The 115,343-nt window shown below is 62.4% G+C and carries 106 protein-coding genes and 1 pseudogene (2 of these 107 running past the window's edge); 47 read left to right on the top strand and 60 right to left on the bottom strand.

Features of this window, described 5'->3' with window-relative positions:
- The 3 genes from ACSW29_RS18055 to ACSW29_RS18065 all read right to left on the bottom strand — a co-directional run.
- Positions 1-983 carry the start of an acyl-CoA dehydrogenase gene (locus tag ACSW29_RS18055; protein WP_317825757.1) on the bottom strand. Its footprint begins 1,198 nt before the window's first position, so only the first 983 of its 2,181 coding nucleotides appear in the window; it begins with the start codon at positions 981-983; the stop codon falls past the left edge of the window.
- Positions 984-1,017: 34 nt separating this feature from the next.
- Entirely contained in the window at positions 1,018-2,181 is a 1,164-nt protein-coding gene (locus tag ACSW29_RS18060) for a steroid 3-ketoacyl-CoA thiolase (RefSeq protein WP_317825758.1), read from the bottom strand.
- Positions 2,182-2,374: 193 nt separating this feature from the next.
- Positions 2,375-3,001, bottom strand: coding sequence for a TetR family transcriptional regulator (locus ACSW29_RS18065; RefSeq protein ID WP_019745323.1), 627 nt, complete (start codon positions 2,999-3,001; stop codon positions 2,375-2,377).
- A 153-nt stretch (positions 3,002-3,154) separates the two neighbouring features.
- On the opposite strand from ACSW29_RS18065, the gene ACSW29_RS18070 reads away from it, so the two are divergent.
- Entirely contained in the window at positions 3,155-4,687 is a 1,533-nt protein-coding gene (locus ACSW29_RS18070; RefSeq protein ID WP_448278169.1) for an FAD-dependent oxidoreductase, read from the top strand.
- Between the two features lie 83 nt (positions 4,688-4,770).
- On the opposite strand, the gene ACSW29_RS18075 is transcribed toward ACSW29_RS18070, so the two are convergent.
- The 7 genes from ACSW29_RS18075 to hsaA all read right to left on the bottom strand — a co-directional run bounded on the left by ACSW29_RS18075 (position 4,771) and on the right by hsaA (position 10,706).
- Entirely contained in the window at positions 4,771-5,322 is a 552-nt protein-coding gene (locus tag ACSW29_RS18075; RefSeq protein ID WP_230815283.1) for a pyridoxamine 5'-phosphate oxidase family protein, read from the bottom strand.
- A 30-nt stretch (positions 5,323-5,352) separates the two neighbouring features.
- Positions 5,353-6,369, bottom strand: a complete 1,017-nt coding sequence (locus tag ACSW29_RS18080; protein WP_448277911.1) for a TIGR03617 family F420-dependent LLM class oxidoreductase — start codon at positions 6,367-6,369, stop codon at positions 5,353-5,355.
- Position 6,370: 1 nt separating this feature from the next.
- Positions 6,371-7,249, bottom strand: a complete 879-nt coding sequence (locus tag ACSW29_RS18085) for an SMP-30/gluconolactonase/LRE family protein (protein WP_317825762.1) — start codon at positions 7,247-7,249, stop codon at positions 6,371-6,373.
- Positions 7,250-7,330: 81 nt separating this feature from the next.
- Positions 7,331-7,792, bottom strand: coding sequence for an SRPBCC family protein (locus ACSW29_RS18090; RefSeq protein ID WP_347874728.1), 462 nt, complete (start codon positions 7,790-7,792; stop codon positions 7,331-7,333).
- The gene (locus ACSW29_RS18095; RefSeq protein ID WP_317825764.1) at positions 7,785-8,144 is read right to left on the bottom strand and encodes an ArsR/SmtB family transcription factor; all 360 of its coding nucleotides are present in this window, start codon (positions 8,142-8,144) and stop codon (positions 7,785-7,787) included. Before ACSW29_RS18095 ends, ACSW29_RS18090 begins: the two co-directional genes overlap by 8 nt.
- A gap of 64 nt (positions 8,145-8,208) precedes the next feature.
- Positions 8,209-9,501 carry a glutamine synthetase family protein gene (locus ACSW29_RS18100; protein ID WP_448277912.1) on the bottom strand — a complete coding sequence of 431 codons (1,293 nt, stop codon included), beginning with the start codon at positions 9,499-9,501 and terminating at the stop codon, positions 8,209-8,211.
- Between the two features lie 38 nt (positions 9,502-9,539).
- Positions 9,540-10,706: a 3-hydroxy-9,10-secoandrosta-1,3,5(10)-triene-9,17-dione monooxygenase oxygenase subunit gene (gene hsaA, locus ACSW29_RS18105; RefSeq protein WP_448277913.1), complete on the bottom strand. Its 1,167-nt coding sequence runs from the start codon at positions 10,704-10,706 to the stop codon at positions 9,540-9,542.
- Positions 10,707-10,943: 237 nt separating this feature from the next.
- On the opposite strand from hsaA, the gene ACSW29_RS18110 reads away from it, so the two are divergent.
- From ACSW29_RS18110 to ACSW29_RS18125, 4 genes are read left to right on the top strand one after another with little or no spacing between them, the layout of a single operon-like run.
- Positions 10,944-12,107 carry a Rieske 2Fe-2S domain-containing protein gene (locus ACSW29_RS18110; RefSeq protein WP_448277914.1) on the top strand — a complete coding sequence of 388 codons (1,164 nt, stop codon included), beginning with the start codon at positions 10,944-10,946 and terminating at the stop codon, positions 12,105-12,107.
- Entirely contained in the window at positions 12,085-12,381 is a 297-nt protein-coding gene (locus tag ACSW29_RS18115; RefSeq protein WP_448277915.1) for a hypothetical protein, read from the top strand. Before ACSW29_RS18110 ends, ACSW29_RS18115 begins: the two co-directional genes overlap by 23 nt.
- A 30-nt stretch (positions 12,382-12,411) precedes the next feature.
- Positions 12,412-13,200 (top strand): SDR family NAD(P)-dependent oxidoreductase, encoded by a 789-nt coding sequence (locus ACSW29_RS18120; protein WP_448277916.1) that lies wholly within the window; start codon positions 12,412-12,414, stop codon positions 13,198-13,200.
- A 51-nt stretch (positions 13,201-13,251) separates the two neighbouring features.
- The gene (locus ACSW29_RS18125) at positions 13,252-13,710 is read left to right on the top strand and encodes a nuclear transport factor 2 family protein (protein WP_317825769.1); all 459 of its coding nucleotides are present in this window, start codon (positions 13,252-13,254) and stop codon (positions 13,708-13,710) included.
- Position 13,711: 1 nt separating this feature from the next.
- Here the strand turns inward: ACSW29_RS18125 and ACSW29_RS18130 are convergent, their stop codons facing one another.
- Positions 13,712-14,506 carry an SDR family NAD(P)-dependent oxidoreductase gene (locus ACSW29_RS18130; protein WP_448277917.1) on the bottom strand — a complete coding sequence of 265 codons (795 nt, stop codon included), beginning with the start codon at positions 14,504-14,506 and terminating at the stop codon, positions 13,712-13,714.
- A 214-nt stretch (positions 14,507-14,720) separates the two neighbouring features.
- On the opposite strand from ACSW29_RS18130, the gene ACSW29_RS18135 reads away from it, so the two are divergent.
- The gene (locus tag ACSW29_RS18135; RefSeq protein WP_317825771.1) at positions 14,721-15,299 is read left to right on the top strand and encodes a GNAT family N-acetyltransferase; all 579 of its coding nucleotides are present in this window, start codon (positions 14,721-14,723) and stop codon (positions 15,297-15,299) included.
- Here the strand turns inward: ACSW29_RS18135 and ACSW29_RS18140 are convergent.
- The 6 genes from ACSW29_RS18140 to ACSW29_RS18165 all read right to left on the bottom strand — a co-directional run bounded on the left by ACSW29_RS18140 (position 15,290) and on the right by ACSW29_RS18165 (position 25,152).
- A complete protein-coding gene (locus ACSW29_RS18140) occupies positions 15,290-15,796 on the bottom strand; it encodes a ClbS/DfsB family four-helix bundle protein (protein WP_317825772.1) in 507 nt (168 codons plus the stop codon). The two genes, ACSW29_RS18135 and ACSW29_RS18140, sit on opposite strands and share 10 nt — an antisense overlap.
- 86 nt (positions 15,797-15,882) lie before the next feature.
- Positions 15,883-16,818, bottom strand: a complete 936-nt coding sequence (locus tag ACSW29_RS18145; RefSeq protein WP_317825773.1) for an alpha/beta fold hydrolase — start codon at positions 16,816-16,818, stop codon at positions 15,883-15,885.
- 32 nt (positions 16,819-16,850) lie between these two features.
- Positions 16,851-17,930 (bottom strand): dipeptidase, encoded by a 1,080-nt coding sequence (locus ACSW29_RS18150; RefSeq protein WP_448277918.1) that lies wholly within the window; start codon positions 17,928-17,930, stop codon positions 16,851-16,853.
- A 98-nt stretch (positions 17,931-18,028) separates the two neighbouring features.
- The gene (locus ACSW29_RS18155; RefSeq protein ID WP_448277919.1) at positions 18,029-19,423 is read right to left on the bottom strand and encodes a serine hydrolase domain-containing protein; all 1,395 of its coding nucleotides are present in this window, start codon (positions 19,421-19,423) and stop codon (positions 18,029-18,031) included.
- 217 nt (positions 19,424-19,640) lie between these two features.
- Entirely contained in the window at positions 19,641-20,396 is a 756-nt protein-coding gene (hutC, locus tag ACSW29_RS18160; protein WP_230815477.1) for a histidine utilization repressor, read from the bottom strand.
- 109 nt (positions 20,397-20,505) lie between these two features.
- Positions 20,506-25,152 carry an NAD-glutamate dehydrogenase gene (locus tag ACSW29_RS18165; protein ID WP_448277920.1) on the bottom strand — a complete coding sequence of 1,549 codons (4,647 nt, stop codon included), beginning with the start codon at positions 25,150-25,152 and terminating at the stop codon, positions 20,506-20,508.
- A gap of 235 nt (positions 25,153-25,387) precedes the next feature.
- Between ACSW29_RS18165 and ACSW29_RS18170 the strand changes: the two genes are divergently transcribed.
- The 11 genes from ACSW29_RS18170 (at position 25,388) to hutG (ending at position 39,013) form a co-directional block, all read left to right on the top strand.
- Complete coding sequence (locus tag ACSW29_RS18170) at positions 25,388-26,557, top strand: acyl-CoA dehydrogenase family protein (RefSeq protein ID WP_448277921.1); 1,170 nt, start codon at positions 25,388-25,390, stop codon at positions 26,555-26,557.
- 11 nt (positions 26,558-26,568) lie between these two features.
- Positions 26,569-27,711, top strand: a complete 1,143-nt coding sequence (locus tag ACSW29_RS18175) for a CaiB/BaiF CoA transferase family protein (protein ID WP_448277922.1) — start codon at positions 26,569-26,571, stop codon at positions 27,709-27,711.
- 37 nt (positions 27,712-27,748) lie between these two features.
- Positions 27,749-28,411: an IclR family transcriptional regulator gene (locus tag ACSW29_RS18180; protein WP_166809096.1), complete on the top strand. Its 663-nt coding sequence runs from the start codon at positions 27,749-27,751 to the stop codon at positions 28,409-28,411.
- Between the two features lie 92 nt (positions 28,412-28,503).
- Complete coding sequence (locus ACSW29_RS18185) at positions 28,504-29,295, top strand: IclR family transcriptional regulator (RefSeq protein WP_230815266.1); 792 nt, start codon at positions 28,504-28,506, stop codon at positions 29,293-29,295.
- 106 nt (positions 29,296-29,401) lie between these two features.
- Positions 29,402-30,970, top strand: a complete 1,569-nt coding sequence (gene hutH, locus ACSW29_RS18190) for a histidine ammonia-lyase (RefSeq protein WP_347874741.1) — start codon at positions 29,402-29,404, stop codon at positions 30,968-30,970.
- Positions 30,967-32,040, top strand: coding sequence for a histidinol-phosphate transaminase (locus ACSW29_RS18195; protein ID WP_448277923.1), 1,074 nt, complete (start codon positions 30,967-30,969; stop codon positions 32,038-32,040). The genes hutH and ACSW29_RS18195 overlap by 4 nt, the downstream gene beginning before the upstream one ends.
- A 16-nt stretch (positions 32,041-32,056) precedes the next feature.
- The gene (locus tag ACSW29_RS18200; protein ID WP_448277924.1) at positions 32,057-33,421 is read left to right on the top strand and encodes an FAD-binding oxidoreductase; all 1,365 of its coding nucleotides are present in this window, start codon (positions 32,057-32,059) and stop codon (positions 33,419-33,421) included.
- A gap of 202 nt (positions 33,422-33,623) precedes the next feature.
- Positions 33,624-35,060, top strand: a complete 1,437-nt coding sequence (locus tag ACSW29_RS18205; protein WP_347874743.1) for a purine-cytosine permease family protein — start codon at positions 33,624-33,626, stop codon at positions 35,058-35,060.
- 59 nt (positions 35,061-35,119) lie between these two features.
- Positions 35,120-36,793, top strand: coding sequence for a urocanate hydratase (gene hutU / locus ACSW29_RS18210; protein WP_069145580.1), 1,674 nt, complete (start codon positions 35,120-35,122; stop codon positions 36,791-36,793).
- A 37-nt stretch (positions 36,794-36,830) separates the two neighbouring features.
- On the top strand, positions 36,831-38,021 hold the full coding sequence (hutI, locus tag ACSW29_RS18215) for an imidazolonepropionase (RefSeq protein ID WP_347874744.1): 1,191 nt from the start codon (positions 36,831-36,833) through the stop codon (positions 38,019-38,021).
- Between the two features lie 23 nt (positions 38,022-38,044).
- Positions 38,045-39,013 (top strand): formimidoylglutamase, encoded by a 969-nt coding sequence (gene hutG / locus ACSW29_RS18220; RefSeq protein WP_448277925.1) that lies wholly within the window; start codon positions 38,045-38,047, stop codon positions 39,011-39,013.
- On the opposite strand, the gene ACSW29_RS18225 is transcribed toward hutG, so the two are convergent.
- A complete protein-coding gene (locus tag ACSW29_RS18225; protein WP_448277926.1) occupies positions 39,010-39,663 on the bottom strand; it encodes a TetR/AcrR family transcriptional regulator in 654 nt (217 codons plus the stop codon). The genes hutG and ACSW29_RS18225 overlap by 4 nt on opposite strands.
- 110 nt (positions 39,664-39,773) lie before the next feature.
- Between ACSW29_RS18225 and ACSW29_RS18230 the strand changes: the two genes are divergently transcribed.
- Complete coding sequence (locus ACSW29_RS18230; RefSeq protein ID WP_448277927.1) at positions 39,774-40,037, top strand: hypothetical protein; 264 nt, start codon at positions 39,774-39,776, stop codon at positions 40,035-40,037.
- On the opposite strand, the gene ACSW29_RS18235 is transcribed toward ACSW29_RS18230, so the two are convergent.
- The 4 genes from ACSW29_RS18235 to ACSW29_RS18250 all read right to left on the bottom strand — a co-directional run bounded on the left by ACSW29_RS18235 (position 40,006) and on the right by ACSW29_RS18250 (position 43,492).
- Positions 40,006-40,557 carry a TetR/AcrR family transcriptional regulator gene (locus ACSW29_RS18235; protein WP_448277928.1) on the bottom strand — a complete coding sequence of 184 codons (552 nt, stop codon included), beginning with the start codon at positions 40,555-40,557 and terminating at the stop codon, positions 40,006-40,008. The genes ACSW29_RS18230 and ACSW29_RS18235 overlap by 32 nt on opposite strands.
- 27 nt (positions 40,558-40,584) lie before the next feature.
- Complete coding sequence (locus tag ACSW29_RS18240; RefSeq protein ID WP_347874748.1) at positions 40,585-41,271, bottom strand: ABC transporter ATP-binding protein; 687 nt, start codon at positions 41,269-41,271, stop codon at positions 40,585-40,587.
- Complete coding sequence (locus ACSW29_RS18245; RefSeq protein ID WP_347875228.1) at positions 41,268-42,398, bottom strand: ABC transporter permease; 1,131 nt, start codon at positions 42,396-42,398, stop codon at positions 41,268-41,270. The genes ACSW29_RS18240 and ACSW29_RS18245 overlap by 4 nt, the downstream gene beginning before the upstream one ends.
- Positions 42,399-42,541: 143 nt before the next feature.
- Positions 42,542-43,492, bottom strand: coding sequence for a TauD/TfdA dioxygenase family protein (locus ACSW29_RS18250; RefSeq protein WP_347874749.1), 951 nt, complete (start codon positions 43,490-43,492; stop codon positions 42,542-42,544).
- Between the two features lie 128 nt (positions 43,493-43,620).
- Between ACSW29_RS18250 and ACSW29_RS18255 the strand changes: the two genes are divergently transcribed.
- Both ACSW29_RS18255 and ACSW29_RS18260 read left to right on the top strand, forming a co-directional pair.
- A complete protein-coding gene (locus tag ACSW29_RS18255) occupies positions 43,621-44,436 on the top strand; it encodes a MerR family transcriptional regulator (protein WP_448277929.1) in 816 nt (271 codons plus the stop codon).
- A gap of 77 nt (positions 44,437-44,513) precedes the next feature.
- A complete protein-coding gene (locus ACSW29_RS18260; RefSeq protein WP_448277930.1) occupies positions 44,514-46,067 on the top strand; it encodes an alpha/beta hydrolase in 1,554 nt (517 codons plus the stop codon).
- A 5-nt stretch (positions 46,068-46,072) separates the two neighbouring features.
- Here the strand turns inward: ACSW29_RS18260 and ACSW29_RS18265 are convergent, their stop codons facing one another.
- The 3 genes from ACSW29_RS18265 to ACSW29_RS18275 form a co-directional block, all read right to left on the bottom strand.
- Positions 46,073-47,593, bottom strand: a complete 1,521-nt coding sequence (locus ACSW29_RS18265) for an AMP-binding protein (protein WP_448277931.1) — start codon at positions 47,591-47,593, stop codon at positions 46,073-46,075.
- Between the two features lie 73 nt (positions 47,594-47,666).
- Positions 47,667-48,788 carry a DUF5938 domain-containing protein gene (locus ACSW29_RS18270; protein ID WP_448277932.1) on the bottom strand — a complete coding sequence of 374 codons (1,122 nt, stop codon included), beginning with the start codon at positions 48,786-48,788 and terminating at the stop codon, positions 47,667-47,669.
- A 55-nt stretch (positions 48,789-48,843) separates the two neighbouring features.
- On the bottom strand, positions 48,844-49,647 hold the full coding sequence (locus ACSW29_RS18275; RefSeq protein WP_448277933.1) for an SDR family NAD(P)-dependent oxidoreductase: 804 nt from the start codon (positions 49,645-49,647) through the stop codon (positions 48,844-48,846).
- Between the two features lie 307 nt (positions 49,648-49,954).
- Between ACSW29_RS18275 and ACSW29_RS18280 the strand changes: the two genes are divergently transcribed.
- Complete coding sequence (locus ACSW29_RS18280) at positions 49,955-50,557, top strand: TetR/AcrR family transcriptional regulator (protein ID WP_448278170.1); 603 nt, start codon at positions 49,955-49,957, stop codon at positions 50,555-50,557.
- A 1-nt stretch (position 50,558) separates the two neighbouring features.
- On the opposite strand, the gene ACSW29_RS18285 is transcribed toward ACSW29_RS18280, so the two are convergent.
- A complete protein-coding gene (locus tag ACSW29_RS18285; RefSeq protein ID WP_003940428.1) occupies positions 50,559-51,152 on the bottom strand; it encodes a TetR/AcrR family transcriptional regulator in 594 nt (197 codons plus the stop codon).
- A 116-nt stretch (positions 51,153-51,268) separates the two neighbouring features.
- On the opposite strand from ACSW29_RS18285, the gene ACSW29_RS18290 reads away from it, so the two are divergent.
- The 3 genes from ACSW29_RS18290 to ACSW29_RS18300 all read left to right on the top strand — a co-directional run bounded on the left by ACSW29_RS18290 (position 51,269) and on the right by ACSW29_RS18300 (position 54,138).
- A complete protein-coding gene (locus ACSW29_RS18290; protein ID WP_448277934.1) occupies positions 51,269-52,030 on the top strand; it encodes an enoyl-CoA hydratase-related protein in 762 nt (253 codons plus the stop codon).
- 241 nt (positions 52,031-52,271) lie between these two features.
- Entirely contained in the window at positions 52,272-52,787 is a 516-nt protein-coding gene (locus ACSW29_RS18295) for an OsmC family protein (RefSeq protein ID WP_448277935.1), read from the top strand.
- 37 nt (positions 52,788-52,824) lie between these two features.
- Complete coding sequence (locus tag ACSW29_RS18300) at positions 52,825-54,138, top strand: bifunctional o-acetylhomoserine/o-acetylserine sulfhydrylase (RefSeq protein WP_448277936.1); 1,314 nt, start codon at positions 52,825-52,827, stop codon at positions 54,136-54,138.
- A gap of 64 nt (positions 54,139-54,202) precedes the next feature.
- Here ACSW29_RS18300 and bphC read toward each other — a convergent pair whose 3' ends face one another.
- The 4 genes from bphC to ACSW29_RS18320 all read right to left on the bottom strand — a co-directional run bounded on the left by bphC (position 54,203) and on the right by ACSW29_RS18320 (position 58,371).
- Positions 54,203-55,123 (bottom strand): biphenyl-2,3-diol 1,2-dioxygenase, encoded by a 921-nt coding sequence (gene bphC, locus ACSW29_RS18305; protein WP_347874757.1) that lies wholly within the window; start codon positions 55,121-55,123, stop codon positions 54,203-54,205.
- Positions 55,124-55,156: 33 nt separating this feature from the next.
- Positions 55,157-56,335: an acyl-CoA dehydrogenase family protein gene (locus ACSW29_RS18310; protein WP_211917771.1), complete on the bottom strand. Its 1,179-nt coding sequence runs from the start codon at positions 56,333-56,335 to the stop codon at positions 55,157-55,159.
- A gap of 181 nt (positions 56,336-56,516) precedes the next feature.
- A complete protein-coding gene (locus ACSW29_RS18315) occupies positions 56,517-57,386 on the bottom strand; it encodes an alpha/beta fold hydrolase (RefSeq protein ID WP_448277937.1) in 870 nt (289 codons plus the stop codon).
- A 76-nt stretch (positions 57,387-57,462) separates the two neighbouring features.
- The gene (locus tag ACSW29_RS18320) at positions 57,463-58,371 is read right to left on the bottom strand and encodes an IclR family transcriptional regulator (protein WP_448277938.1); all 909 of its coding nucleotides are present in this window, start codon (positions 58,369-58,371) and stop codon (positions 57,463-57,465) included.
- Between the two features lie 138 nt (positions 58,372-58,509).
- Here ACSW29_RS18320 and ACSW29_RS18325 point away from each other — a divergent pair, with 138 nt between their 5' ends.
- The 3 genes from ACSW29_RS18325 (at position 58,510) to ACSW29_RS18335 (ending at position 61,285) form a co-directional block, all read left to right on the top strand.
- Complete coding sequence (locus ACSW29_RS18325) at positions 58,510-59,385, top strand: TIGR03619 family F420-dependent LLM class oxidoreductase (protein WP_448277939.1); 876 nt, start codon at positions 58,510-58,512, stop codon at positions 59,383-59,385.
- Between the two features lie 32 nt (positions 59,386-59,417).
- Positions 59,418-59,909, top strand: a complete 492-nt coding sequence (locus tag ACSW29_RS18330) for a nuclear transport factor 2 family protein (protein ID WP_003939809.1) — start codon at positions 59,418-59,420, stop codon at positions 59,907-59,909.
- Between the two features lie 128 nt (positions 59,910-60,037).
- The gene (locus ACSW29_RS18335) at positions 60,038-61,285 is read left to right on the top strand and encodes an Nramp family divalent metal transporter (RefSeq protein WP_095973170.1); all 1,248 of its coding nucleotides are present in this window, start codon (positions 60,038-60,040) and stop codon (positions 61,283-61,285) included.
- Between the two features lie 56 nt (positions 61,286-61,341).
- Here the strand turns inward: ACSW29_RS18335 and ACSW29_RS18340 are convergent, their stop codons facing one another.
- Entirely contained in the window at positions 61,342-62,937 is a 1,596-nt protein-coding gene (locus ACSW29_RS18340; RefSeq protein WP_448277940.1) for an acyl-CoA synthetase, read from the bottom strand.
- Positions 62,938-63,305: 368 nt separating this feature from the next.
- On the opposite strand from ACSW29_RS18340, the gene ACSW29_RS18345 reads away from it, so the two are divergent.
- Together ACSW29_RS18345 and ACSW29_RS18350 are read left to right on the top strand one after the other, a co-directional pair.
- The gene (locus ACSW29_RS18345; protein WP_448277941.1) at positions 63,306-64,244 is read left to right on the top strand and encodes a 3-oxoacyl-ACP reductase; all 939 of its coding nucleotides are present in this window, start codon (positions 63,306-63,308) and stop codon (positions 64,242-64,244) included.
- Positions 64,245-64,271: 27 nt separating this feature from the next.
- Positions 64,272-65,015 carry an SDR family NAD(P)-dependent oxidoreductase gene (locus ACSW29_RS18350; RefSeq protein WP_019745385.1) on the top strand — a complete coding sequence of 248 codons (744 nt, stop codon included), beginning with the start codon at positions 64,272-64,274 and terminating at the stop codon, positions 65,013-65,015.
- Between the two features lie 21 nt (positions 65,016-65,036).
- Here ACSW29_RS18350 and ACSW29_RS18355 read toward each other — a convergent pair whose 3' ends face one another.
- Positions 65,037-65,972, bottom strand: coding sequence for an amidohydrolase family protein (locus ACSW29_RS18355; protein WP_448278171.1), 936 nt, complete (start codon positions 65,970-65,972; stop codon positions 65,037-65,039).
- Between the two features lie 95 nt (positions 65,973-66,067).
- On the opposite strand from ACSW29_RS18355, the gene ACSW29_RS18360 reads away from it, so the two are divergent.
- The 3 genes from ACSW29_RS18360 to ACSW29_RS18370 all read left to right on the top strand — a co-directional run bounded on the left by ACSW29_RS18360 (position 66,068) and on the right by ACSW29_RS18370 (position 68,812).
- The gene (locus ACSW29_RS18360) at positions 66,068-66,595 is read left to right on the top strand and encodes a nuclear transport factor 2 family protein (RefSeq protein WP_347874765.1); all 528 of its coding nucleotides are present in this window, start codon (positions 66,068-66,070) and stop codon (positions 66,593-66,595) included.
- 4 nt (positions 66,596-66,599) lie between these two features.
- Entirely contained in the window at positions 66,600-67,733 is a 1,134-nt protein-coding gene (locus ACSW29_RS18365; RefSeq protein ID WP_448277942.1) for an oxidoreductase, read from the top strand.
- A gap of 80 nt (positions 67,734-67,813) precedes the next feature.
- On the top strand, positions 67,814-68,812 hold the full coding sequence (locus ACSW29_RS18370; protein WP_448277943.1) for an MDR family oxidoreductase: 999 nt from the start codon (positions 67,814-67,816) through the stop codon (positions 68,810-68,812).
- 5 nt (positions 68,813-68,817) lie between these two features.
- On the opposite strand, the gene ACSW29_RS18375 is transcribed toward ACSW29_RS18370, so the two are convergent.
- The gene (locus ACSW29_RS18375) at positions 68,818-69,369 is read right to left on the bottom strand and encodes a ribonuclease H family protein (protein WP_448277944.1); all 552 of its coding nucleotides are present in this window, start codon (positions 69,367-69,369) and stop codon (positions 68,818-68,820) included.
- 45 nt (positions 69,370-69,414) lie between these two features.
- Between ACSW29_RS18375 and ACSW29_RS18380 the strand changes: the two genes are divergently transcribed.
- The 3 genes from ACSW29_RS18380 (at position 69,415) to ACSW29_RS18390 (ending at position 71,658) form a co-directional block, all read left to right on the top strand.
- The gene (locus ACSW29_RS18380) at positions 69,415-70,368 is read left to right on the top strand and encodes a DNA-3-methyladenine glycosylase family protein (RefSeq protein ID WP_448277945.1); all 954 of its coding nucleotides are present in this window, start codon (positions 69,415-69,417) and stop codon (positions 70,366-70,368) included.
- Between the two features lie 30 nt (positions 70,369-70,398).
- Positions 70,399-71,049 (top strand): pyridoxamine 5'-phosphate oxidase family protein, encoded by a 651-nt coding sequence (locus ACSW29_RS18385; RefSeq protein ID WP_347874769.1) that lies wholly within the window; start codon positions 70,399-70,401, stop codon positions 71,047-71,049.
- Between the two features lie 111 nt (positions 71,050-71,160).
- The gene (locus tag ACSW29_RS18390; protein WP_019745392.1) at positions 71,161-71,658 is read left to right on the top strand and encodes a glycine zipper family protein; all 498 of its coding nucleotides are present in this window, start codon (positions 71,161-71,163) and stop codon (positions 71,656-71,658) included.
- A 7-nt stretch (positions 71,659-71,665) separates the two neighbouring features.
- Here the strand turns inward: ACSW29_RS18390 and ACSW29_RS18395 are convergent, their stop codons facing one another.
- Genes ACSW29_RS18395 through ACSW29_RS18415 form a run of 5 tightly spaced genes read right to left on the bottom strand, consistent with a single transcriptional unit; the run spans position 71,666 to position 75,791 of the window.
- Positions 71,666-72,055 (bottom strand): ArsR/SmtB family transcription factor, encoded by a 390-nt coding sequence (locus tag ACSW29_RS18395; RefSeq protein ID WP_448277946.1) that lies wholly within the window; start codon positions 72,053-72,055, stop codon positions 71,666-71,668.
- Positions 72,056-72,114: 59 nt separating this feature from the next.
- The gene (locus ACSW29_RS18400; RefSeq protein ID WP_448277947.1) at positions 72,115-73,311 is read right to left on the bottom strand and encodes an acetyl-CoA C-acetyltransferase; all 1,197 of its coding nucleotides are present in this window, start codon (positions 73,309-73,311) and stop codon (positions 72,115-72,117) included.
- Positions 73,312-73,351: 40 nt separating this feature from the next.
- Positions 73,352-73,804, bottom strand: coding sequence for a MaoC family dehydratase (locus ACSW29_RS18405; protein ID WP_347874772.1), 453 nt, complete (start codon positions 73,802-73,804; stop codon positions 73,352-73,354).
- A 57-nt stretch (positions 73,805-73,861) separates the two neighbouring features.
- Entirely contained in the window at positions 73,862-74,608 is a 747-nt protein-coding gene (locus ACSW29_RS18410) for a GntR family transcriptional regulator (RefSeq protein ID WP_003940169.1), read from the bottom strand.
- 31 nt (positions 74,609-74,639) lie between these two features.
- Positions 74,640-75,791: an acyl-CoA dehydrogenase family protein gene (locus ACSW29_RS18415; protein WP_347874774.1), complete on the bottom strand. Its 1,152-nt coding sequence runs from the start codon at positions 75,789-75,791 to the stop codon at positions 74,640-74,642.
- A 198-nt stretch (positions 75,792-75,989) separates the two neighbouring features.
- Here ACSW29_RS18415 and ACSW29_RS18420 point away from each other — a divergent pair, with 198 nt between their 5' ends.
- The 3 genes from ACSW29_RS18420 to ACSW29_RS18430 are packed head-to-tail and all read left to right on the top strand — an operon-like array spanning position 75,990 to position 79,112.
- The gene (locus ACSW29_RS18420; RefSeq protein ID WP_448277948.1) at positions 75,990-76,865 is read left to right on the top strand and encodes an HpcH/HpaI aldolase/citrate lyase family protein; all 876 of its coding nucleotides are present in this window, start codon (positions 75,990-75,992) and stop codon (positions 76,863-76,865) included.
- Positions 76,862-77,860, top strand: coding sequence for a MaoC family dehydratase (locus ACSW29_RS18425; protein ID WP_448277949.1), 999 nt, complete (start codon positions 76,862-76,864; stop codon positions 77,858-77,860). Before ACSW29_RS18420 ends, ACSW29_RS18425 begins: the two co-directional genes overlap by 4 nt.
- A 31-nt stretch (positions 77,861-77,891) precedes the next feature.
- Complete coding sequence (locus ACSW29_RS18430; protein ID WP_448277950.1) at positions 77,892-79,112, top strand: CoA transferase; 1,221 nt, start codon at positions 77,892-77,894, stop codon at positions 79,110-79,112.
- 66 nt (positions 79,113-79,178) lie between these two features.
- On the opposite strand, the gene ACSW29_RS18435 is transcribed toward ACSW29_RS18430, so the two are convergent.
- Positions 79,179-80,336, bottom strand: a complete 1,158-nt coding sequence (locus ACSW29_RS18435; RefSeq protein ID WP_448277951.1) for an acyl-CoA dehydrogenase family protein — start codon at positions 80,334-80,336, stop codon at positions 79,179-79,181.
- A gap of 195 nt (positions 80,337-80,531) precedes the next feature.
- Here ACSW29_RS18435 and ACSW29_RS18440 point away from each other — a divergent pair, with 195 nt between their 5' ends.
- The 5 genes from ACSW29_RS18440 (at position 80,532) to ACSW29_RS18460 (ending at position 86,731) form a co-directional block, all read left to right on the top strand.
- On the top strand, positions 80,532-81,995 hold the full coding sequence (locus tag ACSW29_RS18440) for an MFS transporter (protein WP_448277952.1): 1,464 nt from the start codon (positions 80,532-80,534) through the stop codon (positions 81,993-81,995).
- A 134-nt stretch (positions 81,996-82,129) separates the two neighbouring features.
- The gene (locus tag ACSW29_RS18445; RefSeq protein WP_448277953.1) at positions 82,130-83,260 is read left to right on the top strand and encodes a thiolase family protein; all 1,131 of its coding nucleotides are present in this window, start codon (positions 82,130-82,132) and stop codon (positions 83,258-83,260) included.
- 53 nt (positions 83,261-83,313) lie between these two features.
- Positions 83,314-84,078, top strand: coding sequence for an SDR family NAD(P)-dependent oxidoreductase (locus ACSW29_RS18450; protein WP_448277954.1), 765 nt, complete (start codon positions 83,314-83,316; stop codon positions 84,076-84,078).
- Between the two features lie 41 nt (positions 84,079-84,119).
- Positions 84,120-85,772, top strand: coding sequence for a class I adenylate-forming enzyme family protein (locus ACSW29_RS18455; protein ID WP_448278172.1), 1,653 nt, complete (start codon positions 84,120-84,122; stop codon positions 85,770-85,772).
- Positions 85,769-86,731 (top strand): NAD(P)H-dependent flavin oxidoreductase, encoded by a 963-nt coding sequence (locus tag ACSW29_RS18460; RefSeq protein ID WP_448277955.1) that lies wholly within the window; start codon positions 85,769-85,771, stop codon positions 86,729-86,731. Before ACSW29_RS18455 ends, ACSW29_RS18460 begins: the two co-directional genes overlap by 4 nt.
- Here the strand turns inward: ACSW29_RS18460 and ACSW29_RS18465 are convergent.
- The 6 genes from ACSW29_RS18465 to ACSW29_RS18490 are packed head-to-tail and all read right to left on the bottom strand — an operon-like array spanning position 86,728 to position 92,771.
- The gene (locus tag ACSW29_RS18465; RefSeq protein WP_230815210.1) at positions 86,728-87,624 is read right to left on the bottom strand and encodes a LysR family transcriptional regulator; all 897 of its coding nucleotides are present in this window, start codon (positions 87,622-87,624) and stop codon (positions 86,728-86,730) included. The two genes, ACSW29_RS18460 and ACSW29_RS18465, sit on opposite strands and share 4 nt — an antisense overlap.
- Positions 87,625-87,627: 3 nt before the next feature.
- Positions 87,628-88,530, bottom strand: a complete 903-nt coding sequence (locus tag ACSW29_RS18470; RefSeq protein WP_230815209.1) for a LysR family transcriptional regulator — start codon at positions 88,528-88,530, stop codon at positions 87,628-87,630.
- Positions 88,531-88,560: 30 nt separating this feature from the next.
- Positions 88,561-89,373: an enoyl-CoA hydratase/isomerase family protein gene (locus ACSW29_RS18475; protein ID WP_230815208.1), complete on the bottom strand. Its 813-nt coding sequence runs from the start codon at positions 89,371-89,373 to the stop codon at positions 88,561-88,563.
- Positions 89,370-90,131 (bottom strand): crotonase/enoyl-CoA hydratase family protein, encoded by a 762-nt coding sequence (locus tag ACSW29_RS18480; protein WP_448277956.1) that lies wholly within the window; start codon positions 90,129-90,131, stop codon positions 89,370-89,372. The genes ACSW29_RS18475 and ACSW29_RS18480 overlap by 4 nt, the downstream gene beginning before the upstream one ends.
- A 37-nt stretch (positions 90,132-90,168) precedes the next feature.
- Positions 90,169-91,215: an MBL fold metallo-hydrolase gene (locus ACSW29_RS18485; protein WP_347874783.1), complete on the bottom strand. Its 1,047-nt coding sequence runs from the start codon at positions 91,213-91,215 to the stop codon at positions 90,169-90,171.
- Entirely contained in the window at positions 91,212-92,771 is a 1,560-nt protein-coding gene (locus ACSW29_RS18490) for a long-chain-fatty-acid--CoA ligase (RefSeq protein ID WP_448277957.1), read from the bottom strand. Before ACSW29_RS18490 ends, ACSW29_RS18485 begins: the two co-directional genes overlap by 4 nt.
- Positions 92,772-92,958: 187 nt before the next feature.
- On the opposite strand from ACSW29_RS18490, the gene ACSW29_RS18495 reads away from it, so the two are divergent.
- On the top strand, positions 92,959-93,903 hold the full coding sequence (locus tag ACSW29_RS18495) for a LysR family transcriptional regulator (RefSeq protein WP_448277958.1): 945 nt from the start codon (positions 92,959-92,961) through the stop codon (positions 93,901-93,903).
- On the opposite strand, the gene ACSW29_RS18500 is transcribed toward ACSW29_RS18495, so the two are convergent.
- Positions 93,837-94,727 carry a LysR family transcriptional regulator gene (locus tag ACSW29_RS18500; protein ID WP_317825820.1) on the bottom strand — a complete coding sequence of 297 codons (891 nt, stop codon included), beginning with the start codon at positions 94,725-94,727 and terminating at the stop codon, positions 93,837-93,839. The two genes, ACSW29_RS18495 and ACSW29_RS18500, sit on opposite strands and share 67 nt — an antisense overlap.
- Positions 94,728-94,908: 181 nt before the next feature.
- Between ACSW29_RS18500 and ACSW29_RS18505 the strand changes: the two genes are divergently transcribed.
- The gene (locus tag ACSW29_RS18505; protein ID WP_347874786.1) at positions 94,909-96,579 is read left to right on the top strand and encodes a chitobiase/beta-hexosaminidase C-terminal domain-containing protein; all 1,671 of its coding nucleotides are present in this window, start codon (positions 94,909-94,911) and stop codon (positions 96,577-96,579) included.
- 64 nt (positions 96,580-96,643) lie between these two features.
- Here the strand turns inward: ACSW29_RS18505 and ACSW29_RS18510 are convergent, their stop codons facing one another.
- Positions 96,644-97,834: an acyl-CoA dehydrogenase family protein gene (locus tag ACSW29_RS18510; RefSeq protein WP_230815201.1), complete on the bottom strand. Its 1,191-nt coding sequence runs from the start codon at positions 97,832-97,834 to the stop codon at positions 96,644-96,646.
- Positions 97,835-98,142: 308 nt separating this feature from the next.
- Here ACSW29_RS18510 and ACSW29_RS18515 point away from each other — a divergent pair, with 308 nt between their 5' ends.
- The gene (locus tag ACSW29_RS18515; RefSeq protein ID WP_448277959.1) at positions 98,143-99,363 is read left to right on the top strand and encodes an acetyl-CoA C-acetyltransferase; all 1,221 of its coding nucleotides are present in this window, start codon (positions 98,143-98,145) and stop codon (positions 99,361-99,363) included.
- 5 nt (positions 99,364-99,368) lie between these two features.
- On the opposite strand, the gene ACSW29_RS18520 is transcribed toward ACSW29_RS18515, so the two are convergent.
- From ACSW29_RS18520 to ACSW29_RS18540, 5 genes are all read right to left on the bottom strand, one after another.
- Complete coding sequence (locus tag ACSW29_RS18520; RefSeq protein WP_448278173.1) at positions 99,369-100,565, bottom strand: CaiB/BaiF CoA transferase family protein; 1,197 nt, start codon at positions 100,563-100,565, stop codon at positions 99,369-99,371.
- Between the two features lie 72 nt (positions 100,566-100,637).
- Entirely contained in the window at positions 100,638-101,378 is a 741-nt protein-coding gene (gene fabG / locus ACSW29_RS18525; protein WP_230815199.1) for a 3-oxoacyl-ACP reductase FabG, read from the bottom strand.
- A 44-nt stretch (positions 101,379-101,422) separates the two neighbouring features.
- Entirely contained in the window at positions 101,423-102,589 is a 1,167-nt protein-coding gene (locus ACSW29_RS18530; RefSeq protein WP_230815198.1) for an acyl-CoA dehydrogenase family protein, read from the bottom strand.
- Positions 102,590-102,709: 120 nt separating this feature from the next.
- Entirely contained in the window at positions 102,710-104,230 is a 1,521-nt protein-coding gene (locus ACSW29_RS18535; RefSeq protein ID WP_448277960.1) for an acyl-CoA synthetase, read from the bottom strand.
- Positions 104,231-104,275: 45 nt separating this feature from the next.
- Positions 104,276-105,073 carry an enoyl-CoA hydratase gene (locus ACSW29_RS18540; RefSeq protein ID WP_448277961.1) on the bottom strand — a complete coding sequence of 266 codons (798 nt, stop codon included), beginning with the start codon at positions 105,071-105,073 and terminating at the stop codon, positions 104,276-104,278.
- A 109-nt stretch (positions 105,074-105,182) separates the two neighbouring features.
- Here ACSW29_RS18540 and ACSW29_RS18545 point away from each other — a divergent pair, with 109 nt between their 5' ends.
- A complete protein-coding gene (locus tag ACSW29_RS18545) occupies positions 105,183-106,613 on the top strand; it encodes a coniferyl aldehyde dehydrogenase (RefSeq protein WP_448277962.1) in 1,431 nt (476 codons plus the stop codon).
- Positions 106,614-106,649: 36 nt separating this feature from the next.
- Here the strand turns inward: ACSW29_RS18545 and ACSW29_RS18550 are convergent, their stop codons facing one another.
- From ACSW29_RS18550 to ACSW29_RS18585, 8 genes and pseudogenes are all read right to left on the bottom strand, one after another.
- Entirely contained in the window at positions 106,650-108,572 is a 1,923-nt protein-coding gene (locus ACSW29_RS18550; RefSeq protein ID WP_448277963.1) for an SEC-C metal-binding domain-containing protein, read from the bottom strand.
- 35 nt (positions 108,573-108,607) lie between these two features.
- Complete coding sequence (locus ACSW29_RS18555; RefSeq protein WP_448277964.1) at positions 108,608-110,503, bottom strand: SEC-C metal-binding domain-containing protein; 1,896 nt, start codon at positions 110,501-110,503, stop codon at positions 108,608-108,610.
- Positions 110,504-110,521: 18 nt separating this feature from the next.
- Positions 110,522-110,887, bottom strand: a pseudogene (locus tag ACSW29_RS18560) (GAP family protein); the annotation flags it as partial.
- A gap of 36 nt (positions 110,888-110,923) precedes the next feature.
- Positions 110,924-111,199: a hypothetical protein gene (locus tag ACSW29_RS18565; protein WP_448277965.1), complete on the bottom strand. Its 276-nt coding sequence runs from the start codon at positions 111,197-111,199 to the stop codon at positions 110,924-110,926.
- 43 nt (positions 111,200-111,242) lie between these two features.
- Positions 111,243-112,796: an acetolactate synthase large subunit gene (locus tag ACSW29_RS18570; protein ID WP_448277966.1), complete on the bottom strand. Its 1,554-nt coding sequence runs from the start codon at positions 112,794-112,796 to the stop codon at positions 111,243-111,245.
- Between the two features lie 5 nt (positions 112,797-112,801).
- A complete protein-coding gene (locus tag ACSW29_RS18575; RefSeq protein WP_448277967.1) occupies positions 112,802-113,542 on the bottom strand; it encodes an enoyl-CoA hydratase/isomerase family protein in 741 nt (246 codons plus the stop codon).
- Between the two features lie 52 nt (positions 113,543-113,594).
- Entirely contained in the window at positions 113,595-115,169 is a 1,575-nt protein-coding gene (locus ACSW29_RS18580) for a polyamine aminopropyltransferase (RefSeq protein WP_448277968.1), read from the bottom strand.
- Positions 115,169-115,343: the 3' end of a DUF350 domain-containing protein gene (locus tag ACSW29_RS18585; RefSeq protein ID WP_448277969.1), read on the bottom strand. 329 nt of this gene lie beyond the right edge of the window; only the last 175 of its 504 coding nucleotides appear in the window; its start codon lies beyond the right edge, outside the window — the gene reads right to left on this strand; the stop codon is at positions 115,169-115,171. Before ACSW29_RS18585 ends, ACSW29_RS18580 begins: the two co-directional genes overlap by 1 nt.

The raw sequence follows: 115,343 nt of genomic DNA on the forward strand, positions 1-115,343 counted from the left end.
GCGCGGCGAAGGTACAGGTGCGAGTCGTGCTCCCACGTGTAGCCGATTCCACCGAGCACCTGGATGCAGTCACGTGTGACGGAGAAACCGGCTTCGAGGGCCGTAGCTCCGGCGACGGCTGCTGCGAGAGAAGCCTCTTCGGCACCGACGCCGTTGGCGGGCGTCAGTGCGCGGGCAGCGTCCCAGGCGCAGACGCGCGCCTGCTCGGCAAGAGCGAGCATCCGGGCAGCCTTGTGTTTGACACCCTGGAACTGGCCGATCGGGCGACCGAACTGCTGACGCACCTTCGCGTACTCAGCCGACGTCGTGACTGCCCAGTCGGCCAAGCCTGATGCCTCGGCCGCGAACAGTGTTGCGGCAATGTCGAGTACACGCTGGGTATCGATGGTGAGGATCTCTGAATCGGTGAGGACCAAACCGTCGACGGTGACTTCGGAGTTACGACGCACGACGTCGTAGCTGGCCAAGTCCGTGACCTCGAGGCGGTCACGTCCGAGCAGAACGAATCCGCTGTCCGTCGCGAGGAGGAACACGTCGCCGACATGGCCACCGAGAATCTGGCTGGACGTTCCGCTGAGGGTGGCGGTGTCGCCGTCACGGGTGATCTTCAGCGAACCCGGCTGCAGTGCAACGGCTCCGAGTGTGCTGCCGTCGACCAGTCCGGCCAGCGGCGCGGTGACTCCGGCGTCGCTGAGAACGGCGCTGACCACGACTGTCGGCAGGAACGTGCCGGGAACCATGGAGCGCCCGAGTTCCTCGACGACAATCGCGAGCTCGACTAATCCGTATCCGGCGCCGCCGAATTCCTCGGCGACGTGTAGTCCGAGAAGTCCCTGCTCGGCAAGCCCGTTCCAGAGTTGGGGGCGGGTTTCGACCTTCGCCTCGACCGCTTCACGGATAGCGGTGGGTGTTGCGTGACGCGCCGCCCAGCCCCGTACGGAGTCGCGGAGGTCACGATCTTCTTCACTCAATCCAATGGTCATGTCTACCTCGTCAATTCGACAGTGTGAGTGCGGGTCAGATGCGTTCGATGATGGTGGCGGTCGAGAGAGCTCCACCGGCGCACATCGTGACCAGCGCCGTGGACTTGTTCGAGCGCTCGAGTTCATGCAGCGCGGTCGTGATCAGACGAGCGCCGGTCGAACCGACGGGATGCCCGAGTGCGATCGCACCGCCGTTGACGTTGACCTTGGACAGATCTGCGTCGTGAACCTGCGCCCAGGAGAGCACTACCGAGGCGAACGCTTCGTTGATTTCGACGAGATCGATGTCGTTCAGAGTCATTCCAGCCTTGTCGAGCACCATCTGGGTGGACTCGATCGGTCCGTCCAGGTGATAGAAGGGATCGGATCCGACCATGCCGGACGCGACGATCCGCGCGCGCGGCTTCAATCCCAGTTCCTGTGCGCGCTCTTCACTCATCAGCAACACTGCTGCGGCGCCGTCGCTGATCTGCGACGAGTTGCCGGCGGTGTGGATATGGCCCTCGATGACCGGCTTGAGCCCGGCGAGCGCTTCCGCTGTCGTCTCACGCAGCCCACCATCGCGCGTGACAGTGGCGATCTCGCCGGTGGGCGTGCCTTCCTTGTCCACCACCGGAGCCTTGACGGGAACGATCTCGCGGTCGAAACGGCCTTCCACCCAGGCCTGGGCTGCGCGGCGCTGCGACTCGAGACCGAAGGCGTCCACGTCGGCGCGCGTGATGCCACGCTTCTCGGCAATACGCTGCGCAGAAGTGAACTGGTCACCCATGTCGATGGTCCAGTCGTCCGGGTACGGGTTTCCCGTTCCGGGCGCATTTGCCTGACCCAGGAACACACGGCTCATAGCCTCGACGCCGCAACCGATACCGGCCGAGATCTGACCCGACGAAATCAGGCCGGAAATCAAATGCACTGCCTGCTGGGCAGATCCACAGGCGCAGTCGATAGTGGTTGCCGCGGTGCTGTATGGCAATCCGGCGTGCAGCCACGCCTGCCGCGTGACGTTGTTGGACTGCTCACCCGCCTGCGTGACACAGCCACCGATGATCTGTCCGATGTCTTCCGGTGCGACGCCTGCCCGTTCGAGAACGCCGAGCTGTGCTGCTCCCAGAATCTCGGCGGGGTGCAGTCCCGCCAGGGCGCCGCGACGACGGCCGATCGGTGTCCGAGCGGCCTCGACGATGACTGCATGACCCATGATGTGCGCTCCTTCGTGGAGTTTTCGGTCGGTGAGCTGACTCACCGTCAGCTTTTCTGTAATGTATTCTATTGATGATGTCAGGGCAATGCCGGAATGAACGTCATCTTTGAACCAAGCCTGACTCGAATAATAGAATTGATTTCAATTTTGAGGACATGACGAACCCACCCCGAGAAGGGGCGAGGTCACGTCAGTGTCGTGAGAGATTCACCAAAAGCAGGTCGCACCCCTTGCGGATGTCGTACTCCGCATCCGGGATGGAAATTCGACCGTTGAGGCACGATTGGATGACCCCGAACCACAGCTGCATCAGCAGACGCAACCCGGTGTTGTCTTCCTCGGTCGGGTTCTCGATCCCGGCCGCATCGAGGATGATCTGCCGGAAGCCGCGATCGATCTTGCCCACGTCCGGCACCGTCGCGACGTTGGCGGTACTGGACGACTGCAGCATCGCAGTCGAAAGGGCCGGCCGACGCAGTAACCCGCGAGTCGCGCGCACCAGGACCTCGTACACCGCGTCCTGCGGATTGGCCGACTGCACCTGATGCTTGGCAAAACTGTCGCCGATCTGATCGATCTGCTCGACCATCACAGCGACGAAGAGGTGCGTCTTCGAAGGGAAATAGCGGTAAAGAGTGCCGATGGCCACGCCTGCCCGCTTGGCAACTTCGTGCATCTGAACCCGTGAGAGTTCTTTCTCGGTACCCAATTCGGCGGCCGCTTCCAGCATCCGCACATGGCGCGCCCGCTGCTCGTCCGAACTGGGCTCAGCAGCGTCCCTGACCTCGGCAATTCTCGGCAACGTCGCCCCCATCATCGATTATGTGTCCCGGCCGCGAACGACCGCGCTAATTCTCTCACCTGGACCACCTATCTCGGCATATTGCCCGCTCAGTGGGACCTGGCATGGCCTTCCAGCGCCGTGCGGTATTCCGTGGACACCCCACCCTCTTGGAGTAAGGACGCAATGATGCAGGACTGGACCAGCGAGTGCGACGTGTTGGTAGTCGGCTCCGGCGGCGGAGCGCTGACCGGCGCATATACCGCGGCTGCTCAGGGATTGACGACGATCGTCCTCGAGAAAACCGATCGTTTCGGCGGGACCTCCGCCTACTCGGGCGCCTCGATCTGGCTCCCAGGTACCCAGGTACAGGAACGCGCCGGCCTTCCCGACTCGACCGAGAATGCCCGCACCTATCTGCGCGCGTTGCTCGGTGACTCCGAGTCCGAGCGCCAGGACGCCTACGTCGAGACCGCTCCCGCTGTCGTCGCTCTACTCGAGCAGAACCCGAACATCGAATTCGAGTTCCGTGCGTTCCCCGACTACTACAAGGCCGAAGGCCGGATGGACACGGGACGCTCCATCAACCCGCTCGATCTCGATCCCGCCGACATCGGTGACCTCGCCGGCAAGGTGCGTCCGGAACTGGACCAAGACCGCACCGGTCAGGATCATGCTCCCGGCCCGATGATCGGTGGGCGCGCACTGATCGGCCGTCTGCTGGCCGCAGTTCAGAGCACCGGTAAGGCAGAACTTCGCACCGAATCCATCCTCACCTCCCTGATCGTGGAAGATGGCCGTGTTGTCGGCGCCGAGGTCGAATCCGGCGGCGAAACCCGGCGAATCAAGGCGAACCGCGGTGTCCTGATGGCAGCAGGCGGCATCGAAGGCAACGCCGAGATGCGTGAGCAGGCCGGCACCCCCGGCAAGGCGATCTGGAGCATGGGCCCCTTCGGCGCCAACACCGGTGACGCGATCTCCGCAGGAATTGCTGTCGGTGGCGCAACCGCTTTGCTCGATCAGGCGTGGTTCTGCCCCGGCGTCGAGCAGCCCGACGGCAGCGCCGCATTCATGGTCGGCGTTCGCGGCGGACTCGTCGTCGACAGCGCCGGTGAGCGCTACCTCAATGAGTCTCTTCCGTACGACCAGTTCGGCCGGGCCATGGATGCTCACGACGACAATGGTTCTGCCGTGCCGTCGTTCATGATCTTCGACTCGCGCGAGGGTGGCGGACTGCCCGCCATCTGCATCCCGAACACGGCGCCCGCCAAGCACCTCGAAGCCGGAACCTGGGTCGCCGCCGACACTCTCGAAGAACTCGCCGCCAAGACCGGACTACCGGCCGACGCATTGCGCAGCACTGTCGAAAAGTTCAACGACGCCGCAAAATTGGGCGTCGACGAAGAGTTCCATCGCGGCGGAGACCCGTACGACGCATTCTTCTGCCCACCCAACGGCGGCGCGAATGCGGCGCTGACGGCCATCGAGAACGGCCCGTTCTACGCAGCTCGCATCGTCCTCAGTGACCTCGGCACCAAGGGCGGTTTGGTCACCGATGTCGACGGTCGCGTTCTTCGCGCCGACGGCAGCGCCATCGACGGTCTGTACGCCGCCGGCAACACGAGCGCTTCCTTGAGCGGGCGCTTCTATCCCGGCCCCGGAGTTCCACTGGGGACTGCAATGGTCTTCTCGTACCGAGCAGCCCAGGACATGGCGAAGTAACCAGCACAACGAGGCTGTGGGGCAGGGGCAATGTCAGAATCGCCTGCCCCACGACCTCTTTCGCACGGCGACGCGATTTTGTATCACTCCGGATCGATACCGGGCAAACCGTCCACACTCTTCGCGTTCTTCTCGGCGCGATAGGCGATGAGCCGCTCCGGACCCCGCTTCTCCGCTACGCGGTCGAGCACGTCACGATCGGATTGGTAGTCCATCAGCGGTACTGCGTATCCGCACGAATCCGAAATGCGCGTCAGATCGACCACGACGATCGACCGCAGCCCCGGATGCTCCGGGAACCTACCGACAATCGCGTTGAACGCTTCCGACCCTGCAAGCAGAACTTGTCCGTGACCGTGCAGTCGAACGATCTTCGGCGGACCGTCAAATGCCATGAACATCAGGGTTATTCGGGAGTTCTCGCGCACGTGCGCGATGGTTTCCACACCGCTGCCAGTGAGATCGAGGTACGCCACCCGGGTGGATGTCAGCACCACAAACGATCCGACTCCCCCTTTGGGTGAGCAATTGATCAACCCGTCAGGAGACAACGGCGCGGTAGCAACAACGAACAGCGGTTGAGCCTGCAACCACGTGGTGAGCTTTTCATCGATGCCTTCGTAGACTCGCCCCATGTCGAGAGTGTAGTTCGCGCCGACCGGAAGTCACGGGGCAGACGCTGCGGCGGCTCGAATCTCCTCGCACATCGCTGCGAAGGCGCGGTCGTCGGCGGGATCCGCGGGCACTGCCAGTGCAATGCCGTCGCAGAGACTCGCGTATTTCGAACTCAGCACCTCGGGGAGCTCGGCGTAGGTGCATTGCGTGACCAGCCTGTCGAGAACATCCTCGGTGAGGACGGCACCCAGATCAGCCCACTCCCCAGCTCTCCCCATTGCGGTCAACTTCTCGCCGATCCCCGCCAAGCCGAGAACCTCGAGCGCGATTCGATATGCCGGTGTGGAGTAGAGAAAGGCAAGTTCGCTGCGCACCGCTTCTCGTTGAGCAAGTATCGCAGCACGATCTTTGCCGGTGATCGTCTTCGGAACGGCAATCAGTCGCGGCTTCCTTCCGCCTGCCGTCAATGATGGAATAATCCTCTCCGCGAGCACCTTCGGATGGGAGCTGGTGGGGTGAGCAACAAAACCGTCGGCGACGGCTCCTGCCAGTGAGCACATGCGGGAGTTCACTCCCCCGGTCCAGATCTCCGGAGCCTGAATATCGAGCGGCCCCGGATTGAAGTAGGGCTGCAGTCGGTTGAAGGTGTAGTGCGTTCCGGCATAGTCGAGTTCACCGCCCTCCTGGAACACTCGGAAGATCTCGCGTACAGCACTGACGTAATCACGCAGTTGCGCAACAGGATCCGTCCACGGCATCGAGTACCGCCCGACGATGTTCCCTCGCACCTGCGTCGCGAGCCCCAGCTGGAATCGTCCGCCGGAGAAGTCCGCCAGATCCCACGCAGCCAAAGCCGTCACCATGGGACTGCGCGCAAATGCGACAACCATCGACGTCCGGACTGTGAGGGTGGTGCTGTGTTCGACGGCGAGTGCTGCCACCGCAAAAGGATCGCGGACGGTCTCGGAGATGTGTACCGTGTCGAAACCGAGTTTCTCGATGCGTTCGACGTGCTGAGCTACCTGCCGTAGCGGAGTGTCGGCAGGTAGCGAGGTCACCAATTCCATGTCAGCCCAACGGCTCCAGGCGAATCGACAACAGCTTTCCTTCGTTGGCGACCTTACGAGCATGCTCATTGAAGTCCGGTGCGGCGCAGACGAACAGCGTACGTCCGTCGGAGCCGCCGAGCCCGCACGCGAAGACACCGCTGTCGAAGGCAATTTCATCGATTATCTTGCCGGCGCTCACATGAAGAACACGACTTCCAAGGGCATCGGCCACCCACATCGAATCGTCTCCGTCGATGCAACATCCGTCGGGCGCAACGACGATCTGAGCGAGAGTGGTCTCCACCTCGGGGCCACCAGGTACCGGCCCGAACGACGCCCAATCACGGCGTTCACTCAGGGAGCCGTCGGCCTGAACCGCAAATGCACTGATTCGATTTCCCAGCGTTTCGTCCACGAGCAGATCTCCGGTCGACGTCAGAGCCATACCGTTGGGGAAGTGGAGATCTCGCGCCACGACGTGTACCGATCCGTCCGGGTCGACGCGGAGGAGATCTGCCGTCTCGACGGGAGCCAGGTTCATCAGGTCGAACCCGAAGTTGCCCACGTACGCTCGTCCCTGCGCATCGACCAGCATGTCGTTGACGTTGGCACTGACGTACTCGGACAAGTCTGCGTGCACCACCAACTCGCCGTCGGATTCTCGCCGCAGAATCTTCTGGTCCCGCATGGAGACCACCAGCAATCTGCCGTCCGGAAGCCACCCCAGCCCGGACGGCTGCCCTGGAACCTCCGCCTCGACGCGTATGTCGGTCCCGTCCTCGCGGGCCGAAATCACCTGGTAGGTGTAGAAGTCCGACACCCAGATCCGGTTCTCGTGCCAGCGCGGGCATTCGAAGTAGGTGTATCCCTCGAGAACTACCGCAACTTCTGGTGCCATCAGGCTCTCCTGCGTCGGTGAAGAATGGTGTGTCAGCCTCATTCAATCACCGGCGCCCCGGTCGCGGTGTGCAATTCCCGACTAGTCGCCGGCGCGAACTTCTTCCAACACGTCGAACGCGGATTCCCACCCGTCGTACACATTCCCGTCACCCTTGAATCCCGGAATCCCTACCAGGTGGAATGTCATTTCGGTTTTGTCACCCCGTTCTGCGAGCGTGACCGTTATTCGAGGCGCAGCGCCTACCGGATCACCCGGATTTCCCCAGGTGAAGACAAGCCTCTTCGGCTCGTCGACCTCGAGATAGGTTCCGCCGGTGGGGTACTCGGCTCCATTCTCGTCGTTGATCATCAAGTAGCGGTACGTTCCGCCAACTCTGGGATCGATCGTGACGTGCTCCCGGGGGCTGCTGACGCCCTCGGGATGCCACCAGCGTGCTGCCTCGTCGGGATCGGTCCACGCTTGCCACACGAGTTCACGTGGTGCGTCGAAGATTCGGGTGATGGTGAATTCTGCGGTGGTATCTGCATTCTGGTCACTCATTGTCCTTCTCCTTCTTCAGTCGACGTTGCTTCAGCTCACGTAGACGCTCGTCGAGGAGATCGAAGCGTTCGTTCCAATCCCGCCGATGTTCGTTGACCCAGGCACTGGCGTCGTCGAGTCCCTCTGCGCGAAGGGTGCAGGTGCGCCATTGCGCAGTGGCGGTCCGTTCGATGAGACCTGCCTTCTCCAACACCTTCAGATGCTGCGAGATGGCGGGTCGACTCATCTCGAACGGCTCAGCCAACTCACCGACGGTCATCGAACCATCCGTCAGGCGAGAGAGCATTTCACGCCTCGTCGGGTCGGCCAGTGCGCTGAACACTGCATCGAGCCGGCCACTTCGCTCATCCATGTAAGCAACTCCTTAATTAAGGAATAACTTAAACATAGAACTCAGGAACTTGGGCGTCAACCCTTCAACTCCAGGTGTATCGAAGCCGTTCGACGGTTGTCGCCTCGTCCATCTGGGAGAACGTCTCCCGCTCAGCTCCCTTCACGGACACCATCGCTTCGATGATCGACTCCCCGAAGATTTCCTTCGCCGCCGAGGAACAGTTGAACTTCTGCACTATCTCGCCGAGATCGGTGGGGACTCGGGTCACCCCGCGCTCATCGCGTTCCGCATCCGTGAGAGTCGACGGGTTCACCACAATTTCCGCAGGTAATGGCGCGGCATTGCCGATACCGATATGCGAAAGGCCAAGTATCGCAGCGGTCGCCAGATACGGGTTGGCCGACGGATCGACGTTTTTCACTTCGGCGTTGGCGCCGTGCGGATTCGACGGTGACTCTGCGCAGAACCTCAGTGCCGCTTCGCGGTTCTCGAGCCCCCAACAGACATAGGCCCCCGACCAACTGTCCGGGCGCAGCCTGAGGCCGGAGAGCGGTGAGGACGCAAAGACGGCCGTGAATTCCGTCAGATGAGCGAGGACTCCACCCAAGGCGAAAGCTCCCGCATCCGTCATTCCGTGCTCCCGATTGCCACCGGAGAAGATTGGCCTACCATCTGCGGTCATCGAAAAGTGCTGGTGTGCACCGTTTCCTGCGCCGCCCAGGGTGGGAAACGGCGAGAACGAGGCCGCCAATCCGTGCGCTCTGGCTGTACGGCTGATCAAGATCCGAGCCAACACCACGAGATCAGCGGCCTGAACAGGAGCACTCGGAGCGATCGACATCTCGAATTGATCTGCTCCGTACTCGGCATGGACTTGCTCGATATGCAGTTGTGCGCGTTCGGCATTGCGCAGGAGGTCCTTGAGGAAGTCTTCGCGACCAAGGACTGCGCCCAGACCGTAGGCCGACCACTCACCGCCGCACACATCACCGAAAAGAGTGAACTCGATCTCGTTACCCACCCGAGCTTCCAGTCCGTCGGCAGCAAGCCGCGCCACGACCGCGGCAAGCGCGGAACGTGTGCACACGGCAGCCGTCGAACCGTCTTGCTCGTGCAACGTGGCCGGCGCCCACGACACACCCCCGCCGAGATCGCGGAGGTCGGATCGGTCGATACGCAATCGGAGATCACCGACGACCGAGAAGGAATCGGTGAAGGCAATCCGATCATCGCTACAGAAGACGTTCCAGCTCGGTGAGACTCCCGCACCGACTTCCTCGAAGACACCGCTTCGGCCAGCCGGCATCACTTTCGCCCGCGCGACACCCGCCATGTCCACGATCGAGCCGATGGTCAGAGCCGGAACTTCCCTCATCCAGAGGCAAATACCCCACTTGGCGGCGCGCCAACCCGTCAGATCAGGTTGTCCTCCACCGGCAGTCCGAACGCCGCCCGGCCGTACAGCGCCAACGCGCGCTCGGGTTCGTTGGCAACGTGAACGCTGCCCGCATGAACGTCACGCCACGCACGCTCGATCGGGTTTCCGCGAGAGAGGGAGTTCCCGCCTGCCGTCTTGAACAGCATGTCGATCGCTTCCACCGAACGTTCCGTCGCACGAACCTGATCACGACGCGCGCGCAGCCTCATCGAGAGCGGAAGCTCCTTGCCGGCGACAGCAAGTTCGTACATCTCCCGGATGTTGCGATCCATCTGCAGAATCGCGGCATCGATCTCCGACGACGCACGTGCGACGGCGACCTGAGCGAACTGGTCCTCGCTGAACCGTCCACCACCCAGGCTCAGACGGACGCGCTCACGCATCACGTCCAGGTACCCCTCGTAACAACCGGCGACGATGCCCACACACGGAGCAGCGACCGTCGAGGTGAAGATGCTCCCGAACGGAAGTTTGTACAGCGGGCCAGGATTGACCGCTTGGCCAGGCCCACTCAGTTGCGCGGTTTCGTAATTGCGTTTCAAGCGGTGCTCGGGAACGAACGCGTTCTTGACCACGATCTCGTTGCTCGCGGTGCCTCTCATTCCCACGACGTCCCAGACGTCGCGGATCTCGTAATCGGTGCGCGGCACCAGCACCGTCATGAAGTCGACGGGACGGCCGTCCACGCCGACCACCATCGCTCCCAGCAATGCCCAACTTGCGTGATCACAGCCGGAAGAGAAACCCCACTGGCCCGACAGTTCGTAGCCACCGTCCACCGCGGTAAGTCGACCGACCGGCGCGTAGGCGGACGAGATGAGCGTCGTCTGGTCCTCTCCCCACACGTCGTCCTGCGCTCGGTCGTCGAAAAGCGCCAGATGCCACGGGTGCACTCCCACCACCGAGGCGACCCAACCGGTCGAGCCACAGGCAGCGGAGATGGCCCTGATGACTTCGTAGAAGTGGACCGGGTCGCTCTCGGCGCCTCCGTATCTCTTCGGCGCAAGCATGGAGAAGACACCGGCTTCGGACAGTTCCCGGATGGTCCGTTCGGAGATCTTGCGCGAATCGTCGACCTTCTGAGCACGGGCCGCGATCTTCGGAAGCAGATCACGGACTGAGCTCAGAACCTTGTTGACCATAGGAGACACTCCTCGCACCGAACCGTGAGGGAGCGGATCGGCAGATAGACATAACGGCTGCCTCGCCACGATATGTCGGTCACGCGGTCCGGTGATCGGAAGTCCCGAAGGCCGGGATGAGCCGCCGGATCCTCGCGCTCTCCGCAGGTCCCGGCCAGTGAGACGAGGCCCCAGAGGCAATTCACGCTCCCCTAGCGTCGGGCGTCGACACTGACCCTGGAAAGGACGGGACTCATCGTGACGATCAATCAGTCCGACAACGACGAAGTTCGCGAGATCCAAGCTGGAACCGCGCCTACTCGCTTTGCACGTGGATGGCACTGCATTGGGCTCACGGAGTCCTTCAAGGACGGACAGCCGCATTCCATCGAGGCCTTCGGCACCAAGCTCGTCGTCTTCGCCGACAGCGAAGGCAACGTCAAGATCCTCGACGCGTACTGCCGTCACATGGGTGGCGACCTGAGCCAGGGCACCATCAAGGGCGACGCCATTGCCTGTCCGTTCCACGATTGGCGCTGGGGCGGCAACGGCAAGTGCCAGAAGATTCCGTACGCACGCCGCGTTCCCCCGCTGGCCAAGACGCGCGCATGGCAGACCCTCGACCAGGACGGCATGCTCTTTGTCTGGCACGACCCCGAGGGCAACCCGCCGACCGACGACGTAGCCATCCCCCGCATCGAAGGCGCGCTCAGCGACGAGTGGAGCGACTGGGTCTGGTACACCACGACCGTCGACACGAACTGCCGTGAAATCGTCGACAACATCGTCGACATGGCGCACTTCTTCTACGTCCACTACTCGTTCCCGACGTACTTCAAGAACGTCTTCGAAGGCCACGCCGCAACGCAGTACATGCGCGGCGTCGCTCGCTCGGACATGCGTCCCCACGCAGCAGGCACCCCGAAGATGGTCGGCAGCAACTCGGTTGCGACGTACTTCGGTCCTTCCTTCATGGTCGACGACCTGACCTACGAGTACGAGGACTACAACGTCGAGTCCGTCCTCATCAACTGCCACTACCCGGTCAGCGCGGACAAGTTCGTGCTCCAGTACGGCATCATCGTCAAGAAGTCGGATCGCTTCCAGGGCGAAGCCGCCGACGCGATGGCCGCGAACTTCGGCACGTTCATCGCCAAGGGCTTCGAGCAGGACGTCGAGATCTGGAAGAACAAGACTCGCATCGAGAACCCGCTCCTGTGCGAAGAAGACGGCCCGGTCTACCAGCTCCGTCGCTGGTACGAACAGTTCTACGTCGACGTCGCTGACATCGCTCCCGAGATGATCGAGCGCTTCGAATTCGAACTCGATACCGCGCGACCCGTCGCCGCCTGGCAGAAGGAAGTCGAAGACAACCTCGCTGCAAAGAAGGCAGACGAAGATGCAGCCTCTTCAGTGCGCTGAGTGCAAGGCGCGGGTCCTGGTCCAGAAGAACAGTTGGGAACACACCACCGTTCAGTGGAGTGACCAGGCCCGAGCCCAGTGCCTCGAAATCGCCGACGACCGTGAATTCGGGCAGCGAGAGGGACGACCAGGTGCTCCTCGCAAGGAGTGCGGCGCCTTGATCGCATCCATCGTGAATGCTGCAACAGCGGGCGAGCTCGAGATCCTCAACGACGAACCGGTACCTCAGCCGATCGTCGACGACAGCGAACCAGTACCAGCTCCGTTTCACTAGCCGAGCCAACATCTTTCGAAGAAGGTAGTAATGATCGATCCCCAGTACTACGGCCCGTGGGCAGTCATCGCCGGCGGTTCCGAAGGTGTCGGCGCAGGGTTCGCCGACGAGCTCAGCAAGATCGGCATCAACCTCGTTCTCATCGCCCGCAAGCCGGGCCCACTCGAGGAGACCGCGGCCAAGGCACGCGCCAACGGCGTCGAAGTACGCACTCTCGCACTGGATCTATTGGTTCCCGACGCGCTCGACCAGATCAAGGCTGTCACCCACGACGTCGAGGTCGGCCTGCTCATCTTCAACGCCGGCGCCAACAGCTACGGCCACGAGTTCGTCACCGGTGATTTGACGGGATTCGCCGGAGTCATCGAGCTGAACATCAACAAGCAGCTCGAACTCTCGCACCATTTCGGCGGTTTGATGAAGGATCGCGGACGAGGCGGCATCATGCTGCTCGGCTCGCTGGCCGGATTCATGGGCTCCGAGCACCAGAGCATCTACGCGGCCTCGAAAGCTTTCGGTCGCATCTTCGCCGAGAGCCTGTGGCTCGAACTTCAGCCGTACGGCGTTCACGTCGTCGAGTTCATTCTCGGTGTCACTCGCACGCCGGCCATGATTCGCGCGGGATTGAACTTCGACATCCCGGGCATGAACGTCGCAGAGCCCGAGGATGTTGCACGCGAAGGTCTCGAACACCTTGCCGACGGCCCGATCTGGGTTGCTGCAGGAAACTACGAAGGCGCCAAGAAGCGCAGCGGCTTCCCCCGAGACAAGATGGTCAAGGGCGCTGCCGAAGCGATGCGCAAGCTGCTGAACCGCTGACTTCTGCTGTGCGCCTTTATTAACCCCCGACGCCCGAGAAAGGCGCACAGCATGAGCGTCGACATCACCACTCTTCTCGACGAACGCGAGATCACCCGCTCCATTTTCGAGTTCGCCCGAGCCATGGATGCGCGGGACTGGGATGAACTCCACCGGATCATGACTCCGGACGCTACGGCAGAACTGGGAACCGGAACTCTGTGCGGACCCGCCGAGGTAGTGGCTTCCATCCGCTCGTTCCTCGACGAGTGCGGTCCCACCCAACATCTGATCGGCAACGTGCTGGTCGAGGTGGTCGGTGATATTGCCACCAGCCGCTCCTACGTCAGTGACATGCACGTGGGCACCGGGAGCAAAGCTCACCTGAACTTCTTCACGCTCGGCGACTACCACGATTCGTGGTCGCGAATCGACGGAACGTGGCGAATGACGCACCGCACCAAGCATTCACACGCCAGTCAGGGATCCATCGAGGTTCTGGGAGCCGGCCCCAGCGGTTGGCGGAGCTGACTCAGCTCAACATCGACGACCGGCCGGTCGCGAGTGGACTCTTGCTGGTGAGTCCGCCGTCGACCACCAAGGTCTGCCCCGTCATGTAGCGAGATTCGTCCGACGCCAGGTAGACCATGGCGTGTGCGATGTCTTCGGGTTCGCCGAGGTAAGGCAGGGCGTTGGCCTGCTTCATGCCTTCGATGACGTCAGCAGGGATGTTGTCCACGAGTGCGGGTGTCATGATCGCACCCGGCGCTACGGCGTTGCACCGAACACCGTTTGCTCCGTACTGAACTGCGATGTATTGAGTCAACCGGATGACCGCCGCCTTGGCAGACCCGTAGGCCGACTGCAGGGAGTCTCCGATCAATCCACCGACCGAGGCCGTGTTGACGATCGATCCTCCGCCGGCACTGTTCATGTGCGGAATCGCAAGGCGTGAAGCGACCACAGTGCTTCGGACGTTGAGCGACATCACGCGATCCCACTCGTCCAGGTCCATCCGTAGCAGGTCGAGATCCTTGCGCGGATTACTACCGCCCACGTGATTGCACAAGACGTTGATGCCACCGAATTCGGCGACCGCCCTTTCGATCATCGCTGCCAGGGACTCCTCGTTCATGACATCGACGCCGAAACCCAGCGCAGTGCCACCGGTCTCGCGTATCGCCGCCGCTGCTTCCTCCGCTCGAGCTGGATCGAGGTCGGCAACCAGCACCTTGGCGCCTTCTGCCGCCATGAGTTGTGCTGCTGCACGCCCGATTCCGCTGGCGGCGCCGGTGATCACTACATTTTTGCCTTCGAGCCTGTTCATATTCATTCCCTTCGCGGGGAATCGCCGTACCCGGATCTCATGTGCCCGAAATTGACAGCTCGGCGATTACCCGATCACTACCAGTGAACGCAGGATCGACAGCCGCGTCCAACTTTCTTGAATGAACTCACAAGTACGTGACCACGGCCCGCGCACCTGCTACACCGCCGAAATCGAGTGGCGACAGAAGACACCACTGTGCTGAAGTGGCACTATGCAGAATTCTGTTCGACCGCTGTCCATCAACGACCTCGACCGTGCCGCCGAGGTTCTCGGCGAGGCTTTTGCCGACTATCCCTGGACGAACTGGTGCGTCGCCGAAGACTCTCACGTGGAACGGGTCGCCGCTCTACAACGGATCTACCTCGAACACCTGGCACTACCGTTCGGACGTTCATACATCGACGATTCCGGCAACGGCGTCATCGCAGTCCTGCCGCCCGACGCCCCGGAGCCTGATGAAGCGACTGTCGAGAAGATCGTGGAACTGCACGGAGATCGGTTCGAGCGCATTCTCCAGGCTGACGAACAACTGTCTGCGCTTCCCGCCCTCGAGCACGCATGGTCGTTGGCAACGATCGGTACGACACCGCGTTCACAGGGCAGTGGATTGGGCTCTGGACTACTGAAACATGCTTTGGCGGAACTGGATCGAACCGAACAGACTTGCTGGCTCGATACGTCAACCGAACGGAATCTCCCGCTGTACCAACGGTTCGGTTTCACGATCGTCGGACAGACCTCGCTCCCCGACGGACCGGACGTATGGCGGATGCATCGACTTCAGGGCTGATTGTTCGACTTCAGCACTCGCCGAATCATTTTCGACAACGACGCGTATTGGGTGATCGTATTGACGGCGATCCACCTCGACACCGGCCACGTCCGGGTCCACGAGAAAACCCCGACCGACAGCAGTTGATCGTCGTCGAGAGTTTTCACATACCGACGCAGCGCTGCGACGGCCGCGCGCAAACGATCCCGAAGCTCTCGAACCGAGGTACCTGCACTCGCCTCGACCACCGACTGGTTCAGCGCGGGTGTTTGCGTCCACTTGTAACCCGCAGCCGGCGTCTGCGGTGTCTCGTCTCGCAATCCGGCACCTATCCACTCTACGACGGCCTCTGCCCACCAGACACGCAAAGAGAGTACGTCGTGCACCGTCCACGCATCGACGGCAATGGCGTCGAAAACATCGGCCTCGGCGGCGCTCTCGAGTAACGCGTCGAGTTTCGAATACGCCTTGTCCAGCTCACTCGCCAGTTCCTCGCGTGACAAGGTCTGCGCCACAATGCCTCCGAACTTTCGTCAAAAAATGGAAGAAGCGGAGCCATCGCAATCCGATGACCCCGCGTCCAACTTAACGTCTACCGAAGCTAGTTCAGTTCTCCCATGAATCTGTTGACGTTCTCGGCGATCTCCTTCGACTTGGTGTGGTGCAGGTAGTGGTCTCCGTCCAGCAAGACCAATTCACCATGATCGACCGATGCTGCCTGCCCTTCGTGCAGCTCTGTCCAGCCCTGGACCTTGGAATTCTGTACCGCGAACAACAGAATCGGAAGATCGGCCGGGAACGTCTTGCCGATCGCCGCGGCGAAGTTGCTCGAGAGGTGATCCATTTCGTTGAGGTACGTGTCGCTGAAGTTGTTCTTCGCGACCAGTCTGCTCATCTCTGCCTTCTCGGCTTCATCGAGGTATGCATCGGTTTCCTCGCTGCCACCGAGTTTCGCCAGGACGTCGGAGAAGCCCAATTTCTTTGCAACGCGGAAGGCTTCGATCGGGAACTTGGTGTCCATGTTCGGCTGCCCCGGGACGCTGCTGTCGATGCCCACGAAAGCGGTGACCTCGTCGCCGTACTTCGCTGTGTAGTCCAAGGCATAAACACCGGTGATCGAGTGACCCATGAGGATGTATTCGTCAATTCCCAAGGCCTGCACAGCCTCGTGTATCTCTTCGACGATGTTCTCAGCCGTGCGGTCCTTGTCGGTGGCGTCGCTGTATCCGTAGCCGAAGGGCTCGATCGTGACCACGCGGTAATCAGGGGCAAGCTCGTTGATGAGCGATTTGAAGTCGAGAATCGGTGCAGACGTTCCGAACCCCGGTAGCAGCACTATGGTCTGATCGCCGTTGCCGCGGATCGAGTAGCTCATGTTCTTTCCGTCTACGGACACGAACTGGTTGCCGGTTTCCCCGGTCGGAACACTCGCCTTGGCGGAGCCGACATTGAATACGAGCGCTATCGATACCAGCACAACCAGAACTACGGACACCGAAGCAAGAACCTTCAGTGCAACGGTACGAATCTTCTTCATTCTCATCCCCATCTTTTCGGGCGTCGATACGGCTAGGAAAGGCTCGACATCGAGGCCACACTTGTCTCGTCGAGCACACGCAACACGTTGTTGCCCATCAGCTTTGCCAAGTCTTCCGCAGACCAACCGCGTTCCGCCAGACGGTCTATCAACACCGCGAAACCGGATACGTCCTGCATACCGTCCGGAAAGTCGTCGAATCCATCGTAGTCACTACCCAAACCGATGTGGTCGATGCCCGCGACGTCTCGGGCATGCTCGACATGTTCGGCCAGATGGTCCACCGTCATCGCCGGCCGTGGGCCGACCCGCCCGCCTTTGAACCACTCGTTGTACTCGGAAGAAAGGAACATGGGCACAAAGGCGATCATGATGACCCCGCCGTTTGCCGCGAGCAGCCGCATGACGTCGTCGGGAACGTTGCGGGGGTGACCGCATAGCTGAGAGCAGGACGAATGGCTGAAGATCACCGGTGCCGACGACGTCTCGATGGCATCTCTCATCGTTTCCACCGAGACGTGCGACAGGTCGACGAGCACGCCGAGCCGGTTCATTTCGCGCACGATCTCGCGGCCGAAGTCCGTCAGCCCGCCGTGTACTCGCGTATCCGTCGCGGAGTCCGCCCACCCGGTGTTGTCGTTGTGCGTCAGAGTCATGTACCGAAGACCAAGGCGCGCCATCATTCTCAGGACGCCGAGCGAACTGCCGATGCTGTGACCGCCCTCTGCGCCTAACAATGACGCAACCTTGCCCTCGCTCCAGATGCGACGCACGTCGTCACCTGTACGCGCGAATTCGAAAGTATCCGGGTACCGCCCGATCATCCGGTACACATAGTCGATCTGTTCGAGTGTGTACTGGACAGCCTCGGCCTCCGTCCGGTCACACGGGGTGTAAACCGACCAGAACTGTGCACCGACGCCACCGCGACCGAGTTTGTCGATGTCGGTTTGGAAGATGGAATCCTTCTCGAGATTCTCCACCGAGTAGGCGGCAGTCTCGCGAGCCGTCCATGCCAGATCGTTGTGACCGTCGATGACCGGCGCAAGGCCGTAAGCATCCAGTGCCGCTGGGTGATTCACGTCCGGGAAAGGAGCGAGAGGTTTCATCATGAGTTTTCCTCGGGAAAGTAGTGCGGGCAGGTCGAGGGCCCTCATCGCCCTCGACCTGCCCGAGATTTCATCCAGCGGAGAGAATCATCTCGCCGCGACTAGTCGGAAATCTTCTTGAAAAGCCTGGTCATGTACAGATATTCCTCGCCATCGATCGTGAGATGAGCCATCTCACCCGAAGCGCTCTCGTTACTGATCGAGAACCGGGAAGCCGACAGAGGCACGACCTTGGTGGGCGGGGCCGGCGGCTCGCCGTCGATCTCGATCTTGGCGAAGTTCTGCACCTGGAATCCGCCGTCGTCGCCACGCGTGAGTTCGATGCGAACGGTTGTCGATTCATAGGTTCCGAGAATGTTCGACAGGTCGATGTCTTCTGCATTCGGCTCGGACTTCGGCTCCGGCAAAACGAGGTCGAGCTCCTGCGCGATCTCCTTCTCGATGTCGTGGGCCAGGGCACCGCCGCCACGCGAGTTGGTGACTACGGCCATGGCGAGACCGAGCTCGGGGAAGGTGTGAAAACGAGTGATCTGACCGATCGTCGCACCGCCGTGCTGCGCGGACGTCACACCGCCCCAGTCGGACAGGATCCATCCGAGACCCCAGGCCTGATCGACGCTCGAGACCGCGGTCAGGTCGAATTGCGGAGTGCGCATCAGGCGCGCGGACTCTTCGGACAGAATGCGTTCACCCGTCAATGCGAGGCCGTCACGCATATGTGCAGCACCGAAGGTCAGGAGCGAGCTGACGGATCCGGTGATGATCCCGGCCGGACCGATACCGCGCGGAAGCAGCCACTGCTTGGTCGGAACCACCTTGTCCGGCGACGTCCGATCCGGGTTGGCGACGTGGCCGACAGCCGTGCGGAACAGCGGCGCGTCCTTGGCCCTGGTGATGATGTGCGTCAATCCGAGTGGCTTCCAGAGATATTCGACCAACGCCTCGTCCCACGTCATCTCACGAAGAACCTCGACGATGCGGCCGGCAACAGCAAAACCCGCGTTGCTGTAACTCAGGTGCCCGCCGGGCTCGGTGACGCTGATCGCGGTCGCGAGTTCGTCGACGTACTTCTCGACGCAGTCGTCGCCGTCACCGGTGTCGTTGAACAAGTCTCCGTCGATACCGCTTGTGTGCGTGAGCAACTGGCGGATCGTGATTTCCTTCGTGTTGGAAGGGTCTGCGATCGTGAACTCCGGAAGCACCTCCACCACCAGGGTGTCCAGCGTCAGCTTGCCCTCGTCGACGAGCTGCATGATCAGCGTCGTCGTCCAGATCTTGCTCGCGGATCCGTACTGGAACAGGGTGTCGGCGTCGACGTCAACGCGCGTGTTCAGGCTCGTCACTCCGGTGGTGATCACGCGGATATCCGCAGTGCCGTCTTCACCCAGCGCGATCACACCGACCTGCGCGCCCGGTACCGAATGCTTGGCTGCCAGTTCGTCGAGGCGTTCCTGCCACTTCGGGGCGACAAGTAGGTCCTTGGGCAAGTCGGTCACAGGTCGAACTCCTTCGATCATGGAAGCCAGTGGCGTAGATGGCGTTGCTTCGATCCGCTCAGGTCTCACTCGTCGGGAAGTGAGGTTGCGGAAGCAATAGCCGTCCACCCATGATCTCAGTGTGCTCGCAGTCACGTCCTGGTCGATTGCACCGAAGTTGCACCCGAAAATGGTGCGATCGGACGAGTCTGTGTTCAGGATTCGCCATTCGAAACGATCAGCGCTCGAAGGTTCCTTCCAAGCGATTGCGTGAACCCGGATGGATCAAGCGCGCCGCACTGACCAACCCGTTGGCCGACCAGGTGCGGCGGCGAATCAGCAGGCATGGTTCCCCTCGATCGATGCGGAGCAGCTCGCATTCGTCCGGGCTCCCCAACACCGCTTCCACGACATGCTCACCGCGAACCAGAGGCGCAACGTCACTCAAGTAGTTGTTGGGGGTGATCGCAGTGAAGTCCTGGCGCAGATAGTCGGGCGCCTCGTTCGGATTCACGAACCGATCTTCCACCTGAATCGGAGTTTCGTCCTCGAAGTGCACCATCAGCGAATGGAACACCCGTTTGCCCACCGATTCACGAAGGAACGTCTGCCCGTGGTCGGTTTCTTCCTCACGAACGAAGACGACCTCGGTTCGATGACGGTGGCCGCGGCGCTGAATCTCGTCGGCGATGTTCTTGACTTCGAACAGCGGGGACGCGGTCTTCGTGGCGGCGACAAAGGTACCGACCCCCATCATCCGCACGATCAGACCGTCGTTGGTGAGTTCACGAAGCGCTCGATTGATCGTCATACGTGACAATCCCAGCGCACTCACCAGTTGGTTTTCCGAAGGCAGCTGATCGCCTTCGGTCCACCGACCCGAGTTGATCTGCGAGACCACGAGGTTCTTGACCCGTTCGTAGGCAGGGGCGGACTCGCCGCCTGCCTCGTTGAACAGCACGGCGAGTTCTGCGTCCACCTCGGCAATCGCCATCGCCACCACCCGTTCGTCGAAAACCACCGAGTCGGTTCTCCCGTTCGGCCTCCGAAGTCTATCCGCCTCGTGCACCTTTCCGATCCATCCGCGGGCGTCCGCGCCGGACCTAACCCACCATGCGCCGCAATTGGCTCGTCGCAACCGAAAGCGCAGCAAGATCGTGTTGCCCGGATGCCTCGATCTCGGCGAGCGCGAGAGTGGACCTCTCGATTCTCGACGCATTCCTCTCTTCCCACCGGGAGAGTTTTTCCGCTGTCGAGTCACCCGCTTGCGCGTCGGCCAAGACGTCGAGGGTCAATGCCCGCACCGTCGAGTACAACTCGTCACGCAACGACAACCTGGCCAGCGCGTTCCACTTTCCGTCCTTGCTCAATGCTGACACTCGATTGAGCATCGGGACGAGCCCAACATGCTCACCGAGCCGGAAGTAAAGCTCGCCGGTCTCCGCGATTGTGCGATCGGCGAGGTCCGCGATCTCCACCACGTCCAGCAGCCCGAACTGGTCGAGCAGGATCTCCACTCGCCTGACCAGGTTCTCCGGCGCGCCCTTGTCCGTGATGAGGACAGTTCGCGCAGCCAGGTTCCGCTGATCTGCACCTACCAGCCAGCCATCGAGTTCTGCCGATGCCTCGGCGATGCGATCACCGAATCGGCTGATCTCCGCCCCGACGGCCAGCGGTTGGGGCCGACGCGTCAGCATCCACCGTGACGCCCGGTCGAGCAGTCGCCTGGTGAGCAGGATCAACTCGTCGGATACGGCTGTCGAGATCGAGGCTTCTCTGATGTCGCGCCACAACTCCCACAGGCCGAACACCTCGGAGACCACGGTGAAGGCCCTTACTGCGTCCTCCGGATCAGCGCCGACCTCTTCACCGAGCCGATACACATAGGTGATGCCTCCCCGATCGATGACGTTGTTCGTCAGGACCGTCGCAACGATCTCGCGCCGCAGTGGGTGCCGGTCGAGGGCATCGCCCCCTGCATCTCGAACGCCCTCCGGAAAGTAGTTCACCAGCGCCTTGCGGTAGATCTGGTTGTCGATCGAGCTTCCCGCCAACAGCGTGGATTTCAGATCGAGTTTGACGTGGGCCATCAATGTGGCGAGTTCCGGCGACGTCAGTCCCGTTCCCGTCTTCTCGGCCGCAGCGAACTGTTTCTTGGTCGGAAACCCTTCGATGACGCGGTCGACGATTCCGCGAGCCTCGAGGCTCGAAATCACTCTGCCGTGCACACCGATCATCGCCCCCGCATCCGCGCGCGTGGTGCCCATCAGTTGGTTCTGTGAACGGTTGTCTGCAAGAACGAGTTCGGCGACCTGATCGGTCAGCGATTCGAGTAGCGCAACGCGATGTGAGTCCGCGACGACGCCTGAACTGATCAGGGAGTCGAGAAGGATCTTGATGTTCACCTCGTGATCGGAGCAATCGACTCCGGCCGAATTGTCGAGGGCGTCGGTGTTGACCCGCCCGCCGCCGCGTGCGTACTCGATCCGTCCGGCCTGGGTGAGGCCGAGGTTGCCTCCTTCACCGACCACTCGCGCACGCACTTCGTTGCCGTTCACCCGAACGGCATCGTTGCTCTTGTCGCCGACTTCGAGATCGGACTCGGCGGACGCCTTGACGTACGTTCCGATGCCGCCGTTCCACAACAGATCTGCCGGGGACCGCAGAATCGCCCGAACTAGTTGCGGTGGAGTCAATTCGGTGACGTCGTCCTCGAGGCCCAGCGCCTGTCGCATCTCGTCACTGATCGGAACGCGCTTCGCCGAGCGCTCCCACACTCCGCCGCCGGCACTGATCAGGGTCGGGTCGTAGTCGGCCCACGACGATCGTGGGAACGAGAAGAGACGTGATCGCTCGTCGTACGAGCGCTCCGCTGCCGGGTTCGGGTCGACGAACACGTGCCGATGATCGAACGCCGCGATCAGGCGAATGTGATTGCTGCACAACATTCCGTTACCGAAGACGTCACCGCTCATGTCTCCGATCCCCACCGCGGTGAAGTCGTCGTGCTGAGTATCGACGCCGAGCTCCCGGAAGTGCCGCTTGACACTTTCCCAGGCGCCCTTCGCCGTGATACCCATGGCTTTGTGGTCGTAGCCGACCGATCCGCCGGAGGCGAAGGCGTCGCCGAGCCAGAATCCGTACTCCGCAGCAACTTCGTTCGCGATGTCGGAGAACTTTGCAGTGCCCTTGTCCGCGGCGACAACAAGATATGTGTCGTCTCCGTCGTGGCGAACGACCCGTCGCGCTGCGACAACGGCGCCGCTCTGCTTGTCGACGTTGTCGGTCAGATCAAGTAGCCCGCGAATGAAGGATCGGTAGCAATCGATTCCGGCCGCCAATGCAGCTTCCCGGTCTGCGTCTGCACCCAGACCTGGAACCGGCGGGCGTTTGACGACAAATCCGCCCTTCGCGCCGACAGGCACGATGACTGCGTTCTTGACTGCCTGCGCCTTCACCAGTCCCAGCACCTCGGTGCGGAAGTCCTCTTTCCGATCCGACCAGCGCAAGCCGCCGCGAGCGACCGTACCGAAGCGAAGGTGCACACCTGCGACATCGGGTGAGTACACAAATATCTCGAACTTCGGACGAGGGAAAGGCAATACGGACAGCTGCTCCGAATCGAACTTCAGCGATAGTGCGCCGAGCGATTCAGTGGGATAGACGAAATAGTTGGTACGCAACGTGTTACGGACCAGTTCGGACAATGCGCGCAGGATCCGATCGGCGTCGAGTCCTTGCACTTGTGCCACAGCCGTTTCCACCTCCGCTGCTGCGCGTGCGCCCCGATCACCGTCGACGGCGTCAGGATCGAAACGACTCTCGAACAATTCACACAGACCGCCGGCGATCTCGGGATGATCGGCAAGTACCTCGGCGACACGACTGTTGCTGTACGGGAATCCTGCTTGCTGCAAGAACTCCGCGTATGCCCGCAGCACCACTACCTGTTTCCAACAGAGTCCCGCGATCGCGACCAATTCGTTGAACGAGTCCGGCTCGGCCTCGCCGCGTCGAACCGCGGCAAATGTCGCAGCGAAGCGCGCGGCAAAGTCGTCGAAGCCGTCAACAGGAGCATTCGGATAGTCGAGCGTGAACTCGTAGATCCAGGCCTGTTCCGACCCCACCGGGACGAGCTCGTACGGACGCTCGTCGACCACGTCGACGCCCAGGCTCTGCAATACGGGCAGCACCTCGCCCAACGAGAGCGGATCACCCGATACGTACAGCCCGAGACGGTGAGTACCTGGTCCGTCGACAGATCGGGCCAACCGTGGACTTACTTCTCCGGGCGCGAGGCCCTCGAACACCGCCATGTCCTCGGCGGCTCGGACAGCGTCGAAATCCTGCTTGTATGCCACCGGAACTCGCTCGGCGAACCGAGCACGCCTGCGCCGCTCGTCGTAGTGCGAAGCATCCAGAACGAATCGCTCGTCCCATGTCAGGCACGCGTCAACGACGAGGTCCCGAATCTCCCGTGCTTGTCGCGCCGACGCGAAGTTCGCGCCGCCGCCGACTGCGGCCGTGAAATGTACGACGGCCAAGGGGGATTCCGAGACTCGACTGGAGAACTCGATATTGCGGGCACCGAGTGCGTCGGCGAGTACCGACTCGGCCGTTGTTCTGATCGTCGTACTGAACTTCTCGCGCGGAACGAAGAGCAACGCCGACAACTCTTGGTCCGGCCCAGCCGCAGGAGAACATCCCACCGGTTGCAAGAAAAGATGGATCGACGTGCGGCCGTCCACCGAAGTGAGTTCGTCCAGCGCGTCCGCGATTCGGGCCGGCTCGGCTGCAAACAGCACTGTGATCGGGATCGACTGGATTACTGCCAGCATCGATTGTCCGACAAACGAATCGACGGTGGATCCGGAGGCATCGAAGATGTCTGCGACACGTCCACGCACGAGCGGGGTTCGTCGAACATCCGAGACAAGGCCGGTCGCGGTCAAGGACCCGATGAACCGGTACGCACGGTCACCGACAGACACATCGATCTCGGTGGCGTAGGCGGAGCCACCGAACCCTTGCCCGAGAGACACCACCCCGACCGAGAGGGGCGCCGCTTTCGAATCCGAAGAGCCGGTTGGATCGGGGAGCACGCCGAGAGTCTTCGTCTCCTCGCCGTCGATTGTCCGCGCTCCGCCGACGACGCTGAAGTTTCCGGCGCTGCACCACCGGAGGAAGTCAGCCTCTTCTGCGTGGCCATCCGAGTCCAGTTGCTCGCGAGCCTCGTCGACAAGATCCCGCAGGGGTAAGGAATCGCGGAAGGCATGCGCGATTCGGTCGAGGATTCCGTCGACGTCCTCCGCGATCACCTGCGCCTGCTCGTCCGAACAATGTGCGGGTAGTCCTATGTGAATCCATGATTCGGTGCGCTCACCAATCTGGGCGCCTCCGGTGCTGTGCGCCGGTTGCACGACTGTGCCAAGCACGGGGTGCACCACGAATTCCGGTTCCATGCGAGCGCGGGCGAGTGTCGCCAGGACCGCTTCGACGAGCTGCGGCATGTCGTCGCCGACGTATTGAATCGCCGGGCCGTCCCCTAACTCCCCGGCCGGCGCGAGTCGCGAGATCGACGAATTATGTCCTCGCCGACGCGAAAGGTCCATGTGCGCGGCGACGATCGCACGCTTGCGGTCTTCAGCAAGCGCAGCGTATCGATCCGCCGACAAGCCCTCGAAATACGTACTGGACACCCTCCTCACATTCTCGGAGTCCGGTGTCATGTCGACTGAAACGAGGCTCATGTCAGCACCTTCCGCCGAAAGCCACGCTGCTTCCGACTTGTAGGGGGTTCGATCCGCGATCAACTTGTCTATACAGGAGTAGACAAGTTGATCATTGCAGAACGTGAGCCGCGACACAACAGCTACACCTCTGGACAAATTCGCCACCCTCGGCCATAGTCAGTCCATGCCAACTAGTGGCAATTTGATTCCATTAGATGAAATTCGTTAGTCACCTCGCCTCGAAGGAGCCCCCGTGACCACCCAGACCGCGCCCGACATCGACAACATTGATCTCGCAGAGTTCCGCAGCACCGTCCGAGCCTTCGCCAACGCCGAGGTTCACCCCGGTGCGGCCGCACGCGACGAGTCAAAAGAGTTCCCGGCGCAGCTGGTCAAGCGCCTCGGGCAGCAGGACCTGATGGGCATTTCCGTGCCGGAGGAATTCGGCGGACTGGGTCTCTCGACACGAACCCAACTGGTCGCCATCGAGGAGGTTGCACGCACCGACGCCGCTCTGGCGTCGATCTACACCGCGCACTACCTGGGCCTCGAGCCGATTCTCGTCGGCGGCTCCGAAGAGCAGAAGCATCGCTGGTTGCCCCAGTTGGCTTCAGGCGAACTACTGGCCGGCTTCGCACTCACCGAACCCGACGCCGGATCCGACATCGCGTCGATGCGTACCGTCGCTCGACGCGAGGACGACGGCTGGCATCTCTCCGGATCCAAGACGTACATCTCCAACGCGAAGGAAGCCGACCTGGTCGTGCTCTTCGCCAAGACGGACCCGAGCGCAGGATTCCGCGGCATCACCGCCTTCGTCGTCCCCAAGGGCACTCCGGGAATCAGTTACTCGGAGCCGCAGGACAAGATGGGAATTCGTTCAGCTCCGACATACACCGTCTACCTCGACGACGTCGTGTTGCCGCTCGACTCGGTGATCGGCACCGAAGGTCGCGGCGGCAACATCGCCTTGACCGCACTGAACCGAGCGCGCATCGACGTAGCGGCAATGGCGAACGGCATCGCTTTGCGCGCTTGGGAACTGGGACGTGAGTACGCAACGGAGCGAAAGCAGTTCGGCACGCCGATCTTCGACTTCCAGGCAATTCAGCTCCTCCTCGGTGGCTGCGATGCACAACTGGTCGCATCACGCGTCACCGCAGACTGGGCCGCCGACGTCAAGGACGCCGGCCAGGACATCCGTCGCGCCGCATCGATCTCGAAGTACGTTGCCACCGAAGCCTGCTTCTCGATCGTCGATCAAACCGTGCAGATCCACGGCGGCGCGGGATTCATGCGCGAATCGGAAATCGAACGCCTGTACCGCGATTGCCGCATTCTCCGCATCTTCGAGGGCACCTCGCAGATCCAACTGCTCACCATTGCCGGCAACGCTCCGTCGCCGCGTTCCACCGATTTCTGAAAGGCGCGGACATGTCTGCACTTCCCCCACTCGACGGCATCCGGGTCATCGACCTCTCTCGCGTCCTCGCCGGACCCTACTGCACCGCACTGCTTTCCGACGCCGGTGCGGACGTCGTCAAGATCGAATCCGAACACGGTGAAGACTCGAGGCACCTCGGCCCGTTCCGCGACGGTGAAAGCATCTACTTCAACGTGCTCAATCGTGGCAAGCGTTCGGTGGCACTCAACCTCAAGAACGACGAGGACCGTGAGGCGCTGCTGACGCTCATCGAGACCGCCGACGTCGTCGTGGAAAACTTTCGCCCTGGCGTCACCAAGCGCCTGGGAATCGACTACGAGGCTGCGCGGGCTCGCAATCCGCGGATCGTGTACGCGTCGATCTCCGGTTTCGGCCAGGACGGCCCCATGTCCGGCGCCGCCGCCTACGACCTTGTAGTCCAGGCTCTTTCGGGAATAATGAGCATCACCGGCTCGGAAGAATCCGGGCCGACACGGCTGGGCGAGTCGTTCGGAGACCTGGTCGCCGGGCTGTTCGCTGCCTGGGGAATCAGTACCGCCCTGCTGAGCGCGCGGGCGACCGGGCTCGGGCAGCATCTGGACGTCGCGATGTTCGACAGCATGCTCGCCATGCTGCCGACAGCACACAGCCAACTGCAATCCACCGGGCTCACTCCCCCACGCGTCGGCAACCGTCATCCAGTGTCAACACCGTTCGACACCTATCGGGCCGACGACGGACTCTTTGTCCTCGCAGTTGCGAGCCAATCCGGCTTCGAGAAATTGGCGCAGACGATGAATCGCATCGACCTGATCGCAGATCCTCGATTTGCCGACGACACCGCCCGGACTGAGAACGAGCCGGCACTGCGCAAGGAGATCGAAAACTGGGCTGCCGGAATGACCGTCGCCGACGTGGTCGGCATTCTCGGCGACGTGGGCCTCGCCGGCTCGGAGATCTGGGACGTTCAGCAGGCACTCACCTCCGCACAGGCCGAGTATCGCGGAGTCGTCGAATCGTTCGAGCACCCGGTAGCAGGAAAGATCTCCTACGTACGACAACCCGTCGTCTTCGGTGAGAGCCGACGTCCAGGAGTTCGCCGCAGCCCCTTGCTGGACGAGCACCACGGTGAGGTACTGCCGGGGTCGCGATAGATTCAGCGCAGACATCCCTCGGCACTTGGAGTAGGACATGGCCCCCGGCGACGTGACCCGCAGCGCGAATCGCACGTTCGAACTTCTCGGTGCGATCGTCGAGCATGGCGGGTTGACGCTCGGCGACGCCGCCAAGGCAACCGATCTGGCAACCAGTACCGCGCTTCGCCTGATCAGAAGCCTCGAACAAACCGAGTTCGTCGTTCGCGGCGAGGACAACGTCTATCGCGTCGGCCCACGGCTACTGCAGATCGGAGCTCGCGCTCTCGGCGACAATCAACTGTTGCCGAGAGCCCGGCCCGCGATGAAAGCCATCGCCGAAACCACGAGGGAGTCGACCTACCTGTCGACGATGGGACCGAAAGACACTGCGCTGTATCTCGATCAGATCGAGGGCACGCACGCGATCCGCCACATGGGGTGGGTGGGCCAGAGCGTTCCCCTGAACGGCACCGCCGTCGGCGCTGCGTTGAGCGGCAAGGTCGGTGAGAGCGGATACGCCATTGCGCACGACACCATCGAGGACCACTCGACCGGAGTTGCCGCGCCGATCTACAACGCAGTCGGTCAGATAGCCGGAGCGCTCAGCGTCGTCGGCCCGACATTCCGTCTGACGGACGAGGTCTGCGCCAGCCACGGTCGTGTCTTGGTGGAGCACTGCGCCCGGCTGTCCGCGGAACTCGGCAGCCAGACTCCCTGACCACCCCGAGCACTTGGCGATTCAGTCTCGTATCCGAGACAATGTGGTGTCCCCGCTCCCACTTCCGCCCTACCTCTAAGGACACACCCCACATGACGACGAGCCGCGTGAAATCTGCTGAGCGCGTGCTCGACGTGCTAGATCTCCTGGCCCGCCGGGGTGTGCCGCTGGCGACCGCGGACATCTCCAGCGCCCTCGACCTGCCCAAGAGCACGACGCATCACCTACTCAACGTCATGCGGGATCGACGGTTCGTCTCGTACTGGGCTGATCAACGCGCCTGGACTCTGGGTGTCTCGGCGTTCGAAGTCGGTGCGTCGTACATGCGATCCGGCCCACTGCACCGCGAGGGCCAACGATTCATGCTGGCACTCACACAGTCGACGGACGAGACCTCCCACTTGGCGGTACTTCAGGGTTCTGACGTCATCTACCTCGATAAACGTGAACCGCTCAAGCCGGGCGTGCGGTTGGTGACCGAAATCGGGACCCGCCTTCCGGCGCACCTCACAGCAGTCGGGCGGGCGATTTTGAGCCGTCTGGATGCGGAACAGATCAGCGCGCTCTACGAGGGATACACCTGGCCGACGCGGACCGGAACGGGACCGTCAACCCTTGCCGAACTGCGAGAACTGCTCGCCGCAGCACGCGAGAGCGGGTATGCGGTCGAAGAGAATGCGACGACGTCCGGGATAAATTGCATCGCCAGTCCTGTGATCACGCGGGACGGCCGTCCGGTCGCAGCTCTCGGCGTCACCTTCCTCTCCGGTTCCAAATCCGCCGAGGAGAGTGCACTGATCGCCGACCGAGTACGCACGGTCAGCGCCGAGTTCTCCGCTGACCTCGGGGATCGAATGGTGGAGACCCCGACCGCCGACATGTAACAAATTTCTCCGCTGTGTACTTCTCGGGCCTTGTTTTCGTCTCATATTCAAGACTAGAGTCTCGTATACAAGACTTATTGAATCACTGCCGCATCATTGGAGTCCCATGAACGCCACCCCTGCTGCCCGAACAGCCACCCGAACCATCCAGGTCGGAATCGGCGCTGTCACCATCGCCGACGTCGTCGACGTCGCACGAAACGGTTACGGCGTCGCGTTGACCGCCGAGTCCCTCGCCGCGATCGCCGAAAGTCGTGCACGCATCGAAGCCCTGGCCGCAGACCCCACGCCGGTGTACGGAGTTTCCACGGGATTCGGCGCGCTTGCCACCCGGCACATCCCGGAGCATCTACGGACGCAGTTGCAGCGCAGCCTGATCCGCTCGCATGCGGCAGGTTCGGGGCCGGAGGTCGAACGCGAAGTGATCCGGGCCTTGATGCTGCTACGCCTGTCGACGCTCGCCACCGGACGGACCGGAGTGCGCCCCGTGGTCGCGCAGGCGTACGCCGACCTACTTACCGCAGGCATCACTCCGGTGGTGCACGAATACGGCAGCCTCGGATGCTCGGGAGATCTGGCACCACTGGCGCACGTGGCGATGGCAATCATCGGTGAAGGTTCCGTTCGCACCGCCGACGGTGAACTCACCGATGCGGCAACGGCATTGGCCGACCATGGCCTCGAACCGGTGGTTCTAGCCGAGAAGGAAGGCCTCGCACTGATCAACGGTACCGACGGGATGCTCGGCCAATTGGCCCTCGCGATCACCGATCTCGATCATCTACTCAAGCTGGCCGACATCGCTGCCGCGATGAGCGTGGAGGGTCTGCTCGGCACCGATCAGGTATTCGCCGCAGATCTTCAGGCGCTTCGCCCCCACCCCGGACAGGGTGCAGCGGCCTCGAATATGGTGCGGTTGCTGGCCGCCTCCCCGATCGTCGCCAGCCATGCTGGCCCTGACTGCACCAGGGTTCAGGACGCGTACTCACTGCGGTGCGCTCCGCAGGTCGCCGGCGGCGCACGTGACACCGTCGATCATGCCCGCCTCGTCGCCGGACGCGAATTGGCCAGTGCTGTCGACAATCCCGTTGTCACCCTCGACGGGCGGGTTCGGTCGAACGGCAACTTCCACGGCGCTCCCGTGGCCTACGTCTTGGACTTCCTCGCCATCGTGACCGCGGACGTCGCGGGCATCAGCGAACGCCGCACCGACCGCTTCCTCGACGTTGCGCGCAATCACGGCCTGACTCCCTTCCTCGCCGACGACCCCGGAGTCGACAGCGGACTGATGATCGCGCAGTACACGCAAGCTGCCGTCGTGTCCGAACTCAAGCGACTCGCGAGCCCCGCCAGCGTCGATTCGATTCCTTCCTCGGCCATGCAGGAAGATCACGTCTCCATGGGATGGTCGGGTGCACGCAAGCTCCGCCGGTCCATCGACGGTCTCACCAGGGTTCTCGCCATCGAGATACTGACTGCAGCACGAGGAATCGATCTCCGGTCCCCACTCGAGCCCTCCCCCGCCACCGGAGCGGTTCTCCGGACGCTACGCGAGAAGGTGCAGGGTCCAGGTACCGATCGCTTCCTGTCGCCCGAGATCGAGGCGGCAGTGGACTTGGCCGCATCCGGCGCACTCGTTGCCGCCGCGGAGAACGCGATCGGTGCCCTGGCATGACCGCGCCCGGAGCGCTGAGGCCTCGTCCTCGACCCGAAATCGAAGCACTTCCTCGATACTCCAAAGCAGCCGGCCTCGAGCAGGTTCGGTGGCGGGCGTCGAGCAACGAGTCGACGGTTGCACCCTCGGCCGCAATTCTCGACGCCGTCAATCTCGCGGCGTCACAATCACACTTGTACCCGTCGTTGTTCGGCGACACGCTGATCGCCCGGTTGAGCGATCGCCTGGGCGTCGGCGACGACCAGGTGTTGGTCGGCGCCGGGTCGTTGGCACTGCTCCAGCAGGTATTGACTGCGTACACGGGTCCGGGCACCGAAGTCGTCTACCCGTGGCGCAGCTACGAGGCGTACCCGATTCTGATCGGAATCGCCGGAGCGAGCGGTGTACCTGTCGCACTCGATTCCGAACATCGGCACGATCTGAGTGCGATGGCGGCAGCCGTGACTCCGCAGACCCGCGCAGTACTCGTCTGCAACCCCAACAATCCGACCGGAAGCGAGTTCTCGACCGCGGAGTTCGTCTCGTTCGCCCGCTCGATCCCAGGTGACGTCCTCATCCTTCTGGACGAGGCTTACCGTGAGTTCGCGACCAGCGATGTCGACGGCGTTGACCTGCTTCGAGCCTTTCCCAACACCGTCGTCTTCCGAACCTTCTCCAAGGCTTACGGATTGGCCGGCCTGCGTGCCGGCTATGCCATCACCAACTCGGCGATTGCAGCGGACCTTCGTAGCGCGGCGCCCCCCTTCGGTCTCAGCGCAGTTGCCGAGGCCGCGGCCTGCGCAGCGTTGACCGATCCGGCGCACACCGATTCGATAGTCGAAACGGTAACCGAGGGTCGCGCTCACCTACGTGAGCAATTGGCTCTGCGCGGCGTCGAGTCCGTCCCCAGCGGAGCCAACTTCGTCTGGATCCCGGTCGGCGAGAGAGCTTCTGCACTCGAAGCGGCTTGCGTCGCCCAGGGTGTCTCGGTCCGGATGTTCCCTCGTGAGGGGGTTCGGGTCACCGTCGGCGAGCGGGCCGCAGAGGACGCCGTGATCTCTGCTGTGGACGCTCTCGCACACAACCTTTGACCGACTGGAGAAAAGAATGTCCGTCCACGAACTTGCTCGGTCGATCGGTTCGAGTCGCCTGATCACCGACCCGGCGGTAATGGACTCGTACCGTCGCGACGAGGCCCATCTCGCCGAACCCGGCCATCCGGTAGCCGTCATGCTCGCCGAAACAGCGGCCGACATTTCCGGGGCTCTGAAATGGGCTACTGCTCACCGTATCCCGGTGGTAACCCGCGGTGCGGGAACCGGTTTGGCGGGCGGCGGGGCAGCCGTCGAGGGCTGCCTGGTCATCTCGACCACTCGCATGCGCTCGATTCTCGAGGTCAATCCGGACGATCAGCTCGCTGTCGTGGAGGCCGGGGTGATCAACGCCGACATCAGCCGAGCCGCAGACGAGTACGGGCTGATGTACGCCCCGGATCCGAGCAGTTTCGAGATCTCCACGATCGGCGGGAACATCGCCACCAACGCTGGTGGACTTCGATGCGTGAAGTACGGCGTCACCCGCGATTCAGTCTTGGGCCTCGAGGTGGTACTAGCCGACGGTCGGATCGTACGCACGGGAAGAAGGACCGTCAAAGGTGTTGCGGGATACGACTTGACCAGTCTTCTCGTCGGCTCGGAAGGAACTCTCGGAGTCGTCACGAGCGCCACCCTCAAGTTGCAGCCCAAGCCCAAGAGAGCACCGGTCACCGTCGTCGGCAGTTTCGATTCTCTCCGCTCGGCAGCGGACGCAGTTGCCGCGGTCGTTCGTGACGGGATCGGGCCGAGCCTGCTCGAACTGATCGATCGAGCAACGCTTCGCGCAGTCGACGACTGGAAACGAATCGGATTGGAGGACAACACTGCCGCGATGCTGATCGCGCAGACAGACGGGGTCGACGCCGAAGCAGCAGCAGCGGCGATGCAGAAACACTTCGAGCAGGCCGGCGCCGATTTTGTCGCCGTCTCGCAGGATGCATCGGAAGCCGCGCAGCTACTCGAGATCCGCCGGCTCGCCTACCCGGCGTCCGAACGTCTCGGGCAATGCCTCGTGGAAGACGTCGGAGTTCCGCGGTCGAAACTGCCCGACATGCTCGAAAGTATCGACCGGGCCGCTGCCGAGCACTCGGTGAAGATCATGACGGTCGCCCATGCGGGTGACGGCAACGTCCACCCGACGTTCGTATTCGACCGCACCGAAGACGGCTCGGCCCCCGAAGCCGTGTGGACCGCCGCGGACGAGGTCTTCCGACGTGCTCTCGAGCTCGGCGGGACTCTGACCGGAGAGCACGGCGTCGGCGTTCTGAAGCGTCGCTGGCTCTCTCTCGAGCTCGGCGAGGACAGCATGCAACTGCACCGATCGATCAAGGCCGCGTTCGATCCGCTCGGAATCCTCAACCCGGGTAAGGGTTTCTGATTCCCGAGTGGTGTTACACAGCATTTACGTGAAAACGGGTTCCGGGTATTGACGCCTGTATATACAGGCATATACATTTATCCGCAGTGACAGTGACCCAGCGCACAGAGCGCCGAGCAACAGGCACAAAGCACGAAGAAGGTGGGCAATACCCCGACGTCGATTCCGTCGCTCGACGGGCTCGCAGCAGAAAGACAGGCCTATGACTCACGATGGACCGGCCGAGGTCATCCTCACTCCGGAACGACGCACTATCGACGTCGTCCCGGATGCAGAACGACACGGCACCCCGCGCAGCCAGTTCACTCTCTGGTTCGGCGCCAACATGCAGATCACTGCAATCGTCGACGGTGCCCTCGCCGTCGTATTCGGCGCGGACGCCATCTGGGCGATCGTCGGACTTCTGATCGGCAATATCTTCGGTGGCGCTGTCATGGCGCTGCACTCTGCACAGGGTCCGCGCATGGGCCTCCCCCAGATGATCTCGAGTCGCGCCCAGTTCGGCGTCAAGGGAGCCGTCGTCCCGCTTGTTCTGGTCATCCTGATGTACCTCGGCTTCGCTGCCACGGGCACCGTGTTGGCCGGCCAAGCCGTCAACAAGATCCTGCACATCGACAGCCCCACCGTCGGCATCGTCGTCTTCGGTCTCCTCACCGCATTCGTCGCGGTCACCGGCTACAAGCTGATCCACATCGTCGGCAAGGTCGCGACCGTCGTCGGCATCGTCGGATTCTCCTACCTGGCCGTTCGACTGTTCCTCGAGTACGACGTCGCCTCATACGTCGGCATCAAGGGCTTCGACATCGTCACCTTCCTGCTCGCGATCTCGTTGGGTGCCGGTTGGCAGCTCACCTTCGGCCCGTACGTGGCCGATTACTCGCGGTACCTGCCGCGAAGCACCTCCGAGAGCACCACGTTCTGGTCGACGTTCCTCGGCAGCGTCATCGGATCACAGTGGTCCATGACCTTCGGCGTCCTCGTCGCGGCCTGCGCCGGTGATGCGTTTCTGGGTAACCAGGTCGGTTTCATGGGAGACCTGGCCGGGCCGGCCGCCATCGCCTTCCTCATCTACTTCGTCATCCTGGTCGGCAAGCTGACGGTGAACGTGCTCAACGCCTACGGCGGATTCATGTCGATTCTGACCACCGTCACAGCATTCAACGGACAGTCACGAATCTCGAGCACCGCACGCACCCTCTACATCCTCGGTTTCACTGCGATCTCGGTACTGATCGCGATCGCCGCCAGCGCCGACTTCCTGGACAACTTCAAGAACTTCGTCCTGGTGTTGCTGATGGTGTTCACGCCGTGGAGTGCGATCAATCTGATCGACTACTACCTGATCTCCAAGGAGCGCATCGACATTCCGGCGCTCTACGACGTCAACGGTCGATACGGAGCCTGGAACTTCACTGCCTTGGCCTGCTACGCCGCAGGTGTTCTCGCCCAGATCCCGTTCCTCGCACAGAAGATGTACACCGGCCCCGTCACGGACATGCTCGGCGGCGCCGACATCTCTTGGATCGTCGGGATCGTATTCACCGGCCTGATCTACTACCCACTCGCCAAACGCACCAGCAATCCGCCTGCGTCGATGATCTACCCCGATCACACCACGATGACCGACTCTCGAGTCTGATCCCCCACCACTTTTCGAACTTCAGTACAGCTGGAACTTCAGCGAGCAAGGAGAACACAATGGAAATCAGCACCCCCGGCCACGAGCCGCGCCCCGTCCGTGCTCCCCGCGGCCCCGAGCTCACGACGCTCGGTTGGCAGCAGGAGGGCGCCCTGCGCATGCTCATGAACAACCTCGATCCCGATGTTGCCGAGCACCCGGACAGCCTCGTCGTCTACGGCGGAACCGGTCGCGCAGCACGTAGTTGGGCCGCATTCGACGCCATGGTCGCCACGCTGAAGACGCTGAAGAACGACGAGACCATGCTGGTGCAGTCCGGCAAGCCGGTCGGCGTCTTCCGCACCAACGAGTGGGCACCGCGAGTGCTGATCGCCAACTCCAACCTTGTCGGTGACTGGGCCAACTGGGAGGAGTTCCGCCGTCTCGAAGACCTCGGCCTGACCATGTACGGCCAGATGACCGCCGGCTCCTGGATTTACATCGGCACGCAGGGAATCCTGCAGGGCACCTACGAGACCTTCGGCGCCATCGCGAAGAAGCGCTACAACGGCTCACTCGCCGGAACCATCACCCTCACTGCAGGTCTCGGCGGCATGGGCGGCGCTCAGCCACTCGCTGTCACGATGAACGACGGTGTCGCGATCTGTGTCGACTGCGACATCACCCGCATCGACCGTCGTATCGCCCACAAGTACCTCGACACCAAGGCCGACAGCATCGAGCACGCGCTCGAACTGGCGACCGCGGCACGTGACGCCAAGAAGCCGCTCTCCATCGGCCTCGAAGGCAATGCGGCAGAGATCTTCCCGGCGCTGCTTGAGATGAAGGCCCCCATCGACATCGTCACCGATCAGACCTCGGCGCACGATCCACTCGCCTACCTGCCGATCGGCATCGACTTCTCCGACATGAAGATCATGTCGGAGAAGGATCCACAGAAGTTCACCGAAGATTCCCGCAACGCGATGGCCGCGCACGTCAAGGCCATGGTCGGATTCATGGACGCCGGCGCCGAGGTGTTCGACTACGGCAACTCCATCCGTGACGAAGCCCGCAAGGCCGGCTACGACCGCGCTTTCGACTTCCCCGGATTCGTTCCGGCCTACATCCGCCCGCTCTTCGAAGAAGGACTCGGCCCCTTCCGCTGGGCAGCGCTCTCCGGTGACCCCAAGGACATCGAGGCCACCGACAAGGCCATCCTCGAACTCTTCCCCGAGAACGAGCACCTGCGGCGCTGGATCACCATGGCAGGCGAAAAGGTTGCCTTCGAAGGCCTTCCGGCCCGCATCTGCTGGCTCGGATACGGCGAGCGTCACCTCGCCGGCCTCAAGTTCAACGAGATGGTCGCCTCGGGCGAGCTGTCCGCACCGATCGCCATCGGCCGCGATCACCTCGACTCGGGATCGGTCGCCTCGCCGTACCGCGAAACCGAATCGATGATCGACGGGTCCGACGCCATCGCCGACTGGCCGCTGCTCAACGCCCTGGTCAATACCGCGTCCGGCGCTTCGTGGGTTTCACTTCACCAGGGTGGCGGCGTCGGTATGGGACGCTCCATCCACGCGGGTCAGGTGTGCATTGCCGACGGCACCGAACTCGCAGCCAAGAAGCTCGAAGCAGTTCTCACCAACGACCCCGGTATGGGCGTCATCCGGCATGCGGATGCAGGATACGACCACGCCATCGACACGGCAGCCACGCGCGGCGTTCGTATCCCGATGACCGAGAACTGAACCAGCTCCACCACCTCACCCTGAGTTAGGAATTACATTGACCACGAATGGTTCTCGAACCACAGTTCTGACCAACATCGGAACCCTCGTCACCAATGACCCGACTCTGGGTGAGGGCAAGCTCGGCGTACGACACGACGCGGCAATAGTCTTCGACGACGGCGTTGTTGCTTGGGTCGGCGATTCCGCCGACGCCCCGGCTGCCGATATCGGTCAGGATATCGGCGGTCGGGCCCTGCTTCCCGGCTTCGTGGAGAGTCACTCACACCTGGTGTTCGGTGGCGAGCGGGCCGAGGAATTCGCGGCTCGCATGGCCGGCGAAAAGTACGCCGCCGGCGGCATTCGCAACACCATCGAAGCGACGCGCTCGGCCACCGACGAGCAATTGCAGGCCAATGTTCGGCGCCTACTCGCCGAATCCCTGCGCTCGGGCAGCACAACCGTCGAATGCAAGACCGGGTACGGGCAGAACACCGAGAGCGAACTACGCAGCGCGCTGATCGCGGGGCAGTTCACCGACGAGGTCACACTGCTGGCCGCCCACGTTCCACCACCCGAATATGCCGGCCGCGCCGATGATTACGTCGCCATGGCGTGCGACGAGATGATCCCTGCCTGTGCGCCACATGCGAAGTGGATCGATGTCTTCTGCGAGCGAGGGGCATTCAACCGCGAACAGGCACATGCAGTCCTGAGCGCAGGCGTCGCCGCCGGGCTGATCCCCCGCGTCCACGGAAACCAACTCGGCGAAGGGCCAGGAGTCCAGCTCGCCGTCGAGATGGGTGCCGCGTCCGTCGATCACGTCACCTACGTCACCGCCGAAGACATCGATGCCCTGGCTCAGAGTTCCACCGTCGCAACACTGTTGCCCGGCGCCGACTTCTCCACCCGCAACAAGTACCCCGACGCCCGCGCACTTCTGGACGCCGGAGTCACCGTAGCTCTGGGCGCCGACTGCAACCCCGGCACCTGCTACACCACCAGCCTTCCGTTCTGCATCGCAATTGCGGTGCGAGACATGCATATGACGCCCGCTGAGGCGGTCTGGGCAGCCACTGCAGGTGGCGCCCGCGCGCTACAACGTACCGACGTCGGAACCCTTTCTCTCGGAACACGTGCCGACGCCATCGCGCTCGATGCACCGTCGTACCTCCACCTGGCCTACCGCCCGGGCGTGCCGCTGGTGCGCGAGGTCTGGAAAAACGGCGCACTCGCCACAAGCTACTGAAATACACTCAACGGGAGGCCGTCGTGGCACATCAGATCGCAGTCGACATCGAACCCAAGCCGTGGACCGGCCGCTCCGACGGTATTTCTGCCGAGCATCTGCGGTGGCATCATGCCGTGCAACCGTATTCAGTCGAAACCGCACCCGGTGACTGTGTTCTGATCGGGTTCTCCAGCGACGAAGGAGTCCGCCGCAACAAGGGCCGTCGCGGTGCCGCGGACGGCCCGGACGCGTTGCGAGCCGGGTTGGCTTCCATGGCGCTGGCCGAACCGCTGCAGATTCAGGATGTGGGAACCGTTGCCGTGTCGGGTGAGGAACTCGAGGCCGGTCAAGCCGCACTCGGGAACGCAGTCAGCGCTGCGCTCGATTCGGGACACTTCCCCGTGGTTCTCGGAGGAGGACACGAAATCGCCTATGGTACTTACCTCGGCGTCGCGGGCTCCAAGTTGCGGACCGCCGGAGCCAAACTCGGAATCCTCAACTTGGATGCGCACTTCGATCTACGTGGCGATCCGATCCCCAGCTCCGGCACGCCCTTTCGTCAGATCGCCGAGGACGAAGCCGCGGCCGGTACCTCGCATCAGTACAGCGTGATCGGAATCAGCCAGCCCAGCAACACCACTGCTCTGTTCGACACGGCCCACCGTCTCGGCGTTCGCTATCTGCTCGACGAAGAATGCGGAGTGATCGATCGAGGCGTCGTGGATCAGTTCCTCGCAGACTTCCTCGACGACGTCGATCTGGTCTACCTGACCATCGACCTCGACGTACTTCCTGCCGCCGTGGCGCCGGGCGTCAGCGCACCCGCGGCCTACGGTGTCAGCCTGGAAACCATCCAGTACGTATGTGATCGAGTCACGTCCAGCGGAAAGCTCGCGGTTCTCGATGTCGCCGAACTGAACCCGAGCCTCGACATCGACAATCGCACTGCCCGGACCGCTGCTCGCCTGATCCACCGGATAGTCACCAAGCACGTGCCGGTTCGGCGCTAGCCTCGGCGTGCCTCGAGCGCATCGAGGATGAGATCTAGACCGTAGGCGAACTCACTCGTGTGGTCGTAAGCCGAACTCAGACCGTGGTCGACGATCATCTCGTGAAGGAAGGGCAGCTCTTCGACAGGAAGGCGCTCGAGGATGTCACTCGCAACTTCTTCGACGTCGCCGGGTGCGCTCATCGGTAGATTCGCCTCCTGGAGAACATATCCGCCGATGTAGCTGTCGATCAGCGAGGCCCCGTGGGCGGCCATCGGCAGCGTGAACCCCGCCTTCCGGAAGACTCCGAGCACAGCGTCGAGATGACGCAAAGTCGCCGAGCCAGGGTTGCGTCGCGAATCCAGCAGACCGAGAGCCCAACGGTGCTGCGACAGGACTCTGCGAGCGGAATAGGCGCGTCCACGGATTGCATCTCGCCAATCCACACACTCACTGTCGGGCAGGTCGATCGCCTCGAAGACCGCATCGACGACGCCGTCGAGAATCGCATCTTTGTTGGGCACGTGGTGGTAGAGCGACATTGCTTCGATGCCCAATTCCTGAGCCACTCGTCGCATCGTGATGGCCTCGACACCACCTGCGTCGGCAACACGGATTGCACCCTCGATCACGCGAGTTCTGTTCAGCGACTGTCGCGGTTGCCGTGCCACACAGACTCCCCTCCGAGGAACAAATACGTTGACAACCTTACATCCGTAAGTCACCCTTACAGGCGTAAGCCAGCCTTACGTTCGTAAGGCGCTCGCGAAGGGAGATCGCAATGCCGATGCCGAGATGGTGGGGACATGTCAACAAGCGAGTGTTCAATCCGCGAGCGATCTCGAGCGGGAAGTGGCCGGTACTGACACACGTCGGACGCATATCCGGCACGACCTACCGGACGCCTCTCGACGCCTATCCGGTCCACGGCGGCTACGTCTTCATCCTGCCCGAGGCTGCTCCGCATCACCGAGTACCTTCGGATGGATCTGATTACGGCCTGAGGCTGCCACTCACGCGAGGACCTCACGCACGGCGGACCTGACTTCGTCCATGCTGCAACCGGATTCGATTAGTTCAGTACCCGTATGCACTAGCGAGTTGATCAGCTTGGCGGTGAGCTTCGGGTCCGAGACGCCACGAAGACGGAGGGCCTCGACCAGCGGAAGCACAAGACTGTCGTGCATTTCCATGATCCGCGAATCTCGAAACGTTTGCGGGGTCAGTGTCGCCAACGCTCCGACTATCGCATGCTCCCCGTCGGCAACCAATTGGAGGTTTGCTTCGACGTACGCCCATACCGGATCGTCGGCGCCTGCCATCGACTCGACGATCTTGTCGTTCCAGCGCGGGAACATGTCTTCGACGACGGCGCTGAGGAGATCTTCCCGGGACCGGAAGTAGTGGTAGGCACTCGATCTGGCGAGCCCGGCCTTCGCTGCCACCTCACCGAGCCCCGGCGGCCGGTCCGGGGCCTCGGACAGAAGAGCGTGTGCAGCGTCGAGGAGGGCGCGGCGCTGAGCAGCACGATGCTCGACCACAGTGGGCGCATCGATCCTCGGCACCGAATCTCCTCCAGTCCCCTTGCGGGCTTACTCGCTCTGACGCAATCGACCGTCAACCATTTCGAGGATGCGGTCGCAGTGCCCGAGCACGTCGTGATCGTGGGTCACCATGATCGTAGCGACGCCTGCCTCGTGAGTTTCGCGCGAGAGCAGTTCGACCACCTCATGGCTGCGTTTGCGGTCGAGAGCAGCCGTCGGCTCGTCGACGAGCAGTAGCGAGGGATTGCTCATCAATGCCCGAGCGATACCGACACGCTGGCGTTCACCACCGGAGAGTTGACCAGGTCGACGATCTGCACGGTGACTCATACCGACCGAGTCGAGCAATTCCTCGGGATCGCGACCCGGACGCCCCGTGAGCTTGGGAATCAGCCGAAGCTGATCGCGCGCCGTCAGTGCTGGAATCAGATTGCCGGATTGAAAGACGAAGCCGACCTTGTCTCGTCGAAGTTTGGCCAGGGCGCGGGCCGGCATCGCCGACACGTCGACGCCGTCGATGACAATCGTTCCACTCGACGGCCGACCGAGTCCGCCGGCCACAGCGAGCAAGCTGGACTTTCCAGCGCCTGACGGCCCGACGATCGCGACAAGTTCGCCGCCCAAGACCTCGAGGTTCACGTTGTCGAGGGCGAGCACGGTGGAGTCACCGTCACCGAATCGAAGACTGACAGCGGTCAATACCAATCCGGTAGTGGTCTTTTCGACTGTGGTCATCGGTTTTCTCCCAATGCGGTGAGCGGGTTGACACGGGTAACGCGGACGATGGCAACGGCTGCGCCGACCAGCCCGAGTACCGCCAAGAGCACGGCGCCGTTGACGACAGGGCCGGACTCGAGGGCGAACGGCATCCCCCCGCCTTCGAGTCCCGAACCGAGCCCCAAGCCCAGCAACACACCGATGCCGATGGAACCGAGCAGCACTACCAGTGCCTGCGCCATGCCGTCACGAAGCAGGAAGCCGGTGGAGGCGCCCATCGCGCGCAACACTGCGAGTTCACGACCACGCTGAACCGTCCAGATACTGAAGAATGCACCGACCACCAGCGCGGAGATCGCGTACAGAAACGCCTTGATCATCGACATTGTCATCATTTCCGCGGAGAAGCCTGGTGAGGAGTCGAACGATTCCTCGAGCGTCTTGGCGGACGTTCCCGCCGCCGCATCGCCCGACACGAGGTCCGGCAACGCGCCACCAATGCCCCGAATCGCAACAACACTCGCTTCGGAATAGGCACTGGCGTTGGCGGTTTCGCCGATCTTGGCACCGGCGTGAACCTCCTGCCAAGTACGCAGGGGCAGGTAGGCCACGTCAACGTGACCGAAAGTGCGCTTGTCTTCGGTGAATCCGACAACTGTCAGCTCTGTACCGAGTCGATCGAGTATCACGGTGTCACCGATCGCAACACCATCATCACGGAAGGTAGAGCTGACGATGATGTCCGTGTCGGCTTGCAGTCCCCTCCCGTCGGCGGAGACGGGCTCGAGGAAGGAGCCAGGTTCGATGCCGAAGAGCGTGAGATCGACAGGCGTGCCACTGCGAGTTTTTGCATTGACGATCATGTTGCCGAAGAGTTCGGCGTCGTGGACATCGGGTTGCATACGCCATGCTTGCGCCTGCTCCTCGGTGACGACCGAGCGCGAAAACGCCGAGTCGGCTTTGGTGTCCGGCGCGAAGGCAAACGCCTGAATCGGCGTCCGCTGCAAAGCGGAGACACCGTCGTTTACCAGGCCGGACGAGAGGCCGGACAGGATCACCATCAGGATCGAGATGAGAGCAACCACGGCGCCCATCAAGAGGAATCGGTTTCGCGCAAACCACAGTTCACGCAGGGCGAGGAACATTCGGGAAGCTCCCAAGTCGTCGATGCGAGTCACGCCGACTTTTATCGACGCCTTGTCGAAATCATATCGACAAGGCGTCGAAAAACTATGTGAGGTGCGTTACTACGAACTGTAGTAGGCACCTCGGGGCAGTGAGCGCCGAATCAGCCCACAATGCCCACCGGTCGATCTCCCACAATCGAGATTCGGTCCATCACACGTCTCGCAGGGAAGTAGTCGCTGGCTGCATAGTGCTGGCACGTTCGGTTGTCCCAGAAGGCAACGGTATTCGGCTCCCACTTGAGACGGACCTGAAACTCCGGACGGTTGACGTGTCTATAGAGCATCGTGAGAAGCTCGTTCGACTCCTCTTCGGATACCCCCAAGATTTTCTGCGTGAAGGTCATGTTGACGAACAACACCCGCCTGCCGCTTTCGGGAATGACCCGAACCACCGGATGTTGCACAGCGGGGAACTTCGGACGCAACATCTCGACCGCATCCGCCGGCATCGACCTCCCGAACGAATTGATCCAATCATGTTCTGCAACAAGCGGGTCGATACGCTTCTTGACGTCATCCGGAAGGAGATCGTAGGCAGCAGCGGTGTCAGCCCACAATGTGTCACCACCCACCTCGGGCACCTCGACTGCACGAAGCACGGCAGCGAACGAAGGAAACTCGTGCCACGTCACGTCGTTGTGCCAGTTGTTCTCGACGCCGCCGACCATCGCATCCTTGGCCAGCGTCGTGACATCGACGTCCGTCTGCCCGGGCTGCGTGTACTTGAAGAACGGATGCTGTTCGAGATCACCCCAACGCTCGGCAAAAGCTCGATGTTCCGCTCGGCCCAGGTCCTGATCCCGGAAGAAGAGGACTTTCCATTCGAGGAGAGCTCGGCGGAGTTCCGCAATCACGGCATCGGACAAGCCCCCGCCGAGTCGAATACCGGAGATTTCCGCTCCGATCGTCGGCGCGACCGCCTGGACTGCAAAGTGTTCGTACGGTGCCGGATCTACCGACTCGGGATTCCGGCGAGCAACAAGAGGACCATAGGCAGCAAGCGGATCGGTGGGGATCGGAAAGATCGTTGCCGCAGGTAAAAGGGTAGCCATCGGGGCACTTCCTCGGAATCGACGATGTCGTAGCGGACGAAATCCAGATTAAGGCTAGGACCTTAACGTGTCAATGGTCACGTTCTCCGGCGCGAACCTTGACCCTGACGCCGCGTCAGGGTTGGAGAATGGTTTCCACAGACGGAATCCGAATCGACAAACGGGAGGGCGAGGCGATGATGACCATCGGCGAGCTGGCGAATCTGGCCGGCACCACTGTCAGATCCGTGCGCTACTACCACTCGAACGGACTTCTCGAAGAACCACAACGCCAACCCAACGGCTACCGCATGTACCGGGCGGTGGACCTGGCACGACTGAGCCGCATTCGCCGCCTGCGCGATCTGGGGATTCCTGTTGCCAAGATCGCCGAACTGCTCGACGGCGACGCCCACGACACCCGGTCCGCACTCGACGCACTCGACAAGGAACTGGCAGCTAAAGCCGAACAGATCGCGGTTCAACGTGCTCACATCGAGTCGCTACGCCGCAACGCCGACCCCGAACTACCCGATGCATTTTCGGAAGTGCTCGCACAGTACGTCGTTGCGGGTGCACCGACAGCGTGGATCGACAACGAGCGCGAACTCCTGATCCTCGCGCTCACGGTCTCCGGGGGTGATCCCGAGGTCTGCGATTCACTCCTGTCCGCACATCGCCGGGTATTGGCTGAGCCGAACCGCGAGCAGGCCATCGAATTGATTACTCACATGTACGCCCTCACCGAAGCTCCGGCGGACGCCGACACGATTGCGGCCCTTGCCATCAAGTTCTGCGATTTCACCGAGAGAGTGTTACCCGAACAGGCTGCACCGGAAGGCCCTTCACCCACGCGGCTGGTAGCGGTACTGCGCGAACACCAAGCGGATCGACGAACCGTCACCCAGGAAAGATTCGCGAAGGCTGTGGCTGCGGAGTTCGCCGCCCGCCAATCCCGACCCTGAACCCCGACACCGAATCCCCACATCAGAAGTGGGGCGATCAATGCTGCCCGAAGAGGGCTCGACGCAAGGACACGACAATGACTGGATCCATCATGCCCAGATCACGCATGCCTCGACCACGAAAATGGCTGGCTTCCACCGTCGCTGCGGCCGCACTCGCTGTGCCCGCATTGGCGGCGTGCTCGGAACCTGCTGCCCCGCAGACAGCTCCACAACCCGATCTCAGCGCGTTCTACGATCAGACTGTCGAATGGGGGCCGTGCGCCGCCGATACCGCGACATCCACGGCAAGTGACTGCGCCATGGTCACAGTACCTTTGGACTATTCCGCCGCTGACGGCAAGACGATCGAAGTGGCGATCTCGCGGGTCGCCTCCACCGACCCCGCGCAGCGACGCGGGATCCTGCTCACCAACCCCGGCGGCCCGGGCGGCCGAGGACTGGGATTGCCCGAGATTCTGAATGCGGGCATGACACCGGAAGTCGCAGCGGCATATGACGTCATCGGCATGGACACCCGAGGACTCGGCAAGAGCACACCGATCGACTGCGGCGTCGAGCAGATGTCATGGATGCGTTCACCGGGCACCACGGACGAAGGGTGGAACGAGAGTGTCGTGCTCGCACGCGAGGCCGCTGACTCATGCTGGGACAAGTATCCGGACTATCTGCCGCACATCAATACTCAGAATATCGCACGCGACCTCGACGTGATCCGCGGCGCCCTCGACCAGGAGAAGGCGTCGTACTTCGGGTGGTCGTACGGCACATATCTTGGTGCAACCTATGCTCAGATGTTCCCCGACAGGATCGACCGTGTGGTTCTCGACAGTGCACCGGACCCGAAGAAATACGGATACGAGATGTTCCAGGACATGGGCCCGGCCAACGAGAAAGCGATCGACGGATTCTCGCAGTGGGCAGCAGAACACAACTCCACCTATGCACTCGGATCGACGCCCGCCGAAGTTCGCGCCCTCATCGAGAAGCTGATCTCGGACGCGGCCACCACTCCGATACAGATCGGTGACTACGCCGTCGACGATCACGTCCTTCCATTCCTGATGTACGTCAACGGAACCGGCGACACCGAGAAGGAGAGCGAGGCATTCGCACAGGTATTGGTTCAGTTGCGCGATCTCGCCGCCGGTAAGACCGTCGAGAACATACATCCCCAGCTGACGGGACTGATGCAGGCGTGGTTCCAGACCGAGTTGGGAACCGGCCCTGACTATGCCGGAACAATCGCCATTGTCTGCGGAGACGTATCGATGCCGAGCGATCCCCAGTGGTACCGCAACAAGTTCGAGGAGCACCGTGATGATCAGCCGATCTTTGCCGGCACGCACAACACGATCATGCCCTGCGCATTCTGGCGCAGTGAGGCCCCGACGCGGATCGACATCGACAACAACGTTCCGACGTTGCAGATTCAGGCAACCGGTGACACCCGCACGACGTACGAAGAAGGTCTCGGCATGCATGAAGCGATGAAAGGATCACGGCTCGTGACAGTTCCAGGCCGAACTCATGCGGTGTTCCCCGGCTACGCGAATACTTGCGCAAATGCCGCCGTCAACTCGTACCTACTCGACGGCACACTGCCGGCAGAAGACGTTGTGTGCGAGTAGTGATCTCAACCAGCCAGCTCGCTCTTGATCTCGTTCTTGAGAACTTTGCCGACCTTGGAGCGAGGTAGATCGTCCCAGACGATGACTTGCTTCGGAGTCTTCACACTTCCGATGCGAGCTTTCACGAAAGCCATCACCTCGGCGCCGTCGATAGCGGCGCCGAGGTGTGGCTGCACCACTGCCACAACACGTTCGCCCCACTTGTCGTCCGGCAAGCCGATCACTCCGCAGTCCTGGATCCCCGGATACGCCATGAGCGCCTGCTCCACCTCGACCGAGTAGACGTTGAAACCGCCCGTGATGATCATGTCTTTCGCACGATCGACGATGAACAGGAAATTGTCCTTGTCCAGGTACCCGATGTCGCCGGTGTGATGCCAGCCGTGGGCTGACGCCTCCGCAGTCGCGTCGGGGTTCTTGTAATAGCCCGCCATCACCAACGAACTGCGGATCACCACCTCACCACGCTCACCGCGGTCGAGCAGTGCGCCTTTGTCGTCCATGATCCCCACGATTACCAGCGGTGACGGTCGACCGGCCGAGGAAAGTCGCGACGTTGCGACAGTGCCGTCCGGGCCGAAGTGTTCCTTCGGTGACATCGTCGAGATCATCATGGGGGCTTCACTTTGCCCGAACAGCTGAGCCATGACCGGGCCGATCTTGTCGATCGCCTCCTCGAGCCTGGTCGGGGAGATCGGTGCCGCGCCGTACCAGAAGCACTGCAACGAGCTACGATCCGTTACCGCGAGGTCCTCGTGCTCGAGCAACATGTAGATCAGCGTCGGCGGCAGGAAGGTGTGAGTCACCCTGCGCTTCTGAACGTTCGCGAGGAAGTACCCGAGATCGGGCTTCGGCATGATCACCACTTCGCCGCCGAGGGCCATGATCGGGAAGCACAGAACACCGGCGGCGTGAGTCAACGGCGCCAACGCCAGATACACCGGGCGTCCCTCGAACGGATAGCTCATCAAGGTGATGGCCGTCATCGTCTCGATGTTGTGCCCGGTCAACATCACTCCCTTGGGCCGACCAGTTGTACCACCGGTACCGACCAGCATCGTGACATCATCGGGTGCAACGACATCGAGTTCTTGTTCCCCGAGCCAGCTTTCGAGGGACTGAGCTGAATCCCATTCGCCGTCGATACAGACGAGCGTCACCAGCTGGGGAAGCGCATCCTTGATCTGGTCGACGAGCGGCGCATAGGACCTCTGGAAGAAGAGAGCGCGACAATCGAACAGGTCCAACAGGTCTCGGTTTTCCGCAGCTTCGTTGCGAGGGTTGATCGGGCACCAGACCGCGCCAGCCCTACTGATACCGAATACGCAGGAGAACGAGATCGGGTCATTGCCGGACAGAATCGCGACCTTCTCGCCCGCCGCGATGCCCGAAGCCGCGAGCGACGCTGCGAAGCGTCGGCTGAACTGTTGCACCTCGCTGTAGGTGAGAGTGCGCTCCCCCATCGTCAAACACGGTGCGGTGGAACCCAGAGAGGCTCCCTTGTCGAGATAGTCGGTCAAACGCATGGGGAGCCTCCAGGGCGGGGCTCCCGGCGCGATGCACGCCGGGAGCCGTGAACATGATGACGAGGGCGACGAACTAGGCGTTGATAGTTACTTCCGGCTCCAGAGCCAGCCCGAAACTGCGTAGCGCGCCGAGCAGTTCGCGATGGCCGAACGCCTGGCAAGCTGAGGCGAGCCCGGTCCGCTTCGGCGCCTGCTGAAGCAGCGAATGCGCTGCATATGCGTGCAGGAGGCCCGTCTGCTTGTAGTTGCAGTTTCCGTGGATCACGACGTGCGAGCGACCGAGCGGGCCCGACGCGTAGACGGAGTCCAGTGAGGTGTTGATACGCGGATTCTCACGAGGTGGCATACCTGCCTGCACCGAACCGGCGATCTCGGCCAAGGCGGCTTCCTGCTCGTCGGCGGGCAGGGTTTTGATCTGCTCCTCCACGATCTTCTGTGTCGCGACAACACCTTCCATCACGGTGCGGTCGAAGACACCGCCCGCAGCCTTGACGTTGGAAACTCGCGGATCGTTCTTGAACCACACCGGGTGACACGTTCCGCCCCACGGCAATGCCAGCGCGGTTTCGTGCTGGCCGGGAACGACGACGTCGAAAGTCTGACCGGGCGCCCACTGCACGTACTTGTTCTGCTCGAGGTAGTACCAGTTCGCCTTGAGGATGGTGAAGATCGTCTGAGTGGACGCGTAAGTGGGGAATCCCTTCCACAGCACCAGGATATCGAGCGTATCGAGGCCCGGCGTTTCCAATGCGATGTTGGCCGCTATCTCACCGGTGGTGTACATCTGCGCGATGCCGGGCGAGAGAAGCAGGCCCTTCTCCTTGTACTTGTCGCTGAACTTCTCCTGGACGTCGAGTACCCAGTCCTGCTCACCGGTGGTGTCCATGTAGTGGCAACCGGCATTCAACGCGGCTTCCACGACGGTGCCGCCGAGCTTGATGAACGGCCCGACCATGTTACTGACAACCTGTGCACCGGTGAACAGTTCAGTGAGCGCCTCGACCGTGTGCTCGACCTCGACAACCTCGTGATCGACGGTGTCCAAACCAGGGATCTTGTCGAGTACCTCTTGAATGCGAGCCGCGTCGCGGCCGGCCGCGATGAACGGGATGTTGAACTCGCGCAGGTATTCGCACACCAGACGGCCGGTGTACCCGGAGACGCCGTAGACGATGACTGGCTTCTTTTCGGACATGTTCGTGGAACCTTTCGAAGACGAGAGAAGGGGATAGGTACGAATCGGGGGCGAGTTACATGCCCATGCCACCGTCGACCGGGAGGCCGATACCGGTGATGAATCGTGCGGCGTCGGAAGACAAGAACACGACGGCGTCCGCCATGTCGTTCACTTCACCGAGACGGCCGAGCGGGGTGAGACCGATAACGTCACCGACCGCTGCTTCGGCACTGGGCCAGAGGCCGAGCTTCTCCATGTCCGCCGCGAGTCCGAGCCCCATCTCGGTGGCTACGAGGCCCGGGTAGATGCAGTTGACGCGGACTCCGTAGCCGAGCTTGCCCGACTCGGCGGCGGCAACCCTGGTGAATCGATCGACCGCGGACTTGGTCGCGGAGTACCCGCTGATGCCGGGAAAGGGAATGGTTGCGGCGACCGAGGAGATGTTGATGATGGAACCGCCGGTGCCGGCTACTCCGCCCGGACGCATGCTGCGCAGTCCGTGTTTGGTTCCGAGCGCCGTTCCGAGGATGTTGACCTCACACATGCGTCGGATGTCGCCTGGATCGAGGTCGACCACCAGCGAGGAAATCTCTATGCCGGCGTTGTTGACGAGGATGTCGAAGCCGCCGAGAGTCTCCGCGGTGGCAGCAACCGCCTCTGCCCAGTTCGCGTCGTCGGTGACGTCCAGCTTTACGAAGCCGGTTTTGACTCCGCCCGAACCAACAGCCTCTGCGGTGGCACGACCTTCGTCTTCGAGAACGTCGCCGATCATCACTGACGCTCCCGCCTTTGCCAACGCCTCAGCCATTCCGGCTCCGAGCCCCTTGGCACCACCTGTGACCAGCGCTTTTCGTCCCTCGAGATCAAACACGCTCATTTTCGACTGCCTCCATGACTGAAACGAATCTCGCGATGCCACCGTTCACAGCGACGCTGCCAAGTGGTGTGAGTCACAGAGTATTCAACTTTGGACGAGTGTCAAGAGAAATCTTGACGACTGTCAAGATTTTGTTACACGCTCGTCAAAGACCAGGGGTTACACTGGGTCGAACGCGGCGATCGTGCCGCTGTGGAAACCGCAGGGAACAGGACGTGCCATCGTGACCACGACAGTCGAGAAGCCAAGTGGGGCAGGAGAAAAGGCGGTTCCTGCCTCTTCGGAGAAGCGGTCCAACGCCGACAAGGTGTCACGTCGCCAGGTCGACAAGTTCTCCGAGCGACGCGATCAACTGGCCGAGGCGGCACTGCAAACACTGGCCGAACTGGGTTACGCACGCACGAGCCTGCGCGAAATCGCCCAGAATTCGGAGTTCTCACACGGCGTTCTGCACTACTACTTCAGCGACAAAGTCGACCTGATCACCCACTGCGTGCGCCACTACAAGGCGCGCTGCGTCACCCGCTACGACGGCATCGTCGCCACCGCTCAGACGCCGGAGGAACTGAAAACCGGTTTCGGCGCGCTGCTCGCGGAGACCATGATCGAAGAACCGACGATGCACCGCCTCTGGTACGACCTGCGCGCGCAGTCGATGTTCGAGGAGTCGTTCCGAACGGACGTGGCCGCGATCGACGAGAGTCTCGAAAACATGATCTGGCGCATCGTGTCTCGCTACGCCGAGCTTCTCGACGTCGAAGCATCGGTCACCTCGCCGGCGATGTACGCGATCTTCGACGGTCTGTTCCAGCAGAGTCTGCTGCGCCATCTGTCCGGTGATCAGACTGCTGCGAACTATCTTTCGGAGAGCGTCCAGCAGATGCTGCCCCTGGTCGTGCCCACACGCTGAATCAGCGGGCAGCGATGCCTTCCGCGACGTACCTGGCTCCGCGATCGAATTCGCCGACCACGTCGTAATCGGCGTCTTGCCGCCAGAAGCGGACCAACGCCCCGTAGGTACCACCGATCATCTGCGCGAGAAACAGCGGCGGGTAGTCCGATCTCACTTCGCCGGCTTCGATACCGGCAGTGACGATCCGCAGAAGTTCCACGTGGAACCGATGATCGTGGGCCGCCCCCGCTCCAGAGGAGGCGAAGTCGCGCTCGAGTTCTGCAGTCACCATGCGCAGATAGCGCGGATGCATGATCGCTTGCTGCGCAAAGTCCTGAAAAATCCGGGAGATGCGATCAGAAGTCGGCATCGGCGATTCCATGAGCTGATCCACCAGTGCCGCAAGCTGATCGAGATGATCACTGTGCAGCGCCTCGAGAACCGAGTCCTTGCCCTGGAAGTAGTTGAAGAAGGTGGCTCGCGACACCTCGGCTCGCTCGGCGATGTCGTCGACGGTCGTGCTGGCGAAACCCTGCGCCGAGAACAGAATTCGAGCAGCCGAGAGCAACCTGTCGTTGGTGTCGCGCTTGTTCTGTTCTCGTTTGGAAATCACGTCGACCTGCCTTTCTCCGCCTCAGCACACAGTCTTCGCCACAGTCCGGAATGTGTCCAACGTCCGCCCCGTCAGGTAACGCACCACCCCTTCGATAGATGGACTACAGTCCAATTATGTCGACTGTTTCCACCGAACGCCACGACCGCGTCCTCATCGTCAGGATCGAACGCGAAGAACGTCGTAACGCGATCAATCGCGAAACTGCCGAGGGAATCGAAGACGCACTGAACCTTCTCGACGACGACCCATCCCTGTGGGTCGGCATAATCACCGGAACCCCCAACATCTTTTGCGCCGGAACCGATATCCGCGAACGCGCCGACCTTCGTATGCCCCGCGGCGGTGAGTACGGCGTGATCCGGCGTCAGCGGAACAAGCCCCTGATTGCTGCCGTCGAGGGATACGCACTGGGTGGAGGTTTCGAAATCGCTTTGGCCTGCGATCTCATCGTCGCCTCTGCCACAGCACAATTCGGCCTTCCCGAAACCAAACGCGGTTTGGTTGCGACGTCCGGTGCACTCTTTCGGGCGCCTCGGGCACTCCCGATCAACATCGCCCGCGAACTCCTGATCACCGGCCGCACACTCGATCCCATACGGGCCAGGGACCTCGGCGTCGTCAACGCAGTCACTGCGCCAGGAAAGGCACTCGACGAGGCGTTGGTGATGGCGGCCGAGATCTGCGAGTCCTCCCCAACCTCGGTGAGCTTGAGCCTGAAGGCGATCGACGCGCTCTACGCCGAAGCCGATGCCGTCGGATGGAACGTCACCGACGATGCCAAGGAAGCAGTGTTGCGTTCCCCGGACATCGCCGAAGGACTCGACGCCTTTGCCAGTCGTCGGATACCCCGATGGAGCGGACTGCCGCCCGCATGAGCGACCACGATCCGAGACAGATTTCCTATAGGGCTGGTCGGAAAGGGTGTGAACCGGTTACAGTCTCTTCCGTGACGGGAATTGGCGCATACGAGACGGGCACGCTGCTGACGCGGCGACGCCATGTCGATTTTGCGCACGTCTGTACATCCGGGTGTCCGATCTACTGATCGGACCTACGACGTGAGCGCCGCTCACGTCGATTCTCGTATGTACACCCAGATCAGGGGACATTCCTGTCATGACCATCGCTTCCATCTCGCACCTGAGTTCCGTCGAAGCAGCCAACGCCGACGCCATCGACAAGGACACAAGCAAAGCGCACGTCGTCTTCAAGGCTTCCGCTCAGGCACACGACGCCGTTGCCAGCACCATTTCTCTCGGTAAGTACAGCGTCGAGGTCGACGAACCGCCGGCCCTCGGCGGCGCGAACACCGCAGCCAATCCTGTCGAGTACTACCTCGCATCCCTGCTCTCCTGCCAGGTGGTTACCTACCGCGTGTGGGCGGACAAGCTCGGTATCGCGCTCGACGACATCTCGGCCAGGGCAGAAGGCGACCTCGACGTTCGTGGATTCTTCGGCTTCGACGACGCCGTCCGCCCAGGTTTCTCCGAGGTCCGCGTCGTGGTGACCCTGACCGGCCCGGAAACTCGCGAGCGATACCTGGAGTTACAGGAGGCGGTCGACGCCCACTGCCCCGTACTCGATCTCACCCGAAATCCCGTCCCAGTGCATACAGTCGTCGAAACCGCCTGACCCGCACCAACCCACCTTCACCACGGAGTATGAATTCATGAGCGAGAACACCCCCGTCGACACCGATCCGACCGCCGATTGGTCATTCGAAACCAAGCAGGTCCACGCCGGACAGGGCCCGGACAGCGCGACCAACGCTCGGGCGCTTCCGATCTACCAGACCACCAGCTATGTCTTCGACAGCACCGACCATGCGGCGGCGCTCTTCGGCCTCGCCGAGCCGGGCAACATCTACACCCGCATCATGAACCCGACGCAGGATGCCGTCGAGCAGCGCATCGCCGCCCTCGAAGGCGGAGTCGCGGCTCTGCTGGTTGCGTCGGGTCAGGCCGCCGAGACCTTCGCGATCCTCAACATTGCCGAGGCCGGCGACCACATCGTCTCCAGCCCTCGTCTGTACGGCGGCACGTACAACCTCTTCCACTACACGCTGCCCAAGCTGGGTATCACCGTCGACTTCGTCGAAGACCCGGATAACCTCGACCACTGGCGTGCAGCCATCCGTCCGAACACGAAGGCGTTCTACGGCGAAACCATCTCCAACCCCAAGAACGACGTGTTCGACATCCCCGGCATCAGCGAAGTCGCCCATGAGCACGGCATCCCCCTGATCGTGGACAACACGGTGGCAACTCCTTACCTCATTCAGCCGCTGAAGCACGGCGCTGACATCGTCGTCCACTCCGCCACCAAATACCTTGGCGGACACGGCACCGCGATCGCCGGCGTCATCGTCGACGGTGGCACCTTCGACTGGACGCAGGGTCGCCACACCAACTTCACCACCCCGGATCCCAGCTACCACGGCGTCACCTTCGCCGATCTCGGTGCACCCGCCTACGCCCTCAAAGCACGCGTTCAGCTTCTGCGCGACCTCGGTTCGGCCATCGCACCGTTCAATGCCTTCCTCATCTCTCAGGGCATCGAAACCTTGAGCCTGCGCATCGAGCGCCACGTGTCCAACGCCCAGAAGGTCGCCGAATTCCTCGACGGCCGCGGCGAGGTCATCTCCGTCGCCTACGCCGGGCTGCCGTCGTCGCCGTGGCACGAGCGCGGAAAGCAGCTGGCGCCCAAGGGAACCGGCGCCATCGTCGCGTTCGAGCTCGCCGGTGGAGTCGATGCAGGCAAGAAGTTCGTCAACGCACTGACGCTGCACAGCCACGTCGCCAACATCGGTGACGTTCGCTCACTCGTCATCCACCCCGCCTCGACGACGCACTCGCAGCTCACCCCCGAGGAGCAGCTCGCTTCGGGCGTCACCCCGGGGCTCGTCCGCCTCGCGGTCGGTATCGAAGGAATCGACGACATCCTCGCCGACCTCGAAACCGGTTTGGCAGCAGCAGCTTCCTGATCGAGCACACGAAAGAGCTCGGTCCCGACAAGCGTCGGGACCGAGCTTTTTCGTTGCGTCAGAACTAGCTCTTGGGAGTGAACGCGGCCAGCGGTTCACTGTCGGACCAGTCATGGCCCCAGTAGCTGTCCGCCGTGATTTCCTCAGCGGTGTAGAAGGTTTCGTCGACAAGCATACCTTCGCAACCGAACTCGAGATCCCAGCCACCCGGTGCGCGCACGTAGAACGACACCATCTTGTCGTTCGTGTGGCGACCCAACGTCGAGGAGATCGAGAAGCCGAGCTTGGCAACACGATCGAGAGCCTGACCTACCGCGTCGAGAGTCTCGGCTTCCATCATCAGGTGCACGAGACCGGGCTCGTCCACCGGCGGCGCAGGGCACAGCGCCAGGCTGTGGTGGCGCTGGTTGACACCCATGAAGCGAACGCGGCGAGCCGGCGGCGGCGCATCGATACCGCCGAGACGGATGGAACCACGCGGGAGGAATCCGAGCACCTCGGTGTAGAAGGTGTACGCCTCGTCGAAACGCGTAACCGGAAGCACCACATGGCCGAGTCCCTGATCACCGGTGACGAAACGGCCGCCGTGTGGGGTGACCAACGGGCTGTGGTCGAGCACCGGCCCGAAGAAGACCTCGACGCGATTGCCATTGGGATCGTCGAATGCGATGACCTGCTCGGCATCGCGGTAGCTTGCGTCGACCTCGGAGAGGACCTCGACCTCGACTCCGGCCTTCTCTGCTGCTTCACGAACGCGCTGGAGCGCGAACTGATCTCGCACTTCCCAGCCCACTGCGAGGGCCTTGTCCGTCTCACCGGGCAGGACGATCAGTCGCGCACGACGCTCGTCCAGACGCAAGTAGAGGCCGTCGGCTTCCGGGCCACTACCGACCGCGAGGCCGAGTCCGTCGACCACGAGCTCGCGCCAGCGAGCCACGTCCTGCGTTTGGATCCTGAGATAGCCCAGGCCCCGAATTTCAGTCATGCCTAACCGTCCTTGCTTCGAGTAATTGTGGGACTAGATCATCGAGCGGTGGATGCCCTGCGGCTCGCCACCGAGCTGCGAGAGCGTCGACGAATGGAAAATCGAACCGGGTACATGGATCGCATGCGCCAAACCGGCATGCGCATCACGCCAGAACCGCTGCATCGGCGTGTTCAACTGCAACGCCCCACCACCGGAACGAGCAAAGATCTCATCCACCGCCCGCACCGCCCGCCACGCCGCAGCAGTCTGCGTACGCCGACCGATCGCACGAAGCTCGAACGAAACTTCCTGCCCCTTCTCGGTCATGTCCCAGAAACGATCCACCGTCTCCAAGATCGCAGCCCGAGAAGCAGCGATCTCGGCCGCAGCCTCACCGATCGCGAACAGCACGTACGGATCTTCCTTGATCGGAACACCACTGACCGTCACCCGCTCACGCTGCGCAGCCATGTTGCACGCCAACGCACCCTCGGCGATACCGATCAACGACGAGGTGATTCCCAGCGGGAAAATGCACGAGAACGGGAACTTGTACAGCGTCTCCGTACGGCCCGCTTCCTTCCACGCCGTCCCGTCGTACACCTTTCCGGCGTCGATCGTGCGGTAGGTGGGCAAGAACGCGTCCTTGACGATCAGGTCCTTCGACCCGGTTCCGCGCAGACCCACGACATTCCAGCTGTCCTGGTCGATGTCGTAATCGGAGCGCGGCAGCAGTACGTGCAGGTGCTTCGGCGGCATCAACGGCTTGCCGGATTCGTCACCGACCATCGCGCCGATCATGATCCAGTCACAATGATCGGTACCCGAGGAGAACGACCAACGACCGTTGAGGATGTAGCCACCCTCGACCGGCCTCGCAACACCCATCGGCGCATACGGTGACGCCATCCACGTATCGGGATCGGTTCCCCACACCTCTTCCTGAGCCTTGCGGTCGAAGAACGCAAGCTCCCACGGATGAACACCGACGATGCCGCTGACCCAGCCCGTGGCACCGTCCATCGCGCCGATAGCCATTGCCGTCTCGGCGAATTCACGCGGATGTGCCTCGAGGCCTCCGAATTCCTTCGGCTGGAACATCCGGATGACGCCGGAGTCGCGCAGGCGCTTCGCGCTGCCGTCCGTCAAGCGCATCAGCTTGTCGCCCTCGACTCCGTCGGCGCGGATCTCGTCGGCGAACTGTGAGATGTTGTCCAGAACCTGACCCATGATTTTTCCGGCTTTCTGGTTTCGGTACCCGGCGAGTGCCTAGGCAGAATGAAAATCTGTTGGTGAAACGGTGGCAGGTAGCCCGCCGAAGTGCAGAAACGCTTCCCGGTGAGTGGGAGCACCCCCTGTGCGCCTTTTTGGTAGTGGGAGCTACCAAAAAGGCGCACGGGGGCGAAGCCCCTTACTTGCCTTCTGGACGCGTCAGGAATGCCAAAACGGACGCGACCCAGGCGTCACGGGCTTCGATCATCGTCCAGTGTCCGCAGTTGGGGAAGATGTGAACTTCGCCGTTGGGGATGTCGCGCATCGGCAGTATCGCCATGTCCACGGGGCTGACGCGGTCGTCGCGTCCCCAGGTCAACAGCGTCGGCGCCTCGATCTTGTTCAGCTGCGCCCAGTACGGCACGGCGGTCGACGCAGCGGCAGCCGCGCCCATGGCGGCCATGGCCTTGCTGCTGTACATACGACGGGCGATCTCGAGCGTCGTCGGCTCGGTGGCCAGGGCCCAGCGCTCTTCGATGAGCTGCTCGGTGACGACCGCGCGGTCGAAGACCATCGAGTGCAGCCACCGGACCAGTGCTTCGCGGGTGGGGTTGTCGGTGAACTCCATGAGAAGTTTGATGCCTTCACCGGGACCGGGAGAGAAGGTGTTCTTGCCCATGCCGCCGATGGTGACGAGCTTGCTCACCCGGTGTGGTTCGTCGATCGCGACCTTGGTGGCGACGATGCCGCCCATGGAGTTGCCGATCATATGGACAGGTCCGAGGCCGAGGCCGTCGAGGAACATCCCCACCGATGCCTGCGCCATCATCATCGGGTGGTCGGGGCCGGGATCGCTGACGCCGAATCCGGGGAACTCGAGAACGTAGCAGTGGAAGTGCTCCGCGAAGTCCGCGAGAACGCCGCGGTAATTACGCCAACCGGTGACACCGGGGCCCGAACCGTGCAGCAGCAGGAGCGGCGGGCCGTCGCCGGCTTCGTGGTACCGGAGCACACCGAGATCGGTCTGCAGTTCCTTCAGGGTTCCCTCGTAGCTCAGTTCAGTCGTCATGGTCCGAACGGTGCCATCAGTGCCGCTGAGCTGCTATGACTCGTCCCGATCAGCGAGACAAGTCGATCTAAATACGTCAGATCCAGTGGTCGGACGACGCTGCCAGCAGGCGATCCATCGTCTCCGCCGAGAACGTATTGGTCGGAACGGGAGGCGTCTTGCGGCCGCGGCGAGGAGCGCCCAGTTCGGGGTACAACGTCCGCGAGACCTCGCGAGCCGCGTCGACGACCAGCGGAGCAACTCGCTCGAGCTGAGCGGTCCGCATGTCACCACACAACGCGATGCTGCCGACGGGACCCTCGTGTCCGCGAATCGCCGACGCCACACAAGCGACCCCACGCGCCGACTCACCGCGCTCGAAGGCCAGTCCCCGACGCTGACGGATCCGGTTCAGTTCCTGATGGAGCACGGCGACATCGGTGATCGTGTTCTCGGTGCAGCGGGGAAGAGCCGAACCGAACAGTGCGTCGACACGCTCGGGGTCGATCCACGCCAGCATCGCCTTGCCGCCGGCCGTCGAATGGGCGAGCACTCGGCCGCCGACGCGGGACGGTAGCGCCGCGGCGAACCGCCCGCCGACCTTGTCGAGGTAGACGCTCTCGCGCCCGTCGAGCACCGACAGATGAACAACCATGCCGGTCTGCAGGTGCAACTCGTGCAGAAGCGGCGCTGCGGCTTCGCGGATCTGGCTGTGGCCGCCGTCGCCACCACCGAGGCCGAGTGCACGGCGCCCGAGACAGTAGCCGAACGACGCGTGATCAACCCAGTCCAGTTTGACGAGCTGATCGAGAATGCGGTGGACGGTGGACCGCGGCAGCTGAGTGCGGCACGCGACCTCTTCCAGCGTCAGCCGCGCAGCGCGGCCGTCGAAGGCGTCGAGAATCAGTGTCATCCGCTCGACCATCGACGGCGGCAGATCCTTCTTGGGTTGCTCGGCGGCGGTCTGGACGGTGGACAGTGTGTCGTTCATGTCAACGATGGTCATGGACGCCTCCCGAAAACTGGAATTGATTCTACCGACTATAACCCAGGTCACAGTTTCTGGAAAGTGAATCAACCTTTTCGATCCCGATCAGCGGTAATTCACCTGCCTCCGCGTGAGCGGGAGGGTTATAAACGCCCGATGCACCTGGGAATCGTCACGCCGGTCCTGATTCAGCACCCGAGCACGCGTTCGGAGTGGGAGGCGAGCGCCGACATCGGTGAGATTGCCACAATTGCGGCCGCGGCGGATCGACTCGGTTTCCACCATCTGACCTGCAGTGAACATGTGGCGGTTCCAGAAGAGATCGCCACCGAACGTGGCGGAACCTACTGGGATCCGCTCGCCACCCTCGGTTTTCTCGCCGCACGTACGTCACGAATCCTGCTGGCGACGCAGGTGCTGGTACTGGGTTATCACCACCCCCTCGAGATTGCCAAGCGCTACGGAACGCTTGATCGCGTCAGCAACGGACGCTTGATACTCGGGCTCGGAGTGGGGACTCTGAAACAAGAATTCGATCTCATAAATGCTCCGTTCGTCGACCGAGGAGCGCGTGCCGACGACGCTCTCGCCGCCCTTCGGGCATCACTGTCGACGCCGACTCCGGAGTATCACGGCGAGTTCTACGACTACTCCGGATTGGTCGTCGAACCCCATGCCGTCCAGAAACGTGTGCCCCTGTGGATCGGCGGCCGGACCAAGAGATCGTTGCGCCGGGCCACCACACACGGCGACGGGTGGGTGCCGTTCGGGCTGCGATTCTCCGAACTGAAAGAAATGCTCGACGCCACGACACTCCCCGACGGATTCGACGTCGTCCTCCCCGCCGGCGCTCCGCTCGATCCTCTCGGCGATCCCGATTCCAGCGTCCGCGCCTTGACTCGCGTCCACGACGCCGGGGCGACCATCGCGAGTTGCTCGATCAGCGCTCGAAGCGCAGAACACTACTGCGAACAACTCGAGGAACTTCACCGAATCGCCCTCGCTGAGGGCTTCGCTTTCACCACCCCATGATTCGTCAACCTTCCTACGCAAAGGACGTACCGATGACCGACTCGACCGCCCTGATCGAATCCCTGCTCGCCCGAGTGGAATTGCTCGAGGACAAGCTCGCGATCACCGAACTGCTGACCACGTACAGCCCTGCCGTCGACAGCGGATCAGCCGACGAGGTCGCGAACCTGTGGCTCGAGGACGGCGTCTACGACGTCGATACCGGTGCGATGCACGGCCGCGGCGAACTGCGCGCGATGGTTCACAGCGCCTCACACCAGAACTGGATCATGAACGGCGCGGCTCACATGATGACACCCGCGCACATCCGCATCGACGGCAACAAAGCCGTCGCGACCTGCCATTCGCAGTTGGTCATCAAAGACCCCGAGAACCCGACTGGGTTCAAGGTCCTCCGCATCACCGCGAACCGCTGGGAACTGATCAAGACGGACGGCGAGTGGAAGGTCGAACTGCGTACCAACGCCCTCCTCGACGGCCGGCCCGAGGCCCGCGCTCTCCTGGCCGCCGGGGTGACGGCCTAACCCCCTGTGCGCGGTTAAGGACCCTCTGCGGTCACTGACCGCGCACAGCTGTTGAAAGTTCGGCTCCCCGAACTCTATAGTTCACTTATTCGAACCAACGGGTCCGAGTACGTGTGACCAGGAGACCGATGAGCACCAGTACGCAAGAGCCGACGACTCCACGCCGACGACCTACGGGGAGATCCATCGCCCTGCTCGGTCCGGCGTTCGTCGCGGCAATCGCGTACGTCGATCCGGGCAACGTCGCCGCCAACCTCACCGCCGGCGCCAAGTACGGCTACCTCCTCATCTGGGTACTCGTCCTCGCCAACGCGATGGCCGTCCTCGTGCAGTATCTGTCCGCGAAACTCGGTCTGGTCTCCGGCAGATCCTTGCCCGAAATGCTGGGTCAGCGCCTGCGTAAGAACAACCGTCGCGCGTTCTGGCTCCAGGCCGAGATGATGGCGATCGCGACCGACGTCGCCGAAGTCATCGGCGGCGCCATCGCACTCAACCTGCTCTTCAACATCCCGCTCTTCCTCGGCGGACTGATCACCGGATGCGTGTCGATGGTGATCCTGACGATCCAAAGTCGGCGCGGACAGCGCACTTTCGAGTTCGTGGTCATGGGATTGCTGGCCATCATCACCATCGGCTTCCTGACCGGGCTCGCCTTCACCGACGTCTCCGGGAGCGAAGCAGTCGCGGGACTGGTCCCCCGCTTCGAGGGAACCGAGACCGTACTGCTCGCCGCCAGCATGCTCGGAGCCACGGTCATGCCGCACGCGATCTACCTGCACTCCGCATTGGCGCGTGATCGCCACGGCCACATCAAACCTGGGCCACGGTTGCAGCGACTACTCAAAGTCACCCGTTGGGATGTCGTCGTCGCGTTGATCATCGCCGGTGGCGTGAACATCGGCATGCTGCTTCTGGCCGCTTCGGCGCTGCGCGGAGTACCCGGCACCGACACCATCGACGGTGCGCATGCCGCGATCGAGAATTCACTCGGCCCGGGCGTAGCCGTGGTGTTTGCGATCGGACTCCTCGCCTCCGGACTCGCGTCGACCTCCGTGGGATGCGCGGCCGGCGCCGAGATCATGCATGGTCTTCTGGCCATTCGCATTCCGGTGATCACACGCCGAATCGTCACTCTCATACCGGCACTGATCGTGCTCGGACTCGGCGTCGACCCGACGCTGGCACTCGTGCTCAGCCAAGTGGTCTTGAGCCTGTGCATCCCCTTCGCGATCATCCCGCTGGTGCGAATGACCTCGGACCCCGAACTCATGGGCGACGCGCGAAATGCCCCGATCACGACCGTCGCGGCGTGGATTGCGGCGGGCTTGATCGTTGCACTCAACGTCGCTCTGCTGGTTCTGACGGTGACAGGCTAGAGCACCGGAGCCACCCAACGCGTCCCTCACAAACGCGCTCGACGGCTCCGGCCGGACTAGGAGGCTTGCTCGGCGAGAGTGGCCTTGGCCCAGCGGTAATCGGCCTTTCCGCTGGGAGAACGCCTGATCGACGGAACGTTCATGACGGTGCGCGGCACTTTGTACCGAGCGACCTGCGACGCGCAATGCTCACCGATCTCGGCAGCGTCCGGGACGTCGAAGCCTTCGCGGGTCGTGATGACCGCAGCGACGCGCTCACCGAACTTCGCATCCGGAATTCCCGCGACCAGAGCGTCGAGCACAGCCGGGTGACTCTTGAGCGCCTGCTCGACCTCTTCCGGATACACCTTCTCCCCGCCGGTGTTGATGCACTGAGAACCACGTCCCAGCAAGACGATCGAGCCGTCGGCTTCCACGCGTCCGACGTCGCCGAGCACCGACATCCGCACCCCGTCGATCACCGGGAACGTAGCCGCGGTCTTGACCGGATCATTGAAGTAGCCGACAGGCACGTGACCACTGCGAGCGATGTAACCGGTCTCGGGGGATCCGGGCTCCAGCGGCCGCATCCTTTCGTCCACGACGCGGGTCTCGTCGCGAGCGGCGATGCGCATCAGGCCGTCTTCGCCGATCTCGAGATTGCCGTCGACGCCCGACTCCGAGGAGCCGAATCCGTCGCGGATCACCAGGTTCGGAAGTATCGACTTGAACTGCTCCCGCAGTGAGAGCGAGAACAAGGCTCCGCCGGACGAGACCATTCCGACCGTGCTGAGGTCGTAATCTGCTGCGTTTGCAGCCAATTCGTCTGCGAGCGGACGAGCCATGGCGTCTCCGACGACGGTGATGGAGACTGCCTTCTCACTCCCGGCGAGCTGCAGGGTCGTCTTCGCGTCGAACCGCGCCATGAGAATTGCGTTGGCGCCCATGAAGAATCCGGTGAACAGCGAGTACGACGCCGCACCGTGCATCAGGGGTGCGGTACTGAGCATGTTCATCGCGGGAACGTTCGGCACCGCGGCGAACAGAGCCTCGGCGGTCGTGTGCGGCGGACCGAACGGATTTCCGCCGGTGAGCGCCGCGAAGTAGAAGTCCTCGTGACGCCACATGACACCCTTGGGCATACCCGTCGTGCCGCCGGTGTAGATGACAAAGAGGTCGTCGTTGCTGCGGGGCACGAAGTCACGAGTAGCGGGCTGCTCCGCGGCAGCGTCAGCATATCGAACGACGTCGACGCCTTCGATGTCGCGGACCACCGACTCGCCGACGACAACGACGTGTTTGATGCCAGGTGCTGCCGGGAGAACAGTCTCCACGACGGGAACGAACTCCTCGTCCACGATCAGCGCTACCGACTGCGAATCGTTGTACAGGTAGGTCAGTTCGGCGTCGACGTAGCGATAGTTGACGTTGATCGGGACCGCTCGGATCTTGAGGCAACCGAGCAAACTTTCCACGAACTCGATGCTGTTGCGCATGTGCAGAGCGACGTGATCGCCCGGCCCGACACCAACACTCGCCAAGTGGCGGGCAATGCGGTTCGATCCTTCGTCCAGTTCGACGTAGGTGCGACGACGGCCATCGCACACGAGCGCCGTGCGGTCCGGAATCAGATCCGAAATGCCCTCGTACAGATCTGCCAAATTCAGTGACACTGCTGGTGCCTTCCTTGATGTCCGGCCCGGTGAATTCGGAGCCGACCCTACTGCGTTTTCGGTGAGAACTATCCGACCCTGGAGCCGACGAATGCGGCCGAGAACTGAGCGGATCGGGGGTGACGCAAATGCGTACGCGGTGGGATCGCCGCGTCGCCCCAAGGTGGCATGCGCCGCTCGTGACCCAGATCACCGCTCCCGCTCAGTGAGACTACTCGTCTTTCGGCCGACCTTCTGCTCAAAACTAGAACTAATTCTGATTTTGCTCGAATGTTTTTTCGGAACGACAACCGAACTCTCGACTTCAAATTAGAATGAATACTACTTTTGTTGAACCTACTCGCCAGACCGGATCGAAGGAGCACGACATGACGCAATCACTGAGCTTGGAAGGCAAAGTTGCCGCCGTCACCGGCGCCGGCGCCGGCCTGGGTCGCGCCGAGGCGCTCGGACTCGCCGCTGCCGGCGCAGCCGTCATCGTCAACGACATGGGCGCAGCGGCCAACGACGTGGTCGACGAGATCAAGGCAGCAGGCGGACGGGCACTCGCCATCACCGGCGACGTCTCCGATTGGTCACTCGGCGGGCGCATCATCGAAGAGGCCGTCAAGAACTTCGGATCCTTCGACATCCTCGTCAACAATGCAGGCATCCTGCGCGACAAGATGATCTTCAACCTGACCGAATCCGATTGGGACGACGTCATCCGTGTACACCTCAAGGGTCACGCCGCCACCTCACACGCAGCCGCAGTCCACTGGCGCGCAGCCAGCAAGGCAGCCGACGCACCGGTCTACGGCCGCATCATCAACACCTCTTCCGAAGCCTTTCTCTTCGGCAGCGCCGGACAGCCCAACTACTCGGCAGCCAAGGCCGGTATCACCGCGCTGACGCTCTCGAGCGCAGCAGGTCTCTCCCGCTACGGCGTCCGCACCAACGCAATCTGCCCCCGCGCCCGCACCGCCATGACGGCAGAAGCCTTCGGGGAGAACAACACCGGCGTCGTCGGCCTCGATCCTCTTGCACCCGAGCGCGTCGCGACCCTGGTCAGCTACCTCGCATCCCCCGATTCCGACGAGATCAACGGTCAGGTCTTTGTCGTCTACGGCAAGATGGTGGCGTTAATGGAAGCACCCAAGGTCGAGAATCGTTTCGACGCAGCCGGATCCGCGTTCACGGTCGAAGAACTCGGTGGCCAGCTCTCGTCCTACTTCTCAGGCCGTGGGCCGTACGAGACCTACGCCGCCTACAGCGTCGCCGGCCTCGAAAAGATCGCACTTGCAGTCGACGAGACCGCAACAGTTTAAGCAGCACTGACGAAGAGGAGCGTTTTCATGAGGTTGAACGGCAAGGTAGCGATCGTCACCGGCGGCGCCGGTGGAATCGGTCGTGCCATCACCCGAGTCTTCGCCCGTGAAGGCGCGAAGGTCCTGTTCGTCGACATCAACGACGAGCAGGGCCAGGCCCTCGAACAAGAACTGGCCGGCTCCGGCAAGTTCCTGAACGTCGACCTTGCTGCCGCCGGTTCGGCCGAGCAGATCCGTGACGCCGCGCTCGAAGCCTTCGGCAAGCTCGACATCCTGGTGAACAACGCTCACGCATCCCGTCAGGCTCCGTTGCTCGAAACCACGCAGGACATGTTCGACCTGTCCTTCAACACCGGTTTCTACCCCGTTGTCCACCTCATGCAGGCGTGCCACGACGAACTCGCGAAGACCAAGGGTTCGGTCGTCAACTTCGCATCGGGTTCAGGTTTGGACGGAATGCCCACCCAGACGTCCTACGCTGCGGCCAAGGAAGCTGTGCGAGGCTTGACGCGCGTCGTCGCCAACGAGTGGGCGCCAGAAGGTATTCGGGTCAACGTGGTCTGCCCGTTCGCCGCCACCGAAGGCGTCGTCAAGTGGCAGGAAGCCTTCCCCGAGCGCGCAGCCGCATCGGTTGCCAAGGTACCTCTCGGACGCATCGGTGATCCCGAAACCGACATCGCTCCCGTCGTGGTATTCCTGGCGAGCGAGGATTCCAAGTACATGACCGGACAGACATTGATGGCCGACGGCGGCAGCATCAAATTGCGATGAGCGAAATACTTCTCGGTGGGCTCAGCTCACCGAGAAGAGTTTCGCAGCGTTGTCGTGCACGACGGCTCGCAGCCATTCGTCTCCGAGATCGAAGCGCGTAACCGCCTGCAAGGCTGTGAGATACGGGTACGGGATGTTGGGGAAGTCGCTACCGAACAGGATGCGGTCCTGCATGTCGACGAGCCGTGACACGTCGCCCTTCGGGAAGGCACACTGCTCTTCCGTGAAGTCGGTGAAGGCCATGGTGGTATCCAGGCGAACGTTGCCGTAAGACTCTGCAAGATCGAGGAATTCGCTGTACTCGGGCATCCCCATGTGCGCGACGATCAACGACAGACGCGGGTACCGTGACAACAGCGAAGCAATGCGATCAGGTCCCGTGTACTCCCCCGGCGCCGGTCCCGAACCACAGTGGATCACGATGGGCGTCTCGGAGTCCTCGAGCTGACCCCAGACCTTGTCGAGCAGAGGGTCGTTCGGATCGTAGTTGCCGACCTGGATGTGGGACTTGAAGATTCGCGCGCCCGACTCCAACGCCTTTCCGACGTACGACGCCGCCGACTCCTCGGGATAGAACGTGGCCGTGTGCAGGCAATCAGGTGTTTGCGCGGCAAACTCGACGGCCCACTGGTTGAGCCACTCGGCCATCGCGTGCTTGTGGGGGTAGATCATCGACGTGAAAGCCCGGACGCCGAACTCGCGGAGACGGTGCACCCGCTCCTCCTCGGCAAGTCGGTAGGCGATGGGCCATGGTCGACCGATCATCGGTCCCGCGGAATCGAAGTAGCCCCACACCTTGTCCATGACGCTCTTCGGCATGAAATGGGTATGGACGTCGATCACGCCCGGAACACCCAACTCGCGCCAGAAAGCCCGAACCTCGGCAATCTCGTCCGGTCCGGTCGATGGGACCTCTTCGGTACACACGTCTGACACCCCTTTCGTTCGCTCGACCATACCGAGTGCCGTCGCGCTCACCGGGACAGGTCGTTGACGGCCCGCCATGAGCACCCGAGTGTGAACCCATCTTGCCGATCACCGTTGGAGGTTTAATGTCTCAGGCCGAGTCCGAAGTGGGGTCGATCAGTGCCGTCGAGGAACTGCTCGCAATCGAGGAAATCAAACGTGTCTTCGCCGCGCGCCTACGCTGCATGGACACCAAGCAGTGGCACGTCTACCCGACCCTGCACACCGCAGACGTCGTCAGCAAGACGTGGGGCGGTCTCCCGACGGACAAGCAACCCAAGACCGGTGACACCTCGAACCAGGTAGTGGGCATCGACAAACTCACCGCGGCAATTCGGAACATGCTCGACGGCGACATCCCCCTCACCACAGCGCACCACGCACACACTCCCGAAATCGTGCTGACCTCGCCCACCACCGCAACCGGTATCTGGGCGATGGAGGACATGTTGTGGTGGAACGACGGCGAGAAAGAGCTGCATCTGCACGGCTACGGCCACTACCACGAGGAATACCGCAAAGAAGACGGTAAATGGCTGATCAGCTATCGAACTCTCACGCGACTCCGTGTCGACCAGGACCCCGGATTCTTCCGATTCATGAAAGCGCTGTGACGAAGTGACCAACCCGCTGTTCAAACCGCTCCGCATCCGTTCGCTCGAACTGTCCAACCGAATAGTCATGTCGCCGATGACGCGCACGTACTCCATCGAAGGTGTGCCCGGCGGCGACGTTGCCGACTACTACCGCCGACGCGCTGAGGGCGGCACCGGGTTGATCGTCACCGAAGGCGTCGCGATCGATCACGAGACTGCTGTCGATCACGCCAACGTCCCCAACCTCCACACCCCCGCTGCGCAGGCTGGATGGCGCAAGGTCGTCGACGACGTGCACGCGGCGGGCGGCAAGATCGTGCCTCAGCTCTGGCACGTCGGACCGCTGTGGGGCGCGATGACGCAGATGGACCCTTCACTCAAGCCGATGCGCCCCTCCGGTGAATGGGGCCCGCTCGGCGTCACCTCGTACTCCGCTGCCTACGTCGAACGCGCGCAGGCGAGCACCGAAGCGATGACCGAGCAGGACATCCAGGACGTCATCGACGCGTATGTCCGTAGCGCGAAGCACGCCGTCGAACTCGGCTTCGACGGTATCGCGATCCACGGCGGTCACGGCTACCTCCTCGATTCCTTCTTCTGGGAGGGCACCAACCAGCGCGACGACGCGTGGGGCGGCGACCTGGAGCGTCGTACCAAGTTCCCGGCCGCCGTCGTCGCTGCGATCCGCGCGGCCATCGGACCGGATCTGCCGATCATCTACCGTTTCTCGCAGCACAAGCAGCAGGATTTCACCGCGAAGATCGCGGAGACCCCCGAGGAGTTGGGCGTCATCCTGGGCGCGCTGGTCGACGCCGGAGTCGACGTTCTCGATGCCAGCATCAGGCGCTTCGACGTCCCCGCCTTCGAGGGCAGCGATCTCTCACTGGCCGGTTGGGCAAAGAAGCTGACCGGTGCCGTCACGATGGCCGTCGGTAGCGTGGGGATCGGAAAGTCACTGCGCGACAGCCGCATCGAAGGCGTTGCGCCGGTGGTGGACAACATCCCGCAACTCGAAGAGCGCATCGGCAGTGGTGAGTTCGATCTGATTGCGATCGGCCGTCTCCATCTCGCCGATCCTGCGTTGGCGACGACCCTGCGCGCGGGCGGTCCGCTGCCGGCTTTCGATCGAGCGGTGCATGAGGGCAGCTTGATCTAGGGGCTCCGCCCCTGTGCGCCTTTCCGGTAGTTCGCACTACCAAAAAGGCGCACAGGGCCGAAGGCCTTTATGTTCGACCCATGACTACTTTCAACGCCTGGGTCGCCCGCGACAGCGACGGCACCATCGACTTCGCCCCCGAAACCGTCGACGAATCCATCCTCCCTGCAGGTGAGGTCACCATTCGCGTCGAGTATTCGAGCGTCAACTACAAGGACGCGCTCGCGGTCACCCCGAAGGGCGGGGTGGTTCGCGACTACCCGATCGTCCCCGGCATCGACGTTGCCGGCGAGGTCATTGCCTCCGAGTCCGACGCGTTCGCCCCCGGCGACAAGGTCGTGGCCCACGGGTACGAGATCGGGACCGCCCGTAACGGCGGCTACGCGGAGATCGCCCGGCTGCCTGCCGAGTGGGTCGTGAAGCTCGACGGCATCTCCACTGCCGACGCTGCTGCAATCGGCACGGCCGGATTCACCGCGGCCATGAGTGTCCAAGCCATTCTGGCCAGCGGAGTGAAGCCCGCCGACGGTCCGGTACTGGTGACGGGAGCGAGCGGCGGAGTCGGCACCGTCAGCGTCGACCTTCTGGCAAGCGCAGGCTTCGACGTGGTCGCCTCCAGCGGCAAGCCCGGCGCGGCAGACCTTCTGACGTCACTCGGTGCGTCTTCGGTGTTCGGCCGGCTCCCCGAAGATCCCGACGCCAAGCCTCGCCCGCTCGGAAAATCTCAGTGGGCGGCGGCCGTCGACTGCGTCGGTGGGAAGACCCTCGCTCACGTTCTGAGCACGATCAACTACGGCGGTGTTGTGGCCGCCAGCGGATTGACCGGCGGCGCCGCGCTGCCTACGACCGTGCTGCCGTTCATTCTCCGCGGAGTCTCACTGCTGGGCATGGACTCGGTATTGATGCCGATCGAACCCCGTCGTGCACTGTGGGCACGTCTGGGCTCCGACCTTGCGCCACGTCATCTGAAGGAAATCACGAACCTCGTTGCCGTCCGCGACGTCGTCTCGGTGATCGATCAGGTACGCGAGGGCAAGTACACGGGCCGGGCGCTCGTTCAGGTTGCCGACGGTTTCTGAACCGCTCAGAAAAGTGTGAACAGATCTGCCGGTTCTTCGGACGTCGTGGACTTCTCTTTGTACGAGGAGTCCACGACGGTGGGTTCCTTCTTCACCGGCGCCGCAAGCGGGACCGACGCGATGTCCCCCGAGACGATGGCGCGTGCGGCTTCGCCGGCCAACTTGTCTGCCATCTCGTTGTAGTGGTTGCCGACGTGCCCGCGCACCCAGCGAAAGCGCACCGGTCCGACACGGTCGGTGATGGCTCGGTCGATGCTCTGCACCAGTTCCAGATTCTTGACCGCCCCACCGCCCGCGGTCTTCCAACCCTTGCGCTTCCAACTGGGCAACCATTCGGAAGCGCACTTGATGGCGTACTGCGAGTCGGATTCGATGAGCAGAGGATCCCCACCCGGATGCGCAACGACGGCCTCGAAGAGGGCACGCAACTCGGCAATCTGGTTGGTGCCGGACGCTTCTCCGCCCGACATACTCGGACCCTCGTGATTGACCCACGCCCAGCCGATAGCCCCACCGGGGTTTCGCAGACAGGATCCGTCGGTGCTCACGATGATCATGGCTCGGACAATACGTTGCGCCACCGACACACGCCTTAACGGAGGATGGACGGTGGCGATACGCTGACCTCGATGACGCCGCTATCTCCGGCCGACGAAGTCACGGTGACTTCTCAGCGACCACTCGATGCCGCGCTGACGCTCAGCCCGCATCAGCGCGGACCCGGCGACCCCGCACATCGGCGGTCCGCCGACGGAGCGATCTGGCGAGTTTCCCGCCAACTTTCGGGTCCTGTGACCTACCGCATCACACAGTCGGATCGGCACATGGTCCGCGTGCAGGCGTGGGGTCCCGGTGCCACGGAATTATTGGAAGGCGCCGAAGCGCTGCTCGGCCTCGACGACGAAGCCGAAGATTTTGCCCCCGAACATCCCAAGCTCGCCGAAGCTCATCGACGCTTCCCTCATCTGCGCATCGGCCGCACCCGCCGCGTCATGGAAGCTCTCGTTCCCGCGGTCCTCGAGCAACGAGTTCACGGCATCGACGCGTTTGCCGCGTGGCGCCGCCTGCTGACCAAGTTCGGTGAGCGCCCACCCGGCCCCGCGCCCGACGGAATGCGAGTCCCACTCACCGCGGACCAATGGCAACGAATGCCGTCATGGGAGTTTCATCGCGCAAATGTCGATCCCGCGAGATCCAAGACGATCGTTCAGTGCGCTCGCGTCGCCGACCGCCTCGAGCAGGCGTCATCGTTCCCCAGGGCCGAAGCGACCCAACGATTGCGAGCGGTGCCCGGCGTCGGGATCTGGACTGCCGCCGAAGTGGCTCAGCGCGCCTTCGGCGATTCCGACGCACTCTCGGTCGGCGACTACCACCTCGCTGCCGTCGTCGGGTGGTCACTACTGGGTGAACCGATCGACGACGCCGAGATGGTGCAGTACCTCGCTCCTCTCCAACCGCATCGATACCGCGCCGTGCGGCTTCTGCAGGTCAGCGGCCAAGCCGTCAAACCCAAGTTCGGTCCGCGAACTGCCGTTGCCGACCACCGCTGGCACTGAGGGACTGCACCGAGAACCAGGAGATAAGAAATGTCGACCCGATACGCACACATCGCCTTCTCCCCCGCTGCGGTGGAGCGTCAGCGGTCGACCGGGAGTTTCACCGTCTACGGTTCGAGACTCGATCAGCCCGACGAAGGTCCGATGGAATTCGATTTCCGCGCTCAGGGATTCGTGAAATCCGTGGATTCCTTCTTCATGTCCACGGTGACGCCCGACGGTTGGCCGTACGTCCAACATCGCGGCGGCCCGCGCGGATTCCTGCATGTGTTGGGCCCGAATCGAATCGGATTCGCCGATCTCCCCGGCAATCAGCAATTCGTGACGCTCGGCAATCTGGAAGAGAACAATCGCATCTCGCTGTTCGTCATCGATTACCCGACGCGAACGAGATTGAAGATCTACGGGCGTGCGCACGTGATCGAAGCAGACGAGGACCCTGAACTGCTGCAACAACTCTTGCAGGTCCCTGGCGGCACCATGACAGCAAAAGCGCAGCGCTCCATCGTCGTCGAGGTCGAAGCGTTCGACTGGAACTGCAGTCGAAACATCACACCTCGCTTCGACAAGGAGCGCATGGACGAATCCCTCGCTCTGGCACGCCAACCCCTGCAAGCCGAGGTCGATCGGCTTACTGCCGAGGTCGAAGAATTGCGTGCGCGGTTGTCGAAAAACGAATGAGACTGTGCGGTTTCAGGGCACCCGGAGTCGGGTAGCCACCAAACACGGCCCGTCGCGCGGAGACGACGGGTCCCGTTGTGCCCGAGGAGGTCCGCACGATCGATCCAGACGGTGGAGTTCTGGTTAACGAACTGCACCGCCACCATTCACGACTGGTTCCACACAGACAGATTGGCCGTCCCCATGAAACTGTCCCGAACTCTCACCATGTCCGTTCTCGTTGTCGCCGCTGTCGGCGCTGGAGCCGGCACCGCGGTCGCAGCGCCCCCGAATGCGGGCTTCGATCCGTCCCAACCCCTACTGACCCCGACCGCCGAGTCGAACAGCCAGGCGGCGTTGATGCTCTTCCCCGGTAACGATCCGAAGCAAGCCGCGTTCGACACGATGGCCAACGAGGTCAATATCGGCTGGAACAACGGCGGCGTGCAGTCGACGCTCATCGGAGCCAACCTCGGCGTCGGAATCGGTTGCCTGTCGATCTTCCCGAACTTCATCGCCGGCTGCATCGTCGGTGGAGTCATCGGCACGGTTGCCGGGGTCGGCGCGGGAATCACCAACGGAAACCCGAACGCTGCGCCGGCCGTCGAGAAGTTCTTCGCGACTCCTTGAGAGACGCTCAGCTGTGCGTGTGCCCGGGGCTGGGTGTCTCGTCGTGAAAATGTGTGGCACCGATCGAATGCAACAGTTGGTGAACGGTGTCGTCTGCCAGTTGGTATCGCATCGATCGGCCGTCGCGCGTCGCGCTCACCCACCCCTGGCTACGCAGTAGCCGCAGCGCATGTGAGACGGCAGTGCCGCTCATCCCCAGCGCCACAGACAGGTCCGTGACGCAGATACCCGGTGCGTGGTGAAGGCAGAGCAGTAGACGCAGACGGTTTGCGTCGGAGAGCAACTCGAAGCGACCGGACCAACTGGTGACGTCCAGACCCTCGAGTGCAGCCCTGGCGCGACGAACATCCTCGATGCTCAGCGCGCCGCTGGTGTCTGCTGCACCTGCATTCGTCAACCGACTGCCTCCGTAGAACTTCCGATCCCCGGCGCAAGTGTACCCAGAAGCGAACCTCGTCAGGCAGACTCCACCACGGCCGCCATGCCCTGGCCACCGCCGATACACATGGTCAACAGTGCTTTTCTGCCGCCGCGTCGGCCGAGTTCGTGAAGCGCGGTTGTTGCCATACGCGCACCCGTCGCTCCCACGGGGTGCCCGAGCGAGATGCCGGAACCGTTGACGTTCAGGCGATCGAGGTCCTCGAAGCCCCATTCCTTCACGACGCCGAGAACCTGGCACGCAAACGCCTCGTTCAGCTCGACCAGATCGAAGTCGGCAAAGCCTGCCCCTGTTCGAGCAAACAGTTTCGAGACGGCGGCAACCGGCCCGAGGCCCATCAGCGCCGGTTCACAACCGGCCGCGGCCCAGCTGTCGAGGAACCCGATGGGTTCCAGCCCCAGCTCGTCCAGACGATCCTCGGCGACCACCAACATCGCTGCCGCAGCGTCGTTCTGCTGGCTGGCGTTACCGGCGGTCACGACGCCTCCCTGTGTCACCGCACGCAGCCGTGCCAGGGTTTCGAGTGAGGTATCCGGACGGATCCCCTCGTCAGCACGAAACTGTGTGACGTTCCCTTTTCGATCAGTCTGTTCGACGGCAACGATTTCGGCATCGAATCGGCCGGAATCTCTTGCCAGTGTAGCTTTTCGGTGACTCTCGACGGCAAAGGCGTCCGACTCATCCCGCGTGATCCCGCAGCGTGCCGCGACGTTCTCGGCCGTTTCGATCATTCCGCTGATCCGGCCGAAACGCCACTCGGGTTGCGAGCGCTCTCGACCACGATCGAGGCGGTCGAACAGTTGCAGCCCACCGGATTTGGTGCCCCACCGCGCTCCGGTGGTGTAGTGCTCGATCCCGCTCATCGATTCGACGCCACCCGCGAGAACCACGTCGGCCGCACCCGTCTGGACCATCATGGCCGCGGTAACGATGGCCTGCAGACCCGTTCCACATCGGCGATCCGTCTGGAAGCCGGCTACCGAAATCGGCAACCCTGCCTCGAGCGCCGCCCACCTTCCGATGCACGGTGCCTCCGAATTGGCATACGACTGCCCCATCGCGACGTCGTCGATGCGGGACGGATCGATTCCGCTACGACGCACGGTCTCCTTGACGACAGTGGCGGCCAAACTTTCCGCAGGCACGTCACGAAGTGCCCCTCCGAAACGGCCCACCGCGGTTCTGACCGGCGCGACCAATGCTGCTCGTTTCACAACTGACCTCGAATCTCGTTCTGGAAGAATGGAAAAGGATTCAGGAGACCAATAGGCGCACGGTATCCGCCACCAGCGCAGGTTTACCCGCTCCTTCGATTTCGATCGTGTACCGCACGACAATCGTCGCGCCCTTCGCGGTGCGCTCGAAGGAAAGAATCTCCGCACCTGCCCGCACCGAAGAACCGACCTTGACCGGTTCGGGGAATCGCACCTTGTTGCTGCCGTAGTTCACGGTCATGGAGATTCCGTCGACACGCATCACCTGAGCGCCGAGCACCGGCAACAACGAAAGAGTCAGATAGCCGTGGGCGATGGTTCCGCCGTACGGCCCCTGCGCTGCGCGCTCGGGATCCACGTGAATCCACTGGTGATCCTCGGTGGCGTCGGCGAACTTGTCGATCCGATCCTGCGTGACCGGGAACCACGCGCTGTAGCCCAAGTGCTCACCGACAGCCGTCTCCACGTCGTCGATTCCATTGAAAATTCGCATAGTTGTCTCCTGAAAGGTGTTGAACAGCAAAGAAAAGCAACAGCGCCCGGCGCAGCTCTAATGTGCGCCCCGGCGCAGTGTCACCCGATACGTGTACTGCTCCGGCAAGAAGTAACTCACCGACAACTCGTTGGCGACGCCCTGCGCGTTGGAGTACAACCGGTCTACCCGCAACATGGCGTGCCCGATCTCGCAATCGACGTCCCTGGCTACGTCCGCCGTCGCCGGGGACACCGTGATCGATTGTGCTGCTTCGACAATCGGACTGTCGATCAGCGGTTCCAGTAGGCCGATCACCGTGTTGGCGCTGACTGCACCGGCAGCCATGGCAGGAAGGTCGATGATCTGACGAGCTATCGCCTCCGGCAGATGCGCCGTCGTCTGGACGAACGGAACTCCTTCGTGTATCCGCCGGAAGACCACGGTGTACACGACGTCGGTGTCGAGCCGAAGCCGACTGGCAGCCTCGATGTCCACGCGCCGTTGCAGCGGTGACACTACTTCCATCGTCGTATCCCGTGAAAGGTTCATGAGATCTTCGATGGACCCGAGATGACGGAGATAGCGGCCACTGTTCTCGGTCACGAACGTTCCGCGCCCGGGTACCCGGTACACGATGCCCTCGGCAACGAGGTCGTGAAAGGCTCGGCGGACGGTCTGTCGGCTCACGCCATGATGCTGCGCCAGTTCGGATTCGGTGGGCAGTTGAATGCCGTCGCGGTAGGTACCGGCAGAGATCTGCTGACGAAGCTCACGAGAGAGGCGTTGGTACGCCGGCTCCGTCTCTCTTTCCTTACCGCTCATAGCGACATGATCCTACTTGCTCACCGGGCCGTCACAGACCGCCGCGGGCAACCAACTGCGAAACGATCACGTTTCGCTGAATTTCGTTGGTTCCCTCACCGACGATCATCAGCGGTGCATCGCGGAAGTACCGCTCGACGTCGTACTCCGTCGAGTAGCCGTAACCACCGTGGATGCGGACGGCGGACAACGCGATTTCCATTGCCACCTCGGAGGCGTACAGCTTGGCCATGCCTGCCTCCATGTCGCATCGCTCGCCGCTGTCGTACATTTGCGCCGCGTGCCAGGTCAGCTGCCGTGCCGCAGTCAACTTGGTTGCCATGTCGGCGAGATAGTTCCCGATCGACTGGTGCTTCCAGATCGGCTGCCCGAAGCTCTCGCGCTGCTGCGCGTAGGCAAGCGAATCCTCGAGGGCAGCCGTGGCGACGCCCAGCGCACGGCAGGCCACCTGGATACGGCCGGTTTCGAGCCCCTTCATCATCTGCCCGAATCCCTTGCCAGGAGTGCCACCGAGAATGGCCGACTCGGAGATTCGGTAGTTGTCGAAGGACAGTTCACAACTCTCGACGCCCTTGTACCCGAGCTTCGGGAGATCGCGGGACACGGTCAGTCCTTCGCCGTGCTCGACGAGAACGATCGAGATGCCCGCATGCCGAGGGCTTGCACTGGGATCGGTCTTGCACAGCAAGGCGATCACGCCGGACCGGCGGGCATTGGTGATCCACGTCTTCGCCCCGTTGACGACCAGATCTGTGCCGTCACTCTTGGCGTTGGTCGTCATGGCCTGCAGATCGGAGCCACCGCCGGGCTCGGTGAGCGCCATGGTTGCCCGGATCTCACCATTTGCCATTCGCGGCAGGTATTTCACCTTCTGCTCTTCAGTGCCGAACAGTGAGATGAGCTTCGCGACCACCGTATGACCGCCCATCGCTCCCGCCAGGGACATCCACCCTCGCGACAGTTCCTGCGTCACCTGCGCATAACAAGGCATGGACACTGGCGATCCGCCGTACTCCTCGGGAATCGCGAGACCGTAGATCCCGATCTGCTTCATCTGATCGATCCACTTCTCGGGATACTCGTTCGCGTGCTCCACCTCCTGGACCGTGGGCTTGACCTCTCGGTCGACGAACCGGCGAACGGTTTCGATCAGGAATGTCTCTTCGTCGTTGAGCTTGAGCATGAATCCGCCTCGACTTGAAAAAAGTTTGTACGGCCATATTTCGATATTGTTCGCGCAATGTCAATACCGCTCCTTGACATGGATACGCAGCAACTGCCAGCATCGAGGCAGTTCGGTACACATCAACGCCGTTCACGGCAACTCTTCACATTCACAACTGGCCGTACATTTGAGCCCAGATCGAGGTAATCGACACACATGGACGAGAACCACTACCGCTCGACCAGACGCCGCGCGTCCCTGGTCGCACCGGGTTCGGACGAGTGCAAGGCGCGCAAAGCCATCGCATCGAGCGCAGACGAGGTGATTCTCGACCTCGAGGATGCCGTCACTTCGGCAAACAAGGACCTGGCGCGAGCCCTCGTCACCGCACTGGTGCAGGAGTTCGGTGCGACGCGCACCATCTCGGTGAGGATCAACGGCCTGGCCACGCCGTGGGCCCGCAACGACCTGATCGCCTGCGGCACCCTCGGAGAATCGCTGACGAGCGTGATCGTCCCGAAGGTCGAGTCCGCCGACGAACTCCTCGAGGCCGAGCACATCCTCTTCGCTGCCGGTGGGCACCACACCACCCTTCAAGCCCTGATCGAAACTCCGCTCGGCGTCCAGAATGCCGACTCCATCGCCCGCGCGACTCCTCGTCTGCAGGCCGCGATCATCGGATACGCCGATCTCGGTGCAGCGCTGGGTCGCTCACGCTCGGCACTGCCCGAACACTGGCTTGCCGTCCAGGACAGAATCCTGATCGCCTGCCGCGCAGCCGGCGTCGCCGCCATCGACGGACCCTTTCTCGGCATCACCGACGACGACGCCTTCCGCCGCGCCGCGCACTGGACCAGCGCTCTCGGGTTCGACGGCAAATGGGTCATCCACCCGGCGCAGATCGACTCGGCCACTACCGCATTCACTCCTTCGGACGACGCCGTCAATGACGCCAGACGGGTGTTGACCGCACTCGAAGAAGCCGAAACCCTGGGTTCCGGCGCCGCCCAGCTCGACGGTCAGATGCTCGACGAAGCTGTGGCCGTGGCAGCGCGTCGTACGCTTGCCCGAGCCGAAGGAGTCACCGTATGAGCGAGTACTACGTAGGAGGACCGTACTTCGACGACCTCACCCACGGTCAGATCTTCGACGAAGCACCAGCGGTGACGTTGACCAGTGGACTCGCCGCCTCCCATCAGGCGATCCTCGGTGACCGCATGCGCTTGCCGCTCGACGCACACTTGTCGTCGAGCGTCACAGGTTCCGCTGCACCAGTGGCGAATCCAGGACTGGTCACCGACGTCGCCATCGGCCAGTCAACCGTGGTCACACACCACGTCAAGGCGAACCTCTTCTACCGCGGACTGCGATTCCACCGTTTCCCGGTACTCGGTGACACCCTGTACACGCGCACCGAGGTTGTCGGTCTACGCGAGAACTCGGCCAAGCCGGGACGCGGCGCCACCGGACTTGCCGCGCTACGGATGACGTCTGCTGATCAGAACGGCAACACGGTCCTCGACTTCTACCGCTGCGCCATGCTCCCCCTGAGCCCCGACCCGATCGAGACGAGAACTCGCCACGCCGACGACCTCTCCGTGATCGGTCCGTCCGAACCGGCGCCGTACGTATCACCTGACGGCTGGGACCTCGACATATATCGCGAGCGGGTACCCGGCAGGCACTTCGAGTCGGATATGGTGGGCTCGGTATTCCGTAGCAGCGGCGACGTCGTCACCAGTGCACCCGAACTTGCCCGGCTGAGCTTGAACATCGCAGCGACGCACCACGACGATCGCGTCGGCGCCCACGGTCGCCTCGTCTACGGCGGCCACACCATCGGAATTGCACTTGCCCAGGCAACTCGCGCTCTGCCCAACGTGGTGACGGTTCTCGGATGGCACTCGTGCGATCACACCGGACCCGTTCACGAGGGCGACACCCTCACGAGCGAACTGCACGTCGAAAGTTCGTCGCCCCTCGAACACGGAACCGCAGTGCAACTGCGTTCACTCGTGTTCTCCCACAATGCTTCTGCAACACAGACTCCGGTTCTCGACTGGCGTTTCACCGTGTTGATGGCATGATCGCACACTCTTCTATCACGGAGGACCACAGATGACTCAGACTTCAGGCCCGCTGTCCGGGCTTCGCATCGTCGAGGTCTCGAGCTTTGTCGCCGCGCCCCTGTGCGGACTGACTCTCTCCCAACTCGGCGCCGAGGTGATCCGGATCGACCCGATCGGAGGTGCCTCCGATTACAAGCGCTGGCCCGTCACCGACACGGGTGAAAGCATCTACTGGACCGGACTCAACAAAGGCAAACGCTCACTCTCGGTGGACATGCGTGCCGAGCGCGGCCAAGAACTGATTCGCCAACTGGTCACGGCTCCGGGACCTGGCGGCGGAATCCTGGTCACCAATGCCGGCGGTCGCACCTGGATGAGCCACGACTCCCTGGCCCAGTTGCGTAGCGACGTCATCACCCTCGAGGTTCTCGGACGCCGCGACGGCAGCCCCGGGGTCGACTACACGGTCAACGCCGCGTTGGGATTTCCACAGATCACCGGCCCCGCCGACTACGCCGGAGTTGTCAACCACGCACTGCCCGCCTGGGACGTCGCCTGCGGGCTCTATGCCGCCCTGTCGATCACTGCCGCAGTGCGCCAACGTGACTCGACCGGACACGGCACGCAGATCACGCTGCCACTCGAAGACGTCGCATTGGCCACCGCGGGAACACTCGGCTACCTCACCGAAGTACAAGTGAACGGTCGCAGTCGCGAGTCCGGCGGAAACGCCGTCTACGGCACGTACGGAATCGATTTCGTCTCCAGCAACAACGAACGGTTCATGATCGTTGCACTCACTACCCGCCATTTCCGCGACCTTGCGTCGGTCACCGGCACCACGGCGGCTGTCGACGCTGTCGAAGCTGCACTCGGAGCCGACTTCTCCACCGAAGCAGACCGCTACCGTCATCGAGAGGTACTCACTGCTCTGTTCTCACATTGGTTCCGGGAACACAGCGGCGCCGAGATCGCTGCAGCGCTGGACACATCGTCGGTTCTGTTCGAGAGGTACCGCAGTTTCGAGGAAGTGGTGAATTCCGGTGAACTGGAGAACAACCCGATGTTCTCCGCACTCGATCAGCCTCGAATCGGAAGTTATCTGGCTGCCGCGAACCCAGCCTCGTTCGACGGCGCCCACCTGAGCGCCGGACCGGCCTCCGAGGTCGGCGGCGATTCGATTGCGGTGCTCGCGGATGTCCTCGGAACCACTGCTGATCACGCCTCGGCACTGATCGCGGACGGCATCGTCGGCATTCCGGCGAACTGATCCACCTGGAACATGTTTTCGGCCTCGGAACAAATGTTCCGAGGCCGAAAACATGTCGAGAGTGCGTCAGAGACCAAGATCCTTCGCGATGATGGTCTTCATGACTTCACTTGTGCCACCGTAGATTCGTGTGACACGCGTGTCTGCGTAAAGACGCGCGATGGGATACTCGGTGATGTAGCCGTACCCGCCGTGCAATTGGAGGCACTTGTCGATCACTCGACCTGCTGCCTCGGTGCAGAACAGTTTCGCCTTCGCTGCGTCGGGAATCGTCAGAGTGCCGCGGTCATGACATTCGAGTGCGTTGTCGGACACCAGCTGGATGGCATCAACCTCGGTAGCGCATTCGGCCAGAACGAATTTGGTGTTCTGGAATGCCGCGACGGGCTTACCGAACACCTTGCGATCTTTGACGTAGTCGATGGCAAAGCGAAGCGCTGCACTGGCAGTGGCGGCCGCTCCGAAAGCGATGGTCAACCGCTCCTGAGCCAGGTTGTGGGTCAGATAGTTGAATCCGTCGCCCTCTTCTCCGAGTCGGTCCTCGACGGGCACCTGTACGTCGACAAACGAAAGCTCCGCAGTGTCGGAGGTCTTGAGACCGATCTTGTTGATCTTGCGCCCCACCGAGTATCCGGGCGACGACGTGTCGACCACCAGGATCGACAACCCGGTGCGTCGGTTCTCCGCTGTGCTCGGCGCGGTGCGGCACACTACCAGGACGCGATCGGCAAGTACCCCGCCGGTGATGAACGTCTTGGAACCATTGACCACGTAGTGCGTACCGTCCTCCGACAGCTTGGCCGTCGTCGCGATGTTCGCCAGATCCGACCCTGTTCCCGGTTCGGTCATCGCAATCGCGAACATCAGATCGCCGGAGGCGAAGCCCGGCAACCAGCGGCTCTTCTGCTCGTCGTTCGCGTACTCGAGCAGGTAGGGCAGGATCAGGTTCGTATGCACCGACTGCGAGCCGAAAGACGCCCCGGCGGCAGCAACCTCCTCGGCGACGACGACGTTGAACTTGAGCGACTTCTCGCCGCCTCCGCCGTATTCCTCCGGCACCTGAATTCCGAGTACGCCCAGCTCTCCGAGTCGTCGGTAGAAGTCACGAGGCGGGTGACCGTCCTCTTCCCACTTCTCGTGGACCGGGGTTACTTCCTTCGCGATGAAATCGCGGACGGTAGCCCGGAATGCCTCGTGATCCTCGTTGAACACGGTGCGCTGCATGTATGAACTCCAGTCGGTCAAGGGAACAGGGTGATCCTGATCTCACCTTGCCTCAAGGTTCCGCATTCGATCCAACACTCATCAGCTATGCGTCCGATAGGGCGTACCAATATGGCCTGACCTGCGATACATAGGCAACCGCTATCGTTCCGATCATCGACGCGACATTGCTCAAAGTGATCCAGAACACGTTGAATGGGTCAGCCGGCAAACACAACACCATCGATCGCTTCGAGGCCGCGCTTCGAGCACGATCGCATCCGCCCACCAGTCTCGAAGGGACGCCACGTGACCCCCATCGCGCCACAGCGTAACGACGTCCAGCCCGAAGCAACAGCAACGCCAGATTCGTCAGCAGTCCCCGTCTTCGGTACCCGCAAGCGTGCGTGGACGATGACCGGGCTCGTCGTCTTCCTCTACATCGTCAACTACGCGGACAAAGCAGTCCTCGGAATCATCGCTCAGCCCCTCGCTCGCGAGCTCGGACTGAAGTCTTCGCAAATCGGCATGGTCGGCTCGCTGTTCTTCCTGATGTTCTGCATCGGCGGATTTCTCGCCGGACCGCTCAACAAGTACCTGACCCTACGTTGGGCGCTGTTGATCCTGGCCGCAATCTGGTCCGTGGTCATGCTCCCCCTCGTTCTCGGTGCCAGCCTCGCGATGTTGATCGTCTCGCGCATGCTCCTCGGATTCGCCGAAGGCCCCAGCTCGGCGCTGATGCACACCGCCGCGTACTCGTGGCACCCGCCGGCCAAGCGCGGCCTTCCCGGTGCAATGCTCGCCGGATCCGCCTCCGTCGCGAAGATCGCCCTCGCGCCCGTACTGACCTTCATCGCCGTTCACTACGGCTGGCGCGCAGCGGTTCTCTCGCTCTCTGTCCTCGGACTCGTGTGGATGGGTTGCTGGCTGGCCGGTTGGTCCGAAGGCCCGTACACGAGCAAGGCCGTCAAGTCGACCAAGACTGCAGATACAGAAGCAACCGAGGCGACCAGGACGGCAACGAAGGCAGTCACCGAGCCCAACGTTCCGTGGCGCAAAATCCTGCTCTCCCGCACCTTCGTCAGCTGCTGCTTCCTCATCGCCACCATCTACGCACTGACCACCGTCGTTCTCACCTGGTTGCCGTCGTACTTCGAGGTCGGCCTCGGATACAGTGCGATGCAAGCCGGTTCGATGTTCGCACTGCCCTCGATCGTCGGCCTCGTCCTCATGATCACCTCCGGTTCCGTCACGGACAAGTTGATCGGCCGCGGCTTCACCTCTCGCACGGTTCGCGTCATCGTCCCCTGCGTCGGCGTTCTGATCTGCGGATCGATTCTCCTGTTCCTGCCACAGATCTCCACTCCCATCGTCGCTGTCGCCATGGTCTCGATCGGCTACGGATTCTCGGCAATCACCTTCCCGCTCATCAACGCTGCGATCTCCGAACTGTGCCCGCCGCAGCAGACTGCAGGCACCATGGGATTCTTCCTCGCCATCATGTCGATCGGCGGCCTGATTGCTCCTTACGCAACGGGAGTCATCGTGGACAACGCAGCAACCCCGGCCGACGGTTACGCCCAGTCCTTCCAGGCAATCGGCATCATCGGAGTCGTCGCCGCGGTTCTGGTCCTCGTCTTCGCCAATCCCGAGCGCGATCGCAAGCTCATCCGCGGCTGAATGCTCCACGTATAGCCATTCGCTAACAAAGCCATTCACCGAAAGACATTGCCGGGTCGACCCGCTCGTGATCGACTCGAGGCACGCCCCGACCGCACAATCGCAACACCGGGCACGAACAGCAGGAGAGATACATGCGAGATGCCGTCATCGTCGACGCAGTACGTACACCGATCGGCCGTCGCGGCCGCGCCCTCTCGGAGATCCATCCGGCCGAGCTGTCCGCACATGTACTGCGTGCGCTCGCTGAACGGACCGGACTCGACGCGGCGACGGTCGACGACGTGATCTGGGGATGCGTCAGTCAGGTGGGTGAGCAGGCCGGAAGCATCGCCCGCACAGCGGCACTCGCCGCCGGCTGGCCCGACAGCGTTCCCGGTGTCACGCTGACCCGAGCCTGTGGATCGAGCCAGCAGGCAGTGTCCTTCGCTGCGGCCACCGTCATCTCCGGCCAGAACGACGTGGTCGTAGCCGGAGGCGTCGAATCGATGTCGCGAGTACCGATGGGGACCGCCAGCAAGAACGGTGAGCACTTCCCCGCTTCGGTACTCGAACGCTTCGGGGTGGACAGTTTCAGACAGGGAACCGGCGCCGAGATGATGGCCCGGAAATGGGCGCTCACACGAACGGCTCTGGACGAATACGCACTTCGCTCACACGAACTCGCGGCCACCGCCACCGATGCAGGTGCGTTCACCGGGCAGATCGCTCCGATCGCCGACTTGTCCCAGGACGAAGGCATTCGGCGAGGAGGAAGTCTGGAGTCGCTCGCGAAGCTGCCCCCGGCCTTCGACGCCGACGGAGTCATCCACGCCGGCAACTCTTCTCAGATTTCCGACGGAGCGGGCGCCACACTCGTCACGACCAGTGAGTACGCCCGGGCACGCGGGTGGAAGCCTCTCGTCCGTATCCACACCGCAGTGGTCGCGGCCGATGACCCGGTGATCATGCTCACCGGTCCGATTGCCGCCACCGCAAAGGCATTGGATCGCTCCGGCTTGTCCATCGACGACATCGGCGCCTTCGAAATCAACGAGGCATTCGCGCCCGTCCCGCTTGCCTGGCAGGCCGAAACCGGCGCGGCCATAGATCGTGTGAATCCGCTCGGCGGCGCGATCGCGGTCGGGCACCCACTCGGCGGATCGGGCGCGATCTTGATGACTCGCCTGGCACATCACATGCGCGATCAGGGAATTCGCTACGGGCTCCAGTCGATGTGTGAGGCCGGCGGCATGGCCAATGCGACCATTCTCGAATTGATCTGACCCGACAACGCTTTCGGGTCACACGTCATCCAGCAGGAAAGAAGAATTGATTCATGAAACTCGAGGGACTTTCCACCGCGATCACCGGCGGCGCTTCAGGTCTCGGCCTGGCCACCGCTCGACGACTGCTCGACGCCGGGGCGCAGGTCACGTTGATCGATCTGCCTTCCTCCGACGGTAAGCAGGTGGTGGCCGATCTCGGAGCTGCCGCACAATTCGCCGCGGCCGACGTCACCGACAGCGAACAATTCGCGGAAGCACTCGACGCGGCGCACGAGCGCGGCGGACTGCGTGGCGTCGTCCACTGCGCGGGCGCCGGGCGTCGCATGCGCATTCTCGACAAGGACGGAAAAGCAGGATCGGTCGAAGATTTCGAGTTCGTCGTCAAACTGAATCTTGTCGGTTCGTTCAACGCACTCCGTCTCGGCGCCGAGCGGATGGCAGAACTCGATGCCGTGGACGGTGAGCGAGGTGCCATCATCATGACGGCGTCGGTCGCAGCATTCGAAGGTCAGATCGGTCAGATCAACTACACGGCGTCCAAAGCCGGCATCGTCGGTATGACGGTCACCGCTGCGCGCGATCTCGCCAGCCGCGGAATCCGCGTCAACACCATTGCGCCCGGCATCATGGACACTCCCCTGCTGGCGCGCCTGCGCGAAGACGTGCGCACGGCCCTCGAAGCCTCGGTTCCCAACCCCTCACGGTTGGGTCGTCCGGACGAGTTCGGCCAGCTGGCCGTCTCGATGCTCGAGAACGGCTATCTCAACGGCGAAACCATCAGACTCGACGGCGCGATCCGAATGGCTCCCCGGTGACGGGCATCAGCGTGATCGCCAATCCACAACTGCGCCACAACATGCACTACCCGGACACCACCATGGCCTACTGGGCACCCAGCATGGCGGCGCTCTACGGTGATCGCCTCGCCGTCGTGGACGGCGAGCGCACGTGCACCTTCCGCGAACTCGGTCAGCGCAGTGCGCAATTCGCCGGCGCACTGCGGCAAGCCGGGGTGGGCGTCGGCGACGTGGTGTTGATGCACCTCGGGAACTGCGTCGAGTTTCTCCAGGCTTACTACGGATGCCTACAGGCCGGGGCGACAGTCACATTGGTCAACCCACTGCAGCCAGAGCTCGGCCTGCGCAAGCAGATCGAAGAGACGTCCGCCGTTGCTGCAGTCACTCAGAGTTCGCAGCTTCACATACTGCTCGCGGCCGCTTCAGGAACCTCCGTGCGTACGATCGTGATGGTCCAGGACACCGAGGGCGCGCTCGACACACCGGAGTCGGTCGTCGCATTCGACTCCTTCATCGCCGATCTACCCACCGAATTCACCCCTGCCTCGGTTCGTAGCGACGACATCGCCCACATCGCGTTCACGGGCGGAACCACCGGGGTGTCCAAAGGTGTTCGCGTTCTTCACCGCAACGTCGTCGGCAACATCACGCAGATGTGTGGTTGGAGAACCGGACACGAGTTGGAGGCAGGTGCCGACGGTCTGGTCACGCCACGACGCATCGACGGCCTCGACGTGCTCGGTCCGACGCCGGGAACCGGGGCGACCATCGTGGTCTCACCGCTCTTCCACGCGCATTCGTTGCTCAACACCTCGTTCCTGTTGATTTCCGGGCTCACCCAGGTATTTGCCGGCCGGTTCGAACCCGGCCGGATGCTCGAGCTGATCGAAAAGCACGGTGCCACCTACCTCACCGGGTCTCCCGCCATGTGGCACGCACTGTCGGTTCATCCCGACGCTACGGTGCGCAACACCGACAGCGTGTGCGTCGTGTCCTCGGGCGCTGCCCCGATCGACAGCGTCACGCTCGCCGCACTCCGCCGGGCATTTCCCAAAGCGCTCGTCGTCGAAGGGTACGGGCTGACCGAGGCCACCTGTGTGGTCACGGCCGCTCCGCTGATCAACGGCTCGGAATACCGGCAGAGCAGCGTCGGCCTCCCGATCTTCGACACCGAAATCCAGATTCGCGATCAGCTCGACCGGAAGACCGTTCTAGGCGAGAACGAACGCGGCGAACTGTGGGTGCGTGGACCTCAGGTCACCGACGGCTATCTCGGACACCCGGAAACCACCGCAGAACAGTTCGTCGACGGCTGGTTGGACACGGGCGACATCGCGTACCTGGACTCGGACGGATACCTCTTCATCTGTGACCGGGCCAAGGACATGCTCATCTACAAGGGGTACAACGTCTATCCGCGTGAACTCGAAGAGATTCTGGTCTCGCACCCGGCGATCTCGACTGCCGCGGTCGTCGGCCGCGAAGTGGGGAGCAATGGTCAAGAACCCGTCGCCTTTGTGGTGATGATTCCGGGTGCCGAGTTCGACGCCGAGCAGATCAAGGCGTTTGTCGCCGAGCAAGTGCTGCCGTACAAGAAGATTCGCGATGTCGTCGAGGTAGAGCTGCTCCCGACGTCCGCCGCCGGCAAGGTCCTCAAAACCGATCTCCGGTCGAGGCTTCTCGAGTCGGTCGACAAGGCAGGTTCCAAATGACAACCTTCGCAGATCTGACGTCGCAACTGCGGGTACCCGTTCTCGCGTCACCGATGTTCATCATCTCGACGCCCGACCTCGTCATCGCGCAGTGCACGTCCGGGATCATCGGGTCTTTCCCGGCCCTGAATGCTCGTCCGCAGTCAACACTTCGGGATTGGCTCAAGCTGATCACGGTGGCGCGCGAGGAGCACGATAGTGCGCACCCGGAGAAGCCCTCCGCACCATTTGCGGTCAACCTCATCGTCCATCGGTCCAACAACCGCCTGGAAGAGGATCTGGCGACCATCACCGAGTTCGAAGTTCCGATCGTCATCACGTCCCTCGGCGCTCGCACCGACATCAACGACGCCGTCCACGCATACGGTGGAATCGTTCTTCACGACGTCATCGACAATCGCTTTGCACGCAAGGCGATCGAGAAGGGCGCCGACGGACTGATCGCGGTAGCTGCCGGGGCCGGTGGTCATGCCGGTAGGCAGTCGCCGTTTGCCCTGATTCGGGAGATTCGTGAGTGGTTCGCCGGTCCACTGCTGTTGTCAGGTGCCATCGCTCATGGTGATTCGATTCTCGCTGCGCTCGCGGCCGGAGCCGATTTGGCATACGTCGGATCAGCTTTCATCGCAACCGAAGAGGCTAACGCGGATCCGGCGTACAAGGAGATGATCGTGGGTTCAGGGGCCTCCGATATCGTCTATTCCAACCTGTTCACCGGAGTACACGGAAACTACCTGCGGGGCAGCATCGTTGCTGCCGGCTTGGACCCCGACAACCTAGCCGAATCCGATCCTTCCGCAATGAGTTTCGCGACCACTGACACGGATGCGAAGGCCTGGCGCGACATCTGGGGCGCGGGCCAGGGAATCGGTTCGGTCGACGCAGTTCTTCCGACGCATGCAGTGGTCGAGCGTCTCGCATCCGAGTACGAGGCGGCTCGCGAGCGTATCTGCCGACGCTAGGGCTGCGACAGGTATTCGTCGGACAGGTATTCGTGGACCAGGTTCACGAATGCCTGTCCCACCGGCGACAAAGTCGAGGGGTCGAAGGCGAGACCGTACGCACGCAGGAATCTCGGCTCGCAGGCTCGTTCCACCACCTGACCTGGCATCGATTTCGCCACCGAGCGCTCGACCAACGAACCGCCGAGCCCAGCGATGACCATCGGTAGCCGCGACTCCCGCTGCTCCGTGACCACTGCGAGTTCCGTTCTTGTACCGGCTTTTCGGATCGAATCTTCGATCGCGTCCCCCATCGCCGCCCCGCGAGGAACGAATACCATGGGAATGTCCGGCATTTCCGAAAGGCGTACCGGCCCCTCGGGCAGATCAGTTCCCGCCGGGTAGACCAGGCGGTACTCCTGCTCCCCCAATTCTACGATCTCGAGCCCTTCGCCGGCCTCGAGCGGCAGATGCGCCACCGCGAATTCGCAGTGACCGTCCCGGATGAGACTTTCCAGATTGTCCTCTCGCTCGAGTTCCGAGAATCTGACTCGCGCTTGCGGATACCGTCGACAGAACTCCGCGATCAGATCGACTATCGTCCCGGAGGTCAGAGCAGGAAAAGCCATGATGTCGAGTCGACCGACAATCGCACCGTCGGATGCTGTCAATTGTTCCGCCGCGGCTGCAACGTCTCGCAGAACCTGTCGACTCGGGCCGACCAAGCTGCGACCGGCTGCACTGAGCACCATTCCGCGCCCGATCCGGTGGAAAAGCCTCACTCCCAGTTCACGTTCCAACCCGCGCAACGCCTGGGACACCGTCGGCTGAGCAACACCCAAAGCCGCTGCGGCACCGTTGATTCCCTTGTTCTCGACGACCGCGAGAAAGTACTCCATCTGTCGAAATTCCACCGCTCAGTCCTTCCCCGTGGATGAAGAGGACGTGGCGGCCATCTCGGCAGCCGTCGCGATGAGCGCGGCAGCGGCCGGCGATTGCTCGCCCGAGCGGTAGACGATGCCGACGTCGCGTCGAAGCGGCGGATCGAACGAGAAGGCACACACATCCGACATCTGCTGTTGTGCAACCTTTCTCGGAACAACCGTGGCGCCGATTCCGCGACGGACCAGGTCCCACGTCGTGACCGGATGGACACAATCCACGACGACGTTCTCGGCGCCTTCGCTGAGCAAACCCCGGAACTGGTTCGATTGGTCACCGAGGTCGACGACGAGAGGCAAAGTGTGCAGTAGCGCTCGAGGAACCGGATCCATCAACGGCGCCACCAAGCGGCCGGACAACGACGCGTGCGTGGCGAGCACCAACTCCTGAGTGACGATCGGAGCCGTGACCAACCCCTCGTACCCGATACTCAGATCGGTGACACCGACCTCGGCCGATCCGCGCCGCAACGCGTTGTCCACACCGGCCGGGCCGTACGTGTCGAGAACGCGCACGACGATCTTCGGGAAGTTGGCCCGGAATCGACGGACCAACTCGACCATCGGATCGATCGAGAACGCCGAGTACGAGACGACGTCCACACGGCCGAACTCGAGTTCGCGAACGGCGGTCACCTTGGCCTTCGCGCGCTCGACGTCGGCGAGTATTCGCCTGGCCGCGAGATCGAAAGTTCGTCCGGCATCGGTGAGAACCAGCCGTCTACCCGTCCGATCGAACAACGTGGCGCCGAGTCGACGCTCGAGCGTACGAATCGCCTGTGAAAGAGACGGCTGCGAAATGTAGAGAGCCTGAGCGGCCTTCGTTATCCCACCGTGGTCGACAACAGCGACGAAGTAGGTAACAAAGTGCAGGTCCACTCACTCATCATACGACCAGCGATCTGTCGCTCACTCCACGCGAGTTACCCCTGGTACCGCCCACTCTCCGGTGAAGATCGGCTCCCGCTTTTCCACGAAGGCACGAACCGCGTCGGTAGCGTCCGTCGCGAAATTGACGGCTTGTGCCCTTGCCTCGTTGTCGAGTGCTTCCCGCAACGAGAGCGAAGTGTGATGTTCGAGCATGGCCGCAGACTGACTCAATGCAGCAGGCGGACCGTCTGCGAGCCGTAGCGCCAGTGTTGACGCGTGTTCGTCCAGTTCGGCCGGTTCGACCAGATAGGTTACCAATCCGAGTTCGTAGGCTTCCTGAGCGTCGATCGTCTCGGCGAGCATCACCAGTCGCTTGGCTTGCTGGAGTCCGACCAGTCTCGGCAGGATCCACGAACCCCCGAAGTCGACCGACAACCCGCGTTTGGCAAAGATCTGGCTGAACTTCGTGCCTTTGGCTGCCACGACGAAGTCGCAGAGTAAGGCCATGTTCCATCCGGCTCCGACGGCAAACCCGTCGACCTTTGCCACCAGGGGCTTGGGAAACTCACCCAGGGCGGCTGCCGTTGCGTTGATGACGCGCATTCGATCGAGCGGATGCGACGAGCCGCGTTTGTCCAGATCTGAACCCGCGCAGAAGGTGCCACCCGCGCCGGTCAGGATCACCGAGCGAATCTGCGAGTCCTCTTGAAGTTCGAGGACCGCTTCACGGAGCGCGATCCAGGCGTCAAGATCGAGCGCGTTGCGGCGATGCGGTCGATCGAGAACAATCGTTGCGACAGCGCCCGTGCGTTCGATGCTGACGGCCGCGCGCTCGACGGTTTCGGCACTCATGAACCACTCCACACGGGAGAGCGCTTCTCGGCGAATGCGGTGGCGCCTTCCTTGGCATCACGGGACGCGAAGACCGGATCGATGAATTCGCGTTGCGCGACAAAGGCATCCGGATCGGTGTATTTGGCGGACATTGCCAGCACCTGCTTCGTCGCGCGCACGGCCAGCGGACCGTTTGCCGCTACTCGTGCCGCAAGCTCGCGTGCGACGGTCAGTGCCTGTCCCGGTTCGGCGAGCCGATTGACCAGGCCGTGATGATGCGCCACGGTGGCACTGAGCGGATCCCCGGTGATCGCGATTTCCATGGCCAACTGGTACGGGAGGATCTTGGGCAGACGCAGAAGACCACCGGCGGCCGCGGCAAGCCCACGCTTCACCTCGGGCAAGCCGAATTTCGCGTCGGTGGACGCCACGATCAGATCGGCTGCCAACGCCAGTTCGCACCCGCCGGCGAGGGCCCACCCCTCGACGGCTGCGATCAGCGGCTTCGACGGCGGAGCTTCGGTCAAACCGGCGAACCCACGACCGGGCAGCGATGGCCGTTCTCCGCGCGCAAATCCCTTGAGATCCATACCGGCGCAGAAGGTTCCACCGGATCCGGTCAGAATACCGATGGTGAGGTCGGACCTGCTCTCGAACTCGTCGATGGCCGCAGCCAAGGCTTCGGCAAGTTCGAGATTGACCGCGTTCTTGGCCTCGGGACGATTGAGGGTGATGACGGCAACGCCGTCGGCGAAGTCGGTGAGCACGACGCTCATGTTCGGTTCCTACTTCCGTGATGAGATTCTTGAAAGGTCACTGCGCGCGAATGCTCCAGCGCACGGGTGTGCCGCCGGACGGTGTCACGATCTCCCTCTTGGCCAAAACAACAAGATGAGCATGGGTTTCGCGGACCGCCAAGCGAAGTAGTCGCGGCGACATCTGTTCGAACGGGCGAGACCAGGAGATCGTGCGTGAGAGTTCCCAGGCCGTGGATTCGGGCTCATCCTGCACCGCCTCCACAATTTCCGCCAATCTTTCCTCGTGGTGCCCCATCAACTGACGTGCACGATCAGCGATCCCCCGGAATCGATATTCGTGTGCCGGAAGGACTTCGCATTCGCCCAGGGTTGTCGTCGCCTCGAGCGAGAGCAGATAACGATGGAGCGGGTTCTCGAGTTCACCGGGAATCGTGGAGATGTTCGGGCTGATCCTCGGCAACATGTGATCGCCGCTGAACAACAAACCCCTGTCCTCCTCCACGAAGCAGAGATGTCCAGGGGTGTGCCCGGGCGTCCACTGGGCGCGAAGATTCCATCCCGGCAGCTCGAGTAAATCCCCATCATCGAGAACAACATCGATGGATTCGTGCTCAGCAAACCGCACCAGGTCGACCCGAGAGGCGTCGAGCACTTCCGCCGGCGCGCCGAGTTCGGACAACTGCAAGTTCCAACCACTGATGTCGTCGCGAGTCTGCTCGGGGCCGTGGTATCCGAGAAGCGTCGCGTCGGCCACGTGCATCGCCAGCGTTGCACCGCTGACCTGCCGAAGGCGCGGCGCCAGGCCGAAGTGATCGGGATGCAGGTGTGTGATTGCCGCATAACGCACTTCGGAAACGTGGTATCCGATCGACGCTATGCCATCGACGAGAGCCTGCCACGACTGTTCGTGATCCCAACCGACGTCGATGAGGGCTAGTCCGTCGTCGAGCGCGAGCGCGTAGACAAGCACGTAGCGCAAAGGGTTGTCCGGCATGGGAACAGGGATCGACCACAATCCGTCCCGAACCTGCTCCACCGGTGGAAGGACTTTGTTCGCCCACGCCTCACGTTGTGCGACGCCGACGTCTTCGGTCACGATCATGATGCTTCTCCGCTCGCGTTCAGCATGGTCCGCAGGCTCGACTTGAGCAGTTTCCCGCTCGCGTTGCGAGGTAGGGAGTCCACGAAATGGATCTGGCGAGGTTTCTTGTACGACGCCAACTTCGCTGTGCTGAACGCGATCAACTCGTCGACGCTCGGCACGTCGGCACCGTCGACCAGTTTGACCACCGCGGTGACGGATTCACCCCAGCGCTTGTCCGGAACCCCGACCACCGCGACCTCGGCAACCGAGGGGTGTTCGGCCAGAATGGATTCCACCTCGATCGGATAGACGTTCTCACCGCCGGTGATGATCATGTCCTTGAGGCGGTCGGTGACGAACAGATACCCCTCGTCGTCCAGATGGCCGGCATCGCCTGTTCGGAGAAAGCCGTCCTTAGTGAACAATTCCGCGGTCTCTCGTTCACGTCGCCAGTACCCGCAAGTGTTGTTTCTGCTGCGCGCAACGATCTCACCGGATTTGTTGGGCGGCAATACCTCACCAGTCGTGACGTCTCGAATGGAGATCTCGACGCCGATCATCGGTTTTCCTGCAGAGCGGAGCAAGTCCGATCGCGGCCCACTCACATGATGGTCGTAGGCGCGAAGGACGGATACCGAACCCGTTGTCTCGGTCATCCCGTATCGCTGAACGAATTTGCAGTTCAACACGTTCATCGCGTGGGCGAGGAGTGCCGGTGTGATCGGCGACGCCCCGTACGCGACCACCTGCAAGCTGGAGAGATCGAAACTGTCGAGGGTGGGCAGATCTACCAGTGTCTGAATGACCGCAGGCACCAGAAATGCGTGGGTGACGTGGTGAGTCGCGATGGCATCAGCGACCCGAGCCGGCGCCATGTCTCCGAGCAGCACCAAAGGCACTCCGGCCGACAAGCACGTACTCATCCAGCCGGCGCCGGCGATGTGAAAGAGGGGGAGTGCGTCGAGTGCGACTGCATTCGAACCGAATTCGTAGACATCGAACCCCTCGGGCTCGTTGTACAGATTCCGGTGCGTGGCCACGACGCCCTTGGGCCGGCCGGTTGTCCCGGACGTGTACAGCTGCAGAACTGCTGCGTCCGGATCGTGCCCAAGTCCGGGGTCGACGCGGTTCCCGGAGGCCACGAACTCCGCCCAGGTTCGCGAATCCGGCAGGCCCCCTGCAGCTCCCACGGTGATGACCTCGATCTCCGGCAACGCTGCGGACATCGCCGCCGCCCCTGCGGCGAACTCGTCATCGACGATCAAGACGTCGAGCTCCGCGTCCTCGGCGATGTCGACGAGTTCGAGTGGGTTGAGCCGCCAGTTCAACGGGATGAACACAGCGCCTGCCTTCGCACACGCGATGAAGGTTTCCGCACCTTCGAGCCCCATCCGCAGTAGCGCACCGACGCGAGCACCGGCTGCGGTCACTTCTGCCAGCGCGCTCGCCAAGGTACTGGTCTCGCCATCCAGCTCAGCCCATGTCAAAGTTCGGTCGCCGCACGTGATCGCCGGATCGGACGGCCGTGTCGACGCCGAGTGACGTATCCGGTTGGGTAGGTGAAGCTCGCTCACATCACGCTCCTGTGTTCCAGGTACTCACCGAGCACGAACCGCGGTCGGTGGTACTGGAACAGTCGACCATCGCTATGGCCTGCGCCACAAAGACGAGAAGGCGCACAGAGCCATAGCTGAGACCTATGTCTGCAGGTCGCAGCAAGTCACCGCCGCCAGGGCGCCGTCATCTGGGAGAATTTGTCAGATGCAGGCACCCGGGATGGACATACGCAGCGCACAGTATCTCGTCGCCGTTGTCGATCGCGGCAGCGTCACCGCTGCCGCGGACGTCCTGCGAGTCTCGCAACCGTCACTCTCGCAGGCCGTACGCAACCTCGAACGAGCACTGGGAGCCACACTCTTCGAGCGCACCACTCGCGGCCTGGCTCCCACCACAGTCGGACTTGCGGTCGCCGAGTCTGCTCGTGCGTTGCTTTCCGACGTTGCCCGGGCCGAAGCCGCGGTGGCTGCGGTAACCACCTTGCGTGCCGGGGAACTCGCCATAGCTGTCCAGTCCGATCTTGCCATCGACCCGGTGGCAGAGGTCGCCGGACGCCTCCATCTGACGGCACCCGGAATTCGGTTCTCCACGAACGCCGCCGCGAACGCACAGGACGTGCGAGCACTGGTCAGAGCAGGCGCGTGTGAACTCGGGTTTCTCGAAGCCCAGCCGGGTACCGGTGTCTCCGACGGGCTTCGAGAAATCTCCGTGAGCACCCAGGAAACGGTCTTGTCTATCCCCGTTCACCTGGCCACAGAACTACCCGACCCGGTTCCACGCGCTGTAGTTGCGCGCTTGCCGATGGTGGTCGAGGCCTCTGCAGCCAGGCGCGGGCATTCGGTCGACGACGACCTGGAACTCACCAACGTCGTGGTGGAAGTACCTGATCGCCTTGCCGTCCGGGAGATGGTCGGTCAAGGTGCAGGCGCCGCACTGCTTCCCAGATCGATCGCCGAACAAGACACCCCAGCAGCTGAGGTTCGCTCGCTGTTCCCACCGATCACCCGGCAGACGATCTTGGTCTACCGCGACGGCCCACTCTCACCGGCCGGGTCCGCGTACATCGAGAAACTCTGCACACGTCACAAGCCGTCCACGAACAGCCTGCCCAACGGGGAGAGCGTCTCCGGATCGAATTCGACGCCGTAATTCAGTGAGATCGCCGGCTCCACCGGAAATATCTCCGCGCCGGACGCGACCGATCTCTCGGCCAGCGAACGCTCCATGAATGCCATTCCCAAACCCGCAAAGACGAACGCGCCGACGGTCTCCCGCTGCGCCAGCTCCGTCGACATTCGAGTCCTGGCACCGGCAGCCTGCAGGGACGACTCGATAGCGAGCCGCGCCCGCGAGTGTTTGAGCACGCCCACCACCGGGAGATCGGGCAATGCCGTCAATGACACCGGCCCTCCCGCAGCGGGTTTCGCACCATTCGGCCACACGTCGGGATGAACCCCCGACGGCACTGCCAGCCAGTACTCGTTCACCCCGATCACTTTCGCGGACAGCGCCGACATGTCGGGTGGCCAATAGCTGAAGACCACCTCGCATGCGCCGTCCGCCAACACCTGCTCCGACGTTGCACCCTGCGGCAACTCACCGACCCGAACGGTCACACCAGGCCACCGCTCACGAAAGTCCGCCACGATGCGTGCGATCGGCCCTTCGAGACCATGTGCCGCGGAGCAGATGTCGAGCCTCCCACGAGGCTCGTCGGCCGTACCGATCGCGACATTGAATGCTGCCGCACTGCTACGCGTCATCTGCCTGGCCGGCCCTACCAACGCCCGACCTGCTGCCGTCAGAACCAAACCGCGACCGACACGGTGAAACAGTTCGACTCCGAGTTCGCGCTCGAGACCACGAATACCCTGCGACAGCGACGGCTTGGTGACCGACAGATTCTGCGCGGCCGCCGACAAGGACTCCCCACCAGCAACGGCAAGGAAGTATTCGATCTGACGTAGGTCCACGCTATCGACTTTGCCACAAGCGCGGCCGAGGGTACCGCCGGCAAGTGCGGACGGTGTTCATACACGCTTCACTAATCAGACATTCGGGACACACCTTTTTCTACCCGGCACCACCTACCGTAATTGGTCCAGACCAATTACGGATGGGTCTGAACCACCGCGTCGAAGACAAGGAATCCTCGTGAGACGTACGACCATCGCGATAGCAGCCGTGACCGCGGCTCTCGCCGTTCCCGGCATCGCCCCCGCCGAATCCCACGCCGAACCCAGCTGGGGCAGTTCGTCCTTCGAATGGGGCAGCTCTTCGGGCGAGAACAACACGCCGCCCGCAGCGCCCGGCGTCAGCGTCCCCGGCGGACGGTACGAGCACCCCCTCGACCTGACCTTCACCGCCGAGCGGGGCGCCACCGTCCGCTACACCTTGGACGGAACGACACCCACCGCCGACAGCCAAGCTGCCACGCCGGGACGTCCGCTGCAGATCGCACAGGACACCAACGTCACTGTCGCCGCTTTCCGCGGCGATCACGCGAGCGCGGCCGTCTCGTTCGGCTACCTGATCAAGACCTCGGAGAAGCCGCTGGCTCAGGTCGTCGTGATGTCCGACGTCCATGTCGGCGATCACGTGAACAACGACAAGAAGTACGAAAGCTTTTTCGACACAATCGGTTCCATCTTCCCGAAACCCGACGCGATCCTCTCCAACGGCGACATGATCAACGACAACGGAGACGGCAAGGGGCCAGACCACAAGATCGTCGCAGAAATCTTCCAGGCAAACCTCACCAGGAAGGGCATGAACGACACACAACTCCTGATCTCCAACGGCAATCACGATGCAAGTCTCGCGGCGATCAGAGCCGGATATCCGGCGGAGTGGTTCCCGGATTCCGGTGGCGGATACTACGAATCCGACGTGAACGGTGTCCATCTCTTCACGGTCAACACCGAAACCTACAACAGTGATTCAGCGCAACGTAATTGGCTGAAGTCCCGCCTGACCGAAATCACCGCGGAGTCCGGGAACCTGACCAAGCCGATCCTGGTCCAGGGACACCGGCCGGCAAGCAACACAGCCATGGACGGCCAGCAGGCGTCGAACCCTCGACTGACCGAAGACTTGAGTGCCTTCCCTCAGGCAATCTTCTTCTCCGGACACTCGCATCTGAACAACAACGACGACCGGTCGATCCATCAGCGTGACTTCACGTCGGTCAACGACGGCTCGATGTCGTACATCGAAATCGATCACGGCTACCAGATGGTGACCGAGTCCGGTCTCGCGAACCGATTCGAATCACCCACTGCCCAAGCGCTCTTCGTCGAGGTCTACCAGGATCGCACGGAAATCAACCGCATCAACATGGCGGCAGACAAGCACGACATCTACACCGGCGGCGCATGGTCAGCCAACTGGCAGCCGCCGTACTCGAGCGCCGGCACTCTCAGCGGTTCGGGGTGGACCGTCGAGCTCGACGGGTCGACCAACCAGCAGATCAAGGACAACTTCCGTTACACCTCGGGCGCACGCAACACGAATGCACCGGAATTCACCACGGCCACCCCGCTCTCGGCGAGCACCGGAGCGAACGGGGAAACAGCGCTACGGATCGCGCAGGCGAAGGACGACCAGATGGTCCATCACTATGCCGTCGAGATCACGGACACAGCCACCGGGGCGAAGGTGGTCTCGTCGAAGGTGCTCTCCGACTTCTATTTCATGCCACGGCCGAACAGCCTCGACATTCCGATTCCCGATGCAGCAGCAGGCACCGCATACGAAGCCCGTGTCGAAGCCGTTGACGCATACGGCAACCGGTCACCGGTGACGACCCTGGCCTTCACCCGCTGACGTCCACCCGCTGATCCGACACGACAAGGCGGCACCGCGCATGTTCGCGGTGCCGCTTTCCGGTTCAGTTGTAGGTACGCAGCAGGCCCTTGCTGATGATCTGCTTCTGAATGTCGCTGGTGCCTTCACCGATCAGAAGGAACGGCGCCTCACGCATCAACCGCTCGATCTCGTATTCCTTGGAGTAGCCGTACCCGCCGTGGATGCGGAAGCTGTCCTGTGTGACCTCAGAGCAGAATTCGCTCGCCAGATACTTAGCCATACCTGCGGCGACGTCGTTGCGCTCACCCGAGTCCTTGAGCCTGGCAGCATTGACCATCATCAGATGGGCCGCTTCGACTTTGGTGCCCATCTCGGCGATCCGGAACGCGATCGCCTGATGCTCGGCGATCGGCTTGCCGAAAGTCTCGCGTTGCTTGGCGTAGGTGACCGCCAGCTCGAAAGCGCGCTGGGCGATTCCGCACGCGCGAGCGGCGACGTTTACCCGGCCGACCTCGACGCCGTCCATCATGTGCCGAAATCCCAAACCGGGTGTCCCACCGAGAACCTCTTCGGCTGCGATCTCGAAACCGTCGAAGATCATCTCCGTGGTGTCGATTCCCTTGTAGCCCATCTTCTCGAGCTTGCCCGGAATGGTCAGGCCCGGGAGTACCTCACCGAAACCTGCGGGCTTCTCGATCAATATCGTCGTCAGATTGTTGTGCGGCTTCTCCGCACCCTCGTCCGTCTTGACCAGGACTGCAACCAGCGTCGACGAACCACCGTTGGTCAGCCACATCTTCTGACCGTTGATGACGTAGTCGCCCGATTCGGTGCGCCGCGCCCTGGTGGTGATCGCGGCAACGTCCGAACCCAATGCAGGTTCGGACATGGAGAATGCGCCGGTGAGCTCCCCGGACGCCAGACGCGGCAGGTACTTCGCCTTCTGTTCCGGTGTCCCGTGCGCGGAAATCATGTGAGCCACGATGAAATGCGTGTTGATGACACCGGACACGCTCATCCATCCGCGGGCCAACTCTTCGACGCACAGTGCGTAGGTGAGCAATGACTCGCCGATACCCCCGTACTCGGGTTCGATGGTCAATCCGAACAGACCCATGTCCTTCATCTGCTTGACGATGTCGGTCGGGTACGTGTCCGAGTGTTCGAGCTCCTGCGCCGCGGGGATGACGACGCGATCGACGAACTCTCGTACCGCCCCGACGATGTCGGTCTGGGTTTCGGTCAATCCCGCCGTCTGCGCCAAACGAGTCACTGTTCCACCTGTCAGTCGGTACTTTGCACTCTCCTGTCGACGAAACAGATTCGACTACAGGAACTTTCAACCAGCGGCGAGCCGTGCTCAGCAGAGGTCGTGCGTCCATTCAATCCTTGAACGGTATATGTGTCAAAGTCGATTTCGCATACGAACCGTATGGCGGAAACTATGTCCGAACAGGCCGTTCCCGCTGTTGACAATCCCGCCGCGCGTGCTGGATATTCGAGTGGCCAGGTCGCGGTGGCCCTTCGATCGGTCCCTTCGCGCGGCGCATTCCCCACCTCTCCTCGAGACAGGCGCATTCCATGCACGACGCAGTCATCTGTGAACCCGTTCGCACCCCGGTAGGCGGATTCGGCGGAGTATTCAAGGACGTTCCCGTCACCACTCTCGCCGGCGCTGTTGTGCGTGGCCTCGTCGAACGAACCGGCATTGCGTCCACAGATGTCGACGACGTCATCTTCGGTCAGGGTTACGCCAACGGAGAAGCTGCGGCCATCGGGCGAATCGCGGCACTCGACGCCGGTCTCGACGTGTCCGTTCCCGGAATACAACTCGATCGCCGTTGCGGTTCAGGTTTGCAAGCAATCATCTACGCCGCGATGCAAGTACAGACCGGGATGAGCGACCTGGTCATCGCCGGCGGCGCCGAGAGCATGAGCGGAACCGAGTTCTACTCCACCGACATGCGTTGGGGCACAAAGCGCCCTTCCGTCGAGTTCCACGACCGATTGGCCAAACCGCGCACGAACTCCGGCGGAGTCAACTTCCCGGTCGAGGGCGGAATGATCGAGACCGCCGAGAACTTGCGTCGGGAGTACTCGATCACTCGCGACGAGCAGGACCGTTACGCGGTCCGATCACACGAGCGGGCAGTTCATGCCCAGGACAGCGGATACTTCGACGACGAGACCATTCCCGTTTCGGTGCCCGGACGCCGTGGTGAGCAAACGGTGGTCACCCACGACGAGCATCCGCGCCGAGGGATTCAGTTGACCGATCTCGCTGCACTGCGCCCCATTCGAGGTCGCGTCGATCCCGAAGCCACTGTCACGGCCGGTAATGCGTGCGGCCAGAACGACGCCGGCGCAGCCGCGATCGTCACTACAGCTGCCAACGCCGAACGGCTGGGCCTGCGACCGTTCGCGAAACTGGTCAGCTGGGGTGTAGCCGGTGTGGAGCCGAACCGGATGGGCATCGGCCCGGTGCCTGCCGTGGCGAAGGCACTCTCCCGTGTCGACCTGTCACTCGACGACATCGACCTCATCGAAGTCAACGAGGCCTTCGCCGCACAGGTTCTCGCGTGCGCCAAGGCCTGGGGATTGAGCGCCCAGGACATCGAGGAACGCTTCAACGTCAACGGTTCCGGGATCTCGCTCGGACACCCTGTCGGCGCTACTGGTGGGCGGATCCTCGCCAACCTGCTGCGCGAACTCGACCGACGCCAGGCACGGTACGGGATCGAGACCATGTGTATCGGTGGCGGACAAGGGATTGCAGCGGTGTTCGAGAACCTGCGACGCTAGAAGCGTTAACCGATCGATCTGTCGCGGCGAAGTTCCGCGATCTGGTCGCCCGTAAGCCCCAACTCGGCCAGCAGAGAATCCGTCTGCTGGCCGAGTGCCGGAACGTCACCCATGCGCATTTCGACATCCGAGTACGTCATCGGAGGCAGCACGGCATCGATCGAACCGTTCTCGGTGCCCACGGACCGCCACCTGGCACGCTTCTCCAACTGCGGATGTTCCAGCAGACCGGCCATGTCGTTGAGTGCCGCGGCCGGAACACCCGCGGCGGCCAGGCGCTGATCCAGATCTGTCGTCGAGTACAGACGAGTGAGAGATCCCACCAATTCGTCTACCTCAACACGGTTTTCGACGCGCACGATATTGGTGCGGTACCGCGGATGGTCGACAAGATCCTCGCGCTCGAACACGTCCACCATCAACGCGCGCCATCCACGATCGTTCTGGACGCCGATCAGGATCTCGCCGTCGGTCGTGGGGTACGAATCGTAGGGAACGATCGCGGCATGGCCGAGACCGACGCGCGGAATCTGCTTGTCCGCATACATTTTCATGTACATCGGATGACCCAGCCACTCGACGGTGGAATCGAACATCGAGACCTCGACGAGCGCTCCCTTGCCCGTTCGCTCTCTACGGAACAGGGCGCTCAGAATCGAAGTCAGCGCGTACATTCCTGCCGCGATGTCCGAGACCGGGATGCCGGCCTTGGTGGCCGTCTCCGGTGTACCTGTCACGGAGATCATTCCGGTCTCGGCTTGAACCAACATGTCGTACGCCTTGCGCTCGCGCCGTGGGCCGGCGCTGCCGTAGCCGGACATGTCGATCACGATGAGCCGTGGGAATTTCTCGCGCAGTTCCTCCGCGCCGAACCCCAGTCTCGCGGCAGCGTCGGGAGCCAGGTTCTGCAGGAACACATCGGCTCGCGCGACAAGGTCGAGAACGATCTGCCGGCCGGATTCCGATTTCACGTCGACGGCGATGGATTCCTTGGAACGGTTGAGCCACACGAAGTGTGATGCCTGACCGTGAACCGCCTGGTCGTAGTGACGCGCAAAGTCACCCTCGCCGACGCGTTCTATCTTGATCACCCGCGCACCCATGTCCGCGAGATGTCTGGTGGCGAGCGGTGCCGCCACCGCCTGTTCGAGTGCAACTACGGTGATTCCGTCGAGCGGAAGATCCGAGTTCGGCTGTCCCATGTCAGTAGTCACCCCAGAAGTTTTACACCCAGAAGTTTTGCACTCTGAATTCTTGCACTCGAACAGGACGGATCAGATGTGGCGGCCGCCGGTGATCTCGAGAACCGTGCCGGTCATGTAGCTCGAGAGGTCGCTCGCGAGAAACAGTACAACCGACGCAACTTCCGAAGGCTCGGCCGCACGCCCCATCGGGATCTCGGCAAGCTTCTCGTTCCAGATCCGTTCGGGCATTGCCTCGGTCATCGCCGTGCGGACAAGTCCGGGCTGAACGGCGTTGACGCGAACGTTCTTGAACGCGACCTCCTTTGCCGCGGCCTTCGTCAGACCGACGATGCCGGCCTTGGCGGCCGAATAGTTGGTCTGCCCGAGCATGCCCACCTTGCCGGAGATCGACGAGATGTTCACGATTGCGCCCGTCTCACGCTCGCGCATGCGGGCGGCGGCAGCGCGTGTTCCGTTCCAGGCGCCCTTGAGGTGGACGGCGATCACGTCGTCGAAGTCCTGCTCGGTCATCTTCCGCATCGTGGCGTCGCGCGTCATGCCGGCGTTGTTGACCATGACATCGACTGGACCGAAAGCGCTTTCAGCCAGATCGAGCATTGCCTCGACCTGTCCGGAGTCCCGCACGTCGCAGGAAGCGAAACGGGCGACCGACTCTCCGCCGAGTTCGGCGACCGCAGCCGTCCCCACGCTCTCGTTGATGTCGCCGAGAACGACGGTCGCGCCTTCCTTGATGAAGGTGCGCGCAATTTCGAGCCCGATCCCCTGTGCTCCGCCCGTCACCACTGCGACCTTGCCGTCCAACAATCCCATGTCCACTCCGTTCGTGAGGTTAAAGCTCGTCAGGTAAAAAGGTGTCAGCGCTGGTTTTGCTTTTTCGCTTGCGCCACGAGCCCACCGCCGAGAATCAGTCGCTGGATTTCGCTGGTTCCCTCGTACAGGCGCAACAGGCGAACTTCACGGTAGATGCGTTCGACCGGCACACCGCGCATGTACCCGTTGCCGCCGTGGATCTGCACGGCGAGATCCGCGACCTTGCCCACCATCTCGGTGCAGAAAAGCTTTGCCGCCGAGGGTCCGAGACGTCGATCCTCACCGCTCACGTACCGCGCGGCTACCTCACGCACCATCGCGCGTCCGGCCATGACACCGGCCTGCTGGTCCGCCAGCATCGCTTGAACCAGCTGGAAGTCGCCGATAGCGGTACCGCCCTGTTCCGTGACCACGGAGAACGCGACAGATTCGTCGAGCGCTCGCTGTGCTGCTCCCACCGAGAGCGCAGCGATATGGACTCGTCCGCGTGCGAGAGACGTCATCGCTGCGCGGTATCCGGTGTCCTGGTCGCCACCGACGAGGGCCGACCCGGGAACCCGGACGTTGTCGAAGGTGACCTCGGAGGTCCAAGCACCTTCCTGACCCATCTTCTTGTCCTTGGGGCCGACCGTGACGCCCGGTGTGTCGGCCGGAACCAGGAACACTGCAATTCCGGGGCCATCGGAGTCCGCCGGGCGGGTGCGTGCGAACACCACGAACAGCTGCGCCAGTGGAGCATTGGTGATGAACCGCTTGTTGCCGTCGATGACCCAGTCGGATCCGTCCAGAACTGCCTTGGTCCGAAGGCCGGCCGGGTTGGAGCCTGCGCCCGGTTCGGTCAGAGCAAAGGAAGCCACGACGTCACCGGAGGCGATGCGCTCGAGCCACTGAGCCTTCTGCTCGTCGGTACCGAAGCCGACCAATACCTGCCCGGCAATTCCGTTGTTTGTACCGAACATCGAGCGCAGTGCCAGGGACGTATAGCCGAATTCCATTGCCAGTTCGACGTCTTGGGTGAGGTCGAGTCCAAGCCCACCCCATTCCTGAGGGATCGCGTAGCCGAAGAGCCCGATAGCTGCGGCCTTCTTGCGTATGTCCTCAGGAATGGCGTCGGTGTCGGCTATTTCTTGCTCACGCGGAACGACTTCCTTTCGGATGAACTCCCGCGCAGTCGCCAAGATATCTGCGAAGTCATCTGCATCGACCTGCATTCCCACCACTCACCTTGCTGTTTCCGAAGTCCATGCCGTCCTCCGAAGTCAATACCGTGAGGCAATCGGAGTCAAAGACCTGAAAACGAACCGAAGGTAAGGCAGAACCTATAGCAAGTCTCAGACGGTGCGCAGTTCCCGCTTCAGTAGCTTGCCGCTCTGATTGCGCGGAAGTTCGGCCACGAAACGGATGTGCTTGGGCACCTTGAACGGAGCGATCCGTTCCTTGACGTGGGCAATCAACGCCTCGGGCGTCAACTCTTCGTTGCCGTCCTTGAGCACGACGATCGCGGTGACGGCCTCGATCCACTTCTCGTCGGGAGTACCGATCACGGCAACTTCTGCCACTGCGGGGTGTGTGTAGACCGCATCTTCGACCTCGCGCGACGCCACCAGGATGCCGCCGGTGTTGATGACGTCCTTGATCCGGTCGACGACCGTGATGAAACCTTCTTCGTCCCGCACGACCAGATCGCCCGAATGGAACCAGCCGTCGCGGAAGGCCTCGGCGGTGGCTTCCGGATTCTCCCAGTAGCCGTTGCACAGCTGCGGCGAGCGGTAGAGAACCTCACCGGACTCACCGTCGGCGACGTCGATTCCGTCGGCGTCGACGACTCGGGTTTCGACGAAGAACACTGCGCGACCGCAGGAAGACGGACGATCAGCATGCTCGCTGGGCTGGAGAACCGTTGCCAGTGGACCGATTTCGGACTGACCGAAGCAGTTGTAGAAGCCGATGTCCGGGTAGCGCTCGCGCAGGCGATTGAGCACGGTGACCGGCATGATCGAGGCGCCGTACTGTGCCTTCTTCAGCGAGGACAGATCGCGGGTCTCGAGGTCAGGATGGTTGGCCAGCGGTACCCACACGGTCGGAGCCAGGAACAGCGATCCGATCTTTTCGGCTTCGACACGGCGCAGGATCTCCGGGATGTCCGGCGCCTGCATCAGACTGACCGTCGCGCCGACGGACAGGTACGGCAGCATGAAGACGTGCATGCCCGCGGAGTGGTACATCGGCATGCAGATCAGCGGGTTGTCACTCTTGTCGAGCCCCAGCGCGATCACCGACGACACGTACTCGTGAACCAGCGCACCGTGAGACATCATGGCGCCCTTGGGCTTCGAGGTGGTACCCGAGGTGTAGAGCAGCTGCGCCAGATCCGTCGACGTCGCGCGCGGTTCGAAGACCGGCAACTCGCCTGCCTCACCGATCGTGACGACCGACAGTTCCGCATCCCGCAGTGCGATCACGTGGTCGAGATCGAGGTCGGAGCGGACCGAGTCGAGCGTCGACGCCAACGCTGGATCCACCAACACCGCACGGGCACCTGACTGCGCCACGAGGTACCGGAGTTCGTCCCCCTTGAGCGCGTAGTTGACCGGAACGTGCACCAAACCTGCTCGCGCACAGGCAAGGAATCCGATTGCATAGGCGTCGGAATTGGTTCCGTACGCCGCGACGCGGTCGCCGTGTTCGAGACCCAGACCGAGCAGATAGGACGCGACCCGGGTGACCGCGTCGTCGAGTTCGCGGTACGTGCGGGTGCGATCCTCGAAGACGACGGCTACGCGGTCGGGGTACTTGGCTGCCGAGCGCCGAAGCACTCCGTCGACGGTGTTGGTGCGTGGATCCAGGCTCATGCGCCTCAGGTTATAGGACGTCCAACTAAACCGGAAGAGCGATCGTTACTTATTGCGCCATTCAGGCTTTCGCTTGTCCACAAAGGCCTGCATACCTTCCTGAGCGTCGCAGGTCACGGCATTGGTTGCCATCGTTTCCGCCATCGCCTCGTACGCCTGCGCTTGCGGCAGATCGATCTGGTGATAGAACGCCTGCTTGCCGATCTTCACCGTCAAGGGGCTGGCCGTCGTGATCTTGGCGGCCAGCTCGCGCGCCTCCCGGTCAAGCTCTTCGGGCGGGACGACAAAGTTCACCAGACCCCAGTCCGCAGCGGTCTGGGCGTCGATCGTCTGACCGGTCAGCAACATCTGCATCGACCGCTTGCGCCCTACCGCTCTACTCAGAGCGACCATGGGCGTCGAGCAGAACAGTCCGATCTTGACCCCGGGAGTACCGAAAACAGCGTTCGACGCAGCAACGACCAGATCACACGACGCGGCCAACTGGCATCCCGCCGCGATAGCCGGGCCCTGGACTGCGGCGATCACCGGATGCGGAATTCGCTGCACGGTCTCCATCATCTCGGTACAGCCGTCGAAGATCGCCCGCTCGTCTTCGAGGGTTCTCCCGATCATCTCCGTCAGATCGTGGCCGGCGGAGAACACCGGGCCCTCGGCTCGCACGACGACAACCCGTACGCGCTCGTCCGCAGACAACTCGAGAAGGGCAGCCGTCACCTCGCGCATGGTCTCCGCCGAGAGCGGATTGCGGCGCGCCGGCCGATCGAGCGTCAGGAAACCGAGTCCCACCGATTCCTCGACGGAAATCTTCACTGCAGTGTTTTCTACCTGTGTCTGCGACATGTGTTCTCTCTACCAATCGAATCCGTCCCGGTCAACGAGACGAAAAGGGCATCCGCTCGCGCCGCGTCGATACGGTCCGGTCAATACTTCGCCACTACGAGGAGTGCCCATGAGCACCGATGTCGCCGTCACCACCGATCTCGAACAGATACTGCGCGCCCAGCAGGAAGCAACTCGCGCCGCCGGGCTGCCGTCCGCACAGACACGACGCGAGCGCATCCAACGCGTCGTCGATCTCCTGGTGGCAAACCACAAGGATTTGACCGAAGCGATCAACGAAGACTTCGGCGGTCGGATTCCGGCCTACTCGGTCATGAATGACGTTCTGGGATCGATGGTTTCACTCAAGCATGTTCGTGATTCGCTCGAAGAATGGATGATTCGCTCACCAAGAGCGACCGGAGCGATGCAGGACCAACTGGGTGCCACGGCGTACGTGTCGTACCAACCCAAGGGTTCGATCGGCATCATCGGAACCTGGAACGCACCACTCTTCACCCTCCTGAGCCCACTCGCCTGCGCTCTGGGAGCGGGAAATCGCGCGGTTCTCAAACCATCGGAAATCGTGCCAACCACTGCGGCCGTCCTGGCCGAGGCGGCGCGTCGAACGCTCGACCCCCTGGAAGTCGCGGTGGTGACCGGCGGCCCGGAGGTCGCTGATCTGCTGACGTCTCTGCCTTTCGACCACCTTGTCTTCACCGGCAGCACGACCGTCGGCAAGCTGGTCATGGCCAATGCTGCGAAGAACCTGGTTCCGGTCACCCTCGAACTCGGCGGCAAGTCACCGAGCGTCTTGAGCCGCAGCGCCGATATCAACTCTGCTGCTTCGCGTTTGGCTATCGCGAAATCGACCAATGCCGGTCAACTCTGCGTCTCTCCCGATCTGATCTACGTCCCGCGCGAGAACACGGAAGCATTCATCGGCGCATTCACCGATCGGTTCACCGGACTGTTCCCCACCATCGCCGACAACAAAGACATGGTCTCGATAGTCAGCGATCGTCACCTCGCACGCATCGAGGGGTACATCGCGGACGCCGCAGATCGTGGAGCACGAATCATCACCGTTCCAGACGAAGAACTCTCCGCAGACACTCGTCGTCGCCCACTGCGAATTGTTGTCGACCCTCCGACCGACGCGCAGATCATGAAGGAGGAGATCTTCGGGCCGGCCGTCGTGATCCTGCCGTACGACGAACTCGACAGCGTCGTCGCCGACATCAATTCACGCCCGAAGCCGTTGGCGCTGTACTACTTCGGTAACGATCTGGACGAGAAGGAATCCGTACTCGAACGCACCGTCTCGGGTGGCGTCACCATCAACGACGCGATGTCTCACCCCGGGCTGAGCGACGCACCCTTCGGCGGCGTCGGGGCTTCGGGCATCGGGCACTACCACGGGCGCGAGGGTTTCCTCGAGTTCAGTCACGCCCGAACGGTATTCGAAGCAGCGCAGCATGACCCGCGCGGTGAATGGGGAATGCTCCCGCCGTACGGTGAGGGTTTCGAGCAGATGATGTTGGCTCAGGTCACGCCCTGAGGCCTCCGGCCCCGTGAGCCTTTTTGGTAGTTCCCGCTACCGGAAAGGCGCACCGGCGAGGCCGCGGCTGAGGAACTCCACCAACTGACCCGGCTCGGTGTCCTCCGACTCGATCAATTGGATCAGCTCTTTCTTGTCTTCTACCGCAAGCGGTTCGATGCCGCCGAAGGTGCGCATCGTGGAGCCGGCCGGAAGGACTCGTGCACACACGAGCGTGCCCGGCTCGAGATTGACCGAGCCCCACTCGTCCGTGACCTTCACCAGATGCCCGTTGCGGACGTCACTGAGAGTCACCGACTGCCCCGGCTCCGTCGAGGCGACCTTGTACACCGAGCGCGCAATCTTCAACCACTCGTCGGCCAGTTCCCGCTCGTCGGAGGGCAACAGTTCTCCGCGGCGCTCGACAAAAGCCGCGAAGATACCGGCGTCGAACAAGGCAGCATCGACGGCCAAACCTCCTTCGACGGCCAACGTCAGTGCTTCTTCGCTGTTGAACTGCTCGGCACGAATGAGCGCAAGATCGAATACGGCGTCGAAGTACTCCGGCGTGCGCGAGAACAACTGAGCCTTGACGTAGAGCCAGCTGGCCCGGTCGTCGAAAGTCACCTCGGACTTACCGAGATGGCAAACCTTGAACTTTCGACCGGAACCGCACCAGCACTTGTCATTTCGACCGAGCTCAGGATGCTCCGCCGGTGCATAGCGCTGAAGAACCTCATGCAGAACTTCGGACTCGCCACCCTCGATCCGGCCCAGCAAAGCCAGCGCTCGCGCCACATCGCTGCGATCGGCCGCCAGCAGCGCCAGATCGAAGATCGCGGGAGTCCAGTCGGGATCAAGATCGTGTGCTGATTCGTACGACGCCTCAGCGGCAAGGATCTTTCCGAGACGGTCCGAAGCTTTGCCCGCCAGCCAGTGCGCTGCCGGCTTGACGCGACGCGCCCCTTTCTCCGCGAGAGCAGTTGCAACAGAATGCAATACGGAATAGTGATCATCGAGTTCGGACAACAGTTCCAATGCAGCCGCAGCCGCGGGCGGCTCGGCGATGCCGGCGAAGGTCTGCGGATCCTCCTTGATCTGCTTGCGCGCCCAGTCCGAGACATCCTCGACGCCTTCGTCTTTCGAGGCCATGACCACATCGACGAAGGCGATCACCGACGCGGCTTCTTCGGAGTGCAGGTTCTCTCGTATCTCGAGCATCCTGGCCCGGTTCGCCAGGTGGTATGCCTCGAAATCGAAACCGTCCACCGCGACGTAATCACCGTCGCGGACGTAACCTGCCGCGTCGAGCATCTCGCCCAGCGGGGCGGTCGGCTGACGGAACAGCGACGGCTCGTCGAGCATCAACTGCCAGACAATGGCATCGAGGGTGTCCGCGCCGATGTCAGCAAGGACCGTCGCCAGGTTCTCGCCGAATCCGGGTGCGGGATCGAGTACCTCGGGGATGGTGCAGAGCGTCAACTCACGGTCAGCGACGAACAATCCGATCAAGTCACCTGCCGAGCACTCGGCAAGGGTGTCGGTGTCGAGCAGGAAACCTTCGTCATGCGGGAACTCCGGGTCTTCGATCCCACGATCAGCCAACAGATCGTCGTCGATCCCGCGATGCACGACGCTGATGCCGTGGATCTCATCGTCGTCACGATCGAGGAAAACTCGCAGCATCATCAGATCGGGATTGGCGTCGAGAACGCCGGACTTGATCTCCGCTTCGGTGAGGCGATGGGTCAACACTCGATGCTCGAACAACGTGTCGAGTGCGGCGTACCGCTCCTCACTCAAGTATCCGAGCAGTGGGTCCTCGACGTACTCGACAAATTCGGCCATGTCCTCGGCTGTACCGTGCCCGGCGTCAGCCAGCAGGGTGCCCCAGTCCGCCGCTGTCTGCGGGCCGTGCTCACGCAACAACTCCATCGCGGCTTCGGCGATCAAGTCATTGGCATCCATCGGTTCGTTCACCTATCCAACTTTAACGGGGTCGACTCGATACATCGTCACCGGTCATCGGTCGAGTGATCGGCGCCTCCACGCGACTCGCGCACCAGTTCTTCCGCGTCGAGATCCTCGGAAGCAAGAACCTCGAGAACCCTCGCGGCCTGCGATTCCGAAGCCATGACCACCACGCCCACCGCAAGCGCGCCAGTGGGGGCCGTCAGGACCCGAGCACTGATCACATCACCGGGCTGGCCTTCGACCGAGTGAGCAACCGTGACGGTCTCCTTGGTCCCACGATCGAGCAACACGACACCGGTGTCGGAAGATTCGACCACCTCGTACACCGACCTCCGGGTTCCGAGCCACTGCGCGGCTGTCACTACTTCCGCCTCCGGGAGGAGTTCGCTGCGTCTGGCCAAGAAGTCGGCAAAGACCCCACCCTCGAACAGAGCCACATCCAGTGCCGAGCCGTCGAAGATCGTGGCGGCGATCAGTTCGTCCTCGGAGAGATTCTCGTTTTCGAGATCGTCGAGCCCGGTCACGGTGTCGACGAACTCGGAGGCAAAGGCAAACAGACATGCCTTCTTGTACAACCACCGACCGTCCGCCTTGACGGATTCATCAGCCTTTCCGAGGTGGCAGACCTTGTACTTTCGGCCCGAACCACACCAGCACTTGTCGTTTCGCCCGAGTTCCGGGTGATCGGTTGGGACGAAGTCCTGCAAAACGGCGTAGAGATTCTCTTCACTTCCGCCGTCGATCCGCCCGAGCAGTGACAGTGCACGGATCGCGTCGCCGCGGTCCGACGCGAACTGCGCCAATTCGAACAAGGCCGGACCCCAACCAGATTCGGCAAGTAGCGCTTTCTCGTAGTGCGCTTCCGCTTCGAGGACACGTCCCAGCCGATCGACGGCCTTACCGGCCAGCCAATGAGCCGCCGCCCGCACCGGCCGTGGCCCTCGCTCGGCCAGTTCCGCTGCAAGCGCTTCGAGAATCGCATCGGTCACCGGATCCTGATTCCGAAATCCGAGGTCGAACACCGCTACCGCTGCACCCGGATCTGCGAGTGAGACAAAAGAATCCGGGGCAGCGCTCACATGACGGTGGGCCCAGTCCGCGATATCGAAGTCGGCGATGACCGCGTCGGTGTATCCGCGATCCGCCAGATCGACAAACGCGACGGCAGAGACTGCCTCGTCGTGGGTCAGGTCGTAGGTGCTGGCGACCAAGGCTGTCCGAATCTGCAGATCGTAAGCGTCGAAGTCGAATCCCCGACGTGCCAGCAATTCTCGCTCATGTTCGTAGCCTGCCGCCTCGAAGAACTCGCCCAGCGGCGCAATGGGAACCGTGAAGAGTGACAGATCCTCGAGCAGGAGTTGCCAGCACACGGAATCGAGTGCCTCGACTCCGTCCTCCTCGAAAAGCTCATCCAGGGCGGGAACAAGATCGGGCTCGTCTTCGATCTCCACCAGGCGAAAAGCAAGTCTGCCGTCTTCGACGGCAAGGCCGACGAGATCGCCATCGGCACACTCGCCCAGAGTTCCGACCGGGAGAACCACAACTCGTCGACTCGGGAAGGGAGCAGATCCGCGTTCCAGGATTGCTTCTTCTGCCAGGGCCACTCGGATCGCCCCGTCCTCGCCGCCGCCGAATGCCAAGATCGGTTCCAGGTCGGGGCTCGCGTCGAGGACGTCGGACGCAATCTCGGACTCACTAAGCCGGTGAGTGAACACGAGCCCTTCGAGGGCCGCGTCGAGGGCAACATACTTTCCGTTCGGCAGGTACCCGAGCATCGGCTCGGGCAGGTACTCGAGCACGTCGGCCAACTCGGTCGCAGTTCCGTACTCCTCGAGATGGGTCGCCAACTCGTCGAGACTCAGCGGGCCTTGCTCACGCAGAACAGCCAAAGCAGCGGAGGCAATGGAACCAGCGGCGTCGTCGTCGAAATCAGTCACCCGCCAATGGTAGGCGACTTATTGCAGTCCACTGAGCCCCTCGCCCAGAACGGTCGCACCGAGGATCGCCAGGATGACCGCCATCATCACTGCGTTGTTGGCGGTCATCCATGCCTTCGCGGATGCGAGGATCTCGTCGGCTCGCTTGCCGGAGAACACCTTCACCAGGGTCGGCGACGCGATGCCGACGCTCGCGATGACAGTAAAGATGACCGCCGCAACAATCTGTTGAGCAACAACATTCGTGGCGACCGCGATAGTGGCCGCACCGGATACCGCCAGCGCAGCATTCTTGGGATTGATCGCCGCGGACAAGAACGCCAACCCGAAAGCCTTGCGCGGCGTCAAACCGTCGATGCTCTTCATCCACTTCGGAACTGTCGGATCACTTCCGTCTCTCGGTCGCGCTCGCCACTGCTTCTACGCCAATCCGAACAGAACGACGCCCAACACGATTCGTACGACGCTCGACCACACCGAAGTCTGCGACGACTCCGACTCCGCGAACGAATAGTCCGCGATCACGATGGTCGCTGCAACGACCGCCGATATGCCGAGCACCCACCCGAGGAGAAAAGACACCGCCCCTCTATGCGCTCCGGCGGTAACCATCACGAGCACGATCACCGCCATGGGCATCGAAACGAAAAGCAGACCGAGGGCAAGCGGGAGTGACAGACCGATCGCGGCTAGCACTAAAAACCTCCAGTTGAATGCACAATCGATGACAGACGCGAAATCATGACGGGGTTGGCAGAATGACCTCGATGAGATGCGGGCCGGGTTCCGCCAGCGCTGCGGCAAACTGCACCGCCAACTCCTCCGCCGTGCTCGCCCGTGACGCCGGCACACCCAGGCCCTCGGAGATCTTGACGTAATCCATGTTCGGAGACGACAAATCCAACATCGACTGTGCGACGACGCCGGCACCTTCTGCGCCGACTCGTTGCAGTTCGCCGCGCAGGATGGCGTACGCGCGATTGTTGAGCAGAATCGTCGTGACGTTCAACATCTCTCGCGCCTGCGTCCACAACGCCGTGATGGTGTACATCGCGCTTCCGTCGGCTTCGAGATTGATCACCGGTCGCTCCGGCGCTGCCACCGCGGCGCCCGTCGCAACCGGGATCCCCTGGCCGATGGCCCCTCCGGTGAGCGTGAGCACGTCGTGGCGCGGCGCTCCGGCAAGGGCGATCGGAACCGCCCAACCGGAAGTGGCAGCCTCGTCGGAGATGATGGCGTCGTCTGGCAGCAGGGCGCCGATCACATCGGCCCAATTTCGAACGTCCAGTGGCCCACTCGGAAGTTCTGGCCGATTCGCCTCCTGCAGAACAGGTTCGACTCCCGGTGCCACGAGTTCTGCCACTGCTTCCAGAGCACCGGCAACATCGTCGCCGACGCTCGCAAGCGTTGTCACCGCAGCGCTCTCCGGTGCCAGATCGCTCGGTTTTCCGGGATACGCAAAGAACGAGACCGGCGAAACCGCGCCAGCCAGAACCAGCTGAGTTGTTCCGCGAAGTTGTTCGGTGGCGTGCTCGGCGAAGTACCCCAAGCGCTCGAATGACGGTAGCCCCGCACCCCGTTGAAGCCTCGCTGGAAAGGTCTCGACCAGAATCTGCGCACCCGTCGCGACGGCGATCCGGGAAGCGGCGCGCAGTCCGGCTTCGGAACACGCTGCGCCTCCCAACAGTAGCGTTGCACGGCCCTCGGTATTGAGCGCTTCTACCACCGAGTCGATCTGTGCTGCAGAAACGTCCGCCCGCGGCGGTATGTCCCGAGGCTCCGCAAGCACTCCGCCTTCGCCCCACGAGACGTCAGCAGGTAGGACCAGTGTCGCGATCCTTCCAGGCGAATCCATTGATGCGGCAACGGCGTCGGCCGCATCGCTACCGACGGTCGCGGGGGATTCGGAACGTCGGCTCCACCCCTCCAGCCATTCAGTCAGCGCGTCGATGTTCGATTCGAGAGGAGCGTCGAAACCGTGGTGATAGGTCGCGTGGTCGCCGACGATGTTCACGATCGGTGTGTGGGCGCGGCGCGCGTTGTGAAGGTTCGCCAGTCCGTTCGCCATTCCGGGGCCGAGATGGAGCAGCGTCGCGGCAGGCTTTCCGGCGATCCGTGCGTAGCCGTCCGCGGCACCGGTCACAGCGCCCTCGAACAGGCCGAGTACGGCTCGCATCTGGGGAACGGAATCGAGTGCGGCAACAAAATGCATCTCGGACGTTCCGGGATTGCCGAAGCACACCTCGACACCCGAGTCGACAAGACTCTGGATAAGTGACTCTGCACCATTCATTTCGGTCACCTCTTCTTCATGAAAGCTGCGAATGCTTCTTGCGCTTCATCGGATCGTCGGCGTCTCGCGAAATGATCCGACTCCACGTCGATGGTTTCCAGCAGGGCGTCGAGATGCGGTCGACGGAGCAGCATCTTCGTGAGCGCTACCGATTCAGCCGGGGAGTCTGCAATGCGTACTGTACGCTTCAGCGCCACGTCGAGCGCGGTGCCGGCCTCCACGACGCGATTGACCAGACCGGCATCGGCAGCCTCGTCGGCGTCGAACATATCTCCGAGCATCAACAGTTCGGTCGCGCGTTTGAGGCCCGCGATCTGTGGCAACAAATAGCTCGATCCACCCTCGGGCGAGAGCCCGAGCGGAACGAACGGCAAGCGGAATCGTGTACCTCGTCCGGCAAACGCCAGGTCGCAGTGCAACAACATCGTGGTGCCGATCCCGACTGCAAATCCTTCAACCGCTGCGACAATCGGTTTGCGTGCGGTGACAAGTGCGATCAACAGATCCTTGGCCTCACCGCCGTCCTTGCCGGCAGTGTCCTGAAAACTTCCGATGTCGTTACCACTGGTGAAGACACCACCGGCACCCGTCAGCACCGAAACCCGCACTGCATCGTCGCCGTCCGAATCCCGGATCGCGTTCGTGAGTTCGCGGTAGGTCTTCGCGTCGAGCGCGTTGCGCCTCTCCTGGCGATCCATCGTGAGCAACCGGACTCCCGGTGTGTACTCCTCGATCCGAACAGTCATCCGTACCTCCGTCGTAGCCGAGAGTCTCGATTCAAGCTACTAGGTCCGGAGTTCAGCGTTCGTAGCCCTTGCGCATATCGTCGACGATGCGTGGCCGGTCGAGGGTCGAGGGCTCCAACTCCCGCCTCGGGCGATCGCGCGGAAACACCGTTGCCGACGCCAGCGTCGGCTCGTCGAGGAACCGTAGTTCCGGCACATCAGCGGGCAGACGAAGATCGGGTGGAGTGGATCCTGCTTGCGCGAGCACATATCCCCAGTCACCGAAGCTCGGCACGAAGACGTGGTAGGGCGAGACACTCAGTCCGACAGCCGATACCGTCGACACCGTCCTCCAGTACGCGTCCGGCGTCGAGTACGGACTGCCGGACTGGACGACCATCAAACCGCCCGGATTCATCGCGGCAGCGGCAAGTCCGTAGAACTCCACGGAATACAACCTGCCCAGTGCAGGCGTGTCAGGATCCGGTAGGTCGACGATGACCGCGTCGAAACCCGGTTCCGGGCTTTCTCGTAACCATCGGAACGCGTCGTCGAGAACGACGTCCACCCGTGGATCCTCGAGCGCTCCCGCGTTCAGATCGCGAAGACGGGTGTTGGCCAACTCGATCACGGCCGGATCGAGTTCGACCTGCACGATCTGCTCGACGCTGTTCATCCGCAGCGCTTCCCGTGCAGCGAGGCCGTCACCGCCGCCCAGAATCAGCACCCGCCGTGGATCGTTCACCAGTGCCGGATACACCAGCGACTCGGTATAGCGATGCTCGTCGACACTGGAGAACTGCAGGTCTCCGTCGAGGAACAAGCGCACGTCGTTGCCGCGCTCGGTGACGACGATTTCCTGGTACACCGACCGCTCGGAGGCCACCACCGGATCGGTGTACAGCCTCTGCCTCGCCGTGGTCTCGATGTCCGAGGCAGCGATCAGAAGCCATCCGATCAAGCTTGCCGCCAACAGCATTGCGACGACGGCGATCAATCGTGCGCGCAGGCTGAGCTGCCACCGGAGAAGTATCAGCGCGACAACTGCCGCGGCCACGAGATTGATCATGCCGGTGAGTGCGGCGCCGCGAATCATGCCCACCCACGGCAGCAGTACGAACGGCCACAGCAGGCCGCCGATCAACGCGCCGAGGTAGTCGGCGGCATTGAGGTTTGCCAGCACTTTTCCGGTGCTCTGAGCATCATTGTCGCTCCGACCAGATTGCAAGAGCGTCATCAGCAAAGGCACTTCAGCACCGACGAGGATGCCGATCAGCGCCGTTGCGGCCACCAGAACTGCTGCGCTGGAACCGAAGAACGTGAAGGTCACGTACAGAGTGACCGCACTGAATCCGCCGATCAGGCCGAGCAGTATCTCGACCGTCACAAACGAAACGGCAGCGTGCCCCAGCAGAGGTTTTGCGGCCAGCGCTCCGATACCCAGAGCCGCAACAAATCCCGCGACGATCAACGACGTCTGGGTTATGCCGCCGCCGGTCAGACTCACGCTGAGCGTCAACAGCGCCAGCTCGTAGATCAGGCCGCACGCCGCGCACGCGGCAACAGCCGCAAGGAGAAGCATTCGTGCACGTGAGCCGAGCATCGTCGAACGCTCGGCAACCTTCACATCGGGATCAGCGGCAACCATCAGGTGAGCGCTGCGGCGTTCACCAAACCGATGGACAGCAAGCTCACACCTACAGCCCACGCGGCGCCGCACATCTTCGGATCCTGCACCAGCGCAACCAGCTTGCCGGGAAGGAACGCGTTCATCAAACGCAGCGCGATCGCTTGCAACACGATCGCGAACAGTCCATACACC

The organism is Rhodococcus sp. GB-02 (genome assembly GCF_053470465.1).

Coding starts and splice junctions, on each gene's coding strand:
- ACSW29_RS18060 (WP_317825758.1), bottom strand. CDS start 2,181: ATGGGTCATGCAGTCATCGTCGAGGCCGCTCGGACACCGATCGGCCGT.
- ACSW29_RS18065 (WP_019745323.1), bottom strand. CDS start 3,001: ATGATGGGGGCGACGTTGCCGAGAATTGCCGAGGTCAGGGACGCTGCT.
- ACSW29_RS18070 (WP_448278169.1), top strand. CDS start 3,155: ATGCAGGACTGGACCAGCGAGTGCGACGTGTTGGTAGTCGGCTCCGGC.
- ACSW29_RS18075 (WP_230815283.1), bottom strand. CDS start 5,322: ATGGGGCGAGTCTACGAAGGCATCGATGAAAAGCTCACCACGTGGTTG.
- ACSW29_RS18080 (WP_448277911.1), bottom strand. CDS start 6,369: ATGGAATTGGTGACCTCGCTACCTGCCGACACTCCGCTACGGCAGGTA.
- ACSW29_RS18085 (WP_317825762.1), bottom strand. CDS start 7,249: ATGGCACCAGAAGTTGCGGTAGTTCTCGAGGGATACACCTACTTCGAA.
- ACSW29_RS18090 (WP_347874728.1), bottom strand. CDS start 7,792: ATGAGTGACCAGAATGCAGATACCACCGCAGAATTCACCATCACCCGA.
- ACSW29_RS18095 (WP_317825764.1), bottom strand. CDS start 8,144: ATGGATGAGCGAAGTGGCCGGCTCGATGCAGTGTTCAGCGCACTGGCC.
- ACSW29_RS18100 (WP_448277912.1), bottom strand. CDS start 9,501: ATGAGGGAAGTTCCGGCTCTGACCATCGGCTCGATCGTGGACATGGCG.
- hsaA (WP_448277913.1), bottom strand. CDS start 10,706: ATGGTCAACAAGGTTCTGAGCTCAGTCCGTGATCTGCTTCCGAAGATC.
- ACSW29_RS18115 (WP_448277915.1), top strand. CDS start 12,085: ATGCAGCCTCTTCAGTGCGCTGAGTGCAAGGCGCGGGTCCTGGTCCAG.
- ACSW29_RS18120 (WP_448277916.1), top strand. CDS start 12,412: ATGATCGATCCCCAGTACTACGGCCCGTGGGCAGTCATCGCCGGCGGT.
- ACSW29_RS18125 (WP_317825769.1), top strand. CDS start 13,252: ATGAGCGTCGACATCACCACTCTTCTCGACGAACGCGAGATCACCCGC.
- ACSW29_RS18130 (WP_448277917.1), bottom strand. CDS start 14,506: ATGAACAGGCTCGAAGGCAAAAATGTAGTGATCACCGGCGCCGCCAGC.
- ACSW29_RS18135 (WP_317825771.1), top strand. CDS start 14,721: ATGCAGAATTCTGTTCGACCGCTGTCCATCAACGACCTCGACCGTGCC.
- ACSW29_RS18145 (WP_317825773.1), bottom strand. CDS start 16,818: ATGAAGAAGATTCGTACCGTTGCACTGAAGGTTCTTGCTTCGGTGTCC.
- ACSW29_RS18150 (WP_448277918.1), bottom strand. CDS start 17,930: ATGATGAAACCTCTCGCTCCTTTCCCGGACGTGAATCACCCAGCGGCA.
- hutC (WP_230815477.1), bottom strand. CDS start 20,396: ATGGCGATTGCCGAGGTGGACGCAGAACTCGCCGTGCTGTTCAACGAG.
- ACSW29_RS18165 (WP_448277920.1), bottom strand. CDS start 25,152: ATGAGCCTCGTTTCAGTCGACATGACACCGGACTCCGAGAATGTGAGG.
- ACSW29_RS18175 (WP_448277922.1), top strand. CDS start 26,569: ATGTCTGCACTTCCCCCACTCGACGGCATCCGGGTCATCGACCTCTCT.
- ACSW29_RS18180 (WP_166809096.1), top strand. CDS start 27,749: ATGGCCCCCGGCGACGTGACCCGCAGCGCGAATCGCACGTTCGAACTT.
- ACSW29_RS18185 (WP_230815266.1), top strand. CDS start 28,504: ATGACGACGAGCCGCGTGAAATCTGCTGAGCGCGTGCTCGACGTGCTA.
- hutH (WP_347874741.1), top strand. CDS start 29,402: ATGAACGCCACCCCTGCTGCCCGAACAGCCACCCGAACCATCCAGGTC.
- ACSW29_RS18195 (WP_448277923.1), top strand. CDS start 30,967: ATGACCGCGCCCGGAGCGCTGAGGCCTCGTCCTCGACCCGAAATCGAA.
- ACSW29_RS18200 (WP_448277924.1), top strand. CDS start 32,057: ATGTCCGTCCACGAACTTGCTCGGTCGATCGGTTCGAGTCGCCTGATC.
- ACSW29_RS18205 (WP_347874743.1), top strand. CDS start 33,624: ATGACTCACGATGGACCGGCCGAGGTCATCCTCACTCCGGAACGACGC.
- hutU (WP_069145580.1), top strand. CDS start 35,120: ATGGAAATCAGCACCCCCGGCCACGAGCCGCGCCCCGTCCGTGCTCCC.
- ACSW29_RS18230 (WP_448277927.1), top strand. CDS start 39,774: ATGCCGATGCCGAGATGGTGGGGACATGTCAACAAGCGAGTGTTCAAT.
- ACSW29_RS18240 (WP_347874748.1), bottom strand. CDS start 41,271: ATGACCACAGTCGAAAAGACCACTACCGGATTGGTATTGACCGCTGTC.
- ACSW29_RS18245 (WP_347875228.1), bottom strand. CDS start 42,398: ATGTTCCTCGCCCTGCGTGAACTGTGGTTTGCGCGAAACCGATTCCTC.
- ACSW29_RS18250 (WP_347874749.1), bottom strand. CDS start 43,492: ATGGCTACCCTTTTACCTGCGGCAACGATCTTTCCGATCCCCACCGAT.
- ACSW29_RS18255 (WP_448277929.1), top strand. CDS start 43,621: ATGGTTTCCACAGACGGAATCCGAATCGACAAACGGGAGGGCGAGGCG.
- ACSW29_RS18260 (WP_448277930.1), top strand. CDS start 44,514: ATGACTGGATCCATCATGCCCAGATCACGCATGCCTCGACCACGAAAA.
- ACSW29_RS18265 (WP_448277931.1), bottom strand. CDS start 47,593: ATGCGTTTGACCGACTATCTCGACAAGGGAGCCTCTCTGGGTTCCACC.
- ACSW29_RS18270 (WP_448277932.1), bottom strand. CDS start 48,788: ATGTCCGAAAAGAAGCCAGTCATCGTCTACGGCGTCTCCGGGTACACC.
- ACSW29_RS18275 (WP_448277933.1), bottom strand. CDS start 49,647: ATGAGCGTGTTTGATCTCGAGGGACGAAAAGCGCTGGTCACAGGTGGT.
- ACSW29_RS18290 (WP_448277934.1), top strand. CDS start 51,269: ATGTCGACTGTTTCCACCGAACGCCACGACCGCGTCCTCATCGTCAGG.
- ACSW29_RS18295 (WP_448277935.1), top strand. CDS start 52,272: ATGACCATCGCTTCCATCTCGCACCTGAGTTCCGTCGAAGCAGCCAAC.
- ACSW29_RS18300 (WP_448277936.1), top strand. CDS start 52,825: ATGAGCGAGAACACCCCCGTCGACACCGATCCGACCGCCGATTGGTCA.
- bphC (WP_347874757.1), bottom strand. CDS start 55,123: ATGACTGAAATTCGGGGCCTGGGCTATCTCAGGATCCAAACGCAGGAC.
- ACSW29_RS18310 (WP_211917771.1), bottom strand. CDS start 56,335: ATGGGTCAGGTTCTGGACAACATCTCACAGTTCGCCGACGAGATCCGC.
- ACSW29_RS18315 (WP_448277937.1), bottom strand. CDS start 57,386: ATGACGACTGAACTGAGCTACGAGGGAACCCTGAAGGAACTGCAGACC.
- ACSW29_RS18320 (WP_448277938.1), bottom strand. CDS start 58,371: ATGACCATCGTTGACATGAACGACACACTGTCCACCGTCCAGACCGCC.
- ACSW29_RS18325 (WP_448277939.1), top strand. CDS start 58,510: ATGCACCTGGGAATCGTCACGCCGGTCCTGATTCAGCACCCGAGCACG.
- ACSW29_RS18330 (WP_003939809.1), top strand. CDS start 59,418: ATGACCGACTCGACCGCCCTGATCGAATCCCTGCTCGCCCGAGTGGAA.
- ACSW29_RS18335 (WP_095973170.1), top strand. CDS start 60,038: ATGAGCACCAGTACGCAAGAGCCGACGACTCCACGCCGACGACCTACG.
- ACSW29_RS18345 (WP_448277941.1), top strand. CDS start 63,306: ATGACGCAATCACTGAGCTTGGAAGGCAAAGTTGCCGCCGTCACCGGC.
- ACSW29_RS18350 (WP_019745385.1), top strand. CDS start 64,272: ATGAGGTTGAACGGCAAGGTAGCGATCGTCACCGGCGGCGCCGGTGGA.
- ACSW29_RS18355 (WP_448278171.1), bottom strand. CDS start 65,972: ATGGTCGAGCGAACGAAAGGGGTGTCAGACGTGTGTACCGAAGAGGTC.
- ACSW29_RS18360 (WP_347874765.1), top strand. CDS start 66,068: ATGTCTCAGGCCGAGTCCGAAGTGGGGTCGATCAGTGCCGTCGAGGAA.
- ACSW29_RS18370 (WP_448277943.1), top strand. CDS start 67,814: ATGACTACTTTCAACGCCTGGGTCGCCCGCGACAGCGACGGCACCATC.
- ACSW29_RS18375 (WP_448277944.1), bottom strand. CDS start 69,369: ATGATCATCGTGAGCACCGACGGATCCTGTCTGCGAAACCCCGGTGGG.
- ACSW29_RS18380 (WP_448277945.1), top strand. CDS start 69,415: ATGGACGGTGGCGATACGCTGACCTCGATGACGCCGCTATCTCCGGCC.
- ACSW29_RS18385 (WP_347874769.1), top strand. CDS start 70,399: ATGTCGACCCGATACGCACACATCGCCTTCTCCCCCGCTGCGGTGGAG.
- ACSW29_RS18405 (WP_347874772.1), bottom strand. CDS start 73,804: ATGCGAATTTTCAATGGAATCGACGACGTGGAGACGGCTGTCGGTGAG.
- ACSW29_RS18410 (WP_003940169.1), bottom strand. CDS start 74,608: ATGAGCGGTAAGGAAAGAGAGACGGAGCCGGCGTACCAACGCCTCTCT.
- ACSW29_RS18415 (WP_347874774.1), bottom strand. CDS start 75,791: ATGCTCAAGCTCAACGACGAAGAGACATTCCTGATCGAAACCGTTCGC.
- ACSW29_RS18420 (WP_448277948.1), top strand. CDS start 75,990: ATGGACGAGAACCACTACCGCTCGACCAGACGCCGCGCGTCCCTGGTC.
- ACSW29_RS18425 (WP_448277949.1), top strand. CDS start 76,862: ATGAGCGAGTACTACGTAGGAGGACCGTACTTCGACGACCTCACCCAC.
- ACSW29_RS18430 (WP_448277950.1), top strand. CDS start 77,892: ATGACTCAGACTTCAGGCCCGCTGTCCGGGCTTCGCATCGTCGAGGTC.
- ACSW29_RS18435 (WP_448277951.1), bottom strand. CDS start 80,336: ATGCAGCGCACCGTGTTCAACGAGGATCACGAGGCATTCCGGGCTACC.
- ACSW29_RS18440 (WP_448277952.1), top strand. CDS start 80,532: ATGGGTCAGCCGGCAAACACAACACCATCGATCGCTTCGAGGCCGCGC.
- ACSW29_RS18445 (WP_448277953.1), top strand. CDS start 82,130: ATGCGAGATGCCGTCATCGTCGACGCAGTACGTACACCGATCGGCCGT.
- ACSW29_RS18450 (WP_448277954.1), top strand. CDS start 83,314: ATGAAACTCGAGGGACTTTCCACCGCGATCACCGGCGGCGCTTCAGGT.
- ACSW29_RS18455 (WP_448278172.1), top strand. CDS start 84,120: ATGCACTACCCGGACACCACCATGGCCTACTGGGCACCCAGCATGGCG.
- ACSW29_RS18460 (WP_448277955.1), top strand. CDS start 85,769: ATGACAACCTTCGCAGATCTGACGTCGCAACTGCGGGTACCCGTTCTC.
- ACSW29_RS18475 (WP_230815208.1), bottom strand. CDS start 89,373: ATGAGTGCCGAAACCGTCGAGCGCGCGGCCGTCAGCATCGAACGCACG.
- ACSW29_RS18480 (WP_448277956.1), bottom strand. CDS start 90,131: ATGAGCGTCGTGCTCACCGACTTCGCCGACGGCGTTGCCGTCATCACC.
- ACSW29_RS18485 (WP_347874783.1), bottom strand. CDS start 91,215: ATGATCGTGACCGAAGACGTCGGCGTCGCACAACGTGAGGCGTGGGCG.
- ACSW29_RS18495 (WP_448277958.1), top strand. CDS start 92,959: ATGCAGGCACCCGGGATGGACATACGCAGCGCACAGTATCTCGTCGCC.
- ACSW29_RS18515 (WP_448277959.1), top strand. CDS start 98,143: ATGCACGACGCAGTCATCTGTGAACCCGTTCGCACCCCGGTAGGCGGA.
- ACSW29_RS18520 (WP_448278173.1), bottom strand. CDS start 100,565: ATGGGACAGCCGAACTCGGATCTTCCGCTCGACGGAATCACCGTAGTT.
- fabG (WP_230815199.1), bottom strand. CDS start 101,378: ATGGGATTGTTGGACGGCAAGGTCGCAGTGGTGACGGGCGGAGCACAG.
- ACSW29_RS18530 (WP_230815198.1), bottom strand. CDS start 102,589: ATGCAGGTCGATGCAGATGACTTCGCAGATATCTTGGCGACTGCGCGG.
- ACSW29_RS18535 (WP_448277960.1), bottom strand. CDS start 104,230: ATGAGCCTGGATCCACGCACCAACACCGTCGACGGAGTGCTTCGGCGC.
- ACSW29_RS18540 (WP_448277961.1), bottom strand. CDS start 105,073: ATGTCGCAGACACAGGTAGAAAACACTGCAGTGAAGATTTCCGTCGAG.
- ACSW29_RS18545 (WP_448277962.1), top strand. CDS start 105,183: ATGAGCACCGATGTCGCCGTCACCACCGATCTCGAACAGATACTGCGC.
- ACSW29_RS18570 (WP_448277966.1), bottom strand. CDS start 112,796: ATGAATGGTGCAGAGTCACTTATCCAGAGTCTTGTCGACTCGGGTGTC.
- ACSW29_RS18575 (WP_448277967.1), bottom strand. CDS start 113,542: ATGACTGTTCGGATCGAGGAGTACACACCGGGAGTCCGGTTGCTCACG.
- ACSW29_RS18580 (WP_448277968.1), bottom strand. CDS start 115,169: ATGGTTGCCGCTGATCCCGATGTGAAGGTTGCCGAGCGTTCGACGATG.